The following is a 114,311-nucleotide window of genomic DNA, read 5'->3' as shown; positions in this document are numbered from 1 at the left end:
CACAGCCCGGCCCGCGCGCCAGGCCGTCCAGAAGCCGAGGAGGACGATGATCGCGCGGATGACGATGCGGCCGCCGGTATCGCTTTCGAAGAAAATTCCCTGCATATCAAATTCTCCGCAAAACGAGGCTCAATGATGCCCGCCTTCGAGATAGGCGGCGCGCACTTCCGGATTGGCTAGCAATTCCTTGCCCGAACCGCTCATCGTCACCCGTCCGTTGACCATCACATAGCCACGGTCGGAAAGCTTCAGCGCCGCAAAGGCATTCTGCTCCACGAGGAACACCGTGAGCCCCTGGGTCTTGTTCAGAACCTTGATGGCTTCGAAGATGCCCTTGACGATCAACGGCGCAAGGCCGAGCGAAGGCTCATCCAGCAAAAGCAGCTTGGGACGCGCCATCAGCGCGCGACCGATCGACAGCATCTGCTGCTCTCCCCCCGACAGCGTGCCGCCGCGCTGCGACTGACGCTCCTTCAGGCGCGGGAACAGCGTGAAGATCTTCTCGACGTCCTCGTTGAAATATTTGAGCTTGTCGAGGCTCGCGCCCATCTGCAGGTTTTCATAGACCGTCATACGCGGGAAAATGCGCCGCCCTTCCGGCGACTGGGCGATGCGAAGCCGGGCAATCTCATGCGTCGGCATGCGAGTGATATCGCGCCCCTCGAAGATGACCGAGCCGCTGCGCGCCTGCGGGCTGCCGCAGATCGTCATCATGAGCGTCGACTTGCCGGCGCCGTTCGCACCGATCAGGCTGACGATCTCGCCGCTGTTGACTTCGATATCGACGCCGGCAAGGGCACGGATATTGCCGTAATAGGTCTCGACGCCCTCAACTTTCAGAAGCGGTTGCCCCGTCATCAATGTTCGCCCTCTTGGAGGTGCTCGACTTCGGCAATCACCTCTTCCACTTCTTCATCCTCGACACCCAGATAGGCCGCGATCACCCTCGGATCGTTCTTGACCTGATCCGGCGTACCATCGGCGATCTTCTGCCCGTATTCGAGCACGACGACATGATCGGAGATTTCCATCACCACCGACATGTCATGCTCGATCAGAAGGATCGACGTTCCGGTATCCTTGCGGATGTTGCGCAGGAACTCGTTGAGCACCAGGGACTCGCGAGGATTGAGACCGGCGGCCGGCTCGTCCAGGCAAAGCATCTCCGGGCCTGTGCACATGGCGCGGGCGATTTCCAGACGGCGCTGGGCACCATAGGAGAGGTCGCCGGCAGGATCGTCGGCCCGGTCGATGAGATCGGCCTTCTCGAGCCAGAAGCGCGCGAGTTCGATGGCATTCTTGGCTTCTGCCCGATAGCGGCCGATGCCGAGCAGCCCGAGGATCGTGTAGCCGGAGGCGCGCATCAGCTTGTTGTGCTGCGCCACCAGCAGGTTTTCGAGCACTGTCAGGCCCGAAAACAGGCGGATGTTCTGGAAGGTACGGGCCACCTTGGCTTCGCGCGTGATCCGGAAATCCGGAAGCCGCTCCAGAAGATATTCCTTGCCGCTTTTCTGTTGAAGCGTGATCATGCCCATCGTCGGCTTGTAGAAGCCCGTGATGCAGTTGAACACGGTCGTCTTGCCAGCGCCGTTCGGTCCGATCAACGCGGTGATGTCGCCACGCTTCGCCTCGAAAGAGAGATCGTTGATCGCCATCAGGCCGCCGAACCTCATCGACAGGTGATCGACCTTCAGCAGGATGTCGTCGGGGGTTGCGGTCACAGCGTTCATCAGCCGTGGCCCTCCTTGGTAAAGCTGCCGGAGACCGCTTTCCGCTCCTTGAGGAAGGCGGTCGGCTCGCGGGTGCCGACGAAGCCGCGCGGCTTGAGGATCATCACGACGACCATGGCGAGCCCGAAGATCAGCATGCGATAGAGTTCGGGAGTGAAATCGGGACCGAAGCCGGGAATGATCGTCGTATTGCCCACGACCAGACCGGTCTTAAGGAAATCCATATCGCGCAGCAATTCCGTACCGCCGATCATGGCGATCGCCGCAATGGCGATGCCCTTCAGCGAGCCCATGCCGCCAAGAACGACGATCGCCAGGATCACCGCAGACTCGAGGAACACGAAGGATTCCGGCGAGACGAAGCCTTGACGGGCTGCGAAGAATGAACCTGCAAAACCGCCGAACATGGCGCCGGTGGCGAAGGCAGTCAGCTTCGTCGTCACCGTATTGATGCCGAGCGAGCGGCAGGCGATCTCGTCTTCGCGCAGAGCTTCCCATGCACGGCCGATCGGCATGCGGCGCAGCCGGATCGTCACATAGGCAGTCAGCGCGCAGAGCGCCAGGGCGACGTAAAAGAGGAAGATCTTGTACCAGGCCGACGAGAACGGCAGGCCGAAGCTGCGGATGAAGTTGTGCGGGTCCTTGGTATCGAAGGTGTAGATGCCGAACATCGATGCCTTGGTAATATTGGAAATACCGAAGCTGCCCTTCGTCACGTCAGTCCAGTTCGTCAGGACGATACGGATGATCTCACCGAAAGCCAGCGTCACGATCGCCAGATAGTCGCCGCGCAGGCGCAGAACCGGGAAACCGAGGATCATGCCCCAAAGCCCGGCAAAGATGCCGGAGAGCGGCAGCAGTATCCAGAACGACAGACCGAAATGCGTCGACAGCAGCGCGTAGGAATAGGCGCCGACCGCATAGAAGGCGACATAGCCGAGGTCGAGCAGCCCCGCCAGACCGACGACGATGTTCAGGCCCCAGGCAAGCATCACGTAGATGAGGATCTGGATGCCGAAGTTGTCGACATAGGTCAGAGACCCCTGTGGACCGAAAAGCGCCAGTGCCAGCATCGGATAGATAAGCAGGAAAACCAGCGCTATCGTGTTGAAATTCTTACCGACGAAACCCTGCTCGGTCACGACTGGCGCAAGCTTGGCTTTCTCGGCCTTTCTAGCCTCCAGACGGGGTCGCACGAACACCGTCATCACGAAGCGTCCGACCGCCGCAATGGCGACGATGATGGCCAAGAGGCCCCAGCGCTGGACGATGACCAGCTTGTTGTCCATGTTCTGATCGGTCTTTAGGCCGATATAGAGCACGAACATCCCAAAGGCGATCAGCGCGGTCCAGAGGGCATCCGTAATGCCTTTCTGGACAAGGCCGGGCGCGGTCTTGTCTGCAACGAAATTTGAATTTGCCATGGCGTTATACCTTTTCGACTTCCGGCCGCCCGAGAATGCCGGTTGGCTTGAAGATCAGAACGAAAGCCAGGATGCCGAATGTCGCGACATCCTTATACGCGATGGGAAAATTACCCGACCAGAACGACTCGATGAAGCCAATCATCAGGCCGCCGAGGACAGCGCCAGGCAGCGAACCAATGCCGCCGAGAACCGCCGCGGTGAACGCCTTGACGCCGGGAGTGAAGCCGTCGGCGAAGTTGGCGACGCCATAATACATCAGATACATCGTGCCGGCGACGGCGGCGAGCGCGGCGCCCATGATGAAGGTGACGGAAATGGTGCGGTCGACATTGATGCCGAGCAGCGCCGCCATCTTGCGGTCCTGCTCCGTGGCGCGCTGGGCACGACCGAGCGCAGTCTTGTTGACCAGATACCAGAAGGCGGCAAGCAGAACGACCGTTATGATGAAGATGATGATCTGCTTCAGCGACAGCGACACGGCGCCGAAGTTGTAGACATCACCCACCAGCGTCGGGATCGGCTTGTTGCGCGGACCCTGAGCAACCTGGATGAAGTTCGACAGCACGATCGACATGCCGATTGCCGTGATCAGCGGCGCGAGGCGGAAGGAACCGCGCAGCGGCCGGTAGGCGATACGCTCGATCACCCAGTTCCAAAGGCTCGTCATCAGCATGGCGACGATCAGCATCACCAAGAGCAAGACCGCCACCGGCAAGCCGGCGAAGAGCGACACGAGAACCAGATAGGTGATGAGAGCGGCAAAGCCGCCGAGCATGAAAACATCACCATGGGCAAAATTGATCATGCCGATGATGCCGTAAACCATGGTGTAACCAATGGCGATCAGGCCATAGATAGACCCGAGAGTCAGCCCGTTTAGGAGCTGCTGGATAAAATAATCCATATGTCATTTCCCCTGGATGCGGCGTCAATCGACCGCACCTCTTATTACTTTTAGGGTTTCCTTCATGAGGACCCGTGGGGGCGATTCCATACCGCTTTCGAGGGAAATGTGAAGCCAAAAAGGCAAGAAATTGACAAATTCTTTTCAAATCGCCGCGCAGTGGCGCAAATCAGGCCAAAAATGATATAAAAGCGGCATCCCCTGCCTCAAAAAATAGCCAAAATGATCAACAAGGGAATTTTCGCTGAAGAGCTTTTGTCAGCGGCAGGCCCTCTGCGGGGCCTACCAGTTTCGCTTTCACAAGCATGATTAGGCTCGCATGCGCGCTCCGTCGGCATCGAACAGCGGCTCCGCCTGCAGGTTCGCAGGCAACAGTTCGCCAAGCAGTTCTATCGACCAGCCCTGTGTCTCATCGGCAATTTCCTTCGGAACATAACCGACGGCAACCGAAAGACCGGAGGCATGGGCATATCCGCCAGACGTGACCCAGCCACAAACCGCGCCATTGTGGTAGATCGGCTCATCGCCGATGACATCGGCATCCCTCGCCTTGAGGATGAAGGTTTTCAGCCGCAGTGCCCCGCCTTCCGACTTCTCCTTTGCTGCAGCCGCCTTGCCTATGAAGTCGGCCGGCTTGGAAAGCGCCACGAAGCGGCCAAGGCCGGCCTCGAAGGGGCCGTAAAGCGGCCGGTATTCGCGCGCCCAGCTGCCATAGGACTTATCGAGACGCAGCGCATTCAGCGCCCTCAAGCCGAACAGCCGTATGCCGAATTCGGCTCCCTCCTCCATCAGGAGATCGAAGATGTAGCGCTGATGTTCCGGCTTCATCCATATCTCGTATCCCAGGTCGCCCGTATAGGAGACGCGTCCGACGATGGCGGACGCCATGCCGATATCCACGCGCCGGATGGACATGAAGGGAAAGGCGTCGGTCGAAAGGTCCTGATGCGTCAGCTTCTGCAGCAATCTGCGGGCATTCGGACCGGCGATCGAGAGGCCGAGAAGCGACAGGCCCAGCGGTTTCAGCTCGACCGAGCCGTCCTTGGGCAGCAGGCTTTCGAACCAGCGCATATGATAGGCTTCCGCGATACCTGAGCCGATGAGGAGGAAATCGCCCTCGCCGAGCTTTGCCAGCGTGAAATCGCCGATGAGTTTGCCGTCATGCTTCAGCATCGGCGCCAGCGTCATGCGGCCGACGGCCGGAATGCGGCAGGTGAGCAACCTGTCGAGGAAAGCTTCCGCCCCCGGCCCCTTGACCGAATATTTGGCAAAGCCCGAAGTCTCCATCAGGCCGACACTCTCGCGCACCGCCTTCGCTTCGGCGCCGACGACGTCGAAGTCGTTGGAGCGGCGCCAGGAGAATTGGTCCACCTCGCCCTGCGGAGCAAACCACAGCGCCTGCTCGAGACCGTAGTAAGCTCCGAAGACGCCGCCTGCCTCCTTTAGTTTGTCGTAGATCGGCGTCGTCAGCAGCGGACGCGCGGCCGGCAGTTCCTCGTTCGGATAGCGGATGGAGAAGCGCCGGGCATAGTTCTCGCGCACCTTGGCGTTCGTATAGGCAAGCGTCGCATAGTCGCCGTAGCGCGAGACGTCCATGGCAAAGACATCGAAGCCCGGATCGCCATAGATCATCCAGTTGGCGAGCGCCAGCCCGACGCCGCCGCCCTGGCTGAAGCCGGCCATGACGGCGCAGGCCGACCAATAGTTCCTGAGCCCGCGCACGGGACCGACAAGCGGGTTGCCATCAGGCGAGAAGGTGAACGGGCCGTTGATGATCTTCTTGATGCCGGCATTGTTGAAGGCCGGAAAATGGCGGAAGCCGACTTCCAGTTCCGGCGTGATGCGCTCGATATCCTCGGCCAGCAGCTCGTGGCCGAAATCCCAGGGCGTCGTCAGCGGCGACCAGGGGCGACATGCCTTCTCATAGGTGCCCATCAGCATGCCCTGCCGCTCCTGGCGTAGATAGATCTCGCCATCGAAATCGACGCAGTGCATCAGTTCCTTGCCGGTGGTCTTGTTGAAGTCGATCACCTCGGGCATGTCCTCGGTGATCAGATACATGTGCTCCATGGCGAGCACGGGAAGCTCCAGCCCGACCATGCGGCCGACTTCGCGCGCCCAGAGACCGGCGGCGTTGACGACATGCTCGGCGATGATCTCGCCCTGGTTGGTGATGACGCGCCAGGAACCGTCCTCGCGCTGTACCAGCTCTTCCACCTTGGTATGCAGATAGATGTCGGCACCGTTCTTCTTCGCCGAACGGGCATAGGCATGCGTGGTGCCATAAGGATCGAGATGGCCTTCGACGGGATCGTAGAGCGCGCCGACGAACTGATCGGGATCGAGAAGCGGCATCATCTCATGCGCTTCTCTGGGCGTCAGCAGGGTCGCCTCCAGGCCGTTATAGCGTCCCTTGGCAAGGATCGACTTCAGCCAGTCGAAGCGCTGCGGCGTCGCCGCCAGCATAAGGCCCGAGGTCAAATGCAACCCGATGTCCTGGCCCGAATACTCCTCGATCTCCTTGTAGAGCTCGACCGTATATTTCTGCAGCTTGGCGACATTCGGGTCGCCGTTGATCGTATGCATGCCACCGGCGGCATGCCAGGTCGAACCGGAGGTCAGTTCGGAACGTTCGAGCAGCACCACATCCGTCCAGCCGAACTTCGTCAGGTGATAGAGCACCGAACATCCGACGACACCGCCACCGATGACGACGACCTTGGCATGGCTTTTCATCTAGGAATCCCCTGTTTTCAGCACGAAGTCGCCGGGTGTTTTCCCGTATGACCGGCCGCATTTGCAGGGCAGCCTAGAGACTATCCGGGAAGCCAAATAGCCCGAACTGCGAAACCGATATGTCTGTTTGCGCCATCGCAATTGTTCGGATCGCGCCATCGCTTTTCGGAGACACAAATCGATCGACAAGGCATTCGAAGTCCGGCGGCCTATGGTTTTTCAGTCGGCAAAACCGGCCGTCAGGGCAAATTCGCGCCCCATCTCCATGATCTCCTCGAACACGCTGCCGGCATAGGAGCGCGGGATGATGATCTCGAAGCGGTCAGGGCCGGTGCGGGCAACATTGGCGCTGACATGGCAGCACAACATGCTGGCCGACTGGCCCTCGGCGAAAACCTGCGGATGCAGGTCGACGGCCACGCATTTCGCCAGGATACGGCGAACGCTGGGGCCGGACATACGAAGCAACACCCGGCCATCGCTCTGCTCGAAGAAGGAAACGCGGGCAGGATCGAGCGTGAAGAGATCCCGCGCCACGCTCTCGACACCAAGCGTCTCCGACAGAACAAGCCATTCTCTCGGCCCGACGTCGCGAACCGACACATCGTCAATCGCCTTCAGGCCGGCCAGAACCCAATCCTTTTCGCCGGCCTTGCCAAGCACGGAGAAGATGACCGGCCGGCGGACAACGGCAAGATGATTCGGATTGGGTGCAGCCTCGAAGCCGGAAATGTGATCTTCCAGCACATGTCTGTTTTGATACGCGACGCTCATCATTCCCTCACCCGAAAAGCTTCTTGTTGTCAGCATCGACGAAGACCGGGTTGCAGACCTCCGCCGGCACTTCCTCGCCGCGCAACCCGTCCCAGACGACCACATGCTCGCCGATCCGTTCCCGGCCCGACTTCAGGAACGCCAGAGCGATGGAATGGCCGAGAACGGGCGAGAAGCAGGCCGAGGAGACATGACCTTGATCGTTCGCGGTCGACGGCCTGGCGCCTTCCCTCAACAGATGCGCGCCGGCATGAATCTCCTTCGTCGTATCGAGCGGCTTCAGGCCGACGAGCTGCACGCGGTCGGCCGCAGTCAATCCGAAGCGGGTGGACAATCTCTTGCCGATGAAATCCGGCTTCTGCGTCGCCATCATCCGGCCAAGCCCGACATCGTCGGGCGTCGTGCGGCCGTCCAGCTCGTTATGGGTGACATGGCCCTTCTCGATGCGCAGCACGTTGAGGGCCTCGACGCCATAGGCGCAGATGCCATGCGCCTTGCCGACCTCCATGATCGCATCCGCCACCGCCTCGCCATAACCGGCAGGAACCGCAAGCTCATAGGCAAGCTCGCCGGAGAAGGAGATGCGGAACAGGCGTGCCTTGAGGCCGCCCTTCAGCATGACCTCGGCAGCGGCGAGGAACGGGAAGAACGCATCGGAAATATCATCCTCGACGATCTGTTCCAGCACCAGCCGCGCCTTCGGCCCGGCAATCGCCATCTGCGCCCATTGATCGGAGGAGGAGACGAAGCGAACGTCGAGCTGCGGCCAGAGCGTTTGGGCGCAAAACTCCATATGCGTCATGACTTCGCCGGCCATCGCGGTCGTGGTCGTCAGGAAGAAATGATCGGGCGTCAGCCGGCTCGTCGTTCCGTCGTCGAAGACGATGCCATCCTCGCGCAACATCAACCCGTAGCGCGCTTTGCCGATCGGCAGCTTCAGGAAGGCATTGGAATAGAGGCGATTGAGAAATTCCGCGGCATCCTTGCCGAAAACCTCGATCTTGCCGAGTGTCGAAACATCGCAAAGGCCGACATTGTTGCGGACGTTCAGGACTTCGCGGTCAACGCTATCGCGCCAACCCTTTTCGCCCGTCCGCGCAAACCAGGACGAACGATACCAGAGGCCGGCCTCCACGAAGGTCGCGCCATTCTTCTTTGCCCAGCCATGCAGCGGCGATTCCCGCACCGGCTGCGCGTGTTTGTCACGCGCCGTGCCCGCCAACGCGCCGAAGGAGACAGGGGTGTAGAACGGCCGGAACGTTGTCGTGCCGACGGCGGCTGGACTGACGCCGCGCATGCCGGCGATGATGCCGGCGGCGTTCACGTTGCCGAGCTTGCCCTGATCGGTCGCCATGCCGCTGGTCGTGTAGCGCTTGGCGTGCTCCACATGGCCGAAGCCCTCACGCAAGGCAAGACCGAGATCCTTGGTATGGACGTCGTTCTGAAAATCCACGAACGCCTTGTCCTTGGCGCCGGGCACATGCCAGATCGCCGCGAAGGACGGATCATAGTCCCCCTCGACCTCGGGGACATCCGCCGCATGAACAGTGCGGCCGAGACTTTCGACAATCTTCCGCGCCTTTTCCACACCATCGGCGAGACAGCCGGAAACGCTCTCGATGCCCGCAGCCGATCCGGCAATCTCCAGCTCGCCGCCAACTGTTGGCGCCATGAATGCCTGGCTCTCGTCCGACCAGACCGGCTTGGCGCCGCGCTGGCAAGCAAGATGGATGATCGGCGACCAGCCACCCGACATGGCGAGCGCATCGCAGGCGATGAGTTCATCCAGGCCGCCGCGATCGGCGATGACGCCGCTGATGCGATATTTGCCCTTGGTCGCGTGGACGCTCGCCCCATGCACGACGCGAACACCTTGCGGCGCAACGTCGGAAGAGGCGGCGCGCGTATCCATGATCGCCGAAATCTCGACGCCGGCCGCCGCCATGTCGAGCGCTGTGCGATAACCCGAGCCGCCATTGGTGAACACGGCCACCTTCTGACCCGCAACGACGCCGTAGCGATTGAGATAGCTGCGCATGGCACCGGCCACCATCACGCCGGGGCGGTCGTTGCCGCCGAAAACCAAGGGCCGTTCCTCCGCGCCGGAGGCAAGAATGGCGCGCTTGGCTGCGATACGCCACAGACGCTCGACCGGCAGGTCGGGCGACGGCATCGCAACATGCTTCTGCACCTTCTCGACCGCACCGAAGACATTGCCGTCATACCAGCCGAAGACTGTCGTACGTGGCATCAGGGTGACACTCTCGAAACCTTGCAGCTCCTCCAGCGTCGCCTGAACGAAGACATCGGCCGACGCGCCGCCGATCGAGACCCTTTCCGACAACAGCGAGCCACCCAGACGGAAGCCCTCATCGGCGAGGACCACGCGCAGGCCGGCACGCGCCGCGGTCAGCGCTGCCATCAATCCGGCAGGACCAGAGCCGATAACAAGCAGATCGCAATGCGCCCAGGCTTTCTCATAGCGATCCGGATCGGCCTGCATGACTGCCTTGCCGAGGCCGGCGGCGCGGCGAATCAGCGGCTCATAGACCTTCTCCCAGAAGGCTGCCGGCCACATGAATGTCTTGTAGTAGAAGCCCGCGCCGAGGAAGGGCGACAACAGGCCGTTGAGCGAGCCAAGATCATATTTCAGCGACGGCCAGCGGTTCTGGCTGGCAGCCGTCATGCCCTGATAGAGTTCGGCGACGGTGGCTCGTGTATTCGGCTCCGTGCGCCCGTCCTTGCCGATGGTGACGAGCGCATTGGGTTCAGCCGAACCTGCCGTCAGGATGCCGCGCGGCCGGTGATATTTGAAGCTGCGTGCGACGAGCAGCTGATCATTGGCAAGGAGAGCGGCGGCGAGCGTATCGCCCTCCAGGCCCCTCATATCCTTGCCGTCGAATTTGAAGGAAAGCGGGCGGCTGCGATTGACGAGGCCGCCGGTCGACAGACGATAGGCCGTCATTGCGCCACCTCCCTTGCCTTGTCCTCGGCATCGGTGACGGAAAAGACCTCGTGGGTGATGTTGCTGCGCTCAACGACCAGCCAGCGGCGGCAGCCCGCCGCGTGATGCCAGTATTCGAGAATCCGTCCCCGCTCATTGTCGCGGATATGGACATAGCGATGCCAATCCTCATCCGGAGCCGAAGGAGCCGGACGAGCGACGGACGCGCCGCGAATGGAGAATTCTTCCTTCGGTCGCATGCCGCAATGCGGGCAGTTGATCAAGCTTGCCATTGGTTTCGTGCCCTCAATGCAGGTTCGGCTGCGGACCCTTGCCGCTTTCGTCCAGCGCGAAGCCGCGCTCGAAGCGGTCGAGACGCAGGAGACGGCTGACTTCGTGGCTTTCGCCCTTGGCGATCAAGTGCGCGAAGCAGAAGCCCGAAGCCGGCGTCGCTTTGAAGCCGCCATAGTTCCAGCCGCAGTTCAGATAGAGATTGTCGATCGGCGTGCGGTCGATGATCGGCGAGCCGTCCATGCTCATATCCATGACGCCGCCCCAGGTGCGCAGCACGCGCACACGCGACAGGCCGGGAATGAGCGCCACCCCCTCCTCCATCGTATGCTCGACGGTGGCGAGGTTGCCGCGCTGGGCATAGGAGCTGTAGTAGTCGATATCGGCCCCGAAGACCAAGCCGCCCTTGTCCGACTGCGAGATATAGAAGTGCCCCGCTCCATAGGTGATGACGTTGTCGATGACAGGCTTCAGCCCTTCTGAGACGAAGGCCTGAAGCACATGGGTTTCGATCGGCAATTCCAGATCGGCCATATTACCCAGGATCGAGGTATGACCGGCCGCCGCCAGCGCCAGCTTGTTGCAGCCGATGAAGCCGCGGTTCGTTTCCACCCCGGTCACAACGCCAGCCTCGCGGCGGATGCCGATCACCTCGCATTGCTGGATGAGATCGACGCCGCGGCTATCGGCGCCGCGCGCATAGCCCCAGGCGACGGCATCGTGGCGTGCCGTGCCGCCGCGCCGCTGCAGCAGGCCGCCGAGGATCGGAAAGCGCGCATGGTCGAAATTCAGGTAGGGCATCATCCGGCGCACCTGCTCGCGGCTCAAAAGCTCCGCATCGACGCCATGCATACGCATGGCATTGCCGCGACGGGCATAGGCATCGCGCTGGCCGTCGGAATGGAAGAGGTTGACGATGCCGCGCTGGGAGACCATGGCATTATAGTTGAAATCCTGCTCGAGCCCTTCCCAGAGCTGCATCGAGAATTCGTAGAAAGGCTCATTGCCCGGCAAGAGGTAATTGGAGCGGATGATCGTGGTGTTGCGCCCGACATTGCCGGAGCCAATATAGTTCTTTTCCAGCACCGCGACGTTGGTGATGCCGAATTCCTTGGCAAGATAATAAGCCGTCGCCAGCCCATGCCCGCCGCCGCCGACGATGATCACGTCGTAATGCGATTTTGGCTCCGGCGTCCGCCACACCGGCTGCCAATGGCGGTTGCCCGAAAACGCCTGTTTTAGAAGCTGATATGCCGAATATCGCATGCATTCATCCCGATCATTACCCGGCCGCACATTCGCATATGCAATAAAAACGACAAGTCCCGGAAAGACGAAAAAGATTCGCAAACAGAACATGTTCTTTTCCGAATGCGCAGGAGAAGCCGATGATTGTCTCCGGAAGATCACCCCTCGCAGGTCAATGATTTTAGCGGCGACGCAAGCACGCAAAGCGCTGTTGCGAAACCTCGGTTCAGGCGCTAAGCCGAAACGAGCCGGATCTTTTGAAGTCTAAATTTCACAATCGAGACTTCCTATCTATAATATCCGGAAACTTGAACCGCGGACACGGTGCGGAAAGACGAACTGGCAGATGCTTGCAACATTCGAAAGAGCAGCGCTCGAGGCGGGGAAGGCCATATTGGAGGTCTACCGCGCCGGCTACGCCGTGGCCTTGAAACAGGACATGAGCCCTGTAACCCTTGCAGACGAGCGCGCGGAACACATCATCCTCGAACATCTCGCGCGCGATTTTCCGAACATACCGGCCATTGCCGAGGAATCGGTGTCCGCCGGCAGGGTCCCGGATGTTCGCGGCCGCTCCTTCTTCCTTGTCGACCCGCTCGACGGCACGCGCGAATTCATCGAGCATCGTGACGAATTCACCGTCAACATCGCCTATATAAAGAATGGCGTTCCCGTTGCCGGGATCGTCTATGCCCCCGCACTCGGAATAGCCTTCACCGGCGAGCAAGGCAGAGCCCGCAAGTTGATCATCGACGATCATTTTGCCGTCGCCGACCGCCTGACCATCGCCGTGCGCGCACGGCCGGTCAATCTGACCGCGCTTGCCAGCCGTTGCAACAGCAATGAAAGGACCGAAAGCTTCCTTTCGGACAATGCGGTTGCCGCCTGCACGTCGATCGGCTCATCGCTGAAATTCTGCCTGGTTGCCGAAGGCAAGGCCGATGTCTATCCGCGTTTCGCGCGCACCATGGAGTGGGATACCGCAGCCGGCGACGCCGTCTTGCGCGCGGCGGGCGGCGCTACCGTGACGGTCGATGGCCGTCCCCTGGCCTATGGCAAGATCGACCAGAGCGAAGATAGCGACTTTGCAAACCCGCACTTCATCTGTTGGGGCGGCAAGAAGAGCGCCATACACGCTTAAGGGCGCTTTTTTCGAAAGAAAGATCCCCTTTGACGCAACCGGACAACAAAGCCGGCGCAGGGATTTTTGATCCAAAAGCGTAAGTTTTCACTGACAAAAAATGATAGGATGAAAGCTGTTTCCCCTGAAATAACAGGGGATTATCCGGCATTTTCTCTCTTCGGCCAAAGGCAAATCAGTTGCCGGCCACATTTCTTAAAATTCTTAGCAAAGTCTTACTATGTGCTTAGGCAATTTTTAAATGTGGCAAGATAGAGTGCCACTCGTGGTCTTGAGTGTGTGTAGAGAGTCCAATGACCGAAATGATACGTCCCCGAGTGAAGTATGTCATCGGCCCCGATGGCAGCCCGCTTACGATAGCCGACCTTCCGCCGCCGAATACGCGCCGCTGGGTCATCCGTCGTAAGGCAGAGGTTGTTGCCGCTGTGCGTGGTGGTCTGCTCAGCTTGGAAGAAGCCTGCGAACGTTATACGTTGACCGTCGAAGAGTTCCTCTCCTGGCAGTCGTCCATCAACAGCCATGGCCTTGCCGGCCTGCGGACGACCCGCATACAGCAGTATCGCCACTGACAACAGCGACAGACACGACCTTTATCTGATCTTTGGTTCGGGCCTCCTTCACCCCAAATGGGACGGAAAGAGGCCCGAATTATTTGGCTGAAGCCGCCTTGAGACGAGGTTGTCGGTCTCCCTGCAAGCAGGCGCCGATAATGTATTCATCTTAAGATTTCCGCAGGGTGCTCCCGCGATGCGTGTTACAAGAGCCTGGCCAAATGAAGGGTTCAGGCTATTTGCTGCTTCACACGCTACCCATGGTGATTACCCATAACTTCCATCCAGAACGGGGTGCGTTCCGCAACGTCTGCGGTCTGCCGCGAGAAGATGCCGAGCGGATCGTCGCCTCGATCCGGCATGGCGGGCATTCCTATCTCAAGGAAAATTATCTAGCGCGGCGGTTGCACACTGAAAATTGGCTCATAGCGGAACGCGCCCGAAAGATCGGCGAAACACCCCTCGCCCGCCCCATCTATTTCTTCCTTGGCGACATGGCCGACGGATGGGACAGATCTCGCCCTGCATCTGTTGTCCTTCCACTCGCCCTGTTCGATCCTCGCACGATCACATTCACCTTTCCCGATAGCATGGCAAGCTGTCCACACATACGCCCGGCGAGCCCTTCCGACAAACCATGGCATGGGCAGGTTTTCACCCTTGCCGAGATCACGCAGGTAGTCGCTCGCTACGGCTTCCCCGACCCGACGCTGTCGAGAGATCGACGTGGACCGGATGCCTTCATCGAAGTTCAGGTGTGGGACGATCGTCCGCTTCTTGAAATTCGCCGACAGGCCGGACCATGATGCAGCATTCAACGGTTGGCAGCTTGCCGAACCCATGCAATCTTCGCCGCATGTAACGATCAGGGAGATAAGCCATGGATATCCGCAACGAAGACAATGCGTCGGGCGGCCGTTACGTCGCGACCGTCGAGGGTCATGAGGCGGAAATGACGTTTTCCCGCGCCTCCCCCCAGCTCATCATCGTCGATCATACCGGCGTGCCGGACGCCCTGCGCGGCAAGGGGGTCGGTCAGGCGCTGGCTCTTCACGCCGTCGAGGAAGCCCGCCGTGGTGGCTGGAAAATCATTCCGCTCTGCCCCTTCTTCAAGGCGCAGGCGCAGCGCCATGATGACTGGCGCGACGTCGTCAATCTCTAGGCAGTGGTGTCAAACAAGGATTCGCTGGTGTGTCCAGGCAAACGCCGGATGCAGGAATGCCAGGCGGATGCCCATATCGACACAGGCGAAAATACAAAAAGCCCCGCATGACCGGCCCTGTCACGGCCGGTCATGCGCGGCTTTTGTGCCGCCTCTGTCTTATCCCGCATATTCCGAGGAAGGCCCCGTGTCGGAGTGGAATGATGCGTGGATCAAAAGAGGACGACGAAATCGCGACCTCAGGCGCGCGCCCTTGCGGGGCCCGAACCGTCACGCTCCTCGAGCGCTGCGGCCTTTGCATATTCAGCCTGCATTTCCTCAAGCGAATATTCCAACGCCTCTTCCTGAACCTGAAGCTCCCGGATCGACACCTGCAGGTTGTCCGCGCGCTGGCGGGCGGCCTTGGCAAAGGTCGGGTAAGCAAAGTGGTTAGGGTCAGAAATGCCGGACTTTTTCTCTTCCAGCACGATCTGGCTCTCCAGATCCTTCGTCATGCGGTCAAATTCCGCCATCATCATCTGCAACTGCTGCAGCTGACGGCGTTTTTCGTTCACCTGAAACTCTTTCAGGCGAACTAGGCTCTCACGTGACTTCATACGCATTACTCCCGTGATGCGAGACCCCGGCTCTCGGTATTTCCGCCCGCCAAACCGGTTTTAAACGACTTGGTTAAAAAAATTTCCAGCGATCTTAATAAAAACCTACCGCTGGTAACCTTTCGTTTACGGGCATCGTTAATGATAGGCGTAATGATTTAAGGGTCAGTAAATGCCGGGGTCGGAATTCGATATGTCGGCATTGATGAGTCAGATGAATCACTTGGCGTGAGTTCCTAATGCGATACTTTAGAAACGGATATTGCTGATTGTCGTTGGAAAACAGTGCAATGGAAAAATTATTTAATAAATTCGATACGACTTGCCAGAGTGAATCAGAATTTGTTAACCATTCCATGGCAGCTTCCAAATCAAGCAGTGATTTGATCGGTATCGCGTAAGGGGGCTGACGACCTTTCGGCGGCGGTAAAGGGGACAATTATGCGGGTTCTACTCATTGAAGACGACAGCGCGACAGCGCAGAGCATCGAATTGATGCTCAAGTCCGAAAGTTTCAACGTCTATACCACCGATCTCGGTGAGGAAGGCGTCGATCTCGGAAAGCTTTACGACTACGACATCATTCTGCTCGATCTCAACCTTCCCGATATGTCCGGCTACGAAGTGCTGCGCACGCTGCGCCTTTCGAAGGTCAAGACGCCGATCCTCATCCTCTCCGGCATGGCCGGCATCGAAGATAAGGTTCGCGGTCTCGGCTTCGGTGCTGACGACTATATGACCAAACCCTTTCATAAGGATGAATTGGTCGCACGCATCCACGCTATCGTTCGCCGCTCCAAGGGCCATGCCCAGTCGGTGATCATGACCGGCGAGCTCATCGTCAATCTCGACGCCAAAACAGTCGAAGTCGGCGGCCAGCGCGTGCATCTGACCGGCAAGGAATACCAGATGCTGGAGCTGCTCTCGCTTCGCAAGGGCACGACGCTCACCAAGGAAATGTTCCTGAACCATCTTTATGGTGGCATGGACGAACCTGAACTGAAGATCATCGACGTCTTCATCTGCAAGCTGCGCAAGAAGCTCGCCAATGCCGCCGGCGGCGCCAACTACATCGAAACCGTCTGGGGCCGCGGCTATGTGCTGCGCGAGCCCGACGCCAGCGATTTCGCCGAAAGCGCCTAAGCCGCCGCCCCGCCATTGCCGCCCATGCATCGAAATCCCGCCTCAAAGGCGGGATTTTTTGTTGGCGGTACCGAAAAAAATAAAAGCCGCCCCGAACGGACGGCTGTCATTATTTCGATAATCCTCAGCGGGAACTAGGCGGCGATGGCGCGATTGCCGAAGATCGCCGTCAAGATCTTGCGGTCGAAGGGTTTCAACAGGAAGTCCGTAGCGCCAGCCCGCTTTCCAGCCATCAGCTTGCGCAGGTCCGCTTCGACGACACAATAGTAGATCTTCACGTCCTTGCCGTTCGGCATGGCACGGATGCTGGCAATCAGCTCGAGCGCGCCTTCCATGCCGGCGTCGACAATCAAATAGTCCGGGATCTCGGCCTCGCAACGCATCAAGGCTTCACGGGCATCACCGGCCTCGCTCACCAGGAAATCCAGCTCGGATAGAATTCGCTTGCCGACCTTGCGTACGACATCCGATGTATCCGTTATCATGAACCGCTGCATGTGTGCGCTCCTTAGCGTCAGTCGCCGAGACCTGAACGACAACTTCAAATTGGAACGATAGGATCAGCAAGCTAAGGATTCGTTACCGCTATGTTGTCAATTGCGCGGACAACCGGAAGATTGCAAAAATATCGAATGCACGAAAAGATAATCCCGCGACCGCCATTCGGCCGCGGGTCAAGACATGCAGCTATCAAGAATCCGTCTACGCGGCCGGTATGAGCGCGGTGAAGGTGAGCTCTTCCGGCGTCGCATTGTAGGAGAGCTCCATTCCGCTCTCGTCGGCGAGAAGCACCGTGTAATAGGGCTGGATCGAATGGGCGTCGATTGCCTCTTCCAGCGTGCCCGAGCAGATTTCAGCAAATTTCGGCGGCACACGCATCAGCCGCCCCTTGACGGTGATCGTGAACTTGGCCTCGAGTTCGGGATTTTCCAGCATCACCTCGATATTGCCACCACGCGGGATCGCGCTGTAGGCCACGAGGAAAAGGTTGAGCAGCAACTTCACGCGGTTCTTCGCGATGATGGCGCGGGGACCGACCCAGCTCACCTCGGTCTTCTTCTCGGCGGCTGCAAAATCCTTCGCGGCGCGTTCGGCTTCACCCGTGTCGATCGATGCGCCGACCGAGCCGGACGCGCCAAAAGCCAGGCGCGCGAACTTCAAGCGGACAGAGGCATTGAGCGCGCTGGTGCGGATCAGATCCATCGCATCGGCATCGGCACCACCCTCATCGAGCAGCTCCAGGCCATTGTTGATGGCCCCGACCGGCGAGATCACATCATGGCAAACGCGGCTGCACAGCAGCGCGGCCAGATCCGGTCCGGTCAGAGTGAGATTCGGATTCTTCGACATTCATTGTCTCCTGAATGCTGACAAGGCGAAACGCAGTAGATTCCACGTTGCCACGGTAAGGTTGCTCGAGGATTGTCGCAGCCGGTGTACCGCACGCCATAAAGACACCATATTTGGTAAACCGATTGTTAAGACCATCGACGCAAAATGCATTCATCACTATCAGACGTCTTCGCGCGCGAATCATACTGCGATGGACGGGCGGAACGGTCTGAAAGAGGGGGCGAGCCATGCTTGGCACGTCCATCGCACCGACCATGATGAACGGATGACTTTCATGCGCTATGAATTCCTGAAGAGAATGCCAAGCCCCGGCACCAGGACGCTCGGGCTCGGTCTGATCCTGGCCATTGTTGCATTCGTGAGCTTCGCATTGCCGGTCCGTCAGGCCGCTGCCGCGCCCGACAGTCAATATTCGGCGCAGGAAATCGTCGATGCCGGCCATTCCTTCTTCGGCTCCACCAGCGGCGGCCTCGCCAAGGTCATCGAGCGGGCCTTCCAGCAATATGGCCTGCCCAACGGCTACATTCTCGGCCAGGAAGGCTCGGGTGCCTTCCTCGCCGGCCTGACCTACGGCGAAGGCCAGCTGAATACCAAGAATGCCGGCGAGCATCCGCTTTATTGGCAAGGTCCTTCGCTCGGCCTCGACTACGGCGGCCAAGGCACCCGCGTCATGATGCTGGTCTATGATCTGCCGAACATTGACAGCGTCTATACCCGCTTCGGAGGCGTAAGCGGCCAGGCCTTCGTCGTCGCCGGCTTCGGAATGACTGTCTTGAAGAACAACAATATCGTGCTGGTTCCGATCCGCACCGGCCTTGGTGCCCGCCTCGGCGTCAACCTTGGCTACCTGAAGGTCACGCCCAACGCGACCTGGAATCCCTTCTGAGCATTGGCTATATCGTCTCCCAAGCAGCCATGCCTTGGCCCGCCTAGACCGCGGGCCTTTTCTTTCAGCAAATCCGGCCCACGCCGATAAACCATATCCGCTTTAAACGCTTGCCGCATGCCCAGCTCATGATTAATCATTTCATCGAGATCGAAAATAAATCCAGGATACTGGCCGCGTCGTGATTCAATTTGCTCTGTTGTTCGGATTGGGCTTTCTGACGGCCTCTCTTCTGGTCTTTCTCATCGCGCCAGCAATCCATCGTCGCATCGTTTGGTTCACCGAAAAGCGCCTGAAGGCGACCATGCCGCTGAGCCCTCAGGAAGTGCGGGCTCAGAAGGACATGGCGCGCGCGCTCTTTGCCGCCGAAAATGCCAGGACGGAGCAGGCCTTGACGCAGGAGCGCGACAAGACCGTCGCGCTGCAGATTCACAATGGCAAGCTTCAACAGGAAGCCAGCCGGCTTGCCGGCGGAAACAGCGAACTGCAGACACGCATCGACGACCTAGAGATGGAAGCCGGAGAGCTGCGCTCGCGCCTGCGGCGTGAAGAGAGCTACATCAGCCAGCTCAAGTCAGGCATTCATGTCGCGGAGCAGGCCAGTGCGGAGAAGGAAGCCGATATCGATAATCTGCGCAAGCGGATGATGAAGATGTCCGCCGATGCCGACAACCTCAAGATCGACCTTGCAACCAGGGAAACCGAAATCGAGAGTTTGAAGCTTCGCATCAATACATTGCGGGACGAACGGGATACATTGCATCGGGATCTGAACGCCGCAAGCGTACGGGCCGCGGATGCGGAGCGGTCGCTTCGTCAGGAAACCGACAAGAACAAGCGGCTGGACGAACGGCTCACCCGCGAGATCGCCGGCAGCGCCGACAAGGAGACTGCAATCGAGCGGCACGTTCAGGACGTTGTCCGCCTGAAGGAACGGCTCGAAGCCGCCGTCAAGGAATCGAGGGAAGCCAGCAAGGCGTTGCGCGCCGCCGGCATAGCGCCTCCGAAGAAGCCGGCGAAAGCGCCAAAACTCTCGGCAGTGTCCATGATCGTGAATACCGCCGACAATCAGACGAACGCGGCTGAACCGGAACGCACAGTGGAACACGATATCGCGCACATGACGGAAGAGGTCCGCAATCGGGCCGCAGCCCTTTCGGACCGCCTGCTGAAGGCCCGCACGCCGGCCCATGAGGAGGCCGTGCGCGAGGAGATCGCGACGATCGCCGCCAATATGGTGGCGCTGACCGCGCTCAAGGAAGGCAGCGCATCCCCCATCCTTGATCTTCTGCCGAAGGATAAGGTCGCTGCCGAACAGGGCGCGCGCATCAGCCTTGCCGATCGCGTGGCTGCCATGCTGCCGAAGCATCCCTAGTCCGAATAGCATGCACGGCGCTCAGATGCGCTTGATCCTCGACGCCATCTCGAAAAGCGCGATACCGCTGGCCGTCGCGACATTGAGGCTGTCGAGCCCCGGAGCCTGCGGTATCCGCACGCTGCCGAATGCGGACAGGATGTTCTGCGGCAGACCATCCCCTTCCGTGCCGACGACGAGGGCCATGCGGTCCGATGGCGGAACATCGCGAATATCGGCCTCCCCCCGCGGCGACAGGCTCCAGATCGCAAAGCCGCGATCGGCGAGCGCCGCTAGCAGATGGACGTCGCTCGACTGCCGGCAATAGGGCATGGTCAGAACGGAGCCGACGGAAACCCGGAGCGCCTTTCGATAGAGCGGGTCGCAACAGCTCTCGTCGAGCAGCACCGCATCGGCCCCGAAGACCGCCGCGTTGCGGAACATGGAACCCATATTGTCGTGGTTGGAAATGCCGCAACCGACAAGCACGAGCGCCTGTTGCGGCAGGCGGTCGAGAAACGCACTCAGTTCGCTTTCCGTCTTCCGCCGGCCAAGCGCCAGAACACCGCGATGCAGATGGAAGCCGACGATGCCGTCGAGCACCTCTGATGTCGCGACATGGACCGGAACCTCGGGAGGGAGGCCAGCAATGATGTCCGCCAGGCCGGCGACGCGGTTTTGCAGCAGCAGCACCTTTTCGGCGATGAACTCGCCGCCTGCCGCATGGGCCTCGGCAAGCAGCCGCAGCACCACCGTACCCTCGGCAATGAAGCGGTTCTCGCGACCCGTCAGATCGCGCTCGCGGATATCACGGAACTCGGCGATGCGCGGATCGTCAGGATTCGTGATCTCGATGAGCCGATCGCTCGTCATCGCGCGGCCGTCAATTGGACAGAGATATGGTCGCCACGATGCGGCCGATGCCGTAGTCGAAGACGATAGCCTGCCGCTGGCCGCTGGCGAGCGTGCCGTAAAACAGCACCTGGTTTGCCGAAAGAGCCGTGGACTGGACGGTGAAGCCCGCCGGCAGCAAAGCCGTCACGGCCACGGGAGCATCCGAAGGAATGTTGGAGGCAGCCTGGCCTGCCGGCTTTGCCGCCGGCCGCATCGTCTTGTAGACAACGGCGCCGAAGACAGCCATAAGGCTCACCACCATGACGGCCGCGGAGATGATCTGCAGGCGGATCATCTTGCGTCGGACACTCTCCAGGGCCGGATCGAGGGGCTTTTCCTCTTGATCGTCTGGCTCGAGATTTGTCATCGATGCGTCCTTGCTGATTGAGAGCGCCCTCGAGCGCCGGAGAAATACGTTTGAGCGACCCCTTTAAAGAAGCCGCGGGCAATAGAAAAGTCCTAACCGCCGATGAAAGCGCCGAAGGCCGGCTCGATGCGTGGCTGACCGCGGAGCTCGGCAAGGAATTTTCCCGCAGTCGCGTCCAGGCTCTGATCAAAGAAGGCGTAGTGCTGCTGAACGGCAAGCCGGTGACCGATGCCAAGCGCAAGGTGCGCCCCGGCGACGTCTACGAGATCACCCTGCCCGAGCCCGAGGACCCGACGCCGCAGGGCGAGGATATTCCGCTCGACGTGCTCTACGAGGATGAAGACATCATCGTCATCGCCAAGCCTGCCGGGCTCGTCGTCCATCCGGCCGCCGGCAATTGGACCGGCACGCTTGTCAACGCGCTGATCCATCATTGCGGCGACAGCCTTTCCGGCATCGGCGGCGTGCGCCGCCCGGGCATCGTGCATCGGCTGGACAAGGACACGACCGGCGTCATGGTCGTCGCCAAGAACGACGTCGCCCATCGGCACCTCTCCCTGCAATTTGCCGATCACGGCAGGACGACATCGCTGGAACGCGCCTATCAGGCGATCGTCTGGGGACGCCCCCGCCAGCTCATTGGTACCGTCAATGCGCCTCTCGGACGTTCGAACAACGACCGCACACGGCGCGCTGTCAAGCGCCCGGGCTCTCAGGACGCCGACGAGGCCATCACGCATTACGAAGTGCTGGAGCGTTTCCACGAGGCGCCGGATGCGACCGCCCTCGCCTCATTGGTCGACTGCCATCTCGAGACGGGCCGGACCCATCAGATCCGCGTGCACATGGCGCACATCGGCCATCCGCTCTTGGGCGACGCCGTCTATGGCGGCGGCTTCAAGACCAAGGCCAATCTTCTGCCGGAGGCGGCAAAGGAAGTCGTCAATCGCTTCACGCGCCAGGCCCTGCATGCCTACATGCTGCAATTCGAACATCCGCGAACCGGCGAAATCATGCATTTCGAAGCGCCGCTGCCCGACGATATGGAAGACCTGGCAGCTGCGCTCCGCGCATGAGCGGCAACTCCTCACGATGAATGCCCGGCTGGACGCCTGCCCCTTGTCGGCCTATACTCTCTCCCAGAGGGCCGAACTCCGGTGCACCTTCGGTTATCAGAAACGCGGACGCGTTTTTGGAGGCCGATATGGTTGAAACTTATCGTGCCGGAGCATTCGGGAGGAGAATCACAAGGGCGGTATCACGGCGAGACGAGCGGTCACGTCGGGGTAACACTTGCGTGACACTGTTCTTGAATCGCCGTTTCGCCATACTTATCTGTACATTGGTTCAGTGCGGGGTTTTCGTAACCCGCACGCCTTGGTCCGCTTCGCAGAAGGCGCGCAATACGCCCCCAGAAGGAACCAAATCTCGAATTAGGAGGGTGCATTCATGACCCGTAATACCTTACCGTCCATCGCAGCCGGAGAAGCCGGCCTCAATCGCTATCTCGACGAGATCCGCAAGTTCCCCATGCTGGAACCGCAGGAAGAGTACATGCTCGCCAAGCGTTATGCGGAACATGCTGACCGTCAGGCCGCACACAAGCTCGTCACCAGCCATCTGCGTCTCGTGGCGAAGATCGCCATGGGCTATCGCGGTTATGGCCTGCCGATCGGCGAAGTCGTGTCGGAAGGCAATGTCGGCCTGATGCAGGCCGTGAAGAAGTTCGATCCGGAGCGCGGTTTCCGTTTGGCAACCTATGCCATGTGGTGGATCAAGGCTTCGATCCAGGAATATATCCTGCGCTCCTGGTCGTTGGTGAAAATGGGCACGACCGCTAACCAGAAGCGCCTGTTCTTCAACCTGCGCCGGCTGAAGGGTCGTATCCAGGCCATCGATGAAGGTGACCTGAAGCCGGAGCATGTCTCCGAGATCGCCACCAAGTTGAACGTCTCGGAGGAGGAGGTCATTTCGATGAACCGCCGCCTTTCAGGTGACGCTTCGCTGAATGCGCCGATCAAGGCCTCCGAAGGCGATTCAGGCCAGTGGCAAGATTGGCTGGTGGACGATCATGAGAGCCAGGAAGCCGTACTGATCGAGCAGGACGAACTTGATACGCGCCGCCGTATGCTGGCGCGCGCGATGGGCGTGCTGAACGACCGCGAACGCCGCATCTTCGAGGCTCGCCGCCTTGCCGATGATCCTGTGACGCTGGAGGACCTCTCGTCCGAGTTCGATATCAGCCGCGAACGCGTCCGCCAGATCGAAGTCCGTGCCTTCGAAAAGGTTCAGGAAGCGGTACAGAAGGATGCGCTCGAGCGCGCCAAAGCCCTGCGGGTCGTGGAAGCAACGGCTTGACGCTTTCGATTTAAGCGTTTCATCACAACATGAAAAAGGCGGGCCTCGCGGCCCGCCTTTTTCGTATTAATCGACTGAGAATAGCTTACTGACCGCTCGAGGCGACACCGCCGAGCGCCTGCCATTCCCCGATCGCCTTGTTGAAAGCGTCGGTGCCGGTCGGCCCCTTCTCCATCGTCAGCAAGGCACGGCGGCCGTTGCGATAGACGACGGGAATGTCGATCCAGTTGCGGGTCTTCAAAAGGTCGAGATTGGTCTTGCGCGCATCCGGGAAATCGTTGAGTGCGACCATGTAGACGTCGTCGGTGACCTTGGCCGGCACCGCGATCAGCGCATCGCCACGATCCTGCTCGGTCGACTTAAGGGCGATGCGCTGGACGTTGTCGATCGCACCACCCTCGAAATTCGGCGGAACCTGAAAAGCGAGCTCGATCAGATGGCTTGCCGGCAGCGAAGGGTCGCCATTGCGGGAAACGGTGATCGTGGCTGTCAGGCCGCGTTCCGGAACGTTGATAAGGCCCTGGACCGAAGGTTCCGGCCGGCCATCAGCGCCCTTGCCTTCCTGTACCGACCAAGTGACGGTGCCTTCGAAGGCAGCCGGAGACGTCTGACCGAGGCGCTCCTCATAGAGAAAGACTTTCTGCCCGTCCGTGACCGGAGCCGTCTGCTGCGTAACGGGCGGCGGCTGGTTGGCTGGGGCCTGCTGTTGCGGTTGGGCCGCGGGAGCCTGCTGACCGGTCGAAGCCGGCGGGGCAACCGCGGCGGTCACGGGCGGCTGGGTCTGAGGCGCGGCAACCGCGTTGCCAGCAGGCAGCGCCGCTGCTGCGGCAGCGGGTGCTGCTGAAGCGACATTCTGCTCGGCTACGGACTTGCCCTCAACGACGCCCGGTTGGCCGTTTGCAGCCGGCCCTTGATCCTCTTCCGTACCGTCAGGCCGAAGACGCTGCGTGAATTTCGTAGCGACCGTATTGGGGTCGTTGTTCAATGCGGCGACATCCGTATTGCCGGCAGCAGGTGGCTGAGCAGCGGCGGCGTTGGTTTGGGTCTGAGCCGGCGCAGCCGATGGCTGTGCGGAAGCCGCAGCACTGCTGTTGCTGTTTGCCGCATCTGAAGCGGGAGGTGCCGCGGACGTGTTCTTCGGTGCGGAACTGACGAGTTTCGTTACCATGTTGTTGAGCGCATCGCGATTGAGCCAGGCGGCATAGCCGCCGCCACCGACGATGGCGAGGCCGACGAGCGTGAGAACGACGCTGGTGGCATTGAAACGCCGGCGCTTCGGCTCCATGCGGAAGCTTCTGCCCTGCAGCTTTGCCGACATGGCCTGATCGAGATCGGGCGGAACGGAAGAACCGCTGCCTCGCTGGTCTTCGCCCCGTTTGTCGAAACCGGCGAGCTCCTTCAGCTCGCGCCAGCCATCGCCGGCGGCTTCGTTCGCAAGCGCGCCCTTCGACGAAGAATGCACGTCGGCAAAGAGGTCGACGTCTTCAAAGGCGTTGTCCGGCACCTGCCGGGCAGGCTGCACCGGCTGGGGAGCTGCCGGCGTCGGCTGAAGCTCCTCGAAAACATCCGCGTCCCATACGAAGCCCTTGTTGCCGGCAGGTGCCTTCGCCGCTTCAGCCGGCTCGACGGCGTGGCCGAATGGCATCTCGGCAAAAACAGCAGCAGGCATCACGGGCTCGTCAGGCTGTGAAATCGCTGGTTCCGGCGCGCTGCGGCGGGCAGGTGCATCAACCTCCGCCCAAATCTCTTCGACCTGGCTTATGACATCGTCAACCGGTGCCCTGCTCGCTTGAAATGACGGGGCGGCGTGGGCGGGTTCGGTAACAACCTCCGGCGCTTCCTCAGCATAGTCCTTCGGCTCGTCATGATAAGCCGGTTCGGGAGCCGGCTCTTCGTGGAGCTCGGCGTGATGTTCCGCCGCGGCATGCTGCGGCTCGCTCCATTCTTCTACAGGCTCGTGCTCGTGCGTCCGGTCGGGCTCGACATCCGCAACCGGCTCCTCGTAAGCGGGCTCCTCATGGGCATGAACCTCGGCGGGAGCCTGCTCGGGCTCTTCTACGTGAGGTTCCGCAACGGCATGATGCTCCTGAACTGGCTCGGGCGCGACCTCCTCGTGAATCGCAGGCGCTTCCGCGATTGGCTCATCGGTCGCCGGCAAGGCTTCCGCATGTTCGGCCTCAACCTCGACGATCGCAGCTTCGAGCTTGTCCAGCTGGCGGCGCAGCATCTCCTCGGGCGGGCGCGGCTTCATGCTCTCGAGCTGCCGCTGAACGGCACCACGAGCTCGATCGTAAACCTTGACCCGCATCTCGGGATTGTTTTCCGTCAGGCCATCCACGGCCCGTCGAATGACTGCTACAAAATCCGCCATCAGTACTTTCTCATGATACCCGGCAAGCAGCCGGGCCGGGATTCGTCATTGATCCGTAACTCTAGCCCTCAAAGGGGTCGGTCACAAGTATAGTGTCCTCGCGCTCCGGGCTGGTCGAAAGCATCGCCACAGGCGCGCCGATCAGCTCTTCCACCTGCCGGACATACTTGATCGCCTGCGCCGGCAAATCGGCCCATTTGCGGGCGCCTACGGTCGATTCCTTCCAGCCTTCGAGCGTGATGTAGATCGGCTCGACACGAGCCTGGGCGGCCTGGCTTGCCGGCAGATAGTCGATTTCCTTGCCGTCGAGTTTGTAGCCGATGCAGATCTTCAACTCGTCAAGGCCGTCGAGCACGTCGAGCTTGGTAAGCGCAATGCCGGTAATACCCGAGGTCTTCACCGTCTGGCGCACCAGCACGGCATCGAACCAGCCGCAGCGGCGCGGGCGACCGGTGTTGACACCGACTTCGCGACCGACGGTCGACAGGTGCTTGCCGATTTCGTCATGCAGCTCGCAGGGGAACGGCCCCTCGCCGACGCGCGTCGTATAGGCCTTGGTGATGCCGAGCACATAGCCGAGCGCCGTCGGGCCGAGACCGGAGCCGGCTGCCGCCTGCCCCGCCACGGTGTTGGACGAGGTCACGAACGGATAGGTGCCGTGGTCGTTGTCGAGCAACGCACCCTGTGCGCCTTCGAATAGGATGCGGGCACCCGCCTTGCGCTGCTCATCGAGCAGCCGCCAGACCTGATCGATATAAGGAAGAATGTGCTCCGCAACCGAGGTCAACTCGTTGTGCAGGGCATCGAAGGAAATCTCGTCGAGGCCCATGCCGCGGCGCAGGGCATTGTGATGGGTCAGAAGCCGGTCGATCTTCGCGGGCAGCGTTTCCGGTTCGGTCAGATCCACGACGCGGATGGCGCGGCGGCCGACCTTGTCTTCATATGCCGGGCCGATGCCGCGGCGCGTCGTGCCGATCTTCGTGCCGCTGTTGGAAGCGGCATCTTCGCGCAAAGCGTCGAGATCGCGGTGCAGCGACAGAATCAGCGGCGCGTTTTCAGCGATGCGCAGGACATCCGGCGTAACCGCAATACCCTGGGCACGCAGCCTATCGACTTCGGCTACGAAATGATGAGGATCGACGACAACGCCGTTTCCGATGACGCTCAGCTTGCCGCGCACTAGCCCGGAGGGCAGGAGCGCGAGCTTGTAGCTGACGCCATCGACGACAAGCGTATGACCGGCATTATGGCCGCCCTGAAAGCGTACAATCACATCGGCGCGTTCCGAAAGCCAGTCGACAATCTTGCCCTTGCCTTCATCGCCCCATTGCGAACCGATCACTACTACGTTCGTCATTTCTCCATTCCCGCTTCCTGCGCACGGCGGCGCGCCTTGCTCAAACCCGCGCATCTATAAAGCTTTGTTTTTGGGAAAGCGACCCTGTTGTCCCAGGAGATTCGGCTTTTTACGTGACGAATCCGCGCGCCCAACACGATTTTTCCCGCCGGCTGGCCGGATAGGCTTGAAGATCGCCCTACCCGGCCAAGACCGATTCTCTGTCAAATGCCAGGCTTGTGCGCGACAACGTGGAAATATTCGTGTTCGGCCGACGCCACCGCGCCGATCGCCTTTCCATCCAGATCAAACAGCAATGCCGGCATGGCGAAGCCGGCTTCGGCCAGTTGCGACTGCAGTTGCGTGGGCGTCGTCGCATAGACCATGACACCGAAATCATGCGCGCCGTGCAGCAGGACAGCATGCTCGCCGTCCTGTTGTTCAAGCGGCCTCAGACGACGCTGGCGCAACGTACCGGAAACGCGGCCCTCGACGTAGCGAAGGGTGCGCAGGCCGAGCCGTACCGGATTGGGTGTCCATTCCAGCCGGCATCCATATGCTCGAAACGGAGATCGGGATGATTGGTGCGGCAAAGCTTGACCATCTCCGGCGTATAGTCGATACCGATATAATCGCTCGCGATCGGACGGAAGGACCCGGCTGTACGGCCGCCGCCAACGCCGATATCGAGGATGCGCGCCCTGCCCGCTTGCGAGGCGGCGATCGCAAAAGCGACACGCTCGCCTTCGTTGAGATGGCCGCTGCTGCGACGATAATCCCGCAAGGCCCAGGGACTACGCCAGGTCTACCGATTGACGGTTTCCATTACATGCATGGCTGGACTCCATTTTAAAATGAACGCTTCGGTTGCTCAATTCCCCCAGCTCATCAGTTGCCAATTCCCCACGGCACCTACGCGATCCATATAGCAGGTCGCACCGGACCTGCAGCATCACAAGGCTGGTTAAGCCCTCGATCCGGCCGTTAATCGTTTGGTTAAGGTAAAAATCGCGCACACGCCTGGCGCGACAATGGGCTGAACTAGCCGAGTTCGAGCGTGGTCACGCCGAAAACACGATCGAGCGGTATTTCCGGCGCCTGACCGCGATACATGCGCGCCGTCTCGAAGATGGGCGACAGACCGAAGTCCTCTGCAAGCCGGATGGCCTGAGCATTATCAGCCGGCACATCCATATAGATATGCGCACCCTTGGCCTCGGTCACCATCCTCGCCAGCAACGCAGCCGCGACCTCCGGCTTGTTGGCAAACAGCGGACCGATCTTGTAGCCGTCGAAACAGCGCCGGATGGTGCCATAGCCGCGAACTCTGCTGCCGCCGCCGACGATGAAGGATTTCCGTCTCTCGGGAGAGCCGCACCACGCCTTGATGAAGGAATGGCGCAAGCCGGGGAAGATGGCGGCATCGTATTCCAATAGTCCCTGAAGCTTCCCATGCGTGACCGGCGTTACCTGTGCAGCCTGCTCTCCTGCGTCGAGCACTTTGGGAATGCCGCCATAGCGCAGCGTTCGATAGGCCGCTTTGAAACCGTGACGGCTGTAGTTTTCCTGTTGCGCGGCGACGCCGTCCAGCCCGACGGTACGGTCGCCGGCAAGCGCCATGCCCTTGTTCCAGAGCTGCTTGCCATATCCTCGGCCGCGAAACTCCGGATGAAGCATATAAAGGCCGAGAAAGGCAAAGCTCTCGCCATAGCGGACGACGGAGATGCATCCCACAGGCACCTCTCCAATCGCGCCGACCAGAAAGCCGGAAGGATCCGCTTCCCAAAAGGCCGGAGCATCATCGACGCCGGGATTCCATCCCTCCTGCCGAGCCCATTCCAGAGCGAGCTCCAATTCCCCAGCCCGCATTGTACGCACGGCAAAAGTCGATTTCATGCAATAGTCCCGAACCACCGTTTCGAACCGTCCCCGCCGAACGATTGCGCCCGATTCATCATGCTGCAACGCGATGCCAATCACAAGCGACAGACGACGACAAGCTTAACGCAGGAAGCTTTCGCCGCGCGCGGAATGCAACATCCCGAACGCCGTAACCGCGCAAGCCGGTCTTTGTAACACTCCTGTCGCAACTTTCCGGGTAAGAGCATCGCATATAGGCGTCACCGGCGATCCTGTGTATAAGCGCAGGTAAACGCCAATGCCGGGATCGCGTTCACTCGCTGAACCCGGCGCCAGCAAAAGGATTGAAATTTCATGCGCATCACCATGATCGGCTCAGGGTATGTGGGGCTCGTGTCCGGCGTTTGCTTCGCCGATTTCGGCCATGATGTCATTTGTGTCGACAAGGACGTGAGCAAGATCGAAGCACTGCAGCGGGGCGAGATACCGATCTTCGAACCCGGTCTTGAGCAGCTTGTCGCGGACAATGTCCGCGCCGGCCGCCTCTCCTTCACCACAGAGGTCGAGGCGAGCGTCGCAGCCAGCGATGTGGTCTTCATCGCCGTCGGCACGCCTTCAAGGCGCGGCGACGGCCATGCCGATCTTTCCTATGTTTATGCCGCCGCCCGTGAGATCGCGCAGCATGTCGACGGCTTCACCGTCATCGTCACCAAGTCGACCGTACCGGTCGGCACCGGCGACGAGGTCGAGCGCATCATTCGCGAAACCAATCCACAGGCCGATGTCGCCGTGGTTTCCAATCCTGAATTCCTGCGTGAAGGCGCTGCTATCGAGGACTTCAAGCGGCCGGACCGCATCGTCATCGGCCTCAACGACGACCGCGCCCGCGGTGTCATGACGGAAGTCTACCGGCCGCTCTACCTCAACCAGGCGCCGCTGCTCTTCACTGCCCGCCGCACCTCGGAGCTGATCAAATACGCCGCCAACGCCTTCCTCGCCATGAAGATCACCTTCATCAACGAGATGGCAGATCTCTGCGAGAAGGTCGGCGCCAATGTGCAGGAAGTGTCGCGCGGCATCGGCCTTGACGGCCGCATCGGCTCGAAATTCCTGCATGCCGGCCCTGGCTATGGCGGCTCCTGCTTCCCGAAGGACACGTTGGCGTTGGCCAAGACAGCGCAGGACTTCGACACACCCGTACGCCTCATCGAAACCACCATCTCCATCAACGATAATCGCAAGCGCGCCATGGGCCGCAAGGTGATCGCCGCGATGGGCGGCGATATCAGGGGCAAGGCGATTGCCGTCCTCGGCCTGACCTTCAAGCCGAATACCGACGACATGCGCGACAGCCCGGCGATCTCTGTCATCCAGACGCTGCAGGACGCCGGCGCCACGGTAACGGGCTACGACCCCGAAGGCATGGACAATGCCCGGCTGGTGATCGACAACATCACCTATGCCGACGACGCCTATGGCGCAGCGCGCGGCGCCGATGCGCTCGTCATCGTCACCGAATGGAACCAGTTCCGCGCGCTGGATTTCGCGCGGCTCAAATCCATCATGAAATCGCCCGTCCTTGTCGACCTCAGAAATATCTATCGCCATGAGGAGGTCACAAAGCACGGCTTTGCCTATACCAGTATCGGCAGACCGATGAACGGCGCCGAACTGTAAGCAAAGGCCGACCAATGCGTTATCTCATCACCGGAACCGCCGGGTTCATCGGCTTCCATCTTGCAAAGCGCCTGCTCGACGAAGGCCACTTCGTCGTCGGTTTCGACGGCATGACGCCTTATTACGACGTCAAGCTCAAGGAGAAGCGCACGGCCATCCTGGCACGCTCCAACGGCTTCAAAGCCGTCACCGGCATGCTGGAAGACAAGGCCGCGCTGGATCACGCCGCAGAGCTGGCGGAACCTGACGTCATCGTCCACCTCGCGGCCCAGGCCGGCGTTCGCTACAGCCTCGAAAATCCGCGCTCTTACGTCGATTCCAACGTCACCGGCTCGTTCAACGTCCTGGAACTGGCGAGAAACCTGCAGCCGAAACACCTGCTGCTCGCCTCCACCTCCTCCGTCTACGGCGCCAACGAGAAGATTCCCTTCGCCGAAAGCGACAAGGCCGACGAGCAGATGACGATCTACGCGGCGACCAAGAAGAGCATGGAGCTGATGGCGCATAGCTACGCCCATCTCTTTCACGTGCCCACGACCGCCTTCCGTTTCTTCACCGTCTACGGCCCCTGGGGTCGCCCGGACATGGCGCTGTTCAAGTTCGTCGACGCTATCAGGAACGACAGGCCGATCGAGATCTACGGCGAAGGCAAGATGAGCCGCGATTTCACCTATATCGACGATCTCGTCGAAGGTATCATCAGGCTGATCGACGTCATTCCATCGGAAGAAAACCGGGTCGTATCGGATACGATCACCGATACGCTGTCGAAGAACGCCCCCTTCCGCGTCGTCAATATCGGCGGCGGCCAGCCCGTAGGGTTGATGACGTTCGTCGAGACCATCGAGACCATGCTCGGCAAGAAGGCGATCCGCCAGATGCTGCCGATGCAGCCCGGCGACGTGCACAATACCTATGCCGTTCCGGACTTGCTGGTGGCGTTGACCGGCTTCAAGCCGCAGATCGAAGTCGACGAGGGCGTGCGCCGCTTCGTCGAGTGGTATCAGGAAAATTATTGAGGAAAACGACTATCCGGCCGGGTGATAGGCTCGGTCGAAATAGATAAGTCCCTGCCCGCCGTCACGGAGGCGGATAGCATCGACTTCACACATCAGAATGTCGTGCGTTCCGCCATCGGCCTGGCGCACGATGCGGCAGTCGAACGAGACGAGCGCATCCTCCAGTACGGGCGCGCCAGTGGCCAATTCTGACCATGCAGCGGCCGCAAAGCGCTCCTCGACCGGCGTTTTGCCGCCGAAAAGGCGCGAAAGATCCTGATGTGCCTCGGATAGGACGTTGACGCAGAGCACCCCATTCTCAGTCACCGCCGGATGCACTGAAGCACCACGATTGAGGCAGACGAGCAAGGTCGGCGGGCTGTCGGTGACGCTGCAGACGGCGGTCGCGGCAAAACCAGCCAGTCCGGCAGGGCCGTTGGTCGTGACGATGTTAACCGCTGCGGCCATTCGCGCCATGGCGTTGCGAAATTCGGCTCGCACAGCATCGGGATCGGCAACAGGCACCGCATTCTCGATCGCCACGGACGTTTTCATGTTCATTCCCACTATCCCCACAACTCGCGCCGGATGATCCAACGTATCGGGTCGAGGCGCTTATCTCAAGCAACGGCGTTTCACGGAAGCGGCATCCAATAAGCAATTAGTTTTCTATAAAATCTATCAACAATAGGAAAAGCAATCCCTCCCGCTGACATCCAGGGTATTTCCGCCTGTTACATGCAAGCGGAATGCCAAAACTTGCGGCTTGCGATGGCCGTGCATTGCAAGTGCACGCAAAAAGGCAGCGGCACGCCCGCAAATTGATGCTTTCCACCGCCATCATCCTTACCGTATCCGTTTAGCCACAAGATGCAGACGAGAGGATATGGCAAATGGCAAAGCCCTTTTATTGGAACGAACTCAATACCTATGATTTCGCCGGCCTCTCGCCCGATACCACGATCGCCATCCTGCCGATCGCCTCGACTGAACAGCATGGCCCGCATCTGCCGATTGCGACTGATGTCGCGATCGCCGAGGGCATGCTGGCGGAATTGAAGGTTCAGCGCCCCGACGATCTGGATTTCCTTGTGCTGCCGACGCAGGAAATCGGCAAGGCCAACGAACATATCTACGGGCCCGGCACGCTGTCGCTCGGCGCGGAGCTGCTGATCCCGGTCTGGACCGCAATTGGCGCGAAAGTCGCCGAAGCCGGCATTCGCAAGCTGGTGATCGTCAATTCCCATGGCGGCAATCTCGATATCATGGGCATTGTCGCGCGCGAGCTGCGCGTGCGCCATCAGATGGCCGTCGTCGCCACCCAATGGACGCGCTTCGGCACGCCAGGTGGCATGATCGACGAGCATGAACAGCGTTTCGGCATCCACGGCGGCGATGTCGAAACCTCGCTCATGCTGCATTTCCGGCCCGAACTCGTGCGGATGGACAAGGCTGAGAATTTCGCCTCCAAGGCGGAATGGATGAAGGAACATTCCAAATATCTGCAGCCGTTGCCGCCGCATTCGCTTGCCTGGATCGCGCACGACCTCAACCCGAACGGCGTCGTCGGCAATGCCGCCAACGGCACGGCGGAAAAGGGCGCGCTCATCTGCCGGCATCAGATCGCAGGCTTCATCGAGATGCTGCGCGATCTTCGCGACTATCCGCTCTCCAACCTTTATTCGAAATAAGCATCCGCGCGGCGGCGTTCCGAGGGCAGGATGATATGCCCCTTCGCCTGCAATTCCTCGACCATTCCGGCCAGTTCGGCGAGCAGATATTCGACGAACAGGCTGGTTGCGGCATCGAGCGGCGCACGCGTTCGGGCAAAGAGCTTCATGGGCTGAGACCGTGAATGTGGTTCGGCAATCGGCCGGAACACCAGTTCGCCGCGCCGACAATCGGTGATGACGTCGAGAGGATTGAGCAGCGTCAGCCCTGCCCCGCACTTGACCAATTGCTTCAGCATTTCCGATGCATTGCTCTCCAGCACCGGCTCGACCTGCACGGCGAGACGCGCCAGCGTCAGATTGATAACGTCCCTGAGGCTGGTGCCCGGCTGCGCCAGCAGCAAGCGCTCCTCCACGACATCAGCGAGGTTGATCGGCCCCGGCCCGATCAGGGGATGGCCGGGCGGCAGCACGACGCCGATCGGAATGTCGAAATTGCCGAGCGAGCGGATGCCGGGCGTCGCCGGTATGTTGAAGCCGAGGCCGATATCGACTTCGCCCGAAAGCACCGGCGCCATTGTCGTCGAGCCGGAATCGTTGCGCAGCTGAATGAAGACGCGCGGATGCTCGGCGAGAAAGCGCGCGATGATCTCTGGCAACGGCCCTGACGCCAGTCCGACCGTCGCCACGATCCGGACCTTGCCTGCCTGCTGCATCTTGAGGCTGCGGATGCGTCCCTCCAGCCGCTCGTAGTTCTTCAACACGTCGCGAATGTGCTCGATGCAGAGCTCGCCGGCCGCCGTCAGCCGCAGGCCGCGCGGCAGGCGTTCGAAGAGTGGAGCGCCCATTTCTTCCTCCAGCGCCAGAATCTGCCGGTTGATCGCCGATGAAGCGACGTTGAGCCGTGCCGCTGCTTTGCGGATCGAGCCACAGCGGGCGATTTCGTTGATGTAAAGAAGCCGTCTCGAGTGCAGCATGCGCATCCCCATTGCATAAATTTTGCCCAGGCCGCACAATTTAGGCACAGACCCAGGGACAGATGCCTAAAAGGCATCAATGCGCACGAATTTTGATGCTTTTCAAAGCGCAACGCAACCGCTCAAATGCAGAAAATGGGCGTCACTGGCGGCGTCCCATGGCAGATAAGGGGAACAGTCAGCCATGTTTAGGGCATTGAAGACAAAAGCATTTCTCGCCGTCATCGGCCTATCGGCCGCCATCGCCGCTGCAGAGCCCGCAAATGCTCTCGACAAAGTCACCTACGGCACCAACTGGCTCGCCCAGGCGGAACATGGCGGCTTCTATCAAGCCGTCGCCGACGGGACCTACAAGAAATACGGTCTAGACGTGACGATCGTCCAGGGCGGCCCCAATGCCGCCAACTCGGCGCTGCTGATTTCCGGCAAGATCGATTTCTACATGGGCGGACCACAGCAGGAAATCGACGCGGTGAAGCAGGGCATCCCGGTCGTCGACGTCGCCGCGATCTTCCAGAAGGATCCGCAGGTGCTGATCGCCCATCCGGATGCCGGTGTCGAGAAGTTCGAGGATCTTGCCAAGCTGCCGACGCTGTTCATGAGCAAGGACGGCTACATCACCTATTTCGAATGGATGAAGGCGAACTATTCCGGCTTCAAGGACGAGCAGTTCAAGCCTTACAACTTCAGCCCGGCGCCGTTCCTGGCCGACAAGCAGTCCGCCCAGCAGGGATATCTGACCTCCGAGCCCTATGAGATCGAAAAGCAGACCGGCTGGAAGCCGAAAGTCTTCCTGATCGCCGACGCCGGCTATTCGCCCTATTCGACGATGATCACGACCCAGACCTCCTTGGTTCAGAAAAACCCCGATCTGGTGCAGCGCTTCGTCAACGCCTCGATCGAGGGCTGGTACAACTATCTCTACGGTGACAACAAGGCGGCCAACGATCTGATCAAGAAGGACAATCCCGACATGACGGACGGCCAGATCGCCTATTCCATCGCCAAGATGAAGGAATACGGCATTGTCGAGTCCGGTGAAGCGCTCGACAAGGGCATCGGCTGCATTACCGATGCGCACTACAAGAAGTTTTTCGACGAGATGGTGCAGATCAAGGTCTTCGATGCCGACATCGACTACAAGAAGGCGTTCGATCCGCAATTCGTCTGCAAGGGATTTGGAATGGCCCTGAAGAAGTAAGTTTTAGCACCTCCCCCTTGAGAGGGGGGAGGTCGCCGCAAAGCGGCGGGTGGGCTTGACGCTCCGAGATTCCGAAGGATCACCCCACCCCGGAGCCTTGCTCCGACACTCCCCTCAAGGGGAGGGTGGATCAACAAAGAGCCGAACCATGACCCTGTCTGAAGCCACTACGATTACCAAACCAGAGACCCGCAAGCGGCCGCTTGTTGTCATGGAGCAGGTCTCCAAAGTCTTCTCCAACGGCACGCTGGCGCTTTCCGGCATGTCGATCAACGTGGAGAGCGGCGAGTTCATCAGCCTGCTCGGCCCCTCCGGTTGCGGCAAGTCGACGGCGTTGCGCATTATCGCCGGCCTCGGCGGCGCCTCAGGCGGCAGGATCGACTGGCCGAGTTCGCGCATCAACGCCAAGGGTCTTCCGGACGGCGATATCAGCTTCGTTTTCCAGGAACCGACGCTTCTCCCCTGGAAAACGGTCTTCGGCAATGTCCATCTGCCCTTGAAGCTGCGGGGGGTTTCGAAGGCGGCGGCGTATGAGCAGATCATGGAGACTTTGGCGACGGTCGGCCTTCAGGATTTCGCCGAGGCCTATCCGCGCGAATTATCCGGCGGCATGAAAATGCGTGTCTCGATCGCCCGCGCTCTGATCACCAAGCCGAAGCTGCTGCTGATGGACGAACCCTTTGCTGCGCTCGACGAGATCACCCGCCAGAAGCTCAATGATGACGTCCTGCGCCTCTGGCAGACAACGGGTATCACCGTCATCTTCGTCACCCACTCCGTTTATGAATCCGCCTATCTCTCCAACCGCATCGTCGTCATGAAGGCCCGTCCCGGCCGTGTCCACACGGATTTCCCACTGGTGACCAGCGGCGAGCGCGACCCTCTCTACAGGTCATCGGAAGAGTACCGGCAGGTTTGCGAGAAAGTCTCCCTCTCCCTGATCGAGGCCATCGGCTGGCCGGAGGCCCATTGATGAGCGACAGCACCAGCCTGCCCGCCGATCTTTCCACCAACGCCTCCGAGGCACCGCCTGCGCCGGCAATCAGGAAAAGGAACGCTGAGCGCCTCCTCGGCGTCACCGTGCCGGTGCTGACCGTCGTCGTCCTGGTCGCCCTCTGGCAGCTCCTCGTCGTCGGCGCCGACATCCCGCAATATATCCTGCCGAGCCCGATCGCCGTCGCCAAGGCGCTCGTCTCCGACTGGGGCATCCTGTGGCCGGCATTGTGGGTGACCACCCAGATCACCTTCATATCGCTGGTGCTGGCGCTCATCGGCGGCGTCGGCTTTGCCATCTTCCTCGTGCAGTCGCGCTGGATCGAGCTCGCCTTCTATCCGCTGGCGGTCATCCTGCAGGTCACGCCGATCGTGGCGATCGCGCCGCTGATCCTGATCTACGCGCCGACCCGCGAGTCGGCGCTGCTGATCTGCGGTTTCCTCGTCGCCTTCTTCCCGATCCTGTCCAACATGGTGCAAGGGCTGAAGAGCGTCGATCACAATCTGCTCAATCTCTTCGATCTCTATGGGGCCTCGCGCTGGCAGGCCTTGCTGCATCTGAAGCTGCCGGCCGCCCAGCCCTATTTCATGACGGGACTCCGGATCGGTGGCGGCCTGTCGCTCATCGCATCCGTCGTCGCGGAATTTGCCGCCGGCTCCGGCGGTCCCAATTCCGGCCTGGCTTTTCGCCTGCTCGAAGCGCAATACCGCCAGAACATGCCGCGCCTCTTTGCAGCCTTGCTGCTGTTGTCGGCGCTCGGCGTCGCCATCTTCGCCTTCACCTCCTTCATCTCATGGCTGAGCCTGCATCGCTGGCATGAGAGCAGCCTCAAGCGGGAGAACTGATGTCCCACGCCTTCATGTCGCCGCCGAATGCCGCCCGCTTCGTGCTGAGCAACGCCACCGTTCCCGCCGTGACGCTGTCCGGCTTTCGAGCACTCGCCAGCGAAGGGCTCGTCAGGGCCGATATCGTCGTCGCGGACGGCCTGATCAAGGATATCCTGCCGGCCGGCACCGCGCCGGCTGAATATGCCAAGGTCGATATGAAGGAAGGCATGATCTGGCCGACCTTCGTCGACATGCACACCCATCTCGACAAGGGCCATATATGGGAGCGACGCTCCAATCCGGACGGCAGCTTCATGGGCGCGCTCGATGCCGTGCGCTCCGACCGGGAAGCCAACTGGTCGGCCGACGATGTGCGCAAGCGCATGGAGTTCTCGCTGCGCTCAGCCTACGCCCACGGCACCGGCCTGATCCGCACCCACCTGGATTCGCTGGCGCCTCAGCACCGCATTTCCTTGGAGGTCTTCACGTCGGTCCGCGAGGCCTGGAAAGACAGGATCGCGCTGCAGGCCGTCGCCCTCTTCCCGCTCGACAGCATGGTGGACGATGCCTTCTTCGCGGATCTGCTCGGCGTCGTGCGCGATGCGGGCGGCCTGATGGGCGGCGTCACGCAGATGAACCCGGACATCGATGCGCAGCTCGACAAGTTGATCCGCGCCTCTGCCGACAACGGCCTCGACATCGATCTGCATGTCGACGAGACCGAGGACAGAGAGGTGCTGACGCTGAAGGCGATTGCCGAAGCCGTGCTCCGCAATGGCTTCACCGGCAAGGTCACCGCCGGGCATTGCTGCTCGCTCGCCCGCCAGGACGAGGATGTGGCCCGCGCCACCATCGATCTCGTCGCCAAGGCCGGGATTTCCATCGTCTCCCTGCCGATGTGCAACATGTATCTCCAGGACCGCCATGTGGGTCGCACACCGCGCTGGCGTGGCGTCACCCTGCTGCACGAGCTTGCCGCGGCCGGCGTACCCACAGCCGTCTCCTCCGACAATACCCGCGATCCCTTCTATGCCTATGGCGATCTCGACCCTGTTGAGGTGTTCCGGGAAGCCGTGCGCATCCTGCATCTCGACCATCCGCTGGACACGGCCGCGCGCGTCGTCACCACCTCTCCCGCCTGCATCCTTGGTCGCCCGGACATCGGCCGCATCGCCGTCGGCGGTCCTGCCGACCTCGTCCTCTTCAGCGCCCGGCGCTGGAGCGAATTCCTCTCCCGCCCACAGTCCGACCGCGTCGTCCTTCGCAAGGGCAAGGTGATCGACCGGAGCCTGCCGGACTATCGTGAACTCGACAGCGTCATTGGAGCGTAAAATGCCGGATTATCAGCGCATCAAGAAGGAACTCGAAGGCATCGCCGTCGAAGACAATCCGGCGCTCGTGCGCCAGAAGAGCCGCGACTTCTATTGGTATTCGCCGATCCTGAAAGCGCAGCTCGACAATGTCACCGCCGACCTCGTCGTCACGCCGAAGACCGAGGAAGAGGTGATCCGCACGCTGAAGGTCGCCTATGCGCATGACGTGCCCGTAACGCCGCGCGGCGCCGGCACCGGCAATTACGGCCAGGCTATGCCGCTCTCCGGCGGCATCGTGCTCAACCTTGCGGCCATGAACAAGGTCAGGGAGATCCATCCCGGCCGCGTCATCTGCGAACCCGGCATCGTCATTGCCGAACTCGACCGCCAGACCAAGGCCCATTCCGGCCAAGAGCTGCGCTTCCACCCCTCGACCGCACAGACGGCGACGATCGGCGGCTTCATCGCCGGCGGCTCCGGCGGCGTCGGCTCCATCACCTGGGGCGGGCTACGCGATCTCGGCAATATCCTGCGCCTGCGCGTCGTCACCATGGAAGCAGAACCGCGCGTTCTCGACCTGACCGGTTGGGATTTGACCAAGGTCAGCCATGCCTATGGCACCAACGGCATCATCACCGAGATCGAAATGCCGCTGGCGCCCGCCTATGACTGGGTGGACGTGCTGGTCGGCTATGACGACTTCATGTCTGCCGTGCGCTTCTCCGATGCTCTCGCCAAGTGCAACGGCATACTGGTCAAGGAAATCGCACCGATCGCAGCACCCATCCCGCACGAATACTTCACCCGCCACAAGCCCTATATCCGCGAGGGACAGTCGGTCGTGGCGTTGATGATCGCGCCGCATTCGATGGATCCCTTCGTCGCCTTCGCCAGCCAGCAGAAGGGTGAGATCACCTTCCGCTCCGACAAGGTGGAGAGCATGAAGGGCATCCCGCACGCCTATGAACTCGCCTGGAACCATACGACGCTACGCGCCATCAAGGTCGATCCGTCGATCACCTACCTGCAGGTGCAGTATCCGGGACCGGACCATGTCGCCAAGGTGCAGAAGATGGTGGAAATCTTCGGTGACGAGGTGCCCGGCCATCTCGAATTCATCAAGTTCGACGGCCAGATCCAGTGCTCCGGTCTGCCGCTGGTGCGCTACACCTCCGAAGCCCGGCTCGAGGAGATCATCAAGATCCATCAGGATCACGGCTGCCCGATCTTCAATCCGCACCGCTATACGCTGGAGGAAGGCGGTATGAAGCAGACGGACGCCGTCCAGCTCGCCTTCAAGCGGGAAACCGACCCGAAAGGCCTGCTCAACCCCGGCAAGATGATCGCCTGGGACGATCCGAATTTCGACTTCAAGTCAGGCAAGAACTACCTCTTCCCCGGCCTTGCGGCGCTGATGGAGGCCTCATGAAGGTTCTCGTCCTTCATTCGCATCCGGTGGAGGAAAGCTTCGGTGCGGCGCTGCACCGGCAAACCATCGAGAGCCTGAAGACCGCCGGCCACGACGTCGATGACTGCAACCTCTATGCCGAGGGCTTCGATCCCGTGCTGTCTCGCCGCGATCGCATGATCTATCACGACTATCCCGACAATACCGAGGTGGTGAAGCCCTACGTCGAACGGCTGGAGCGCGCAGAAGCGCTTGTCATCGTCACGCCGGTCTGGAACTTCGGCTTTCCGGCCATTCTGAAAGGCTATTTCGACCGCGTCTGGCTCCCCGGCGTCTCCTTCGAGCTCGTCGACGGCAAGGTGCGCTCCAAGCTGCAGCATATCCGCAAGCTCGGCGCGGTGCTCACCTATGGCGCCGATCCCTTCCGCGCCTTCATCGCCGGCAATCCGCCGAAGAAGATCGTCAAGCGTGTCCTGCGGGCGCAGATCAAGCCCTTTGCCCCGGTCGTCTTCCTCGCCCACTACGACATGAACCGCTCGACCGACGAGACGAGAGGGCGGTTCCTTGAAAAGGTGAAGCAGGAAATGGGGCGGTTCTGACGCTCCAGCCTCAGGTCCGGGTCGAGATCAGCAGGAACATCGGCCGCTCGCGCTCGATCGCCCACTCCGGATGCAAGGCAAGTTCCGCATCGCTCGGCGACCACTCCTCGACATGCGCAATAGTGAAGCCCGACTTTATCAGCAGGTTGAGCGTCGTGCCCATGGTGCGATGCTGCTTGACAACGCCTTCGGCGAGCCAGTTCGTCACCCTCGGCCCCTCGATCTGATAGGCATTCAGCGGCCAGACCTTGCCGCCATCCGCGCCGACCAGCCATTCCGGCTGCCGCGGCGCCATGTAGATCGGATGTTCGATGGAAAAGATCAGCCGTCCGCCCGGCTTCAACGCCTGGCGGATATTGATCAGAAGCCCGGCGAAATCCTTGATATAGTGGAAGGCGAGCGAGCTGTAGACGAGATCGAAGCCGCCGGCCGGAAGCTGCAGCCTTTCCAGATCCGCCTTGTCGTAGCGAATGCGGGCATCCGTCGTCTCGGCGCGGGCACGCGCAAGCATGTTGTCCGACACATCGAGCCCCAGCACGCCGGCGGCGCCGTGCTCGGCCGCCCATCGGCAGAACCATCCGAAGCCGCAACCGAGATCGACGACATCGAGGGCATGCAGATCCGGCAGCAAGGCGCGAATAGCCGGCCACTCCGCAGCCCCAGCCAGCCCGTCGACCGAACGCTGAAGCCGGCTATAACCTTCGAAAAAGCCTGGATCGTCGTAGATATTCTGGGTCACGCCAGTCTCCTGAAGATCGGCAGGTTCGATCCGACAGCGCCAACACCGGAGTCGGAAGCGCTGAGGTTACATCACCTTCGCTGCCGTGACCTCGACCTCTACCAGAAACTCTGATCGGGTAAACCCGCCGACGATCAGCAGCGTCGAAACCGGCTTCGGATCCAGCGTATAGCGGTCGCGCACGGCCATATAGGCGGGGAAATCCTCGCGTGTGGTGACGAAACCGGCGATGCGGATGACGTCGGCGAAGCTCATGCCTGCATCGTCGAGAATGGCCTTGATTGCCCGGAAACACATCTCGGCCTGAGAGGTAACGTCATGCGGGATTCGGTCATCGAGGCCGATGCCGAGCTGGCCGGATGTGACAAGAAGACTGGCGCCCGGCGGCACCAGCAGGCCGTGATTGTAATTGCCGAAGGGGCGTCGGACAGACGGTGGGTTGAATACCTTCTTCATCGATAGCGATTCCTCGTGATCGGACCGATTTCAGCATTTTGAGGCCAAGCCGACAAGCCGTTCAATGCGCTTGTGCTGAAGTAACCACCCGATTTCGACGGACCTCCAACAGGATATGACCGAAGAGTGCAGCCAGCACGATCGGGCCGCCGATCAACGTCGCCGTCGACGGGCGCTCGGCAAAGGCCATCCAGACCCAGAGCGGCGTCAGCGGCACTTCGAGCGCCGTCAGCAGGGCGGCATCCGAGGCCGGAACCAGCCGCGAGCCGAATGTGTAAAGGCTGAGGCCCATTGCATTCTGAATGATGCCAAAAGCGATGATCAGGCCGAGATCCTGTCCCGACAGCGCAAGCGGCGAAGCGAACCAGAAAGTAATGAAGGAGCACAGCCAGGCCGACAAAGCCATGGCCGGCAGCATCGGCACATTGCGATGCTGACGCATGACAACGGCGAGACCGGCGACCGTCAGTGTCATGACGCCGGCGAGAACCTTGCCGAGCCAGCTGCCCCCGTCGCTCGCATGTCCCGAAAGCATGACGAGGACGCCGATGAAGGCGATGCCGCTGGCAACCAGCGTCCGCATGTTCGGACGCTCGCCGATGAAGAGAAAGGCAACGCCCGCGGTAACAAAGGGCACGGTCGCGTAGATGACCATGGCATCGGCGACCGAGGTATAATAGATCGAGCCGATACCGCTTATCATGGACGCCGTGGAAAAGATCGTCGCCGCCAGCGAAGGGCCGCGCATAGAGCGCAGGATGCGCCAGGCGTTGCGGCGTTCGATGTAGAAAAACAGCGTGAATACGCCCAGGCCTGAGACTATTCCACGACAGAAGAGGATGGTCATGAAGTCCGCATGGATCGCCCGCACGAAGAGACCGGAGGTCGACCATGCCAGCGCCGAAAGCGCCACATAGGTCACGCCCAGCCTGTATTGCTGCTGTTCCGCCAGCGTCACCATCAACTCCCCCGTCCCTTAGCGGCAGATCATTAGCGAGCGGCGATGATACCCACAAGCAAAGCTTGCGCCGCTCCATGTCGCGGATGCCGGAAGATTGTGAGGGTTGCAGGAAGGCCACGCCAGGTCCCGTCAGTTGAGTGGCGGATGGTCGATGTCGTCTTGAACACGGACCCGATCACATTCATCTTGCAGATATTCTCTGCCGCTTTACGGTCCGCATGGGTTTCGGTTCAGGGAGAATCAATTGCGCTTGCTGTCAGCCACCTTGTTCGCATGCGGCTGCGTCAGCCTGACCGATGGTCCTCTTTGGCCGCCGGCGCAGACCTATGTCGATACGACGGTGCAATGCAGCCAGAGCAGCAATCCGGCCCGTTGCCAATACACGCGCGATACGTGGAAGGCCGACTATGACGAGGCCATTGCGGGCGGATATCGAGCCCAGAAACATGTCGCATTGTGCCTGAGTACCGGCTGCGATGAGGCGATTCAGCCCGACAAGATGCTCGGCTGCGCCTGGCGCATCGTCATTGCCGATGCGAGACATGCTGAGGCCGACAGCACCGATGCGATGAATCTCGACCGTTTCTGTGGAACCGATTATATCGACGAGAACGGAAAACTTGCGGCCGCATCCCAGGCGAAGGCAATGCTGCGCCTGATCGGAAAATAGCCGGCCGCAGAGCGGCCGGGGGTCTCATTCAAACTCACGCGTAAGGCGTGAGGAAGGCGCGGATCGCCTCGATCTCGTTCGGCCTGATGTCGTGGCCGCCGGGATGCCATTCGAGCGTCGTCTCAGCCTCCTGCCGCGCGAAGTAATCGGCCAGAGCCTTGGTCACGGGCGCAGGCGAGATCGGATCCCGCTCGCCTGCGGTGATCAGCACACGCCTGCCCTCCAGCCGGGCATTATCCTTCGGCTGGAACGGAATCAGCGGATGCATGAGCACGGCCGCGTCGAAAAGATCGCCATGCTCGATCAGCACGTTGGCGAGGATATTGGCCCCGTTGGAGAAACCGAGACCAAGCACCTGCGACGCGCCGTATTCGGCCGCAAGGCCCGAGACATAGGCCGCCATCTTGTCCGTTGCCCGAGCAAGGTCCGCCATATCGTAGACACCCTCGCCCGTCCGGCGGAAGAAGCGCGCCGCACCATGTTCCGAGACATCGCCGCGCGGCGACACGATGGTCGCCTCGGGCAGCAAGCGGGCACCGAAATCGAAGAACTGGTTCTCGTCACCGCCAGTGCCGTGAAAGGTGAAAAGAATGGGTTTTCCGGGTGCACCGGCCTTCAGCCGGTGCACATAGGTCGTATCCGTCATGATCCTCTCCCAGTTAGCCTTCCAGCGGTTCGAGGTGCTGCTCGATCAAGGCGCGCAGATGCGCATGCTGCTCAGGCAGTTTCAGTGCCTCGCCGAGATGGGCCGTATCCTCGTCACGGTTGAAGCCGGGTTCGTTGGTGGCGACTTCGAACAGCACGCCGCCCGGCGTGCGGAAATAGATCGCCCAGAAGTAGTCACGGTCGATAACAGGCGTGACCTGGTACCCCGTATCCATCAGCGCCTTGCGCACCTCAAGCTGCTTTGCGCGGTTCTCGACGGCAAAGGCGACATGGTGGACGGAACCCGCGCCCGGAAGCGCACGGTTGATATTCGGCATGGTTTCAAGGTCGACATAGTCGGCACCGTTGCCGCCAGGCATGGCGAGGCGCTTGACGCCCTCATGCGTATCGACGACCTCGTAACCCATATATTTCAACAGTTCGGCCGTGGCGCCCTCGTCCCGCAGCCGCATGGCGACGGAATGGAAACCCCTGATGGCATGCTCGGCATCGACCCCGCCATGGGTCCAGGGCTGACGGCTGTCATCCTTGACTTCGACGAGAGCGAAGCCATCGCCATCCGGGCCGGCGAAATGCAGGCGCTTCTGACCGAAGGATTCGTCGGCTTTCAAGCCTTCGACACCCTGCTTGCCCAGCCGGTCGGTCCAATAGCCGATCGCACCTTCCGGAACGGAGAAGACGGTGTTGCCGACTTCGCCGGTGCCTGGGCGACCCTGTGCCATCTTCGGGAACGGAAAGTAGGTCATGATCGTGCCGGGCGCGCCGGTCTCGTCACCATAGTAGAGGTGATAGACATCGGGCGCATCGAAATTGACCGTTTTCTTAACGCGGCGCAGGCCGAGCGTATCGGTGAAGAACTTGTTGTTGGTCCGGGCGTCTCCAGCCATCGAAGTAACGTGGTGAAGACCTTTGATCTGATTGAGCATCTCTAACCCCTTGTCTCGCCTGCGACGGCAGGCGTTTCTCATGGGCAGAAGATGGTCCGGGAAGCCCTGTTTCGATAGCCCCCAAGTGCCAAACGGATTGTCTTCAATTGTTGAACGACGGATAGAGGTCGTTCAATATGAGCTTAGCTATTGCCCGGATTGCTCGGCAGCGCCCAATCGATCGGCTCTCGACCATTCTCAGCCAGATAGGCATTGGCCTTGGAAAAATGCCGGCAGCCGAGGAAACCGTTATGGGCAGACAGCGGCGATGGGTGGGCTGCCTTCAGCACCAGATGGCGTTCGGTATCGACAAAGGCCGCCTTCTTCTGTGCATAGGAGCCCCAGAGCATGAAGACGACGCCATCGCATTCGTCGTTGACCTTGCGGATCACGGCATCGGTAAAGCGCTCCCAGCCCTTGCCCTGATGCGAGGCGGCCTGCGATTCCTCGACCGTCAGCACGCTGTTGAGCAGCAACACGCCCTGCTTCGCCCAGCTTTCCAGAAAGCCGTGCCGCGCTGGCGGAATGCCGAGATCGGTCTCGAGCTCCTTGTAGATATTGACAAGCGACGGCGGAATGCGCACGCCGGGGCGAACGCTGAAGCAGAGCCCATGCGCCTGACCGCTGCCGTGATAGGGGTCCTGCCCGAGAATGACGACCTGCACCTCATCGAGCGGCGTCAGATCCAGCGCCCGGAAATACTCGCTGCCGCGCGGAAAGATCACCTTGCCACGCTGCTTCTCCTCGACAAGAAAGGATTTGAGCTGCTGCATGTAGGGGCTTTCGAATTCCGGAGACAGCGCCTCTTTCCAGCTTTCCTCCAGCTTGATACCCGCTTCCGCCATCGTCTCTCGCCTCCGTCTGTTGTCAGCATGCCGATTGAGGATGAAAGCGAGGGCGTGTCAAGAAAATGGCGGATGCTGCGATGGGGAGATCACAGTTTTCAGGGCGCATGCACGGAAGCCTTTCATTCGAGGTTCCGCATTTCGGTATCCATCCAGCCGCAGAATTGCCGGACTGCTCTCGATTCCGAGCGGCGCTGGTAACGATATGTTCCGGTCTCCACTGGCTCATATCCGGGTAGCGTGACCAACGCGCCCGACTTCGTTTCCCTGCCTGTCAGAATTGTCGGCGCGAGTAACATCCCAAGACCGGCAACACAGGCATGAAGAGCAGCGTCGTCCGTGTCGAATGCATGGGCGAGAGAAAGGTCTGCTGGCGAAATATCAAACGTCTCGCACCAGAGCTTCCAGTCCCAGTTTCCCACACAGCATTGAAGAGCCGGTATGTCCGGAACGGCAATCTCCTGACTGGCATCCCTTGCCAGCAGGCTCGGAGAAACAACCGGGCGGCGCAAGTCGCGAGCAAGGAATTCCCATCCCTCGGCCGCCTCACCTATCCGGAAATGACGGATGCTGACGTCAGAGTCCGGGACGGTTGGAAAACCTCGCGCAGAACTCGTTTCCACCCGAACGCGGACCTGTGGGCAGAGGGCGCGAAAACGATCCAGTGACGGGATGAGCCAACGCAGCGCAAGCGACGTCGTCGCGTGGACGCTGATTTCATTTTCGTCGCGATAAAGGGCATCGGCCGAACGCTCGATGAGTCCGATCGCCGGCGCGACCTCCTCATAGAACCGCCGTCCCACGTCGGTCAGTGAAATGGTGTTATTTCCTCGGCGGAAGAAGCCCACCCCAAGCTCGTCTTCGAGTTTTTTGAGTTGGTGGCTTACCGCGCCGGAGGTAACACCGAGTTCAGCGCCCGCGGCCGTCAGACTTCCGGTGCGCGCCACGATTGCGAATACCCTGATGGCGTTGAGAGAGACGCGATGCTTTTCCTGCATGAATTTTCCTCAGGCTCCCCTCAAATTCCTCGTTTGAGCATCACGCGAAAATCTAGCACAAGCGAAGGCGAAAAGGCTCCCAGGAAAATGAGATGTGCTCACGCCAATCACACAGATACCAAAGCCGTCGCATGGGTAGTCGCTGGGGCAGCATTATTTTCTTTAGGCCTCACATCGACAAAATCTGCTGACGGAAGCACCGGTCCTTCGTCGTTTCCTTGACAGAAACAAAAGCTACTCGCACTCAGAGGTCTTTAATGACTCCCCTTCGACATCACGGCCGCGATTTGATCGCGCTTTCCGCGCCAGTTGCAGGGATGCCGTTCCGCTCGCCCACAGCCCGGGCCGTTGCCGCCCTGTCGCTGACCCAGTTCATTGGCTGGGGCGCCACGTTCTGGTTGCCCGCTGTCACAGGACCTGCCATGGCCGGCGAACTGGGCATGGCCCTGCCCATGGTCATGGCGGGACCGACAGTGATGCTCGTCGTGATGGCCATGGTGTCCTGGCCGCTGAGCGCCATCTTAGAGCGGCACGGCGCCCGCCCGATTATGGTTTGGGGGTCGCTTCTGGGCGCAGCCGGTCTGCTGGTCATGGGCTTGGCCAATGGTCCGGCACCCTATGTCCTGTCGTGGATCATTCTCGGGCTCGCCGGTGCCAGCATGTTAACGACACCGGCGCAGATCGCGGTGACCGAGATCGCCGGCGAGAAAGCGCGCCAGGCGCTCGGCGTGCTGATACTTGCCGGTGGGCTGACATCAACCATCGTCTGGCCGCTGACAGGCCTTCTGCAAGCTCAATGGGGATGGCGCACGACGACGCTGGTCTATGCCGCCCTCATGCTCCTTGTCTGCATGCCACTGCATTGGACCATGCTTGCGCACCGCCCCACGGAAAAATCGGCTGCGAAGGCGACGACCGAGCCTGCTTCCATCGACAGGCCGAGATTCGTCCTGCTGGCCGCAAGCTTTGCCGCCAACGGCTTCGTAACCTGGGGATTTGCCCTCACCATCATCATTCTGTTCGAGGCTGCGGGGCTCGATCACGCCAGTGCGCTGGCGGCCGCAGCCTTCATCGGTATTGCTCGATGGGCGGGGCGCATGATCGACGTCCTCGGCGGCCGGCGATGGTCAGGCTTCGTCACCGGTGTTGCCGCCTCTGCCCTGTTTCCGCTGAGCTTCATCGTTCTTCTCCTAACCAACAATTTCATCGGCGCCATGCTTTTCGCCACGCTTTATGGAATTGCCAGTGGTATCACCGCCGTCACCCGAGCGACGCTGCCGCTCCAGATTTTCCCCGCCGGCGCCTATGCTCGCGCATCGGCACAGCTGGCCGTGCCGCTCAATCTCTCGTTTGCCGTCGCTCCACCCGCGTTCACCGCCATCATGACGTCTGCCGGTCCTCATGCCGCCCTATGGCTGGCCTTTGCGATCTCAATCTTTGCCTTCTGCACGCTTCTTGGCCTTCTGCTGCTACATCGCCGAATGGACCACACAACACAAAGGGCTGAAACCTGATGTCATAGTCTCGGAGCAGGCTGACAGCTTACGACACAGTTCCCTTGGATCCTGTCTCACAACCGCCTCCCCTCCGCAATCACCCCTTGATCCGCACCATCTGCGGATCATAAAGCGGCTTCAGCGACACCTGGCATGGCACGCGCTGCTGCGCGACATCCAGCTCATAGCGGCCGGAAAGCACGAAATCCTCCGTCACCCCGCCGGGGTCACGGACATAGCCATAGCCGATGGCCTTGCCGATCGTGTAGCCATAGCCGCCGCTCGACAGCCAGCCGACGCGCTGGCCGTCGCGGTAGATCGTCTCTCGGCCGAGCAGCACGGTCTGCGGATCGTCGGGCACGAAGCAGGCAAGCATCTTCTTCACGCCTGATGCCAGTTGCCGCTCGATCGCCTCTCGGCCGCGGAATGCGACATCCTTCTTCGTCTTCACAGCCCAGGCAAGCCCTGCCTCGATCGGCGTATGATCCGGCCCGATATCGGAACCCCAGGCACGATAGCCCTTTTCCAGCCGGCAGCTTTCGATGGCGCGATAGCCGGCATTGATGAGGCCATGCTCGCGGCCGGCCGCCATCAGCACGTCATAGACAGTGCCGGCATATTCCACCGGCACATGCAGCTCATAGCCGAGTTCGCCGACATAGGTGATGCGCAGCGCCCGCACCGGGCAGCCGGCAATACCGATCGTCTTCACCCTGCCAAAGGGGAAAGTGGCGTTCGAAACATCATCCGATGTGACAGTCTGCAATATCTCGCGCGATTTCGGCCCCATCAGCGACAACACGGAATAGGCGGAGGTCACATCCACCAGTTCGGCATGCAGGTCGGCTGGAATATTTCGGGCAATCCAGTCGAAATCATGCGTGGCGAAGCCGGTGCCCGTCGTGATGTAGAACTCGTTCTCGGCAATACGGCCAATTGTGACATCGCACTCGATGCCGCCCCGATCGTTCAGCATCTGCGTATAGGTCAGCGCGCCCGCAGGCTTGGCGACGTCGTTGGAGGCGATCCACGAGATCGCCGCCTCCGCATCCCGGCCTTTCAACACGAACTTGGCAAAAGACGTCTGGTCGAAGATGACGGCGGCCTCGCGAACCGCCTTATGCTCACGACCGACGGCATCGAACCAGTTCTGACGGCCATAAGTGTAGACGTCCTTCGGCTCCTCGCCCGTAAAGAGATCGGCAAACCAGTTCGGCCGCTCCCAGCCGAGCTTTTCGCCGAAACAGGCGCCCTGCGCCTTCAGGCGATCATAGAGCGGCGACTTGCGGCAGGGTCGGCCGCTGGAATGCTCCTCGAAAGGCCAGGCCATGGTGTAGTGCTTGCCATAGGCTTCCAGCGTGCGCGTGCGTACCCAGTCTGTGTCGAAATGCGGACGGCCGAAGCGGCGGATATCGACCGGCCAGAGATCGTAGGGCGGCTCGCCCTTTACCACCCATTCGGCGAGCGCCATGCCCGCGCCGCCGGCAGAGGCGATGCCGAAGGCGTTGAAGCCGGCGCCGACGAAGAAGTTCTTCAGTTCCGGCGCCTCGCCGAGGATGAAGTTGCCATCGGGCGTAAAGCTCTCGGGGCCGCAGAGCAGTTGCTTGACGCCGGCCGTCTGCAGGGCCGGCACGCGCACCAGCGCCTGCTCCATGATCTGCTCGAAATGATCGAAATTGCTGTCGAGCAGCGTGTAGTGGAAATCTTTGGGAATACCATCAAGCGCCCAGGGGATCGGGTTGGGCTCATAGCCACCCATGACCAGCCCGCCGACCTCTTCCTTGTAGTAGGTCAGCCTGTCCGGGTCGCGCAGCGTCGGCAGGTTGGAGGGCACGCCGAAGGACTCGGTGATCAGATATTGATGCTCGACGGAGACGAGCGGCACATTGACGCCGAAGCGACCGGCAAACGTCCGCGTCCACTGTCCGGCGCAAACGACGACGCGCTCGCATTCGATCCGCCCCTTGTCAGTAATGACGGCGCGGATCCGGCCCTTGTCGATCTCGAGATCCAGAACCTCCGTATCCTCGAAGATCGAGACGCCGCTCATGCGGGCGCCTTTCGCCAGCGCCTGGGTGATATCGGAAGGATTGGCCTGACCGTCGGTCGGCAGGAAGGCGGCGCCGACGAGATCGTCGATATCCATCAACGGCCAGAGATCGAAAGCCTCCTTGGGCGTCAGCAGATGCATCTGCAGGCCGAAGGATTGCGCCGTCGTCGCCTGCCGCTTGACCTCGGTCCAGCGCTCCTCGTTGCAGGCGAGACGCAACCCGCCATTCATCTTCCAGCCGGTGGCAAGCCCGGTCTCGGCCTCAAGCTTCTTGTAGAGATCGACGGAGTAGCCAAGCATCTGGGTGATATTGGCGCTGGTGCGCAACTGGCCGACAAGGCCGGCGGCGTGGAACGTGGTGCCCGAGGTCAGCTTCTTGCGCTCCAGCAGCACGGTATCGGTGAAGCCAAGCTTGCCGAGATGATAGGCCGTCGAGCAGCCGATGATGCCGCCGCCGATGACGACGGTCTTTGCAGTGTTCGGCAGTTCCTTCATTGCGTCACCTCAAGAATTCCGAAAACTCTGCCAGGCGCTCTCGAACCGCCGCAGATTTTCGTTTGTGTAGGAAGAATAATCGAAATCGATATCGGAATGGATTTCCGAAACCATGCTCCACATCGTCTCGCGCAGGAGCGAAGCGCATTTCATCGCCTGGTAGCGCCGACGCAGATCGTCATTTATCGGCGCTTCGAAATAGGTTTCCAGCATGGCGCTCTCCTGCGCTTCGGAGAATTCGTTGTTGGAGGCTAGGCCGCCAAGATCGAAGAGCGGCGTGTTGAAGCCGGCATAGTCCCAGTCGATCAGCCAAAGCCGCTTGCCATCATCGAGAAAATTCGCGGCCAGCAGGTCGTTATGGCCGAAGGCGATGTCGAAAGGGCCGGCCGCCTGTTCGAGCCGTTGCGCTATATCGAGAAAGGACGGCAGCAACGGCTTGTGCCGGCTACCGCCGGCATCGAGTGCGGCCGCATAATCCCTGACCACATGAAAGACCCAGAAGATCGCGGGCGGCCCGCGAAAATGCCCGGCGACATCGCGATGGCAGGAACGGACGAGGCGCACGACGCGCGCCAACATCGCGGGATCGCGGACACCGTCGGCAGAGAGCGGCTTTGCATCGATATAATCCAGCACCAATATGCCGGGCTCATGGTGGATGACGGCCGGCGAAAGACCGGCCGCATGCGCTGCCCGGCTCGCAGCCACCTCGTGGACGCGGCTGATATGGTGAATGGGAATATCGGAGCCAAGCCGGACGACGAAGCGCCGGCCGCCGTCGCTGACCAGATAATTGCGATTGGTGATGCCGCCGACGAGCGGGGCGATATCGATCGGCCCGTGCCAAATGCCAAGAGACTGTATCTTGTCTTCAGCCGTTGCGATCATCCCCCCTCCGACGTTGCGACCGTGTATCCTCGATAATGGAAGGGTTCCTCACCAACGGAGGCTTGTCAAGCATCATCCCACAAAAGGAAACGAATATTTGGCTTTTTGTTGGTTTGACGAAAAGGAACGCCATCGCATGAGCTATGGATATCGCAACAGAGCGCTTCACCGTAAGTGAGATTTGACTTAAAAACTCACACGCGAGGCAAATGGATCGAGCTTGCATCTTTACGCCACTTTCCGGCGTCGCATGACTGCCCGATCAGCAAGCCGCTCGCACATTTTGGGATCATACCCCTAATAGGATCAGGACCATGCCGGGCACCTCCCAACCGCCGCTTCATTCCAATCATCGCGAACGGGAGATACTGGAGGAGCTGCGGCTGGCCGGCGGCGCCAGCCGCATTCAATTCCTCGCCGAACGGCTCGGCGTCTCGGAAGAAACCATTCGCCGCAACATCCGCAGTCTGGAGGCCAATGGCCTCGTGACCAAGGTGCATGGCGGCGTCCATATCAAGGACGCCATGATCGAGCCGCCGCTGCACCTGCGGATGAACGAGAATGCCGAAGCAAAGCGGATGATAGCCGCGTCCGTCGCGGCGATGATCAAGGACGGCGACACCCTCTTCCTTGATGTCGGCTCCACCACGGCTTTCATCGCCGTTGCGCTGCAAAAGCACCAGAACCTCTTCGTCGTCACCAACGCCGTGTCTGTGGCCCATGCGCTCGCCACCCGCAATGGCAACCGCGTCTTCTTCGCCGGCGGCGAGCTGCGTGGTCACGATGGCGGCACTTTCGGCATGGAAGCGGCCAATTTCCTGCGGCGCTTCAATGTGCGTCATGCCGTGCTGTCCGTCGGCGCCGTCAATGCCACGTCCGGCTTCATGCTGCACGATCTCGAGGAAGCGGAATACTCTCGAGAAGCCGCAAGCCGCGCCGAAAACCGCATCATCGTTGCCGACAGCGCCAAGTTCGGCCGCACCGCGCCGGTCGTTCTCAACGAACCGGCAACCTATGACGTGCTGGTCACCGACGACATGCCGCCGCCGGACATCCGGGCCATGCTGGAGCGCAACGAGATCGAACTCGTGATCGCCAACCGGCAGCGGATGGAGCGGCGGTAAGCGGCTAACCCTTGCACATGGCTTCCAGCGTCAGCGCCGCCTTGCTGGCGTGGCGCTCCTTATGACGCAGCAATCGGAAGCTGCGGACGGGCATATCGAAGCGGGCCTGAACAAGCAGACCCTGCCCGAGATAGGCCCTGGCCGCCGCGCTGGAAATAGCGGCCGCGCTTTGTCCCGCGCAGGCGGCTGATAGCACGGCCTCGTTCGAGGGCAGGACGAGCGCCACCCTGAGATCGCCCGGCGAAGCGCCAAGCTTGGCAACCGCATTTTCGAATTCCGATCGGGTGCCGGAACCCTCTTCGCGCATTACCCAGGATGTGTCGCTGGCAAGATCGGCCGCGGCCAGCTGCCGCCCATCCGCCCAGGGATGGTGTGGCGGCACGACAATGACCAGCGCATCCTGCGCAACGATCGTCATCGACAGGGCCGGCGCATCCACCTCACCTTCGATGAAACCGAGCTCGGCCGCGCCATTGATGACGGCTTCGGTGACGGTGCGCGTATTGCCGATCGTCAGGTCCAGTTCGATGCCGGGATAGTCACGATGAAACCGCATCAGCAACGGCGGCAGCCAGTAGCTGGCGATGGTCTGACTGGCATAGAGGCTGAGCTGACCGCGCTGCAGACCGCCCAGCTCGGACAGCATCAGTTCGGCCGAGCGCACGCGGGCCAGCGTCGCCTTGGCTTCGCCGAGGAAGGAGCGGCCCGTCTCCGTGAGCTCGATCCGCCTGCCGACGCGGTGAAACAGCTCCACGCCATAATAGGCTTCAAGGTTCTTGATCGCCGAACTGACAGCCGAGGGTGTCAGATGAATGGCTTCCGCGGCATGCGTCAGATGTTCCCGCTCGGCGACGGCGACGAAAATGGCAAGTTGCTCGAAGGTCATGGGAAATCATTCTAATTTATCGAACGAAACGTAGGATAATATTCGATGGATGTCCACATCGGGAGATGAGACTTTCCAGCCGTCACTCAATCGGAATAACGAACGGCAGTACGACATGTCCCATGCTCAGCGCGCAAACCAGATACTTCCCGGCCTTGCACTCACTTGCGTCGTTGCGCTTCTTGCCTATGCCGGCGAGCACATTGAGGAGGGCATTTTCGGTGGCAGGTGGATCGAAAGCCTGGTGCTTGCCATCGCGCTCGGCATCGTCGTCTGCACCATCAAACCGCTGAAGCCGGCCATGCGGCCAGGTATCGATTTCAGCGCCAAGATCCTGCTGGAAATCGCCATCGTCCTTCTCGGCGCATCCATCAGCCTTTCGGCGATCCGGGGCGCGGGCGTCTGGCTGATTGCCGGCATCGCCATCGTCGTCGTCCTTTCGATCGCGGCCACCTATCTCATCGGGCGGCTGCTCGGCCTGCCGCCGAAGCTGGCGACGCTGATCGCCTGCGGCAACTCGATATGCGGCAATTCGGCCATCGTCGCCGTTGCCCCCGTGATCGAGGCGAACTCGCAGGAAATCGCGGCAGCCCTGGCATTCACCGCCGTACTCGGCATTGCGGCTGTATTCCTCTTGCCGCTTCTCTATTTTCATCTTGGCATGAGCGTACCGCAATATGGCACATTGGCCGGGCTCACCGTCTACGCCGTACCCCAGGTGCTCGCCGCCACGGCCCCGGTCGGCCTTCTCGCCGTTCAGACCGGCACACTCGTCAAGCTCGTGCGTGTCCTGATGCTGGGACCGGTCATCTTCCTGCTCGGCATCCTCACCAAGGTCGAAACGACAGACACGAAAGGACGCAGCGGCCATCATCACTCGCTGGTTCCGTGGTTCATCTGCGGTTTCCTTGGGCTGATGGCACTGCGCTCCTTCGGCCTCATTCCGGACGCGCTGATCGCCCCGATGGAATCGGTTTCAGGCATCCTGACTGTCATCGCGATGGCGGCACTCGGGCTGTCGGTGAATATCCGCTCGGTTGCCCATGCCGGCGGCCGCGTGATCGTAGCGGCCACATTGTCGCTGCTAATGCTGGGCGCCATCAGCTACGCTCTGATCGTCGCCTTGCAGATCCAGTAGTCCGCCCACCGCCACCAGCCGAGGATCGGTTCTTGCCCGATGTGCGGGCCGATTTCAGCAAAGCGGCGGTATCGCTCTCCGAAGAAGGATAGCCGATGGCGTAACCCTGAAGTTCATCGCAGCCGACCTCTGCCAGAATGCACGCATGCTCTTCGGTCTCGACACCCTCGGCGATAACCTCGACATTCAATGTCCGGGCGATTTCGACGATCGAGCCGACGAGGCGGCGCTGCTCGTCTGACACGGTTATCGCCGTCACCAGCTGCCGGTCGATCTTCAGCCGCTTCGGCTTCAGCTTGACCAGACCGATCAGCGAAGCATGACCCGATCCGAAATCGTCGATTTCAATATCGATCCCCATCTCCTTGATCGCATCGATATTGGCCAGCACCCTGTCATCGGGATCGTCGAGGAAAATGGTTTCCACCAGTTCGAAGGCGATGGCCTGGCGCGGTATCTCGAGCGCCTGCAACCCCTCGATCAAATTGGGGTCGGCAAGCCGGCGTCCGGAAATGTTGACGGCAATGCGCGGCGGCGTGATACCTTGCGAAACCCAGGCGGCGCGATCGGCAAGCGCGCGCTTCAACACAGCGGCATCGATCTCGGCCGTCAGCCCATATTCGTCTGCAACCTTGAGGAACGCTGCCGGGTTCAACAGTCCCTTTTCCGGATGCCGCCAGCGTGCCAGCGCCTCCAGCCCGACGATGTGGCGGCTGCGCGCATCCACCTGGATCTGATAGAAAGGCTCGATCTGACGCAGCACAGGCGCCAACCGCAACTCGTCGGCCAACTGACGTTCCGTGTGCAGATCGGACTGGAGCTGCGGCGTGAAGAATTCGACCCGATTGCGCCCGAGCTTCTTGGCCTGGAAAAGCGCCACGTCGGATTCCGCCAGCAGATTGCCCGCGCGGTCAGCCCGGCTTGAGGCCACGCCAACGGATGCGCCGATCCGCAGCATTTCATTGCCGAAGCGCACTTCGCGCCGCAATCGCGAGAGAATATCGTCCGCAATGGCTTCCAGCTTTTCGGCACTGCCGACATTGGCCAAAACAGCGACGAATTCGTCGCCGCCGACACGGGCCACAATGTCGTTGGCGGTGATCGCGCCGGAGATACGCGCGGCCGCGCTCTGCAGGGTCGCATCCCCGGCCGCATGGCCCCATTTGTCGTTGATCTCCTTGAAGCCGTCGAGATCGATATGGAGCACGGCCAATGTCTGCCCGGCATTATCCTTGCGCAATTCGGCCAGCCGCCGGTCGAAATAGCGTCGATTGGGAAGGCCGGTCAGATAATCGTGATCGGCGGCATGCTCGATACGCGCGCGGCTTTGCTCGAGCGCCACCGCGCGCGCTTCGGCGATGGCCTTCTGGCTGCTGAGCTCGCGATTGAGCAGGACGTCGGCGGTGACATCCCATTCCGCACCGATGAAGGACGGCGCACCATCGGGACCTTCATAGAAATGAGCGCGTGAGCGCAGATGCCGCACCTCTCCGCCCGGCAGGACGACGCGAAACTGCGAGTTATAGAAACCCCTTTCGCCAAGGGCGGCCTGAAAGTCGCTAAGCGCCTCCTCAACGTCTTCGGGGTGCAGGGCTTTCAGCCAGACATCGGACGATACCTTGCGATCCTGGCGACCGGTCCCGTAGAGCTTGTGCATCTGGGGATCCCAGAGCAGTTCCTCATCCTTGATATTGTGCTGCCAGACACCGATTTGAGACGCCTCCAGCGCAAGCTCCAGCCTTCTCAAAAGGTCCTGGAACTCTTCCTCTGTTCGCCCTGACGCCGCCTCTGCCAACCGGCTTCACCCCCTTGGGACACATTGAGAGATTACGCACATGCAACTGATATATTTGCACTACTCCCTTACACGAACTTTAATGCCCGCGCGCGTGTCGTGACCTAGTCTGCGATTTCCCTCGATATCCTTAGCTAATGATTGTGCCGCGGCGGATTGGCCGCGATGTTGCGGAAATCGGCCGCGCCCTCGAGCACGGCACCATCGGACAGCTGCGTCACGGAGCGGCGATAGATGCGCTGCCATGGCGTTGCGTCGGGCGGGACGGCCGGGATGCCATCGCCCTTTCGACGCTCGATTTCCGTTTCGTCCACCAGCATGTCGCAGCGCCCGTGATTGAAATCGATACGAATGATATCGCCGGTCCGCAACCAGGCAAGCCCTCCACCCGCCGCACTCTCCGGCGAAGCGTTGAGGATCGAGGGGCTGTCGGCCGTGCCCGACTGACGCCCGTCGCCAATTGTGGGCAGGCTGCGGATGCCGCGCTTCAGAAGCGCGTCCGGCGGCTGCATGTTGACCACTTCGGCCGATCCCGGCCAGCCGATCGGCCCGGCACCACGGATGACGAGGATGGTTCTCTCGTCGATGCCGAGATCGGCGTCGTTGATGCGCCTGTGATAGTCCTCGGATCCGTCGAAGACCACCGCCTTGCCCTCGAACACGCCTTCTTGGCCCGGCTCCTGCAGATAACGAAGGCGGAAGTCTTCCGATATGACGCTCATCTTCATGATGGCGAAATCGAAGAGATTGCCCTTCAGCACGAGGAAGCCGGCCCGCTCTTTCAACGGCGCCGCGAAGGGGCGGATAACCTCTCGATCCGTCGCTTCGCGCCCCTTCAGATTCTCTGTCATCGTCCTGCCGGTCACCGTCGGACAGTCGCCATCGAGCTTGCCGGCCTGCAGCAGCTCCCACATCACGGCGGGTACGCCGCCGGCACGGTGGAAGCGTTCGCCGAGATAGGCACCCGCAGGCTGCACATTGGCCAGAAGCGGAATGTCGAAACCATGCACCTGCCAGTCGTCGGGATAGAGCTCGACGCCGGCATGCTTGGCCATCGCGGCCAAATGCGGCTGCGCATTGGTCGATCCGCCGATGGCGGAATTGACCCGGATGGCATTCAGGAAGGCCTGCCGCGTCAGCACGTCGGACGGCTTGATGTCCTCGAGTACCAGTTCGACGGCGCGCCGCCCGGTGCGGTAGGCCATCTGACCGCGCTCGCGATAGGCGCCGGGAATGGCCGCGCAGCCGGTAAGCGACATGCCGAGCGCCTCGGCCATCGCATTCATGGTCGAGGCCGTTCCCATCGTATTGCAGTGACCCACCGAAGGAGCAGAGGCGAGTGACGCCTCCATGAATTCCTCTTCGTCGATCTCTCCGGCCGCCAGCTTGCGGCGCGAACGCCAGATCACCGTGCCGGACCCCGCAAGCTCGCCATCGTGCCAGCCATCCAGCATCGGCCCGCCTGACAGCACGATCGCCGGAATATTCACGGTGGAGGCCGCCATCAGCGCCGACGGCGTGGTCTTGTCGCAGCCGGTCGTCAGCACAACCCCGTCGAGCGGATAGCCGTAGAGCACCTCGACGAGGCCGAGATAGGCGAGATTGCGGTCGAGCGCGGCCGTTGGGCGCTTGCAGTTCTCGAAGATCGGATGGGTCGGAAATTCGATCGGAATGCCGCCCGCGTCGCGAATGCCGTCGCGCACGCGCTTGGCAAGATCGAGATGATGGCGGTTGCAGGGAGTGAGATCGCTGCCGCTCTGGGCGATGCCGATGATCGGCTTGCCCGAACGCAGCTCTTCCGGCGTGATGCCGTAATTCATGAAGCGCTCCAGATAGAGCGCGGTCATATCGATGTGATCCGGATTGTCGAACCAATCCTGGGAACGCAGGCGACGCCTGGATGCACCCTTATCGCTCATCTTTTCCTCAAGCCTTTCCTCGGGCATTCTTGTCTTCCAAATGCTGCAGCAAACCGCTGTGATCCTGTTCGCCGCCGCCATTTTCAACGAATTCGGCAAATTCGGTCCTGACGATTTCAGTCAGCGGCAGGTGAAGCGACAGGCTTTGCGCGGCAGCAAGAACCGTATCGAGATCCTTCAGCTGATTGCGGGCCGTTCCGCCCGGCTCGAAATTACGCTCGATCATGCGCTGACCGTGCAGGTCCAGGATTCTGCTTTCAGCAAAACCACCGCGAATGGCGGCACGGAACGCCTCGCGCGATCCACCACCGGCTTCGACCAGCAACATCGCTTCCGCGACGGCACCGATGGTCACCGCGACGATCTGCTGATTGCCGAGCTTGGCAAGCTGGCCGGTGCCGCTTGGCCCGACGCGAGTCACGCGACCGAGCGGTGCCATCACATCGCGAACGCTGTCTATGATATCGGCATCGCCACCGGCCATGATGGCCAAAGTTCCGGCCATAGCGCCTGCCACACCGCCGGAGACCGGCGCATCGATATGCCGAATGCCGCGTTCGGCAAGCTTGAATGCGTGTTCACGCGCGACCGCCGGCGATATCGAGCTGTTGTCGATGACAACGGCACCTGGCTCCAGCGCGTCGGCCACCCCGCTGCCGAACAGGACTTCGCTGACGGCGCCGCCATTGGTCAGCATGGTAAAGAGCACCGATGCACCCCGCGCCGCCTCGGCGGCAGTGGCGGCGAGGGTGGCGCCATCATCCGCCAAGGGATCGGCCTTGCTACGGTCGCGATTCCAGACGGTGACCGGAAAGCCGGCGGCCAGCAGCCGCCGCGCCATCGGCGCTCCCATCAGACCCGTTCCGAGAAAAGCGATCTTTCTGCCGCTCATGGCAAGCGCCCTCCGACATAAATTTGTGCCGGCCCCGCCATCGCGCGGCCACCGATTATGCCGATCGATTCGGCAAGGACGTCATGCACGCAATCCTCCTCGAGCCTCGAGCGTCAAGAGCAACTCCTCTTGCCCGACGCACGTCAATCAACTCATCCAAGAGCTTGATAAACCTATGGTGCCCGCATGCAAAAGAAATCGGCGCGCATACGGCAAATTCTTCAAAAAATCAGATGATCGAAGCGGCAGGAGTGAAAAAGTGGCCGCACAAAAACAAAAAGGGCGGGACCTTGCGGTCCCGCCCGTGAACGTATCCGGCACCGGAGTACCACTCTATTCGGCGGCGATCGGAAGCACCTCGGCCGAATGGTCGTTGTCGTTGTGATGGTGCTGCTTCAGCGGACGGTTGCCCGTCAGATTGCGGATCAGCACGTAGAATACCGGCGTCATGAAGATGCCGAAGAAGGTCACGCCGATCATGCCGGCGAACACCGCCACGCCCATGGCCGCACGCATCTCGGCACCGGCACCGGTGGAGGTAACGAGCGGGACGACGCCCATGATAAAGGCCATGGAGGTCATCAGGATCGGGCGCAGACGCAGGCGGCTGGCCTCGATAGCGGCCTGTACCGGCTTGCGGCCTTCCAACTCCAGCTCGCGGGCGAATTCCACGATCAGGATCGCATTCTTCGCCGAGAGGCCCACCAACACCATCAAGCCGATCTGCGTGAAGATGTTGTTGTCGCCACCCGTCAACCAGACGCCCGTCAAGGCAGCCAGCACGCCCATCGGCACGATCATGACGATCGCAAGCGGCAGCGTGACGCTCTCATACTGGGCAGCCAGCACGAGGTAAACGAGCAGCAGGGCCAAAGGGAAGATGATGATACCCGAGCTGCCGGCCAGGATCTGCTGGTAGGTCAGATCCGTCCATTCGAAACTGATGCCCTTGGGCAAGGTTTCGTTGGCGATACGCTCCACGGCCGCCTGTGCCTGACCGGACGAGAAGCCCGGAGCCGGACCGCCGTTGATATCGGCGGCGAGGAAGCCGTTGTAACGCGTCGTCCGCTCGGGACCGGTGCTGGCCTCGACCTTCAAGAGCGCCGACAGCGGGATCATCTGACCCGATGCCGAACGGACTTTCAACTGGCCGATGTCGCTTGCATGAGCACGGAACTGGGCGTCTGCCTGCACACGCACACTGTAGGTACGACCAAAGGCGTTGAAGTCGTTGACATAGAGCGAACCCAGGTAGATCTGCAGCGTATCGAAGACATCCGTCACCGAGACGCCGAGCTGCTCGGCCTTGGCGCGATCAAGGTCCGCATAAAGCTGCGGCACGTTGATCTGGTAGCTCGAGAACAGGCCGGTAAGCTCCGGCGCCTGATAGGCTTTGGCGAGGAATGCCTTGTTGGCCTGGTCAAGCGCCAGGTAGCCGAGGCCGGCGCGATCCTCGATCTGCATCTTGAAGCCGCCCGTCGTGCCGAGACCCTGAACGGGCGGCGGCGGGAACATGGCGATAAAGGCGTCCTGGATGCCGGCGAACTTCTGGTTCAACTGCATGGCGATGGCACCGCCCGACAGATTCGGCGTCGTGCGCTCCTCGAACGCCTTCAGGGTCACGAAGACGATGCCGGCGTTGGACGAGTTGGTGAAGCCGTTGATCGACAGGCCCGGGAAGGCGATGGCATGCTCGACGCCCGGCTGCTGCATGGCTATGTCGCTCATGCGGTGGATGACGTCATCCGTCCGGTCGAGGGTCGCGCCATCAGGCAATTGCGCGAAGCCGATCAGATACTGCTTGTCCTGCTGCGGCACGAAGCCGCCCGGAACGGTCTGGAACAGGAAGTAGGTTGCGCCGATCAGAGCGATATAGATGACCATGACCAGGCTCTTCAGCGACAGGATGCCGCCGACGCCCTTGCCGTAGGCATTCGAACCACGGTTGAACACCCTGTTGAAGCCGCGGAAGAACCAGCCGAATGTCACGTCCATCACCCGCGTCAGCATGTCCTTCGGCGCGTGGTGGTCCTTCAGGAGAAGAGCCGCCAGAGCCGGAGACAAGGTCAGCGAGTTGAACGCAGAAATCACCGTCGAGATGGCGATCGTCAAGGCGAACTGACGATAGAACTGGCCCGACAGACCGGAGATGAACGCAAGCGGTACGAAGACGGCGACCAGCACGAGAGCGATCGCGATGATCGGACCCGAGACTTCCTTCATGGCGCGATAGGTTGCGTCACGCGGACTGAGGCCGTTCTCGATATTGCGCTCGACGTTCTCCACGACCACGATGGCGTCGTCCACGACGATACCGATCGCCAGCACCAGGCCGAAGAGGCTGAGCGCGTTGATCGAGAAGCCGAAGACATACATCACCGCAAAAGTACCGATGATCGAGACAGGAACGGCGATCAGCGGAATGATCGAGGCACGCCAGGTCTGCAGGAACAGAATGACGACGACGACGACCAGCGCGATGGCTTCGAGCAGGGTATGGACGACCTTGTCGATCGAGGCACGCACGAACTGAGTGGTATCGTAGACGATCTCATACTTGACGCCATCGGGCATCGCCGTCTGCAGCTCGTTCATGGTCTTGATGACATTGTCCGAGATGGTAATCGCGTTCGATCCCGGGGCCTGGAAGACGGGAACGGCGACCGCCGGCTTGCCGTCGAGCAGCGAGCGCAGCGAATAGTCCGACGCGCCGAGTTCGACGCGGGCGACATCGCGCAGACGCGTGATCTGACCGTTTGCGCCGCTCTTGACGATGATGTTGCCGAACTCTTCCGGCGTCGTCAGACGGCCCTGGGCGTTGACGGAAAGCTGGACGTCGAGACCGGGAACGCTGGGGGACGCGCCGATGATACCGGCGGCAGCCTGGACGTTCTGTTGACGGACGGCGTTGGCGATATCGCTGGCGGCAAGACCGCGCTCGGCGGCCTTCTGCGGATCGACCCAGACGCGCATCGAGTAATCGCCCGAACCGAACACCTGAACCTGGCCGACGCCCTCGATGCGGGCCAGGCGATCCTTGATGTTCAGCGTCGCATAGTTGCGCAGATAAGTGATGTCGTAGCGATTGTCAGGCGAGATGAGGTTGACCACCATCATCAGGTCAGGCGAGCTCTTCACCGTGGTGATGCCGAGGTCGCGGACGTTCTGCGGCAATCGCGGTTCTGCCTGCGAGACACGGTTCTGCACCAGCTGCTGCGCCTTGTCCGGATCAGTGCCGAGCTTGAAGGTGACCGTCAACGTCAACAGACCATCCGAGGTCGCCTGGCTGTTCATGTAGAGCATGCCGTCGACGCCGTTGATCTGCTCTTCCAGCGGCGTCGCCACTGTTTCGGCAATGACTTTCGGATTGGCGCCCGGATACTGCGCCGTGACGACGATCGAGGGCGGCACGACCTCCGGATATTCGGAGATCGGCAGCAGCCGCATGCCGATCAGGCCGGCGACCAGGATGAGGACCGATAGCACCCCGGCAAACACCGGACGGTCGACGAAAAATCTTGAGATGTTCATGGCAGAACCCTCTCCAGGGGGTGAATCAAGAGGACACGAGGCCCGTGCCCGCGGCCCACCGAGGCGCCACGAGCATTGAAAATCGAAACATTGGAATAGCGGCCGGAAGATTTCGCCTTCCGGCCGCGCAGATTACTTCGCGGCGACCTTCTCTTCCGGCTTCGGATCGACCACGGCACCGGGGCGAACCCGCTGCAGGCCGTTGATAATGACCCGGTCGCCGGCATTCAGGCCGGAATTGACGATGCGCATGCCATCGGAGGTATCGCCGAGACTGATCGGCCGATACTCAACCTTGTTATCGGCCCCAACAACGAAGACGAACTTCTTGTCCTGGTCCGTGCCGATCGCGCGCTCGCTGATGAGGAGCTTGCTCTCGGCCTTTGGCTGGCCCATGCGCACCCGCACGAACTGGCCCGGGATAAGACGGCCGCCCGGATTGTCGAAGACGGCGCGAACGGCGATGGTGCCGCTTGCAGTATCGACTTCATTGTCGATCAGCTGCAGCTTGCCGTTGACCGGCGTGCCGTTGTCGTTCGCTGTACCGATCTGCACGGGGATCTGCTCGACCGGGGGCGCCGCGCCATTGGTGACCGGAAGTTCGGCCAGCGCTTGGGTGACCGTCTGTTCGCTTGCATTGAAGCTCGCGTAGACCGGATCGACCGAAACAAGCGTCGTCAGCGCCGGCGAGGACGAACCGGCAGCAACCAGATTGCCGACGGTAACCGCAATCTTGCCGACGCGGCCGGAAATCGGAGCGCGAACCTGCGTGTAGTCGAGGTTCAATTGCGCCGTCTGCAAGGTTGCTTGCGCCGCCTTCACATTGGCATCCGCTTCGGCGTAATTGCTGGCGCGCGTATCCATGTCGCTCTGCGAGATCGTCTTGTTCTCGAAGAGCTTCTGACCACGGTCGACTTCGACCTTGGTCAGGTTAAGCCTGGCCTTTGCCGCTCCGACCTGGGCCTGAGCCTGGGCGACGGCCGCCTGGTAGGTTGCCGGATCGATCGTCACCAGCAGGTCGCCCTGCTTGACCAGGGCACCTTCGCGGAATTGCACCGACTGAATTGCGCCGGCCACACGCGGCCGGACTTCAACCCGGTCAATGGCTTCGAGCCGCCCCGAAAACTCCTGCCATGAGGTGATGTCACGCGGCTCTACCGCAGCAACGGTGACGGGGACGGGCGGCATTGCCGCCGGGCCAGCCGCCTCGGTTGCTTGAGCGCCGCGTGGCAGCTCAAGATAGAAAGCTGCGCCTGCAACAGCCGCAGCGACACCCATGCCGGCGCCCCACAGGGCCCAGCGCTTACCGTTGGACTTCATGTTATTCTCTCCTTTGGCACCGCCTTGGGAAACGGGACCGAAAATTCCTAATATCTCAATACAGTCTGGGGTCCGAAGCACTGCGCATCCGCGCGAAGATCACTCCGGCTTTCTGCCTCCAACATCCCGTCCAATTCCGCGATTTCCCTCGCGATCGGGATGCTGTAGTCGATCAAGCCTGCACTTCTTCGACAAAGCCCTTGAAACAACAGCAAACATCTTGCTGCCACGAGGGCCTGTCCTTCGACTGCCCGCCGTAGAGGGTGGGCCAGCCTGTCCCGGCGGGAAGGACTTGCTGGCGAACACGGACGCCGGCCGCTTTCAGCCGGCTGCCGTATTCCATGCTCTCGTCGCGGAGCGGGTCGTCCTCGGCCGTGAGCACCAATGCCGGCGCGAGGCCCGAAAGCCGCGAACAGTATCGAGGCGCCGCATAGGGGTGGCAGACACCGCCCAGGAAACCCAGGTATCGGTTCCAACCCTCCGTCCAGCGCTCGCGCATGCCGCTTTCCTCCGCCTGGAGGAAAGATTTCGATCCCATGAAGGGGTCGAGCAAAGGCGATATCAACACCTGTCCATCCAATGAACCCGGCATCTGATCGCGTGCCTTTAAAGCGACACCTGCTGCTACATTGCCACCCGATTCCTCTCCGGCGACAAACAGCAGTGATTTTTTCGCTCCACCCAGCGCAAGCATGTTTCGCTTGTTGCCGAGATAGGCCAGAATCCCGTAGGCGCATTCGAGCACCTGCGGAAAAGCATTCTGATTGCCGCTGGTATAGTCCGCGGCAACCACGATCGCGCCGGCTTCCGCGAGGCTTACGGCCACCGGCCGGTCGACTGCGTGATTGGTGTCCAGAAAAGCGCCGCCGTGCAAATAGAGCACGAGAGGTGCCGCCTTCTTCAAACCTTCGCCGTTATAGATCCGAGCTGCCACCGGCCCCGTAGGCACGTTTTCCAGCACAACATCTTTCCACGGCGCACTCATCGACCCAAATCCTATCTGCTCGAGTGAATATGATCACTTTCAGAGGCTTTTATCATGCCCTGTGACCATGTTCCCGATAATGCGGTCTTTAGCGCCCCCATGCCGCATTGCAACAATTACACAGACAACATATTGTTATTCCGTTCCGAGAATAAGTAGCCTATATTCGATCAGACTATTCACAATCACAAACAATCGACCCCTTTTCGTTGTGGTCGAGGGGCATCATGGAATGGACCAGTTGTCAGCAATGCGGGCATTCGCGCGTGTGGTGGAAACGGGTAATTTTACCCGCGCCGCCGCGGCCCTCTCCATGCCGAAAGCGACGGTGACGACACTCATCCAGTCGCTTGAGGCGCATCTGCACGCCAAGCTTCTGAACCGGACGACCCGGCGCGTCATGGTGACGACCGACGGCGCGCTTTATTACGAGCGCGCCATTCAAATCCTCTCGGAAATCGAGGAACTGGACGGCAGCATCAGCAATTCGCAGAGCCTGCCGAGCGGCCGCCTGCGCGTCGAAATGGCCGGCGCCTTCGCCGAGAGGATCGTGATGCCGGCGCTCTGTGATTTCCACCAGCGCTATCCCGATATCCATATCGACCTCGGTGTTGGTGACCGACTGGTGGACTATCTGGCCGAGAATGTCGACTGCGCCTTGCGCGCCGGCATGCCGAGCGACCAGTCGCTGATCGCCCGCCGCGTCGGCGAGATCCACTTCGTTACCTGCGCCGCGCCGCTTTATATTGAAAAGCACGGCATCCCGGAGCGCCCGGAAGAGCTGGAGACGGCTCACTATGCGGTCAGCTATTTCCGCGCGCAAACGGGCCGCACTATCCCTTTCATCTTCGAACACGGCAACGAGTCGCTGGAAATCACCCCGCGCTACATCCTTTCGGTGAATGACAGCCGCAGCTACATCCAAGCGGCACTGACCGGGCTAGGCATCGCACAGGTTCCCAGCTTCATGGCCCGCGAGGCGCTTGCCAAGGGCGATCTTGTGCCCATCTTCACCGGCTGGACCCGGCCTGCGCTGCCCATGCACATCGTCTATCCGCCCAACCGGCACCTGAGCAACAAGGTGCGCGTTTTCGTCGATTGGCTGGCGAAATTGCTGATCACCTCGCGGGTGGGAGAAGCCTGAGATAGCAAACTGCCTTACCCTATTTGAGCAGGCAACCGTAAGCACCTTCTCCCCTCGGGGAGAAGAGTTGTGCGGCAACGATCTCACCTCATATACGATTGCTCTGCCTATCTGAGGGGAGAAGGCCAGGTTCTCGCGACCGCTCAGTTCCAGGAGGCTCCCGCCTGCTGGCGAACCGTTGCGTTCAACCGGTTCCAGACATTATCGATCGCGATCGCAACGATCAGGGCGGACAGCGCCTTCTCGTCATAGTGTCGGGCAGCCTCGTTCCAGACCTCGTCGCTGACGGCATCCGGCCGGTCGGCAAGCCGGGTGACTGCCTCGCCGAGCGCAAGGGCCGCACGCTCGGCGTCCGAGAAATAGGGCATTTCTCGCCAGGCGGAGACCCCGACGATGCGCTCCATCGTTTCGCCCGCTTTCTGCAGCTTGCGAAAGCCCATGTCGGTGCAGACGCTGCAGCCGTTGATTTGGCTGATGCGCAGATGCACGAGGTCGATTGTGTTTTCAGAAAGGCCGCGATCCTTAATGGAAGCGCTGACGGCCAAAAGGGCCTGCAGTGTTTCCGGCATGATGACGGCGGGGTTCTGCATACGAGCTTGCATGTTTTGTCCTCTGATTGTTCGGGCGCCACGATGGCCTCGATCTTGACGATGAATTTTCCTGTCGATCTTGTGTCACACCGGCCGGACTGCATTCGTCATGGGTTTGACGGAACACGATGAGGGAATGTGACAGATGGACGGAAAAAACTGGCAGGCTGAAAAATTCGAGGCAAACCGGCCGCATCTGCGCGCCGTCGCCTACCGCATGCTCGGCTCGCGGACGGAGGCGGAAGATGCCGTGCAGGAAGCATGGCTCCGTCTACTCAAGGCCGATAGGTCCGAAATCGAAAACCTCGGCGGCTGGCTGACGACGGTCACCGCACGCATCTGTCTCGATTTGCTGCGCGCCCGCAAATCGCGTCGCGAGGAGCCGTTGACGGTCCTCATCCCCGAGCCGGCAGTGACCCACGTGGCCGAGCAGGATGCGCTGCTGGCCGATTCCGTCGGCCTTGCTTTATTGGTCGTTCTGGAGAAGCTCAACCCGGCGGAGCGGCTTGCCTTCGTTCTGCATGACATGTTCGACGTGTCTTTTGATGACATCGCCCCGATCGTCGGGCGGACCACGGTTGCGACGCGCCAGCTTGCAAGCCGCGCCCGCCATCGCGTGCAGGAAACGCCTGTCGCGATGGAAGCCGACCTCGCCCGCCAGCGGCATGTCGTAGACGCCTTCTTCGCCGCCTCGCGCGGAGGCGACATGCACGCGCTGCTCGCCGTTCTCGATCCAGAGGCAGTCTTCCGCCCGGATGCCGTCGCGGCGCGTATGGGATCAGTCGGGGAGATCCGCGGGCGTGTCGATGTCGCCAAAACCTTCAACGGCCGCGCGCAGGCAGCCCGGCTCGCCGTCATCGATGGCGCGGTCGGCGCCATCGTGGTTATCGGGGGGCAGTTGCGTATCGCCCTTCACTTCACCGTCAACGAAGACGGCATGGTTACGACCATCGATGCGATGGCCGATCCGCAACAGCTGCGCAAGCTCGATATCGTATTGATCGAGCCATGAAACCTATCGCATCTGTGTCGGGCTCGTGCCCGTCAACCGGCGAAACATGGCGATGAAGGCGGAGGCGTTGCTGTAGCCCAGCTGCGATGCAATCCGGTGCACCGGCTCGCCGGCTTCGATCAGCGCCAGGGCTGCGACCAGCTTCAACCGCTGGCGCCATTCGTTGAAGGAAAGGCCGAGATCATCCTGGCATCGACGCGACAGCGTACGCTCGGTCGTCCCCATCCTGCGCGCCCATTCCGCCAGGGAGTGCCGATCACCCGGATCGGCCTGCAACGCGCTGAGCACCGGGCCGAGCAATGGGTCGTCGGAAAGCGGCAGATAGCTTTCACAGCGTGGCGCCAAGCGGATCTGGTCGACCAGAACCTGTGCGAGCCGCAGGTCCTCGGACGTTTCAGGCAAAGTGATATCCCGTGCCGCGAAATCCGCCAGGATTGCCTTCAGCAGCGGGCTGATGCTCAGCGTCGAAGGTTCGGCCGGCAGATCGGCGCAGAGGTCGCGCTCGACATAGACGGTCACATAGCGCAGGTCATGCCGGTTATGCGCCCCATGCATCGTATCCGGCGGCAGCCAGATGGCGTAATGCGGCGGCGACAGATAGGGCACGCCCTGAATATCGAACTCACAAACGCCGACCAGCGCATAGTTGAGCTCACCCCACGGCTGGCTTTTCCTCGGAAAAACCGTGCCCGCTCTATAGTTCTCCGTCCGAAAGGAAACGGGGCGCGGCGGATCGCCCTCAATGCGTGGAAGCCTGTCCGGCATGTCCTCATTTCGCTACCGATTGTCCTAATCTCGTTATATACCAAAATTCGGACAAAGAGTAGAAGGACATCCCAGTGGTGAACGATGTCCGCCATGCCTCGTTTCGCACAGAAGCCAGAATGACGTCGGGAGAGCATTCCATGAGCACCCAGCCGCACTCATCCGCATCCGTCGTCAGCACGGCAGGCCTTGCCCCGCTGCTGACCGTGCTGATCTGGTCCGGCAATACCGTCGTCACCAAGGCATCCGCCGGCCTGATTTCGCCCGGCTCCATCTCCTTCTATCGCTGGCTGCTCGCCTTCGTCGTGCTCCTGCCCTTTGTCGGCCGAGCGGCATGGCGCAACCGCGCGCTAGTACGCGAGCATTGGTTGAAGCTCGCCATCCTCGGAGCCCTCGGCATGGTGATCTACCAGAGCCTTGCCTATGAGGCGGCCAAGACCACCTCGGCCGTCAACATGGGCGTCATGCTCGCCTTGATGCCATTGCTGTCGACGTTTTTCGCTAGTCTGCTCGCCGGAGAAAGACTGAGCGCTTCCAGCCTGGCGGGCGGCGCCATCTCGCTGATCGGGCTCATCTATCTGACGTCTCAGGGCGACCCGACAAGATTGATAAATGGCGGCTTCCATATCGGCGACGGCTTGATGATCATCGCCGTGCTGTCGAACGCGCTCTATGGCGTGATGTTGAAACGCTGGGCAATGCCGATCCCGATCTGGCAGCAGCTTTTCTGGCAGATCGGCTTTTCGACGCTGCTGCTGATCCCGGTTTTCCTGATGGGTGACATTTCGCCGGTCACGACGGCCAATCTGCCGCTGATCCTCTATGCGGCGATCCCGACGTCGCTTGTCGCCCCGCTCTGCTGGATGATCGGCATCCAGAAACTCGGCGCCAGCCGCACCTCGCTGCTGATCAATCTTCTGCCGATCGTGGTCGCGGCACTTGCCTGGGCGCTTCTCGGAGAGCAGTTGCATTCCTATCATGCCATCGGCGGCGCGCTCGCCCTGATCGGCGTCGGCCTTGGTCTGCGAAAGTCGCCGACGGCGAGCGATCAAGCGGCACCCGCAGCCGATGAAGCAGACTGGGAAGCGGAGGAAGCCTGAGCACTTCTCCGCGAAACTCTTTCCATTCGCCTGTCCTTCGTTCTACCATGAACGAGTCCTCAAGCGAAAAGGAAACGAGCGTGCGCATAGCCCTGGAACCGGTGTCCTCCAGAACGACGATCCAGGAGGGCGTCTACCAGCAGCTCAGAAACGCGCTGATGGCCGGTAATTTCGATCCCGGCCAGACGCTCACCATCGCCTCGCTCGCCGAGACTTTCGGCACAAGCAACATGCCGGTCCGCGAAGCCCTGCGCAGGCTGGCCGCCGAAAATGCGCTCGAAGTCGCCGCCAACGGCTCGGCCCGCATTCCGATGGTCACACTTGCCCGACTGGATGATCTCTGCCGCGCCCGCATCGCCGTGGAAGGGCTGGCCGCTGAGCTCGGCATACCCAATCTCACCCCGACCGACATCGCCGCGCTCGAGCGCATCGCCGTCGATCAACACGCAATCGGCCTTGGCAGCAATGTCTACGACCTGATGGCGAAGAACCAGCAGTTCCATTTCACAATCTATCGCGCCTCCGGCTCGGAAGTGCTGCTGCAGCTCATCGAAACATTATGGCTGCGGTTCGGCCCCTATATGCGCATGCTATCCGCCTCGGTCGAGCCCCTGATGCGCAGCGGGGAGCTTGATCCCGCCGGCCAGCATGTTCCGATTGTCGAGGCCCTGAAGGCCGGCGATTTTGCCGCTGCCCGCGACGGGGTCGTCGCCGACATCCGCCGCACACACGAAATTCTGCGCGATTATTGCCCGGTCACGCAGGACGAGCCACGAAGCAAGGGATCCGGCTTGGCATCCCGCCGTTAACGCACGAGCCGGCAACAATTAACTTGCGGCCGGCGTCAGGCGAAATTTGGTTGAACCTTAAAGTATTTTGTGATCAAATGATCAAAATACAGATTTCAATCCCATCGTTCAGAGCGAGATCCCCATGAGTTCCGCCCCTTCCACGTCGCAATTTGCCGGTCATAACAGCTTTCCGGTCGATGAGATCCGCGCCCTGTTTCCGGCTATCCAGAAGGCCGGCGACTTCGTCTTTCTCGACAATGCAGGTGGGTCGCAGGTCCCCCAGACGGTGGTCGATGCGGTCGCCAACCATCTGATCGATTTCAACGTCCAGCGCATGGCGAAATACCGGCACAGCCAGGGCGTCGACCGCAATCTCGATGAAGCACGCGAAAGCGTCGCCATGCTGGTCAATGCCTATCGACCGGAGGAAATCTCCTTCGGCCAGAACGCCACCTCCTTCATCCGCCTGGTGAGCCTCGGCATCGCCAAGCTTCTCGGCGAGCGCAACGAGATCGTCATCACCGACATGGATCACGATGCCAACATCGCCACTTGGCTCGCCCTGGAAGCAGACGGTGCCAAGATCGTATGGTGGCGCATGCGTGAGGACGGCACGCTGCATCCCGAGGATCTGAAGCCGCTCCTGAACGACAAGACCCGCCTCGTTGCCTGCACCGTGACAGCGCATTCCATCGGCACGATCGTCGATGTCGCCGCCGTCTGCAAACTGGCGCATGCGGCCGGCGCCGAGACCTTTCTCGATTGTGTTCACTACGGTCCGCATGGCCTGATCAATGTTCAGGCCTGGGGCTGCGATTATCTCGTCTGCTCCGGCTACAAGAACTTCTCGCCGCACATGGGCTTCCTTTGGGGCCGCTACGACGCGCTGGTCAAGCTTCCCACCTTCAAGGAAGACTTCATTCCTGACGTGCCGCCCTATAAGATCGAGGTCGGCACCTTCACCTACGAGAATGTTGCCGGCATGAACGCCGCGGTCAAATATCTGGAAGGCCTCGGCCGGCGTTTCCTGCCGACCGGCGACCATAGCCGTCGGGAAGCCCTGGCTGCGGCCATGGGCGCGATCCGCCAGTATGAGCTTATGCTCTCAAGGGAGATGATAGCGGTCCTGAAGCGCCACGGCGCCGTCATATACGGCATTTCGGATGAAGCTCGCCTCGAGCAGCGCGTTCCCACAATCTGCTTCAACATGCCTGGCATCACCCCGCAGGAATTCGCCACAGAGATGGGCGAAGCCGGCATCGGCCTGCGCGACGGCCATATGTTCGCACCACGTCTGATGAAACGCCTCGGTCTTTCCATGGAAACAGGCGCCATCCGCGTGTCGTTGGTGCACTATAACAAGATTGAAGAGATTGCCCGCTTCGACTCCGTCCTGACTGAGATCATGGCGCGACGCAGATAAGCCGCGCCCATGAGCGGTGGCGGCGCCCGAACAACTCCGCCGCCGCAATGCCTCCGTGCCGTCGAGCCCAACCGGCAACGGCACGGAACGCTGCCTGAGTTGAAAGCAGATTGCCGCTTCGCAGCTAGGTTTTTTCGGTCTATCCCTCATTGAGATGACCGCTGAAATGTGAGGAAAAGGATGAGCGATTTCCGCCGGAACTGTATCGAGCGCGAGCTGCTCATCGGCACGTTTGCGGCCATCCCGCATCCGGTCGCCATCGAAGTCATCGCCGCTTCCGGCGTCGATTTCCTCTGCATCGACTGGGAACATTCGCAAATCAGCCGCGAGCGCATCGAGGATCTGATCCGCGCCGCCGACGTCCATCGCGTTCCCGCCATGGTCCGTGTGCCCGGCCACGCGGCGGAAGACATCGCCGCCGTGCTGGATGCAGGAGCAGCCGGCGTTCTGGTGCCGCGGATTTCGACGGCGGAGCAAGCTCGGTCTGCCGTTCGGGCCATGCGCTATCCGCCGCTCGGTGCGCGCGGCGTCGGTCCGGGCCGTGCGGCCGCATACGGCTATCGCATCCCGGATTATCTCGCCAAGGCCAATGCCGAGCTGGTACTGGCCATTCAGGTCGAGACGGCTGAAGGGCTGGCGAATATCGTCGATATTGCCGCAGTCGACGGCGTCGATCTCATTTTCATCGGCCCCGGCGATCTCTCGGTCTCGATCGATGCCATGGGTCCGGCAGGCAAGGACAAGCTCGATGCGGCCATCCGGACCATTGTGAAAACAGCCCTGTCCGCCGGCCGCGCGGTCGGCATTTTCCGCCCGACACCGGACGACGTCGCCACGTGGTCGGCGGCAGGGATAAGCTTCTTCCTGCTGGCCAGCGACACGATGTATCTCGGCGCCGGCCTGACCGCCGGTGTCATCGAGGCAAAGAAGCACAAGGGTGGTTTGGGAGTCGCGGAAAAATGAACGATTCCGGAGCTTTAAGATGTGCGCCACCCATAGATGAACCGGATGAAGGGGCAGACTTTTTAAGCTTAAACTTTATCCTTGAAATGCACTCGTTTTTGGATAACCATTCGAAAATGAAGGGCAATCCGAGCGCAGGCCTCTGCAATCGCATCGTCCCTTCGACACCGAATTCCGAGGGGAAGTTCCTTGTCTCTTCTGCCGCAGCATAACCTGCCGAACACGATCGGCCACCGCGATGCCCTCGAAGGCATCCGCGCTCAGATCCGCGACATGCGCACCGACAATATTGCCGTGCTCGCCAAGCGCGCCCGCGAACTCGGCGGCGTCATCCCGCTCTGGTTCGGCGAAGGCGACATCGTGACGCCGGCCTTCATCCGCGACGCCGCAAAGAAGGCGCTGGACGATGGTGCGACCTTCTACGTTCCGAACATGCGCGGCCTCCAGACGCTGAACGAGGCGCTGTCCGAATATCAGACCCACTGGCATGGACGCCCCATCCCGATCGAGCGCACCACGGTCGCTCCCGGCGGCATGCAGGCGCTCTACATGGCGCTGGAACTGCTCGTCGATGTCGGCACCAATGTCGTCTACGTGGCGCCGCAATGGCCAAACATTCATAACGCCATCCATTTGATCGGTGGTGAGCCCCGGTCTGTATCGCTCGATTTCGACACCGATTGGCGCCTCGACCTCGACAAGCTCTTTGCGCGCTGCGATGCCCGCACCCGAGCGATCTTCCTGTCGACCCCCTCCAATCCGACCGGCTGGACGGCATCCCGCGAGGAGATGCAGGCCCTGCTCGATTTCAGCCGTCGTACCGGCATCTGGATCATCTCCGACGAGGTCTATGCCCGCCTCTATTTCGAGGGCGAAATCGCGCCCTCGATCCTGCAGATCGCCGAAGACGGCGATCGTGTGATTGCCATCAACAGCTTTTCGAAGGCATGGGCGATGACCGGCTGGCGCGTCGGCTGGCTGACGCATCCGTCGGCGATTGCCGACCAGCTCGGTGCGATGACGCAATATATCAACAGCGGCACATCGGCCATGGTCCAGGCGGGAGCAGCGGCGGCACTGCGCGAAGGCGAGCCGCTGGTTGCCGAGATCCGCGGCAGGATCAAGGCCGGCCTCGACCTTGCCTACGAGAAATTGCCGCAGATACCGGGCATGATCCTGCCGGAAAAGCCGCGTGGCGGCATGTATGCCTTCTTCGCGCTGCAGGGAGAAGCCGATGCGACCGTACTTTGCGAGCGCATTCTGGAGACGGCGCGCGTCGGCCTGGCGCCCGGATACCATTTCGGTGAATCGTCCCGCGCCTTCCTGCGCATGTGCACCTTCCGCGAAACAGAACAGATGCGTATCGCCCTCGACCGCATGGTCGATGCGATGACATGACACGGCCGCCCAGGCGGGCGGGCGGGAATACCCGCGGGTAAGAGGAATGCCCGCAGCCATAACCAGAGGGAGACTAAGAAAATGCATATTACTCGTCGCAGTCTGCTGGTCCTTGCGACCGCCGTTGGCCTCGCCGGCGGAAGCCACTTCGCCTATGCCGCCGATGTGCTGAATGTCGGCTCCTATCCGAACAATCCCCCCTTCGAATACAAGACCGCCGAGGGCGGTTTCGAGGGCTTCGAGGTCGACATCGTCACCGAAGCGGCCAAGCGCGCCGGCATGACGACCAATATTGCCGACTACGGCTTCCAGGCCCTGTTCGCGGCAACGAGCTCCAAGCGCATCGACGTGGCGATCTCGTCCATAACAATCACGCCGGAACGCCTGAAGTCGCAATCCTTTACGCAGCCCTATTACGATTCCGACATGGGCGTCGCCGCCAAGGAAAGCAGCGCGATCAAAAACCTTGCCGATCTCAAGGGCAAGGCCGTCGGCGTGCTGTCCGGCTCGACGGGCGAAAAATGGGTCAACGACAACAAGGCCGCCCAGGGCTTCGCCGACGTCAAGGGCTACAACTCCCAGCAGGACATGTTCCTCGATCTCGGTGCCGGCCGCATTGACGCCGTCGTCAGCGATATCCCAGGCATGCAGTATCTCTTCGTCAAGACGAAGGGCTTTGCCATCAAGGATCGCATCAAGACCGGCGAACAATACGGCCTGATGATGACCAAGGATTCGCCCCTTGTCGGTAAGATCAACGATGCCATCACCGCGATGAAGAAGGACGGCACGCTGGAAAAGATCCACGAAAAGTGGTTCGGCAGCAAGGCGCCCGCCGGCTCCTCCACCGTCACCGAACTGCCTATCCCCAAGGCGTGATCAAAAGATCATCTACGAAATAGCGCTTACGCCGGCCATTGCGGCCGGCGTAAATGTAAGGAAATCCTATCTTCGTCTCGTACACGGGAGTGCCAATGTCTTTCGTCGATACCTTCTTCAATTCCGACGTCATGATCTCGGCTTTCCCTCAACTGCTGCGCGGGCTTTGGATGACCATCGCGCTTGGCGTGGTCAGCATCGTCATCGGCGTCTCCGCCGGCCTCATCGTCAGCCTGATCCGCCTCTATGCGCCGAAGCCGCTCCAAATGCTGATGATTGCCTACATCGACATCATGCGCGCCATGCCGATGCTGGTCGTGCTGATCCTGATCTATTACGCGCTGCCCTTCGTCGGCATCAGCTTTTCGGCCTGGTGGTCGGCGATCCTCGGCTTTTCCATCGTGCTGGCTGCCTACTCGGCTGAGGTCTTCCGCTCAGGCATCGAAAGCGTGCCGCGCGGCCAGTTCGAAGCCGCCGCCGCCCTCGGCATCCCGTTCCTGATCACGCTCTACAAGGTCGTGCTGCCACAGGCGGTGCGCATCGTCATTCCGCCGACGACCAGCAACTGCGTCTCCATGTTCAAGGATACGTCGCTCGCCTCGACCGTCGCGCTGCCGGAACTTCTGAAAGAGGGGCAGAACGCTCAGGGCTTCTACGCCAATCCCTCGCCGCTGATCATGGCCGCACTGATCTACATCATCCTGCTCTGGCCGATGGTGCGTCTCGTCAGCGTGCTCGAAAAGAGGTTCAAAAGCGAGCGGGCCCGATAGAGCCGGCCATCAATCGAAGTCACCGCCTGAAAGGTGGTTGCTCACCGACGACTTCACCGCGCCGATATCCTGCCAGAGCTCGCTGACGATGGCGGGATCGACATCCGCCATCATATCGCGCAGCCAGCCTTCATGGGCGACAGCCATGGCGCCGAAGATCGTCTCGCCCTTCGCGGTCAGCTTCGCGACCGTCACACGCCGGTCGCCGTCAGGCGTGACGCGCAAGACCAGCCCGTCCGTTTCCAACCGCTCGACCAAGCCTGTGACATTGCCGTTGGTGACCATGGTGCGCTTGGAAAGCTCGCCGAGGCGCAGGCCGTCGCGTTCGCGATAGAGCTGCGCCATCAGGTCGAATTGCGGCAGGGTCGCGCCGAACTCGTTGCGCAGCCGGCGACGAATTTCCTGCGAGACCAGCTTGGTGGTCGACAGCATGCGCAGCCAGAGTCGCAGCTCCTGCTTTTTGCCTTCCTGCGCTCCCTGAACAATGATTTCCAGGTCGACGGCTGCACTCTCAGGCTCTGTCATCACGTCAGCTAAACCCACCGCTTTGCATTGCTTATATGAACGATCTAGGGGCCGACATTTGAAATGTCAAAGGTTTACACGTCAAGTCCGTTGGTCGTCACTTGGCCAGCATTTTCCCCAGCATGAAACCGGAACCGGCGCCGGTGCCCGCGCCGGGCCAGGTGGAGGCTCCACACATGAACAGCGACCCCACAGGCGTCCTGTAGCGCGAGTAGCCCGCGACGGGTCGGAACAGGAAGTTCTGGTCGAGGTGATGGCTGCCGGAGAGATTGTCGCCGCCGATGAGATTCGGGTTCTCCCGTTCGAGATCGAGGGGCGAAAACACGGATCGTCCCAGTATCTTGCCGCGCAGGCCGGGCGCGTAGCGCTCGACGATATCGAGAACGCGTTCTGCGTAGACATCCTTGATCTCGTCCCAGTTCGCACCGCTGATTTCCCCCGCGGCATCGCCGCGGAATTCCGCCGGCAGGACACGCACCTGGATCCAGAGCACATGCTGCCCGGTCGGAGCGCGCGACGGGTCGATGGCCGTCGGCTGTCCGACGACAAGGGCCGGCTCGGCGGGTAACAAGCCGCCCATCGCCTCGGCATAGACGCGCGACATCATCTCGAGATCTGGCGCTATATGGACATAGGCGAAATTCTGGAGCGCCTTGCCCGCCGTCCAGTCCGGAAGCCCCGATAGCGCCAGGTGGATCATCATCGTCCCTGGACCAGCCCGGAAGCGCGAGACTTTGTTATCGAATTCCTGGCGCGACGGCTCCCGATCGAGAAGCTTGCCGAACAGGATCTGCGGATGGACATTGGCAATGACGGCGCGCTTGGCTTCATAGCGACGGCCGTCGGCGAGGATGACGCCGGTCGCCTTCCTACCTGACGTCACGATCTTGTCGACGCGCGTTCCGAGCATAAGTTCGCCGCCCTTGCTCTTCAGCACGGCCGCCATCGCCTTGACGATCGTATCGGCCCCGCCCTTGCCGATCACCATGCCGAAAGCCTGGTTGGCCATGGATTCGAGATAGGGAAACAGCGCGCCACCGGCGACATCGGGCGCGAAGTCGAGATGTAGTCCCCAGGCAGCCATCATCGTCTTGAGCTTGGCGTTCTGGAAACGGGCGTCGAGAAAGTCGCGCGGCGAGGCAAATAGCATGCGCGCCGTGTCGTACAGCCAGCCGCTTCCCTTTTCGCGCCATGCCTTCCAAACGACCCTGGCGGCCGCCATCGAAGGCATCGGCGAACCGAGCAGGCCGAAGATATGAGGCGCATCCGCGCCGAACTCCGACAGCATGTGCCGCCACGCAGCTGCGTCCTGCGGCGATATGTCGGCGATGGCGCCGGTGGTCTTTTCGAGATCGGTGCTGACGCCGAGAAAGGTGCCGTCGCGAAAGACGCTGGCAAAGCAATCCGCCGCGGGCACGAAATTGAGACCTTCGGCAGAAAGCTCGTTCTTGTATTGCGCAAAAAAGGCCGAGCCGGCGAACATGGAGAGGTTCATGGCACAGAGATCGTGGCGGAAGCCCGGCAGCGTCACCTCGCGGGTTTTCACCGCTCCACCCGGCTCGGCATTGCCTTCGATGACGGCAACCTTCCAGCCCTTCGCCGCCAGATGCACCGCCGCTGCCAGGCCATTGTGGCCCGCCCCCACTATGATCGCATCATAGCTCATCGATTGCCCCTCTTTCGCCGGTGATTATTATTGTCACATGCATACATCTTGAGTTTTAAGCTTCAAGTACCAAACAACGCGAATCGCAAAGAAAAGAAACAATCTTGAGTAGTATACTCGCAATCAACCTCAGAGATTCACGTTTAGTTTCAGCGCCTTACAAACACCCGCTAGCCCGCCGGATATGGGTCGATTTTGGGCCTGGAGACCATGCCGGAATGCTTGCAATATCATATATTGTAACATAGGCTCCCTTCATTCCGCCGCCGCGCGGACCCGGTGCCTGGAGGAAAGGCACCCCTGCGCATGGCGATGAAGGCTTCAAGCGCGATCCTGGACGGAAGGCCCGCAATGCGGCTCTTCGCATGGGATCAGGCGACAACAAGGGGAACGCTACTATGACCGCCACCACACTTTCCAGCCTGGCCTCGGCCCTGCTTTCAGGCTCCATCAAGGTCGTCGATCTCACAGCGCCGCTCGGCCCTGAAACACCGGTACTCTACCTGCCACCACAGTTCGGCAAGAACACGCCGTCGGTCAAGGTCCATACGATCTCGGAATATAACGAGGACGGCCCCTTCTGGGCCTGGAACTGGCTGGAACTCGGCGAACATACCGGCACGCATTTCGACGCCCCCTGCCACTGGATCACCGGCAAGGACAATCCGAACAACACGACCGACACGATACCGACGCAGAATTTCGTCGCACCGGTCAACGTCATCGACCGTTCCAAGGAAGCCGCCGCCAATCCGGACTATCTGCTGACAGTTGACAGCATCAAGGAATGGGAAGCACAGAATGGCGCGATCGAGGCCGGCAGCTGGGTGCTGTTGCGCACTGACTGGTACAAGCGCAATGGCTCGACGGAAACCTTCCTGAACGCCGATGAGAGCGGCCCGCATTCTCCTGGCCCGACCGCCGAGGCGATCGAATATCTTCTGACCAAGGGCATTATCGGCTGGGGCTCGGAAACCATCGGTACCGACGCCGGTTCCGCCGGCGGAATGAACCCGCCCTTCCCAGCCCATAACCTCATGCACAAGGCCAACCGCTATGGCCTCGCCAGCCTCTCCAATCTCGATCAGCTTCCTGCCAAGGGCGCCGTGCTGATCGCCGCACCGCTGAAGTTCGTCAAGGGCACGGGTTCACCGGTCCGTGCACTGGCACTTATCGCATGATAGGTTGGGAAGGCTGGACTCCAGGGGCGAATTAAGCTCCTCCTTTCCACACTCCTTGCCTATGAGGGGCAACGGCAATGGGCGATCATGACTACATCATCGTCGGCAGCGGCATAAATGCGCTTGTCGCGGCCGCAATGCTCGGCAAGAAGGGCCACAAGGTGCTCCTCCTCGAGCGCAACGACCGCATCGGCGGCTGTCTGCGCACAGAGGAGATCACCGAGCCCGGCTTCATCCACGACGTCATGGCGACGACCATGGTACTGTTCCTCACCTCGCCGGCCTATGGCGCCATCGGCAAGGATCTCGAGGCCCGCGGCCTGGAATTTGCCCATGCCGACCTTCCCACAGGCGTGCTGAGGCCGGATGGCTCGCATGTGATCTTTTCCAAGGACAGGCGACGGAACATCGCCACCTTCGATGAATTGTCGCTCGGCGACGGGCAGACCTTCTCCCGCGAGATGGACGCGCTCGCCGCCGATGCCCCCTTCCTGTTTTCCCTGCTCGGTGGTGCACTCTGGTCGGGATCGACCCTGAAAAACGTTGCCGGCCAAGGCTGGAATCGCGGCCTGCGCAAGCTTGCGGCCTGGTTCGGTGAAGCCCTGACACCGGCCCGCGGCTATCTGGAGACCAGCTATCGCTCCGAGGATATTCATGCGCTCTGGGCACCCTGGGTCCTGCATTGCGGCCTCGGGCCCGAAAGCGCCTATTCCGCCGAAATGCTGAAGGTCATCGGCTTTGCGCTGGAGCTTGGCGGCGCGCCGATCGTCAAGGGCGGTGCGGGAACATTGCTGACGGCCTTCGAACGGCTGATCAAGGATAATGGCGGCGAGATCCGCATCAGCGCCGACGTCGAAGCCATCATTCCCGGCGCCAATCGCCGCGCCGACGGCGTGCGCCTTGCAGGCGGCGAAACGCTGAAAGCCAAGGCCGGCGTGATATGTTCGGTAACGCCCAACCAGCTCTACGAACGGCTGATGAAGGACTGGCCCGACCCGCTGCCGACAGAGATCAAGGCCGGCGTTGCGAGCTATCGCTACGGCAAGGGCGACATGCAGATCCACTATGCCCTCTCCGAGCTGCCACGCTGGAAGGCCGATGCCGAGCTCGGCAAGGTGGCGCTGCTGCATCTGACGCCCGGTCTCGACGGTGTCTCCCGCGCCGCCAATGAATGCGAGCGCGGACTGCTGCCAGCTGAACCCACTGTCTGCGTCGGCCAGCCCGTCTCCCTCGATCCCAGCCGCGCACCGGAGGGTAAATCGATCCTCTGGCTGCAGCTTCCCGAAGCGCCGCGCCATATCAAGGGAGACGCCGCAGGCGAGATCGCAACGCCGAAAGACGGCCGCTGGACGGAAGAGGTGCGCGAGCGCTATGCCGACCGCGTCGAGGCGCTGCTCGAAAGCCATATCGAGAATTTCTCTGGCATAAAACTCGCGCGGCGCGCCTATTCGCCGGGTGATCTGGAAGCCATGAACGTGAACCTTGTCGGCGGCGATCCCTATGGCGGCTATTGCGGCCTGGACCAGTTTTTCATCTGGCGCCCCTTCAAGTCATCTGTTAACCACCGCACCCACATATCAGGCCTATACCATATCGGCGCCTCGGCGCACCCGGGAGCCGGGCTCGGCGGAGGCTCAGGCTTCCTCCTCGCATCATCGCTGAAGTAACACGTTTCAGGAGGAGTATCGTCGATGGAGGAGCGATTTTCAGGCACTGTTTTAAGGCGTAGTCGGGAGGAGCCCGTAAAACGTCCGACCATGGGCGAAATAGGCCTCAATCACTTCGCGCCCTATCTGATGAATCGGTTGATGGCCCGCTGGAACGCCAACCTGTCGGACGAGCTGCGCGAATACGACATGACGACCGCCAAGATGCGGGCGCTTGCCGTGCTCAGCGTCTCCTCCAGCGTTACGATCAACGAACTCTCCGTCTTCGCCGTCACCGAGCAATCGACGATGAGCCGCACATTGGACTCGCTCGAGCGGCAGGGCTTCATCCGCCGCCAGCCACGCGCCGAGGACATGCGCATCCGCGACGTTTCCATCACCGAAGAAGGCCGCGCCGCCTTCGAGAAGGTGTGGCCGACCATGTACGACCTGTTCCTGCAGATGTTCGACGGCGTCGAGGAGGCCGAATATCGCGCATTTATTTCGACGCTGCACAAGGTGCTGCATAATATCAGGAAGCATGAGATTTGACGAGCAAAGCTGACGGCCAGCTACTCAGCCGACCAATCCTTCGGAAACATTTGTCCTCCGTACAGCACACGTAAAATGCGCACGGTGTCTGCTTCGACAATAAAAGCGATCGATGCCCGGTGCTCGAAACCTATGACTCTGACACCCGGGAAAAGGTCATCTCTGACGGTGCCACGCTCAGGAAAAATTGCAAGTGAGCGACATGATGCTTCTATTCGGTCGATATAAGCACCAGCGACCCTATGATCGGCTTGTTTGACAATATAACTATAGAGCGCCTTCAAATCGGCTCGTGCTGCCGGTCTGAAAACAATCTTATAAACCACGCTTGTCGGTTCTCACCTGTTCCAGATGATAAGCGCGCAATTCAGCAAAGACATCATCAACCGGAATATCAGGGGCAGGATCCTCCAGTGCTTCACGAATCTTGGCGCGAACGACCGCATTCACTGCAGCCTCCTCACGATCAAGAGCCCGAAGCGCAGCCCTGATAACTTCGCTGGCAGATTCATATGCGCCTGTCTCAAGACGCTCATCCAAAAGATGCTGCTGCTTTCCGAGCGTGACAGTAATCGGCTTGCTTGTGCGCATGGCAGATATCCTCAATTCGCCCCATCATAGCACACAATTATTACACTGTAATACACCCTCTGCCCTTCACAACGTCTCTACAGTCTTCAGCGCCCCGCCCAGCGCAGCCCCATTCTCGTCCAGCAACGCCGCCTGCCGCAACCGCTTCATCCAGGCGGCTCCATCCTCGCGGTCGCGCAGCATCGGCAGCGCCGACATCACCCGATCGAATTTCGACAGGCCGCGCGCATGCGTATCGGAATAGCCTTTGACCAGGCGGCGATTGTTCAGCACCTCGACGGCGAGATCGTAGTTCACGCCAAGCAGGTTGGTCGCTGCCACAAGCCAGGCTTCGCGATGCTGGACCTCGCGCATGTGCCGCAGCGTGCCGCGACGGGTGCGGCGCAAGGCCGAGACAATATAGAGGCTGAGGAACCAGAAGAGCGTTCCTGTCTGCACACGGCGGCCCTTGTTGACCATGCGATCGAGACGACCGAAGAGCTTCGGCCGGTTTTCGATCCAAAGGCCGAGACCCTTCGGCATCGTGCCGCAGACTTCCTCCATGCGCGGATGCATGTACTCGGTCATATAGACGATCTGATCGTCCTTGGCGCCGACCTCCTTGCGCACCCGCTCGAAGCGCGATGCGCGCACCTTGAGATCGGCAACGCGGATGACATCGTCATAGGCCATGGCCACCGCAAGATATTTTGCAGCCTGCACGGTAAACGCAAAGTCTTTGTCCGCTCCGCCGGCTTTGCGGTCGAGCGCATGGAGAGCCGCCACGCGGCTCAGATATTCGTCGGCATAGGCCGGGTCCTGATAGTCGGTCAGCCTCTTGGCGCCGGCAAACAGCAGCGGGCGAGCCGCTTCCGGAAATTCGGCGCGGATGCGATTGACCAGCCGATCCAGTGCCGGATGGCCGGCCGTCTCAGGCAGAACGTCGAAATGCTTCGTCGGCGTTGCGGAAACCGTATCACGCGGTTTGTCCTTGACCCGGTCGAAGGCGGCGTTGAACGCCTTGAGGCTCGGCTCGATACCCTTGCCGCCGGCGCGGATCATCGCTTCGAAAGCCTGCTTTGCGAAAGGAAGCGCCCCCGAACCAGCCAGAGCGCCGAACATGGAAGCCGAAATGACGCTGCCGTTCTTGATGGCCAGCGTCTCCATATCGAAGGCGATGGTGCGCTTGGCGGCGAAATCCGTTGCTTCGACCACGACTTCGGGATTGCCGATGCCGTCGCCCGGCTTTTCCTTCTCGCCGACCGCGAAGGATCGATGCGTCGAAGCGATCAGCACGGTCTTGTCCGGCGTAACCAGACCGCGCAGGACGGAGCGGCCGGCCTCCATCAGCTCCGCCGCCATGACGACATCGACATCGCCCGGCGTCGGCATCAGCGAAAAGATCGGCGCGTGACCGTCCCTCGCCGGCAGCATCTCGATATAGTAGATCGTCGCGCCCGTTCGCTGCGCCACGCCGGGCACAGACGTCGTCTGCGCCATCCAGCCTTCGGCCTCCGCAAGACCGACGATCCAGTCGGCCAGCACGCCGCCGCCCTGCCCGCCCATGGCGAGAATGGCAAGCGACAATGGCTTGTCCGTCGAAAGGCGGCTGGCGCCGAGGTCACTCATGCTCACATGCTCGTTCATATCGCCCTCTCAATCCGAAAAGACGATGCGGCCGGCGCGGCGACGCGCCTGCAGCCAGCCGATCACGGCGGAACGCAAGCGGGCGGCGAAGCGGTCCCAACCCGTGGGGTTATGAATAATATCGGCGCGATAGAAGGAGGGACAGAGCACCGCAGCCTCCGCGACTTCGCCGCAATTGCCGCAGCCGACGCAATTATTGTCGATCGCCGCCACCGGATCATCCTTCAGCGGATCGTCGGTATGCTTGACCGACAGCGACGGACAGCCAGAAAGCCGGATGCAGGCGTGATCGCCGGTGCAAACATCCTCATCGACGCCGAAACGCTCCTTGACCATGCGCTTGCCGTCCTTGACAGCCTTGGCAAATTGCGGCTTCACGCGGCGCTGCTTGTTGAGCATGCATTCCGAGGAAGCGACGATGATCTTCGGCCCCGGCTCCTTCGATGTCAGCGCCTCGCGCAGCGTGTCACGCATCTTGGCGACGTCATAGGTGCGGTCGATCTGGCGGACCCAAGTCGCGCCGATGCCCTTGACCGCATTGACGATGGAATTATTGGTCTTGCGGCGCGGGTTTAACGCACGCGATGACGGGATGTCCTGCCCGCCAGTCGCGGCCGAATAGAAATTGTCGACAACGAGGATGACGCCGTCCTGCTTGTTGAAGACGGCATTGCCGACGGAAGTCGCCAAACCATTGTGCCAGAAGCCGCCATCGCCCATGACCGAGATCGCGCGCTTGTCGGCGGCGACATTGAAGGCCGAGGCCGCCGCCGGGCCGAGACCGTAGCCCATGGTCGTACTGCCCAGGTTGAACGGCGGCAGGATCGAGAACAGGTGGCAGCCGATATCGCCGGAGATGTGGTGCTGGCCGAGTTCGCCCTCGACCATCTTCATCGCGGCGAAGATCGGCCGCTCGGGACAGCCAATGCAGAAGCCCGGCGGGCGCGGCGGCACGACTTCGGCGAGCGCCTTGATCTTCGGATCGTTGAGGATCGGCGACGGATCCGGCAGTGGCGGCTGGTTGCCGAGCAGCACGCGCTGATGTGTCTCCAGGAAATTCTTGATGCCCTTCATCAGGACAGGCGCGGTATATTCTCCGCCCATCGGCAGGACATCCTTGCCGGAAATCTTCGTCTGGATATCGCGGCGCCGCAGGATGGTGTTGAGCGACTGCTCGATGTATTCGGGCGCACCCTCCTCGACCAGCAGAACCGCTTTCTTATTGGCGCAGAACTCGGCCATCTGATCGTCGATCAGCGGATAGGCGACGTTCAGCACGTAGAGCGGCACGGCGGAATTGCCGTAGACATCGGCAAGGCCGAGTTGCTGCAGCGCCCGCATGACGCCATTATACGCACCACCGAGAAGGATGATGCCGACCTCGCCTTCCGACGGACCGAAATACTCGTTGAGCTGGCGCCTCTTGATGAACTCGACGGCAGCCGGCCAGCGCTTCTCCAGCTTCTCCTTCTCATGCAGGAAGGAGGCCGGCGGCAGCACGATGCGGTTGACATCGCGGATCGGATTTTCCAGCGCCTGCTTCAACGTATAGGCCGGCCGCTTGTTGTCCTTGGCGACGAACTGGCCGTGCACATGACAGCTGCGAATGCCGACCTGCAGCATGACAGGCGTATTGGAGGCCTCCGAAAGCTCGAAACCCTCCTCCACCGCCTGCACGATCGACGGCAGGTTCGGGCGCGGGTTGAGCAGCCACATCTGCGATTTCATCGCATAGGCATGGCTGCGCTCCTGCATGATCGAGGAGCCCTCACCGTAGTCTTCGCCGATGATGATCAGCGCACCGCCGGTGACCCCACCCGAGGACAGGTTGGAGAGTGCATCGGAGGCGACATTTGTCCCCGCCGTCGATTTCCAGGTGACGGCGCCGCGCACCGGATACATCACGGAGGCCGAAAGCATGGCGGCCGCCGCCGCTTCCGATGCCGAGGTCTCGAAATGGACGCCGAGATCCTCCATCACATCCTTGGCGTCAGCGAGCACATCCATGAGATGGGAGATCGGCGAGCCCTGATAGCCGCCGACATAGGACACGCCGGATTGCAGGAGTGCCTTGGTGATCGCGAGAATCCCCTCGCCGCGGAAGATATCGCCTTCCCCGAGCTTCAGATCCTCGACCTCGCGCGCAAAAGACCGCTCGGCCATAGACGTTACCCCTTTGCCCTATGGGCTTCTTTTAAATCATTTGCAAAATCATATTTTGAACTTCCTCGAGCTGTCAACGAACAAATATGAGACTTCGATGGATTGATTGGCGCTCAAGCCGCAGAACTGTGCCGTCCGATTCCGAAAGTGCCCCGAAGAAATCGTGGGTGAAAGCGCATATATATGCAAATGCATGAAATATGGGCGTATCACGAGGCGCGCTCAAAAATGAAGGCTCGGATTTTGTGAGACGCTCAGAGAAAGCGCTTGCCGCTCCGAAATACTTATTTTAGGATTAAAACATTCCGACAATAAATCGCCAGCGGCAGGCGGGCGTCATGCTTTTCTGCCGCTTAACAGGGGAACGGAGTGACCATGACAACGCTTACTCGGCGCGAGGCCTTGAGCCTCGGCGCAGCCGCATTCATTACTGGGATTCTCGCGGGCAGGACGCATGTGGAAGCCGCCGAAGCCGGCACGCTGACCATCGCCTTCAACGTCAACCTACCTTCTTTCGATCCGACCACAGGACCGTCGGCGGTCAATCCGTCGATCCAGGCAATCTATCGCTCGGTCTTCGACCAGTTCATCGGCCAGGGGCCGGACCTGAAATTCCAGCCGGGCCTTTTGACCGCCTGGGGCTGGAACGACGACAAGACCAAGGTTTGGATGGACGTTCGCGAGGGCGTTACCTGGCACGACGGCTCCAAGTTCACGCCCGACGACGTCGTCTGGTCGCTGGAGCGGGCAGCCAAGCAGGAAACCGGCAATCCGATCCAGTTCATCTGGTCGACGGCCAATAATTATAAGGTGGAAGGCAATCGCATTACCGGCGACGTCGTTCGCTTCGAACCCACTTACTTCAAGTGGATGGCTTTCCTCACCGGCTATGTCCTGCCGAAGGACTATTATACCAAAGTGGGCGCACAAGGCTTTGAGAAGAAGCCTGTAGGTACCGGCCCCTATATGGTCGACGCCTATGAGGGCAATTCCTATCTGCGCCTGAAGGCGAACCCCAACTATTTCGGCGGCAAGCCGGCTTTCGATACGGTCATCTTCAAGTTCGTGCCCGACACCACGAGCCGCGTCGCCGAAATCGAATCCGGCTCGTCGGACGTGACGCTGGAAATCCCCTATGAGGATTTCGACCGGCTGAAGAAGAAGTCCGGACTTGCAGGCGTTGCCACGCCGATCTCCGATATCGGCATGATCTTCATCAGCAACGTCGACCCGATGCTCGACAAGAACGTCCGCCTCGCTGCCAACCTGGCGATCGACAAGGAAGCGATCATCAAGCGTCTGCTGCGCGGCTACGGCAAGCCGCTTTCGACGCTGGAAGCGCCGGAATACGAAGCCTACGATGCCTCGATCAAGATCCCCTATGATCCGGAACAGGCGAAGAAGCTACTGGCGGCCAGCGGCTATTCGCCGGCAAAGCCGGTCAAGTTCGGCATCAAGACGACCCGCGGCTTCAAGCCGAAGGATTACGAGATGATCCAGGCGATCGTCGGCATGTGGCGCAAGGTCGGCATCGAGGCGGAAATCGAAGTCTACGAAATCGCCAAGCATTACGAACTGCGCGCCGCCCACCAGCTCGGCCCCGCCGCCTTCTATAACTGGGGCAACGCCATCGGCGACCCCACGACCTCGACCGGCTTCGCCATGTTCGGCCCCTCGCCGCACTCGGCCTGGAAGACCAAGGATGTCGACGACATGCTGGGTCCGCTCTGGGTGGAAAAGGACGAGGCGAAGCGCATCGCCGGCTGGAAGGCTGCAATTAAGTACATTGCAGAACAGGGCTATGTGATCCCGCTGCTGCAATATGTTCAGCCGATCGTCTATAAATCGAGCCTGAAGGTGACGCCGAACGTTTCCGGCGCGCTGCAGCCGACGCTGGTGTCGAAGGGGTGATCGTCCAGCTTTGAACGTGTAGCCCGGCCCCTCACCCTAACCCTCTCCCGCTCGCGGGGAGAGGGGACGATCTTTGTATCCTCGCCGGAACATGTCGTTAGGGGTAGGCTGTAGGTGCGTCTTCCCTTCTCCCCGTCAAAACGGGGAGAAGGTGCCCGACAGGGCGGATGAGGGGCTTGGGGCTCTCCATCACCACCAGCCGTGCGATCGGAATTCATAACGAATGATAGCAGTCTCCATTCTCAACCGCCTGATCATGGCCGCCGTCACGCTGTTCGGCGTGGCGTTGATCGTCTTCGTGCTGCTGCGGGTCGTGCCGGGCGATCCCATCGCCATGATGATCTCACCGGGCGCTAGCCCCGCCGATATCGCCGCGCTCCGCGCCCACTACGGCCTCGACGCAAGCCTGACCACCCAATTCGGCATCTGGCTGAAATCGGTGCTGGCGGGTGATTTCGGCACCTCGATCTCGCTGAAACGCGATGTATTATCGCTCTTGGGAGAGCGCCTGCCGGCGACGCTGGAACTGGCTTTTGCAGCCCTCGTACTCGCGGTCCTTCTCGGCGGCGCTGTCGCCATCATCGGCACACTCGCCCGGCGCACCATCCTCGAACCGATCCTCGACAGCCTCAACGGCCTCTTCCTTGCCGTGCCGGATTTCGTCTGGGCGCTGGCGCTGGTTCTGGTCCTCGGCGTGCTGTTTCCGCTCTTCCCGCTTTCCGGCCGCATCGATCCAAGCACGGACGTGCAATTCGCGACCCCCTTCTATCTCATCGAAAGCCTGCTCACCCTCCGCTTCCGCGTCTTTGCCGATATATCAGCCCATATGGTCATGCCGGTGCTGGCACTCGGCCTGCCGTTGGCGGCCATCATCGCCCGCGTGCTGAAGGCGGCACTCTCTGAAGCCATGGTGCAGGACTATATTCTGCTCGCCAAGCTGAAGGGCATGTCCGACCTGCGGCTGGTGCTGCAGGAAGCGCTGCGGAACGCCGTCGGCCCGACGATCGCGCTCACCGGCGTACAATTCACTTTCCTGATCGGCGGCACCGTCATCGTCGAGCGCATCTTCGCCTATCCCGGCATCGGAAACATGGCGATCGACGCGGTCATCAACCGCGACCTGCCGCTCATCCAGGGGCTCGTCTTGGTCTTCGGCGCTCTCTTCATCCTCGTCAACCTTGCAGTTGACCTGCTGGTCGCGGCCTTCAATCCGAGGCTCGCCCATGGCTGACGTCATCTCGCCCGCCATGCCAAGCCCGCCCTCCAGAATGGCGAAACGGGTTCGGGCATTGCTCTCCGAGCCGGAGGTGATCTTCGGCGGCGGCTTCATCCTCGTCCTGATCATTCTCGCTGTTTTCGCGCCCTATCTCGCGCCGAAGGATCCGCTGGAGCAGGATCTCATGTCCGGCACCTTGCCGCCGGCCTGGGTCGACGGCTCCGATCCAGGCTTCCTGCTGGGCACGGACGATCTGGGCCGAGACGTCCTGTCCCGCGTCATCTTCGGCACGCGTATCGCATTGACGGTCGCCTTCGTCGCGGCAGGGCTTGCGGCATTCATCGGCACGTTGCTCGGCCTTCTCGCCGGCTGGTATGGCGGATGGATCGACAAGGTGATCTCGCGCCTGGTCGATATCTGGATGGCCTTCCCGCCGGTGCTCTTGTCGATCCTGCTGGTCGCTGTCTTCGGCTCGGGCGTGCATTCGGTCATCGCCGCCATCGTCATTATCGACTGGACCCGCTTCTGTCGCGTCGTGCGCTCCGAAACCCAGGCGCAGGCGCAGATGGACTACGTGACGGCCGCCCATACGATCGGCTTTTCGCGAGCGAAGATTCTCTTCAGCGAGATCCTGCCCAATGTCATGCCGGTGCTGATCGCGCTTGTCAGCCTTGAGATGGGCATCGCCGTCATCGTCGAGGCCATCCTGTCCTTCGTCGGCCTCTCCGTCTCCTCGGACACGCCGACCTGGGGCGGCATGATCGCCGAGGGCAGGCAGATTATCTACCAAGGCTGGTGGGTGCTGGTCGTGCCGCTGATCGCCCTCTTCGCGACTGTACTTGCCTTCAATCAACTCGGCGACGGCCTGCGTCGCGCTCTCGATCCGGTAATGCGCCGATGACATCTACGCTTCTCTCCATAATGGGCCTCAGCGCCGTATCCGACCGCGAAGGCGGCGCGCCGATCCTGCGAGATGTCTCCGTCACGCTCGAGCGCGGCGAAGTGCGCGGCCTCGTCGGAGAAAGCGGCGCCGGCAAATCGACGATCGCGAAGGCCTTGCTCGGCATCCTGCCGCGCGGCGTTCGCATCACCGGCGGCTCCATCCTTTTCGAGAATCGCAATCTTCTCACTCTCTCCGCTAGGGAATTGCGCGATATCATGGGCAGCGACATCTCGCTGATCCCGCAGGACCCGCAGACGGCGCTCAATCCTGGCCGCCGCATCGAGGCACAACTGACCGATGGCCTGCGGCTGAAGCGGGGTATGTCGTCGCGCGATGCGAGACTGCGCGCGCTGAAATTGCTGGAAGAAGTGCATATCCGCGATCCCGAGCGCGTGCTGCGTGCCTATCCGCACGAATTGTCGGGTGGCATGCGGCAACGCATCTTGATTGCCGCCGCCTTTGCGCTGGAGCCGAAGCTGGTTGTCGCCGACGAGCCGACCACGGCGCTTGACGTCACCGTGCAGAAGCAGATCCTGCGCCTGATCCGCGGCCTGCAGGAGGCGCATGGCACCGCCGTCATCTTCGTCACTCACGATCTCGGCGTCGTCGCCCAGATCTGTGACAGCGTTACCCTGCTCTATGCCGGCAAGGTCATCGAGCAGGGCAAAACCGGCGATGTGCTTGCGCGCCCGCAGCACATCTACACGAAATCGCTGCTGTCAGCCGGCCCGCGCTACGACCGGCCGGATGCCGGGCTGACGCCGGTGCCGCAGGCGGTCTTCGAGCAATTGCGCCGAGAGATCGGCATTCCGGAGGTCGGACGATGAGCACTTCCGATAATCTCATGTCGGCCAGAGGCATCGAGGTTACCTATGGCGCCAAGCGGCATCTTTTCGGACCACCGGGCCATGGCATCAAGGTGTTGCACGGCGTCGACATCGATATCCGCCGCGGCGAGACCGTCGGCATCGTCGGCGAAAGCGGCTCGGGCAAGACGACGCTCGGCCGTGCCCTGCTGCGCCTGGTCGACGTCTCCGCCGGCAGCATCCATTTCGACGGCAGGGACATCACGCATCTGCCGGATAGCGAAATGCGGCCGCTGCGCCGGCGCATGCAGATGATTTTCCAGGACCCTATGGCCTCGCTCAACCCGCGCCATACGATCCGCCGCATTCTGGTCGAGCCGCTGCTCCTGCACGGACTGGCCTCGGATCGCAAGGAGGCCGAACGCCGCGTCGCCAAAATCCTCGAGCGTGTGACGCTGCCTCAAGCGTGCCTCGACCGCAATCCGCACGAGCTTTCCGGAGGCCAGCGCCAGCGCATCGGCATTGCCCGCGCCGCCCTGTTGGAACCGGACTTCGTGCTCGCCGACGAGATCGTTTCCGGCCTCGACGTGTCGACCCAGGCGCAAGTGCTTAACCTATTGAAGGAACTGTCGCGAGACCTCGGCCTGTCCATGGCCTTCATCAGCCACGACCTCTCGGTCATCCGCGCTCTCTGCGACCGCGTCTACGTCCTGCGGCACGGCCGCATCGAGGAAGAAGGCGATTGCGAGCGCGTCTTCACCGAACCCGCTTCCGCTTATACCCGCATGCTGCTCGACGCGATTCCCCTGCCGGAAATCGACCCGCACTGGCTCGGCCGCGAAAGCCTGATTGAAGAAGCATCCAGCGCTTGAATAGTCGCCCGCAGGGGGGCGCAAAGCTGCCATTTTAACCGCAGCGAGCTGCGCGACGGCACCGGCAACAGAAGGGAAGCAATATGAAATACCCTGTGTCAGCAGCAACAAAAGCCACCGGGCTACCCGGACTTCGTGGTCACGACCATACAGGACTCACGGTACCGGATATGAAGCAGGCGATCGATTTCTTCGAGAATGTGCTCGGCTGCGAGGTCGTAATGTCATTCGGGCCGTTTGCCGACGATAAGGGCACATTCATGAAAGATCTGCTCGGCGTCGACCCCAAGGCTGAAATAAAGCAGATAACGCAAGTCCGCTGTGGCTTCGGATCGAACATCGAGCTGTTCGAATATTCGGCTCCCGATCAGCGAGATCTCCAGCAGAAGAACAGCGATGTCGGTGCATTTCATATCTCGCTGTACGTTGACGATATCGCTGCAGCAAAAGCCTATCTCGATAGCAAGAACATCGAAACGCGGCTGGGACCATTCACAATCAACGACGGTCCGGCAGCTGGCCAGTCGATCCTTTACTTCCAGGCACCATGGGGGCTGCAGTTCGAAGCAATCAGCTATCCGAAGGGCATGGCCTATGAAAAAAGCGCCAAAACACGGCTATGGGATCCGAAGAGCCCGAGCAAGTGAGATTTGGCGGGAAAACGACGTCCTGATCGAACCTCCGGCTATTTCAGGCGAAAGCGCTGTATCTTGCCCGATTCCGTCTTCGGCAAGGCGTCGACGAAAATGATCGAACGTGGATATTTATAGGGCGCAATGACAGTCTTGACGTGGTCCTGTAGCGCCTTGACCAGAAGCTGCGAGCCGCTCACACCCGGCATCAACACGACATGCGCCTGAACAATGCTGCCCCGATCTTCGTCCGGCTTGCCGATGACAGCGCATTCCAGCACATCGGCATGCGACAGAAGTGCCGCTTCGACTTCCGGTCCGGCAATATTGTAGCCGGCGGAAAGAATGATGTCGTCGGAACGCGCGGCGAAATGGAAATAGCCCTCCTCGTCCCGAATGAAGCTGTCACCGGTGATGTTCCAGCCATCACGCACATAGTCCGCCTGCCTGTGGTCGGCGAGATAACGGCAGCCGATCGGCCCGCGAACCACCAGCTTGCCGATCGTGCCGCGCGGCACCTCGTTCATCTCGTCATCGACGATGCGCGCCTCATAGCCGGTCAGCGGCCTGCCAGTGCAGTTCGGCCTGGCATCATCGAGCCGATTCGAAATGAAGATATGCAGCAGCTCGGTCGAGCCGATCCCGTCGAGGATCGGCTTGCCGGTCTTGCGCGTCCACTCCTCGAAGATTGGCCCGGGCAGCGTCTCGCCAGCGGATACCGCGATGCGCAGCGAGGAGAGATCTGCCCCCTCTTCCATCGCCGCCAGCATGGCGCGATAGGCAGTTGGCGCGGTGAAGCTGATCGTCGCGCCATATTCCTGGATGATCTCGACCATGTTCTTCGGCGAGGCATTTTCAAGCAGGGCCGTAGACGCCCCGAAGCGGAGCGGGAACACGACAAGACCGCCGAGACCGAAGGTGAAGGCGATCGGCGGCGAGCCGATGAAGACATCGTCTGGCGTGACCTGCAGAACTTCTTTCGCATAGGCATCGGCGATGATCAGGATATCTCGATGGAAATGCATCGTCGCCTTCGGCACACCCGTCGATCCCGAGGTGAAGCCGAGCAGCGCCACATCGTCGCGCCCGGTTTTCACCGCTTCGAAACGAACTGATTTGTTGAGGGCGATACGGTCGAGTTCGGCATCGTGATTGGCCGTGCCGTCAAAGCCCACCACCTGCTTCAGGAAGCGGCTATCCTTGGCCGCGGCGACAAGCTCCTCAAGCAGCCTCGTATCGCAAAGCGCCAGCGAGATTTCCGCCTTGTCGATGACCTTCGAAAGTTCGCCCGCCCGCAGCATCGGCATGGTATTGACGGCGACGGCTCCGACCTTCGTCACCGCCAGCCAGCAGGCAATCATCGCCGGGTTGTTGCCGGAGCGGATGAGAACGCGATTGCCGGGCTTCACGCCGAAATTTTCGACAAGCGCATGGGCGATGCGGTTGGTCCAGTCCGCCAGTTCCTTATAAGTGCGGCGACGGCCGTTGCCGATCAGCGCCACATGATCGCCGAAACCTCGCTCGACCATCCGGTCGCTGAGTTCGAAGCCGGCATTCAGCCATTCGGGATAGTCGAAACCATCCATCAGCAACTCGGGCCATTCGCCGAAGGGCGGCAGATTGTCTCGCGTGAATGTATCGGTATGACCGGTCGGTCCCAGCATCGCCTTGCTCCCGCATTCTTCTCGATCAAATCGCCAGGACAGCCGCTTTCCCCTGCAGCCGTGTAGCGCGATAAAAAAGATCGCATCGAAGATCGAAATGTTCAAGCAAGAAATTTTAAGCCTAAAATATTTTTGGATTCTCTTTGATTTCAAAAGGCAATTTTGGAATTTTGAGCTATTGTGGCTTTCTGCTGATCGCAGATTCCGGCAAGACAAGCCTTGACGAACGGTCACGACAAGATATTTTAAACTTAAATGATTTTGAGGCGACTTCGGTCGCATGAGGAGGGATAAGCGATGCGCATCGTCTGTATCGGCGGCGGGCCTGCCGGCCTCTACTTCGCGCTTCTCATGAAGAAGCTTCATCCCGAACATTCGATCCGCGTCGTCGAGCGCAACCGCCCCTATGACACCTTCGGCTGGGGTGTGGTCTTCTCCGATGCCACCATGATATCGATGCGCGAATGGGATCCGGAAAGTGCGGCCGAGATCGAGGACGCCTTCAATCATTGGGACGATATCGAAGTCCTGTTCAAGGGCACGCGTCAGCGCACTTCAGGCCACGGCTTCGTCGGCATCGGCCGCAAGAAGCTGTTGAATATCCTGCAGAAGCGCTGCGAAGCTCTCGATGTCGAATTGATCTTCGAGACCGACGTCAATTCCGATCTCGATTACCCCGATGCCGATCTCATCATCGGTTCGGACGGCCTCAATTCCCGCATTCGCAACCATTATCCGGAGGTCTTCCAGCCGGATATGATCACCCGGCCGAACCGCTATATCTGGCTCGGCACAAACAAGCAGTACGACGCCTTCACCTTCGATTTCCGCAGGACCGAGCACGGCTGGTTCCAGGCGCACATCTACAAGTTCGACGACAAGACCTCGACCTTCATAGTAGAGACCACCGAGGAGGCCTACCTCGCCCACGGTCTCGACCAGATGGATCAGGATGGCTCCATCGCCTTCTGCGAAAACCTGTTTTCCGAAGTGCTCGACGGCGCGTCGCTGATGACCAATGCGCGTCACATCCGGGGATCGGCCTGGCTGAATTTCAACCGGCTCATCTGCGGCAAGTGGAGCCATTTCAACGGCAATTCGCATGTTGTGCTGATGGGTGACGCCGCCCACACCGCGCATTTCGCCATCGGCTCCGGCACCAAGCTCGCCATCGACGATGCCATCGAACTAACCAGGCAGTTCCAGATCCACGGGCACGATAAGGACAAGATCCCGGCCGTTCTCGAAACCTACGAGGAAATCCGCCGCGTCGACGTCGCCCGCATCCAGAATGCCGCCCGCAACGCGATGGAATGGTTCGAAGTCGTGGGACGCCGCTATGCCGACACGCTCGAGCCACCGCAATTCATGTATTCGATGCTCACCCGCTCGCAGCGCATCAGCCACGAAAATCTGAGGCTTCGCGACAAGAACTGGCTCGAAGGTTTCGAGCGCTGGTTCGCGGAGAAATCCGGCCTCGCCGTCGGCAACGACCGCTGCCTGCCGCCGATGTTCACGCCCTATCGCCTGCGCGATGTCCAGCTCGTCAACCGCATCGTCGTCTCGCCGATGGCGATGTACTCGGCGGAAAACGGCATCATGAACGATTTCCACATCGTTCATCTCGGCTCGCGCGCGCTTGGCGGTGCAGGCCTGATCTTCGCGGAGATGACCTGCGTCACACCGGATGCACGCATTACCCCCGGCTGCCTGGGCCTCTGGAACGACGAACAGGTCGCGCAATGGAAGCGGCTCGTCGATTTCGTCCATGCGAGCAGCGCCGCCAAGGTCGGCATTCAGCTCGGCCATGCCGGACGCAAGGGCGCAACGAAGCTTGCCTGGGAAGGGATCGATCAGCCGTTGGCGGAAGGTGAATGGCCGCTGATCTCGGCGTCAGCTGTCCCCTACCTTAAGAACAGCCAGGTGCCGAAGGCCATGGACCGCGCCGATATGGATCGCGTCAGGGCCGACTTCATCCGCTCGACCGAACTCGCCGTCAAGACCGGCGCCGACTGGCTGGAGCTGCACTGCGCCCACGGCTACCTGCTGTCGAGCTTCCTGTCGCCGATCACCAACACGCGTGATGACGAATATGGCGGCAGCCATGAAAACCGTGCCCGCTATCCCCTTGAAATCTTCAAGGCCATGCGCGCGATCTGGCCCGCAGACAAGCCCATGTCCGTCCGCCTCTCCTGCCATGACTGGACCGATGGCGGCAACACGCCTGAGGATGCTGCGATCTTCGCGCGTCTGTTCAAGGAGGCCGGCGCCGATCTGATCGATTGCTCCTCCGGCCAGGTATCGAAAGAGGAAAAGCCTGTTTACGGCCGCCTCTTCCAGACACCCTTTTCCGATAAGATCCGCAACGAGATTGGCATTCCCACGATTGCCGTCGGCGCAATCTCGGAAGCCGACCACGCCAATTCGATCATTGCCGCCGGCCGCGCCGATCTCTGCGCCGTCGCCCGCCCGCATCTGGCCGATCCCGCCTGGTCGCTGCATGAGGCCGCCAAGATCGGCCTGACGTCCATTCCCTGGCCGAAGCAGTATCTCTCCGGTAAGACGCAATATGAAACCAACCTTGCCCGCGCGGCCACGACCGCGCCAGCGAAGTGAGGATCAGATGACGACTTCGGGCAAACTTGCGGGCCGTCACGCCCTCATCACCGGCGCCGGCAGCGGCATCGGTGCAGCGATCGCAAGGGCGCTTGCAGCGGACGGCGCGCGCGTCACCCTGGTCGGCCGCCGCAAGGAGCCTCTGGAAGCGGTCGCAGCCGAAATCGGCGCGCAGGCATTCGTCGTCGATGGGTTCGACGTCACAAATCCCGAGGCTATCGCCCAGGGGCTCGCAAGGGCACGCGAAAAATTCGGCCCCATCGATATTCTCGTCAACAACGCCGGCGAAGCCCCGAGCGCGTCTTTCGAGAAGACCAGCCTGGACACATGGAACCATGTCCTGTCAGTCGACCTCACCGGTGTCTTTCTGGTGACGCAGGCAGTCTTGCCCGATCTGAAGGCGCATGGCGCCGGCGCGCGCATCATCAATATCGCCTCGACGGCCGGCTTGAAGGGATATGGCTACGTCTCCGCCTATGTTGCCGCCAAGCATGGCGTCGTCGGCCTGACCCGTTCGCTGGCGCTGGAATTCGCCAAGACCGGCATGACAGTCAATGCCGTCTGCCCCGGCTTCACCGATACGCCGATCATCCAGCGATCGATCGAAACCATCGTCGCCAAGACCGGGCGCACGGCCGAGCAGGCGCTTGGCGAGTTCACGAAATCCAATCCGCAGGGGCGGCTCGTCATACCGGAGGAAGTCGCTGATACCGTTCTCTGGCTGGCATCGCCGGTAGCGGCATCGATCAATGGACAGGCAATCGCGGTTGCCGGTGGGGAGATTTGAGGGGATGAGCGATCTAGATATCACGATGCGGGGCCATCTGAAGCCCTTCAAGGATTACAAGCCGCAGCATTTCCTCTGGGATGTCAGCGAGGATGGCCGCGTCGCTACGCTCACGCTGAACCGCCCGGAACGTAAGAATCCCTTGACCTTCGAGAGCTATGCCGAGCTGCGCGACCTCTTCCGTGATCTCGTCTATGCATCGGATATTCGCGCCGTGGTATTGACGGGCGCCGGCGGCAATTTCTCCTCCGGTGGCGATGTGTTCGAGATCATCGAACCGTTGACCCGCATGGCCATGCCCGAGCTTCTGGCCTTCACACGCATGACCGGCGATCTCGTGAAGGCGATGCGCAAATGCCCGCAGCCGATCATATCGGCCGTCGACGGCATCTGCGCCGGTGCCGGCGCCATCCTCGCCATGGCCTCCGATCTGCGGTTGGCGACGCCCGAGGCCAAGACCGCCTTTCTCTTCACCCGCGTCGGCCTTGCCGGCGCCGATATGGGCGCATGCGGTATCCTGCCCCGTATCATCGGCCAGGGCCGCGCCGCAGAACTTCTCTTCACCGGCCGCTCGATGACGGCGAGCGAAGGTCAGGGCTGGGGCTTCTACAACGGCTTGCACGCCAGCGCCGATCTGAAGCAGGAAGCCGTCAAACTCGCTCGCTCGTTGGCCGATGGCCCCTGGTTCGCGCATGGTATGACGAAGACCATGCTGAACCAGGAATGGGCGATGGGCATCGACGAGATGATCGAATCCGAAGCGCAGGCCCAGGCTGTCTGCATGGCGACGCAGGACTTCCGTCGCGCCTTCGAGGCTTTCGCCGCCAAGCGCAAACCGGAATTTCAGGGAGACTAGGCAATGTCTATGGCAAGCGCCCTCCCCGGTCCGACGCGAGACCATTTGGATTGGCCGTTCTTCGAGGAACGCCACCGTGAATTCGCGGCTGAGGTGGACACTTTCGCCGGATCCTCCGCCGTTGCAGCGATCGATCACAGGGATGTCGACGGCGCTTGCCGTAAGCTGGTCAAGGCGCTCGGCGATGCCGGGCTTCTTGCCGCCGCCACGGGTTCTTCCCATGACGAACCGCTGATCGACTCCCGCCTCGTCTGCCTCGCACGCGAAACTCTTGCCTGGCATGACGGCCTTGCCGACTTCGCCTTTGCCATGCAGGGGCTGGGCACCGGCGCGATCGGCCTTTCCGGTTCACCAGAGCTGCGCGCGGCTGTTCTGCCCAAGGTGCGCTCGGGCGATTGGCTTGCCGCCTTCGCGCTTTCGGAAAAAGACGCCGGTTCCGATGTGGCGGCCATGAGCTGTGCCGCCCGCCTCGATGGCGACCATTATGTTCTCGACGGCGAGAAGACCTGGATCTCGAACGGCGGCATCGCCGACGTCTACACGGTTTTTGCCCGCACCGGCGAGGCGCCGGGAACGCGCGGCATTTCCGCTTTCGTCGTCTTTGCCGATGATCCCGGCTTTTCCATCGCCGGGCGCATCGAGGTGATCGCGCCGCATCCGCTGGCGACGATCCGCTTCGAGAATTGCCGCATCCCCGCGTCGCGGCGGCTCGGTGCGCCGGGCGAAGGTTTCAAGATCGCCATGCGCACGCTGGATATCTTCCGCGCCTCGGTCGCTGCCGCAGGCCTCGGCTTTGCCCGCCGCGCGCTCGATGAATCCCTTGCCCATGTTCGCGCGCGTCCGATGTTTGGCGGAAGGCTCGAGGACCTTCAGTTGACGCAGGCCGCCCTCGGCGATATGGCGACCGGCATCGACGCGGCGGCATTGCTCACCTATCGGGCGGCCTGGCGTCGCGACGTGCAGCGCTTGCCGACGACGCGCGAGGCGGCCATGGCCAAGATGACGGCTACGGAAACCGCACAGAGCGTCATCGACCGCGCCGTTCAGCTCTTCGGTGGACGTGGCGTAAGGTCCGGCGAGATAACGGAAAAGCTCTATCGGGAGATCCGCGCGCTTCGCATCTATGAAGGTGCGACGGAGGTTCAGAAACTCATCGTCGCGCGCGAACTTCTGAAAGCCAATTAGTGGGAGACGAAAGCATGAGCCGCGAGATTTTCGACTGGGCCGATCCGTTCCGGCTGGTGGAGCAGCTGAGCGATGAAGAACGCATGGTGCTGGATACCGCGCATTCCTATGCGCAGGAGAAGCTTGCCCCCCGCGTGCTCGAAGCCTTCCGCCATGAAAAGACCGATCCGACGATCTTCCGCGAGATGGGCGAGCTCGGCCTGCTCGGACCGACGATTGCGCCGGAATATGGCGGCGCCGGCCTCGGCTATGTCGCCTATGGCCTGATCGCCCGCGAGGTCGAGCGCGTCGACAGCGGCTATCGCTCGATGATGAGCGTGCAGTCCTCGCTGGTCATGGTGCCGATCGATGCTTTCGGCTCCGAGGCCCAGAAGCAGAAATACCTGCCGAAGCTTGCCACTGGCGAATGGATCGGCTGCTTCGGCCTCACCGAGCCGAACCATGGCTCCGACCCCGGCTCGATGGTGACGCGGGCAAAGAAGGTCGATGGCGGCTATAGCCTGACCGGCGCCAAGACCTGGATCTCCAACGCACCGATCGCCGATGTCTTCGTCGTCTGGGCAAAGACCGAGGACGGCATCATCCGCGGCTTCATCCTTGAAAAGGGCTGGAAGGGACTGTCGGCGCCCGCCATCCACGGCAAGGTCGGCCTGCGCGCCTCGATCACGGGCGAAGTGGTCATGGACAATGTCTTCGTGCCGGAGGAAAACCTGCTGCCGAACGTCTCCGGCCTCAAGGGTCCGTTCACCTGCCTCAACTCCGCCCGCTTCGGCATTGCCTGGGGCGCATTGGGTGCGGCCGAGGATTGCTATGCCAAGGCGCGGCAATATGTGCTCGACCGCAAGCAGTTCGACCGGCCGCTTGCCGCCAACCAGCTGATCCAGAAGAAGCTCGCCGACATGGTGACCGAGATCACCCTTGGCCTGCAGGGCTGCCTGCGTCTCGGCCGCATGAAGGAAGACGGCCATCCGCCTGTCGAACTGACGTCGATCCTCAAGCGCAACAGCTGCGGCAAGGCGCTGGATATCGCCCGCGCAGCCCGCGACATGCTCGGCGGCAACGGCATTTCCGACGAGTTCGGCATTGCCCGCCATCTCGTCAACCTCGAGGTGGTCAACACCTACGAGGGAACCCACGACATCCACGCCCTCATCCTCGGCCGCGCCATCACTGGCATCGCCGCCTTTTCGAATTGAGGTCCGTCTTGGCGTTCAAAACCACCAGACCCCTGCGCTTCGGAGACTGCGACCCCTCGGGGATCGCCTATTTCCCGTCCTATCTGAACATCCTCGTCGGGGTGTTGGAAGATTACTTTGCCTCGACCGGCTTTTCCTGGCGAAAGCTGATCGACGAGCGCCGCATCGGTGTCCCGACCGTGCGGCTCGATCTGACTTTCATGAAGCCGGGCCTTCAGGGCGACGACCTCGAATTCCTGCTGACAGTGCGCGGCATCGGCCGTTCTTCGCTGGACCTGGAACACCAGGTCTCGGCGAACGGCCATGTGCTCTGGACTGCCAAGCACCGTGTCGTTGCCACCTCGCTCGATAACCATCAATCGCTTGCCTGGCCGGATGATATCCGCGCCGCACTGACCTCTCATCTGGAGACGACCGATGCACACCATCCTGCAACCTGAAGGCTGGGCCAAGCCGATCGGCTATGCCAACGGCATGACGGCAACCGGCCGCATGGTGTTCGTCGGCGGCCAGGTCGGCTGGAATGCCGCCTGCGAATTCGAAAGCGACGACTTTGTCGAGCAGGTGCGCCAGACATTGAAGAATGTCGTCGCCATCCTGGCCGAAGGCGGCGCCGAGCCGAAGCACATCACCTCGATGACCTGGTATTTCACCGACAAGCAGGAATATCTCGGTAGCCTCAAGGCTATCGGTCAGGCCTATCGCGAAATCATCGGCCGGCACTTCCCGGCCATGGCTGCCGTACAGGTCGTCGCTCTGGTCGAGGATCGCGCCAAGATCGAGATCCAGGCGACCGCCATCATTCCGGAATAATATCGCACAGGCGGTCAAGATCATGTCGGCACTGCGCTTTTCGGACACCATCTCGGCGGCGCTGACTGACGGGGTCATCGTCGTCACCATAGACAATGCGCCCGTCAACGCGCTCTCGGCCGATGTCCGGGCCGGCCTGATGGCGGCGCTCGATCATGCCGAGAACGAAAGCGCAATCGCCGGCGTCGTACTGACAGGCGCGGGCAACAGCTTCATCGGCGGCGCAGACATCAAGGAACTCGGCAAGCCACCGGTCGAACCGCTCCTGCCTGACGTCATTGCCCGCATCGAAACCTTTCCGAAACCCGTCGCCGCGGCGATCAATGGCGCAGCGCTCGGGGGCGGCCTGGAAGTGGCGTTGGCCTGCCACCGCCGCCATGCGGCTCCATCAGCCAAGCTCGGCCTGCCGGAAGTCAAGCTCGGCATCGTGCCCGGCGCTGGCGGCACGCAACGCCTGCCACGCCTCATCGGCACCGCTGCCGCCATCGATATGATCGCCGGCGGACGCATCATTTCTGCCTCGGAAGCCCTCAAGCTCGGCATTGTGGACAGAGTCTCCGAAAGCACGCTGCTCGCAGACACCATTGCCGATATCAAGAATGCCGACGCCTCATCTTTGCGCCGTACCGGTATGCTTTCCGTTCCATCTACTCTCATTGAAACCATCGAAAAGGCAGCCGCCGATGCACTGCGCAAGGCACGCGGCCAGCGTGCCCCAACGGAAGCCGTCCGCCTCGTTCGCCTCTCCGCAACCGCTCCCCTGGCCGAGGGGTTGGCCGAAGAACGCCGCACCTTCCTAGAGCTTCGCGACAGCGAGGAGGCGACCGCGCTGCGCCATGTCTTCTTCGCCGAACGCGCAGCCGGCAAGGTCGAAGGTTTGGAGGCAGTCACGCCACGCAGGATTGAAACCGTCGGGATCGTCGGCACCGGCCTGATGGGATCGGGCATCGCGGTCGCCGCGCTCAACGGCGGCTATCGCGTCATCGGCGTCGAGCAGAGTGCCGAAGCAGCCGAGAAGGGCCGCGAACGGATCGCCGGCATTCTCGACAAGGCGGTGCAATCCGGCCGCCTCGACGCGGCCGGTCGCGAGGACCGTTTAAGTCGATTGAGCGTGACCGCCGATATGCAGCAACTCGGGCAGGCCGATATCGTCATCGAAGCCGTCTTCGACGACCTCACCGTCAAGACCGAACTGTTCCAGCGCCTCGATACGATCGTCCGCGCCGACGCAATTCTCGCGACCAATACCAGCTATCTCAATCCGGACGTCATCGCTGCGGCAACCGCGCGGCCCGAGCGGATCGTCGGCCTGCACTTCTTCTCGCCCGCCCACATCATGCGGCTGCTGGAAGTGGTGAACTGCAAGAAGACGGCGCCGGAGGTCCTGGCGAGCGCACTGGCATTCGCGAAACGCTTAAGCAAACTGCCCATCGTCTGCGGCGTCACCGAAGGCTTCATCGGCAACCGCGTCTTCTCGGCCTATCGCCGCGAGGCCGAATACATGGTCGAGGACGGCGCTTTGCCCGACGAAATCGATGCAGCTCTGGAAGCCTATGGTTTTCCCATGGGTCTTTTCGCCGTCTACGACATGGCAGGCCTGGAGATCGCCTGGGCGCGCCGCAAGCGGCAGGCTGCAACGCGCAATCCTGCGGAACGCTATGTCGTCATCGCCGACCGCCTCTGCGAGGCCGGCCGCTTCGGCCAGAAGGCCGGGCGTGGCTGGTATGCCTATCCCGACGGCAAACGGACGATCGATCCCGGCGTAACAGCCATGATCGAAGCGGCACGCGCCGAGAAAGGCATCGTGCCAAAGCACTTCACCGACGAAGAGATCGTTGCCCGCCTGCTGAAAGCCATGTCCGATGAGGGCGACGCGCTGCTTGCGGACGGCATTGCTGCCCGCGCCAGCGACATCGATCTCGTCATGATCAACGGCTACGGCTTTCCATCGAGCAAGGGCGGCCCGATGTTCGCCGCCGGCCGCCGCTAGAGCGTTTCCAGGAAAAGTGCGAAGCGGTTTTCCATCTGGAATGCGTAAAGAAACAAAAAGATAGAGCGTTTACGCTGCCGAAGACAGCAGCGTGAACAGTTCCTGCGGTCGGTTGACCCCGCGCAGCGCGTAGCGACCGACGGAGACAAGATCGTTGCTGTTGTGTGTCGATAGCGCCTCGACGAAGTTCGACGACATCAGGACGTTGCGGTCGGCCGAACGGCACATGGAGGCAATGCGGCTCACCTCGTTGACAGCAGGCCCGATGACGGTGAAGTCCAGCCGGTCCATGCTGCCGATATTGCCGTAGAAGACATCGCCGATATGCAGGCCGAGATAGACATCCGTGACGGGCCTGCCTTCGATCTGCCGCTGGGCGTTAAGATCGCGCAACCGCTGGCGCAGCAGCGATTCCGCCATCAGTGCGGCCGCACAGGCATCGGCCGAATTCCTGGCCTTGAAGATCGCCAGCGTGCCGTCGCCGATCAGCTTCAGCACGTTGCCGCCCGCCTCGTGGATCGAGGAAATGACGGCATCGGCGTAAGCGTTCAGCATCGGGATGATCTCATCCGGCTCGGCGGTATCCGAGATGCGCGTATAGTTGGCGAGATCGGAAAACCAGAGCGCCGCTGAAATCCGTTCGGTCTTGCCGCGCGTGATCTTGCCTTCGAGAACATGGCGGGCGGCATCCTCGCCGAGATAGACCTCGGCGATCGTGCGGGCGATGCGGCTCATGCCAGTGCACTTGATTGCCAGCGCCAGCGCCGGCGTGAGCTTGCGCAGCACGTACAGATCCTCGTCGGGGAAACCGACTTCGGCAGCGGTGGCGAAGTTGGAATAGAAGCAGTCCATCTCGCCGATCGTACCGCCCTCTTCGAAACGGTGCACCATGGCAATGTAGTCCGTGTGACCATCGGCCTGCAGTGTATCGAGCCCGTAGAAATCGGCCGGCTCACCAAAACCGATACGCCGGCGCACCTCGTCCCCGCCTGTCGTCAACATATGATAGAAGGCGGAACGTTGCCAATTCTCGGCGGCGATCCCCTGATGCGACGGGCCATATTCGAACTCGCGCTCGATCACCCGGTTGCCGTCCCAGCGGAAGGCACGGCCTTCATAGACCGGATGCAGCGTGTCCATCAGCGCCATGGCTCGATCGAGGTTGAGGCCATGCTGGCGGCACTGCTCGCAGAAACCCGCCAGGATATCGGTTTCTGCCATGCCCTTGAGGCCTGCTTGCATGAGCCAGCTGGCGATTTCGCCGATGTCCTTCGCGTCCATGGATATCTCCCGACCCTCTAAAGGATTCGCTTTAGTACGAAACTTATAGGCTTGGAATGCCATACGACGCAAAATAGTCTCTATGGAAGCAAGTGATCGCCGCTCCTGTGGCACAGAAGCGGCGATTTGCCCCCCTGGAAGGGTGGTGGCGAAGCCTCAGCCCCTTACATGCGGCTTCAGCAGATCCTCCAGGCCGATGCGCCGGAAAAGCTCGGCGCGCACCCGGTCGGCGACGCCATTGACGATTTCCGCACCATCTTCCGACGGATCGATATGGATACGGAACGGGCGTGTGCCGAAGGGCATATCCACGACTTCAACGATCGCGGTCGCGACCGAGGCCGCATCGGCGTCGGCCGGTTCCAGCGAGGCGAGGCCCTTCAATGCCTGATCAGGAACGCCTGCATAGGGACCGTTGTCGTATTCGGCAGCGCGAGCCTTGTCTGCGGGCGAGCCCGAATGGGCGAAATGGTTGGTGCCCTTTGTGAAGGCGCCGGGCACGATGATCGCTGTTTCGATGCCCCAACGGGTGAGCTCCGACGCATAGGAGACAGCCAGCGAATCCATCGCCGCCTTGGCGGCGAAATAAGGCGACAAGTAGGGCGGCGTGCCGCCACGGGTGCTGGACGAGGATACCCAGACAACCAGGCCGCTGCGCTGTTTGCGCAGATGTGGCAGCACGGCGCGATTGACGCGCTGGGTGCTGAGCACGTTGATGTCGTAGAGCTCGGCAAACTGCTCCGGCGTGAAGGCTTCCGCCGGGCCGAAGGACATATGGCCGGCATTGTGGATGACGGTGTCGATACGACCCTGCTGGGCGATGATCTCGGCAATGCCGGCTTCGACCGATGCATCCGAGGCAACATCGAGCTCGACAGCTCTAAGATCGACCCCATTCTCCCTGGCGAAAGCGGCAACGGCTTCGACCTGCGGCGCGTTGCGCCCCTTGGTTTCGCGAATGCCGGCATAGACGGTATGGCCTGCTCCGGCGAGGGCACGCGCCGTCAGAGCGCCGAAACCGCTCGATGCGCCTGTTATGACGATGACTTGCTTGCTCATGATCCTCTTCCTTTTTGGATGTTCAGTTGCTGACGATGACATGATGTCGAGAGGGGTGGTGGCGGCAGGCATTGCCCTACCGCCAGAATGGCTCAGATCATGCCGCCGTTGGCGCGCAGCGTCTGGCCGTTGATCCAGCCGCCATCGGGACCGACGAGGAAGGAGACGGCGGCAGCAATGTCCTCAGGCGTGCCCAGTCGCTCCAGCGGATTCATCTTGGCCAGCCGGTCGATGAGTTCGTCGCTCTTGCCATTGAGGAAGAGGTCGGTGGCCGTCGGGCCGGGAGCAACGGCGTTGACAGTGATCGAGCGGCCGCGCAGCTCCTTCGACATGATGCCCGTCAGTGTTTCGACGGCCGCCTTCGTGGCGGCATAGACGCCATAGGATTCGAGCTTGAGCCCGACGACGCTGGTCGAGAAGTTGACGATGCGGCCGCCGTCGCGCAGGCGCTTGCCGGCTTCGCGCAGCGTGTTGAACGTGCCCTTGAGGTTGATGGCGATATGATGGTCGAAATGCGCGTCGTCCGCATCGGCGATCTTGGCAAGCTGCATGATGCCGGCATTGTTGATCAGCACGTCGACGCCGCCGAAAGCCGCCTCGGCTGCATCGAACATGCGGCGCACGGCATCGACATCGGAAACATCGGCCTTAGCGGTCAGCGCCTTGCCGCCCTTTTCTTCGATCTTGCGGGCCAGCTCCTCGGCGGCAGCTTCGCTGCCTGCATAGTTGATGACGACGGTGAAACCGTCTGCGCCCAACCGCTGCGCAATGGCTGCGCCAATACCGCGGGATGCGCCGGTGATGATCGCTACCTTGTTGGAATTATTGCTCATTTTCTTCATCCTTGCTGGTTTTGCGCCTCAGCGCCTTTCGATGAGGAGAAGATGCCTCTTTTCATGGCGCGGATAATCGGCCATTAATCGGCATCACTATCCGAAATCGGCGAACAAATAAGATGGACAGATTCGATGCCATGCGCGTGTTTTGCCGCGTCGTGGAGCGGCGCAGCTTCACGCTGGCGGCCGAAGACACCGGCCTGCCGCGCTCGACAGTGACGGATGCGATCAAGCAGCTGGAGGCGAGGCTCGGCGTGCGGCTGCTGCAGCGCACGACGCGGCATGTGAGCCCGACGCTCGACGGCGAGGCCTATTATCAGCGCTGCCTGCGCATCCTCTCCGACATAGAGGATGCCGAAGGCGCCTTTGCCGGCGCCAAGCCGAAGGGGGTGCTGCGCGTCGACGTGCATGGAACGCTGGCGCGGCACTTCGTCTTGCCGAACCTGCCGTCCTTCCTCGAAACCTACCCCGAAATCGAATTTCAGATGACCGAGGGCGACCGCTTCGTCGATCTCATCCGCGAGGGAATCGACTGCGTGCTGCGCGTCGGCACGCTGCAGGACAGCGACATGATCGGGCGTCGCGTCGCGATGCTGGAAGAGGTCACACTGGCAGCCCCGGCCTATGTGGAGCGTCACGGCATGCCCATGCATCCGGATGCGCTCGACGGCCATCGCATGGTCGGCTTCCGCTCCTCGGCGACGGGCGGCCTGCTGCCGCTGGAATTCGAGGTAGGCGGCACGCTGCGCGAGATCACCTTGCCCGCAACCATCTCCGTCAATGCGGCCGAGAGTTATTTTGCCGCGGCCAAGCTCGGCCTCGGCTTGATCCAGGTCCCGCGCTACCACGCCGAGGATGCCCTGGAAAAAGGTCAGTTGCTGCATATTCTGAAGGACTTTCCGCCGACCCGGACGCCGGTATCCATGCTCTATCCGCGCAGCCGCCAGCTTTCACCGCGCGTGCGCGTTTTCATAGACTGGCTGGTCAAGGTCTTCGCGGGACAGATCGGTGCGGAAACGCAGGCTGGATGAATATTCCGCGCAAGCGATCAAATAAATGAAATCGGCTCTTTGAATGCGTGAGGAGCACGCCTACGTCGTAGTGCATACTCCGCTGACGACGGCGTCGCGATGTTGTGGCGACCCGGCAATTTTCGAGAGAGACGAAGCCGATGACCGAACAGAAGCAATTGAAGCTCGGGGCCTTCATGCGCCCCGTCAGCCTGCATACCGGCGCATGGCGCTATCCTGGCGCCTATCCGGACGCCAATTTCAATTTCCAGCATATCAAGAGCTTTGCGCAGGAGCTCGAAAAGGCGAAGTTCGACGCCTTCTTCATGGCCGACCATCTGGCAGTCCTCAACATGCCGATCGAGGCGCTGAAGCGCAGCCACACAGTAACCTCCTTCGAGCCCTTTACCCTGCTTTCGGCGCTGGCCGCCGTCACCGACAGGATCGGCCTCGTCGCCACCGCGTCGACCACCTTCGACCAGCCCTATCATATCGCCCGCCGTTTCGCCTCGCTCGACCATATCAGCGGCGGCCGCGCCGGCTGGAATATCGTCACGACATCCAACCCGGACGCAGCCCTCAATTTCGGCCTCGACGAGCATATGGACCATGGCGAGCGCTACCATCGCGCCCGCGAATTCTACGATGTCGTCACCGGCCTATGGGACAGCTTCGCCGATGACGCCTTCATCCGCAATGCCGAGACCGGCATCTTCTTCGACCCGGAAAAGATGCATGTGCTCGCCCACAAGGGCGAAGAGCTCAGCGTACGTGGCCCGCTCAACATCGCCCGTTCTCCTCAAGGCTGGCCTGTCATCGTACAAGCCGGACAATCCGATGCCGGCCGCCAGCTTGCGGCCGAGACGGCGGAAGCGGTCTTTGCCGCACCGCGCAATCTCGGTGACGGCAAGGCGATTTTCGCCGACATCAAGGGACGAATGAGAGAGATTGGCCGCAACCCCGATTATCTGAAGATCCTGCCGGCCGCCTTCATCGTCGTCGGCGATACAGTTGAAGAGGCGAAGGCCAAGCGGGCGAAGCTCGACAGCCTCGTTCACTACGACAGCGCCATCGCATCTCTGTCGATTGCGCTCGGCCATGATGCCTCCGACTTCGATCCGGATGGCCTGCTGCCTGAAATTCCGGATACCAATGCCAGCAAGAGCGGACGCGAACGCGTCATCGCGCTTGCCGAAGCGGAGAAGCTGACCGTACGCCAGCTTGCCCAGCGTCTCGGCGGCTATGCCGGCCTCGCCTTCGTCGGCACGCCGCAAACCATCGCCGACGAGATGGAGCAATGGCTGCACGAGGAAGGCTCCGACGGCTTCAATGTCGTCTTCCCGTTCCTGCCGCAGGGCCTCCTCGACGTGACGACCCGCGTCGTTCCGGAGCTGCAGCGCCGCGGTATTTTCCGCCGCGAATACGAAGGCACGACCTTGCGCGAGCATCTGGGCCTGCCGCGCCCGGACAATCGGTTCTTCAAGGCAACGCCTGCGGCAGCGCAGTGAGAGATACCAATGAGCCATATAACGCCGATCGATTACGAGACCGCCTCCGACGCCGTGCGTGCCGAGCACGACCGCGAAGTGGAGCTGCGCGGCCGCATGACGAATATGAAGCGGACACTGCTGCATTCGCCGGTGGCGCATCGCATCTATGCCGAATGGTTCACGCTGCGCGAGGAGCTGCGCCCGGCACTTGATGATCGCGCCGTCTGGCTTCTCTGCCAGGCCATTGCAACGGAATGCCGCTCGATCATCCCGGTCGGCTTCTTCCGTCGCGCGCTGATCAATGCGGGGCTGACGCCCGAGACCATCGTGCCGAGCGAAGACGAAGCCCTGCTGATCGATTTCGGCAAAGCTATCGTCAGGGATTCCAATGCCGTTCCCGAGGAATTGTGGGAGCGGCTGAAGGCGCGCTATGACGAGCCCACGCTCGTCAACCTCGTCGCCTTCGCCGGCATCATGATCGCCACGGCGATCTACACCAACGCCGTGAAGGTGGATATCGACCCGGAGCTTGGGCCTTATCTGGAAGGGTTTGAGCTGCCCGCCAAATAGCGGAACGGCCCCCTCACCCTAGCCCTCTCCCCGCTCGCGGGGAGAGGGGACAACCTCTGTACCCTCGCTTAGACCAGAGCTGAAAGAGGGATAGTAATGGTGCTTCTATCCCCTTCTCCCCGTCAAAAACGGGGAGAAGGTGCCCGACAGGGCGGATGAGGGGCTCTCTCCGTCTGCGCCAACCCTACCCCGAAATCACCGTCTCGAACTTCGGATTGCCGCGGATCGTGTTGCTCACCGTGCAGATCTCGTCTTCGGCGGCATGCGCGATCGCATTGCGGATCTCGTCGCCGAAATCGCCCTTGATGGTGAAGGCGATATTGAATTTCTCGACGCGGGAAAGCCCTTCCGTCGCCTTTTCGCCTGTTACGACGGCGGTGACTTCGGTGAGCTTGTCGAGCACGCCGCGGCTGCTCGCCGCCATGCGGGCGCTGAGAACAAGGCAGGCCGACAGCGACGAATAGAGCAGATCGAGCGGGTTGAATCCCGGCTGCGACGGCGAGGTGACGATGTCGATTTCGCCACCAGTCACCGATGTCACGTGCGGAAGACCGGTGCGGCCAACCGTGGCGGTGGCACCGGTCTGTCTCGTCTTCACCTTCAATTCGGCCATTTCGAAAATCCTTCAAATCGTGCAATAAAACCCATGCTCAGAACATAGGGATTCACATCCTCGGACACAATTGCCGCTGTGGCCTCTTGCGTGTCGGCGCGAGTTAAGCCACCAAATGGTTACAAGCTCATCGCAGACAGGCACTTTGACATGACCGTTTCCGATCCCCGCGCCTTCCTCACCTCCCTGTTCGACGCAGCCGTGCGTGCGGCCGATCCGCTGACCGGCATTCGCGCGCATCTGCCGGCCAAGCCGAAAGGACGGACGATCGTCATCGGCGCCGGCAAAGGCTCGGCACAAATGGCGGCGGCACTGGAGCAATGCTGGGATGGTCCGCTCGAAGGGCTGGTGGTGACGCGATATGGTTTCGCAGCGCCCTGCCGCCAGATCGAGATCATCGAAGCTGCCCATCCCGTGCCCGATGAGGCAGGACTGATCGCCTCCGGCCGGCTGCTGAAGTTCGTCGAAGGCCTGACGGAGGAAGATCTGGTGATCGCCCTCATTTCCGGCGGCGGCTCGGCGCTGCTGCCGTCTCCGGCCGGCTCTTTGACGCTGGCCGACGAGATCGCCGTCAACAAAGCACTGCTCGCTTCCGGCGCGCCGATTTCGGCGATGAACGTCATCCGCAAGCATCTGTCGACCATCAAGGGCGGCCGCCTCGCAGCGGCAGCTCATCCGGCCAAGGTCGTCTCGCTTGTTGTCTCGGATATTCCCGGCGATGACCCGGCTTTGGTTGCCTCCGGTCCGACCGTGCCGGGTGCCGGCACGCGTGCGGAAGCGCTCGATCTCATCCGCCTCTACCGGATCGAGCTGCCCGCCGCCGTTCTCGCGCATATCGAAAGACAGGAGGCCGATGCGCCCCGGCCCGATGATCCACGCTTTGCCGGCAACGAGGTGCATCTCATCGCCTCCGCCGGCGTCTCCCTGGAGGCGGCTGCCGAAGTGGCGCGCGCCGCCGGCATCGAAACGGCCATTCTCTCGGACGCCATAGAGGGCGAAGCCCGTGAGGCCGCACACATGCATGCCGCCATCGCCCGCGAGGTGCTGCACCGCAACCGGCCCTTCACCAGGCCGATCGTGCTGCTCTCGGGCGGCGAAACGACGGTGACCCTGAGAGGCAAAGGCAAGGGCGGCCGAAACTCCGAATTCCTGCTGTCGCTGGCGATGGACATAGACAGCCATGACGGTATTTATGCCATGGCGGCGGATACCGACGGCATCGACGGCAGCGAGGACAATGCCGGCGCCTTTGCCGACGCCGGCACGGTGGCTCGGCTGCGCAACGCCGGAGTGATCCCAGCCGAAATGCTTGTGAATAACGATGCCTGGACGGCGTTCAACGCCATCGGCGATCTCTTCGTCCCCGGCCCGACGGGAACGAATGTCAACGATTTCCGCGCCATTCTGATCATGTAAACGCTAGGGGTAGATGCAAGTCAGGTGCCAACAGTGCAGTCGTCGCAGCGCCAGTAGGCGGCCGCCATCGATGTCCATCGAAGAAAGTGGCGGCTGCAATGCATGCACTCGATTTCGACGACATGCGTCTTCTCGGCAATGACGTGCGGCTTGGCCTTGGCCTTGCGTTCGTTCTTCCACTGTTCAAGCTTCGTGACGGCCATCATTACCTTCCGCGCAACACTTCGGCCTCGACAAGGTCTTCACTAAAGTAGGCTTAACTAATGAAAGAAATATTGCAAGTGCGAAGGCACAGCCAATTCCTATACCCGGGAAGGACGAAAGGAGCCGTCCGTCGCACGCGCTTGACTCAATAATCGGTCAGTTGGCGGCCGCCGCGGTCTCTCGCGCAAGGTGGGCGTTTTACTTTCGATTCATCTCTCGACGGCACCGTCAAAAAAATCACAACCGCGGATATCGCCATTTTCGCGCTGAACACCATGTCAATGATGGGTTCCTTTACCCCTAATACGGAAACGAGAGGCATCATCATCATGCGCCAATTCCGCCTGCGGGCGATCTCCTCGGCCACTCTGGTCACATTCGCTCTTTTCTCCATCACGACAGCCCGAGCCGCCTCGCCGCCGCCGGTGGAGGCCGAGCATGGCATGGTGGTCACCGCCCAGCATCTGGCCACAGATGTCGGCGTGCAGGTGCTGAAAAGCGGCGGCAATGCCGTTGATGCCGCGGTCGCGGTCGGCTATGCGCTGGCCGTGGTCTATCCGACCGCCGGAAATATCGGCGGCGGCGGCTTCATGACCATCCGCTTGCGGGACGGCAAGACCACATTCCTGGATTTTCGTGAGCGTGCACCGCTTGCAGCCACCAAAGGCATGTATCTTGACGACAAGGGCAATGTCGTCAAAGGCGCAAGCACCGATGGCTATCTTGCCGTCGGCGTGCCCGGCTCGGTCATGGGTTTCGAAATGGCCCGCGAGAAATACGGCACCAAGTCCCGCCAGGATCTGATGGCGCCCGCCATTCGCTATGCCAAGGAAGGCTTCACGCTCAATCAGGCCGATGCGGCCGAGCTGAACGGAGGCAAGAAATGGCTCGCGCGCGATCCGGCCACGGCCGCGATCTTCACCAAGGTGGACGGAACGCCCTTTGCAACCGGCGATAAGCTGACGCAGCCGGATCTCGCCAATGCTCTTTCCGGCATTTCGGAACAGGGGCCGGATGGCTTCTACAAGGGACCCATCGCCAACGCCATCGTCAAGGCAAGCCAGGACAAGGGCGGCATTCTCGCAAACCAGGATTTCGAGCAATATAAGGTCCGCGAACTCGATCCCGTGAAGTGCGACTATCGCGGCTACGAGATCATTTCCTCGCCACCGCCCTCTTCCGGCGGCATCATCATCTGCGAAATCCTCAACGTGCTGGAAGGCTACCCGCTTTCCTATACCGGCTATGCCTCGGCTGATACGGTGCATTTCATGACCGAAGCCATGCGTTACGCCTATGTCGATCGCAATTCGGCTCTCGGCGATCCAGACTTCGTCGACAACCCGGTCAGCAAGCTGCTGGACAAAGACTATGCCAAGAAGATCCGCGACAGCATCAATCCCTACAAGGCCGGCATTTCCAAGGATCTGATGCCGAAGGGCCTCGGCGAAAGCCATGAGACGACGCATTATTCGATCATCGACAACGATGGCAACGCGGTTGCCGTCACCTATACGCTGAACGGTTCCTTCGGCGCCGGCGTCGTCGCGCCCGGAACGGGCATCCTCTTGAACAACGAGATGGACGACTTCACCTCCAAGCCGGGCGTGCCCAACCTCTATGGCCTGGTGCAGGGCGAAGCCAATGCCATCCAGCCTAAGAAGACGCCGCTTTCATCCATGAGCCCGAC

Annotated in this window: 105 protein-coding genes (2 of these 105 only partly in view); 53 read left to right on the top strand and 52 right to left on the bottom strand. The window is 61.1% G+C overall.

The annotated features are described in order from the left end of the window. The 10 genes from FHT29_RS02855 to FHT29_RS02810 all read right to left on the bottom strand — a co-directional run. Nucleotides 1-105, bottom strand: partial view of a DUF6867 family protein gene (locus FHT29_RS02855; protein WP_037195204.1) — the start only. It extends 249 nt beyond the left edge of the window; only the first 105 of its 354 coding nucleotides appear in the window; the start codon lies at nucleotides 103-105; its stop codon lies off the left edge, out of view. A 24-nt stretch (nucleotides 106-129) separates the two neighbouring features. Continuing rightward, the gene (locus FHT29_RS02850; protein ID WP_037195206.1) at nucleotides 130-858 is read right to left on the bottom strand and encodes an ABC transporter ATP-binding protein; all 729 of its coding nucleotides are present in this window, start codon (nucleotides 856-858) and stop codon (nucleotides 130-132) included. Beyond that, nucleotides 858-1,730 carry an ABC transporter ATP-binding protein gene (locus FHT29_RS02845; RefSeq protein ID WP_047562409.1) on the bottom strand — a complete coding sequence of 291 codons (873 nt, stop codon included), beginning with the start codon at nucleotides 1,728-1,730 and terminating at the stop codon, nucleotides 858-860. Before FHT29_RS02845 ends, FHT29_RS02850 begins: the two co-directional genes overlap by 1 nt. Further along, complete coding sequence (livM, locus tag FHT29_RS02840; protein ID WP_047562408.1) at nucleotides 1,730-3,154, bottom strand: high-affinity branched-chain amino acid ABC transporter permease LivM; 1,425 nt, start codon at nucleotides 3,152-3,154, stop codon at nucleotides 1,730-1,732. Before livM ends, FHT29_RS02845 begins: the two co-directional genes overlap by 1 nt. Nucleotides 3,155-3,158: 4 nt before the next feature. After that, nucleotides 3,159-4,061: a branched-chain amino acid ABC transporter permease gene (locus FHT29_RS02835; RefSeq protein WP_037195212.1), complete on the bottom strand. Its 903-nt coding sequence runs from the start codon at nucleotides 4,059-4,061 to the stop codon at nucleotides 3,159-3,161. 309 nt (nucleotides 4,062-4,370) lie between these two features. Then, the gene (locus FHT29_RS02830; protein WP_168599109.1) at nucleotides 4,371-6,797 is read right to left on the bottom strand and encodes an FAD-dependent oxidoreductase; all 2,427 of its coding nucleotides are present in this window, start codon (nucleotides 6,795-6,797) and stop codon (nucleotides 4,371-4,373) included. Between the two features lie 219 nt (nucleotides 6,798-7,016). Next, complete coding sequence (locus FHT29_RS02825; protein ID WP_037195216.1) at nucleotides 7,017-7,571, bottom strand: sarcosine oxidase subunit gamma family protein; 555 nt, start codon at nucleotides 7,569-7,571, stop codon at nucleotides 7,017-7,019. 7 nt (nucleotides 7,572-7,578) lie between these two features. Beyond that, a complete protein-coding gene (locus FHT29_RS02820) occupies nucleotides 7,579-10,536 on the bottom strand; it encodes a sarcosine oxidase subunit alpha family protein (protein WP_168599108.1) in 2,958 nt (985 codons plus the stop codon). Beyond that, nucleotides 10,533-10,808 carry a sarcosine oxidase subunit delta gene (locus tag FHT29_RS02815; RefSeq protein WP_092573311.1) on the bottom strand — a complete coding sequence of 92 codons (276 nt, stop codon included), beginning with the start codon at nucleotides 10,806-10,808 and terminating at the stop codon, nucleotides 10,533-10,535. The genes FHT29_RS02820 and FHT29_RS02815 overlap by 4 nt, the downstream gene beginning before the upstream one ends. 13 nt (nucleotides 10,809-10,821) lie before the next feature. Continuing rightward, a complete protein-coding gene (locus FHT29_RS02810) occupies nucleotides 10,822-12,072 on the bottom strand; it encodes a sarcosine oxidase subunit beta family protein (protein WP_037195439.1) in 1,251 nt (416 codons plus the stop codon). A 328-nt stretch (nucleotides 12,073-12,400) separates the two neighbouring features. Here FHT29_RS02810 and cysQ point away from each other — a divergent pair, with 328 nt between their 5' ends. The 4 genes from cysQ (at nucleotide 12,401) to FHT29_RS02790 (ending at nucleotide 14,908) form a co-directional block, all read left to right on the top strand. Further along, nucleotides 12,401-13,195 (top strand): 3'(2'),5'-bisphosphate nucleotidase CysQ, encoded by a 795-nt coding sequence (gene cysQ / locus FHT29_RS02805; protein ID WP_113118448.1) that lies wholly within the window; start codon nucleotides 12,401-12,403, stop codon nucleotides 13,193-13,195. Nucleotides 13,196-13,488: 293 nt separating this feature from the next. Beyond that, on the top strand, nucleotides 13,489-13,764 hold the full coding sequence (locus FHT29_RS02800; RefSeq protein WP_007533628.1) for a DUF1153 domain-containing protein: 276 nt from the start codon (nucleotides 13,489-13,491) through the stop codon (nucleotides 13,762-13,764). Nucleotides 13,765-13,967: 203 nt separating this feature from the next. After that, nucleotides 13,968-14,552, top strand: coding sequence for a hypothetical protein (locus FHT29_RS02795; protein WP_131512292.1), 585 nt, complete (start codon nucleotides 13,968-13,970; stop codon nucleotides 14,550-14,552). Nucleotides 14,553-14,626: 74 nt separating this feature from the next. Next, on the top strand, nucleotides 14,627-14,908 hold the full coding sequence (locus FHT29_RS02790) for a GNAT family N-acetyltransferase (RefSeq protein ID WP_037195233.1): 282 nt from the start codon (nucleotides 14,627-14,629) through the stop codon (nucleotides 14,906-14,908). A 239-nt stretch (nucleotides 14,909-15,147) separates the two neighbouring features. Here FHT29_RS02790 and FHT29_RS02785 read toward each other — a convergent pair whose 3' ends face one another. Next, entirely contained in the window at nucleotides 15,148-15,504 is a 357-nt protein-coding gene (locus FHT29_RS02785) for a hypothetical protein (RefSeq protein ID WP_037195441.1), read from the bottom strand. 441 nt (nucleotides 15,505-15,945) lie between these two features. Between FHT29_RS02785 and ctrA the strand changes: the two genes are divergently transcribed. Beyond that, on the top strand, nucleotides 15,946-16,647 hold the full coding sequence (gene ctrA / locus FHT29_RS02780) for a cell cycle two-component system response regulator CtrA (protein WP_037195234.1): 702 nt from the start codon (nucleotides 15,946-15,948) through the stop codon (nucleotides 16,645-16,647). 134 nt (nucleotides 16,648-16,781) lie between these two features. Here ctrA and FHT29_RS02775 read toward each other — a convergent pair whose 3' ends face one another. After that, nucleotides 16,782-17,144: a response regulator gene (locus tag FHT29_RS02775; RefSeq protein WP_034503804.1), complete on the bottom strand. Its 363-nt coding sequence runs from the start codon at nucleotides 17,142-17,144 to the stop codon at nucleotides 16,782-16,784. A 205-nt stretch (nucleotides 17,145-17,349) separates the two neighbouring features. Beyond that, nucleotides 17,350-17,997 (bottom strand): histidine phosphotransferase family protein, encoded by a 648-nt coding sequence (locus FHT29_RS02770; RefSeq protein WP_037195238.1) that lies wholly within the window; start codon nucleotides 17,995-17,997, stop codon nucleotides 17,350-17,352. A 277-nt stretch (nucleotides 17,998-18,274) separates the two neighbouring features. Between FHT29_RS02770 and FHT29_RS02765 the strand changes: the two genes are divergently transcribed. Both FHT29_RS02765 and FHT29_RS02760 read left to right on the top strand, forming a co-directional pair. After that, nucleotides 18,275-18,886: an EipA family protein gene (locus FHT29_RS02765; RefSeq protein ID WP_051963398.1), complete on the top strand. Its 612-nt coding sequence runs from the start codon at nucleotides 18,275-18,277 to the stop codon at nucleotides 18,884-18,886. 181 nt (nucleotides 18,887-19,067) lie between these two features. Next, nucleotides 19,068-20,261, top strand: coding sequence for a hypothetical protein (locus FHT29_RS02760; RefSeq protein ID WP_047562401.1), 1,194 nt, complete (start codon nucleotides 19,068-19,070; stop codon nucleotides 20,259-20,261). Between the two features lie 21 nt (nucleotides 20,262-20,282). Here the strand turns inward: FHT29_RS02760 and FHT29_RS02755 are convergent, their stop codons facing one another. Both FHT29_RS02755 and FHT29_RS02750 read right to left on the bottom strand, forming a co-directional pair. Continuing rightward, nucleotides 20,283-21,113 (bottom strand): RNA methyltransferase, encoded by an 831-nt coding sequence (locus FHT29_RS02755; protein ID WP_047562400.1) that lies wholly within the window; start codon nucleotides 21,111-21,113, stop codon nucleotides 20,283-20,285. A gap of 10 nt (nucleotides 21,114-21,123) precedes the next feature. After that, entirely contained in the window at nucleotides 21,124-21,501 is a 378-nt protein-coding gene (locus FHT29_RS02750) for a hypothetical protein (protein ID WP_037195244.1), read from the bottom strand. A gap of 50 nt (nucleotides 21,502-21,551) precedes the next feature. Between FHT29_RS02750 and FHT29_RS02745 the strand changes: the two genes are divergently transcribed. Both FHT29_RS02745 and rpoH read left to right on the top strand, forming a co-directional pair. Next, the gene (locus FHT29_RS02745) at nucleotides 21,552-22,577 is read left to right on the top strand and encodes an RluA family pseudouridine synthase (RefSeq protein WP_047638738.1); all 1,026 of its coding nucleotides are present in this window, start codon (nucleotides 21,552-21,554) and stop codon (nucleotides 22,575-22,577) included. Between the two features lie 373 nt (nucleotides 22,578-22,950). Further along, the gene (gene rpoH, locus FHT29_RS02740) at nucleotides 22,951-23,859 is read left to right on the top strand and encodes an RNA polymerase sigma factor RpoH (protein ID WP_034503797.1); all 909 of its coding nucleotides are present in this window, start codon (nucleotides 22,951-22,953) and stop codon (nucleotides 23,857-23,859) included. An 85-nt stretch (nucleotides 23,860-23,944) separates the two neighbouring features. Here the strand turns inward: rpoH and FHT29_RS02735 are convergent, their stop codons facing one another. From FHT29_RS02735 to FHT29_RS02720, 5 genes are all read right to left on the bottom strand, one after another. Beyond that, complete coding sequence (locus FHT29_RS02735; RefSeq protein ID WP_047562394.1) at nucleotides 23,945-26,230, bottom strand: hypothetical protein; 2,286 nt, start codon at nucleotides 26,228-26,230, stop codon at nucleotides 23,945-23,947. A gap of 61 nt (nucleotides 26,231-26,291) precedes the next feature. Then, nucleotides 26,292-27,587: an adenylosuccinate synthase gene (locus FHT29_RS02730; RefSeq protein ID WP_037195250.1), complete on the bottom strand. Its 1,296-nt coding sequence runs from the start codon at nucleotides 27,585-27,587 to the stop codon at nucleotides 26,292-26,294. Nucleotides 27,588-27,790: 203 nt separating this feature from the next. Beyond that, a complete protein-coding gene (locus tag FHT29_RS34350; protein ID WP_246702974.1) occupies nucleotides 27,791-27,952 on the bottom strand; it encodes a hypothetical protein in 162 nt (53 codons plus the stop codon). A 65-nt stretch (nucleotides 27,953-28,017) separates the two neighbouring features. After that, entirely contained in the window at nucleotides 28,018-28,350 is a 333-nt protein-coding gene (locus FHT29_RS34345) for a methyltransferase domain-containing protein (RefSeq protein WP_047562389.1), read from the bottom strand. Between the two features lie 257 nt (nucleotides 28,351-28,607). Beyond that, nucleotides 28,608-29,462, bottom strand: coding sequence for a GNAT family N-acetyltransferase (locus tag FHT29_RS02720; RefSeq protein ID WP_047562921.1), 855 nt, complete (start codon nucleotides 29,460-29,462; stop codon nucleotides 28,608-28,610). Nucleotides 29,463-29,780: 318 nt separating this feature from the next. Between FHT29_RS02720 and FHT29_RS02715 the strand changes: the two genes are divergently transcribed. Further along, on the top strand, nucleotides 29,781-31,103 hold the full coding sequence (locus FHT29_RS02715) for a UDP-glucose/GDP-mannose dehydrogenase family protein (RefSeq protein WP_047562387.1): 1,323 nt from the start codon (nucleotides 29,781-29,783) through the stop codon (nucleotides 31,101-31,103). A 14-nt stretch (nucleotides 31,104-31,117) separates the two neighbouring features. Beyond that, nucleotides 31,118-32,122, top strand: coding sequence for an NAD-dependent epimerase (locus FHT29_RS02710; RefSeq protein WP_047562385.1), 1,005 nt, complete (start codon nucleotides 31,118-31,120; stop codon nucleotides 32,120-32,122). Nucleotides 32,123-32,131: 9 nt separating this feature from the next. Here the strand turns inward: FHT29_RS02710 and rutF are convergent, their stop codons facing one another. Then, nucleotides 32,132-32,662, bottom strand: a complete 531-nt coding sequence (gene rutF, locus FHT29_RS02705; protein WP_080760679.1) for an NADH-dependent FMN reductase RutF — start codon at nucleotides 32,660-32,662, stop codon at nucleotides 32,132-32,134. A 332-nt stretch (nucleotides 32,663-32,994) separates the two neighbouring features. On the opposite strand from rutF, the gene FHT29_RS02700 reads away from it, so the two are divergent. Next, nucleotides 32,995-33,792, top strand: a complete 798-nt coding sequence (locus tag FHT29_RS02700; RefSeq protein ID WP_047562383.1) for a creatininase family protein — start codon at nucleotides 32,995-32,997, stop codon at nucleotides 33,790-33,792. Here the strand turns inward: FHT29_RS02700 and FHT29_RS02695 are convergent. Continuing rightward, nucleotides 33,780-34,748 carry a LysR substrate-binding domain-containing protein gene (locus FHT29_RS02695; RefSeq protein WP_037195451.1) on the bottom strand — a complete coding sequence of 323 codons (969 nt, stop codon included), beginning with the start codon at nucleotides 34,746-34,748 and terminating at the stop codon, nucleotides 33,780-33,782. The two genes, FHT29_RS02700 and FHT29_RS02695, sit on opposite strands and share 13 nt — an antisense overlap. 184 nt (nucleotides 34,749-34,932) lie before the next feature. On the opposite strand from FHT29_RS02695, the gene FHT29_RS02690 reads away from it, so the two are divergent. From FHT29_RS02690 to FHT29_RS02665, 6 genes are all read left to right on the top strand, one after another. Further along, on the top strand, nucleotides 34,933-35,949 hold the full coding sequence (locus FHT29_RS02690; RefSeq protein ID WP_037195258.1) for an ABC transporter substrate-binding protein: 1,017 nt from the start codon (nucleotides 34,933-34,935) through the stop codon (nucleotides 35,947-35,949). A 148-nt stretch (nucleotides 35,950-36,097) separates the two neighbouring features. Beyond that, complete coding sequence (locus FHT29_RS02685) at nucleotides 36,098-36,922, top strand: ABC transporter ATP-binding protein (protein ID WP_047562381.1); 825 nt, start codon at nucleotides 36,098-36,100, stop codon at nucleotides 36,920-36,922. Next, on the top strand, nucleotides 36,922-37,788 hold the full coding sequence (locus tag FHT29_RS02680; protein WP_037195262.1) for an ABC transporter permease: 867 nt from the start codon (nucleotides 36,922-36,924) through the stop codon (nucleotides 37,786-37,788). The genes FHT29_RS02685 and FHT29_RS02680 overlap by 1 nt, the downstream gene beginning before the upstream one ends. Continuing rightward, on the top strand, nucleotides 37,788-39,101 hold the full coding sequence (locus FHT29_RS02675) for a cytosine deaminase (RefSeq protein ID WP_047562377.1): 1,314 nt from the start codon (nucleotides 37,788-37,790) through the stop codon (nucleotides 39,099-39,101). Before FHT29_RS02680 ends, FHT29_RS02675 begins: the two co-directional genes overlap by 1 nt. Nucleotide 39,102: 1 nt before the next feature. Further along, nucleotides 39,103-40,512 (top strand): FAD-binding oxidoreductase, encoded by a 1,410-nt coding sequence (locus FHT29_RS02670; protein ID WP_168595463.1) that lies wholly within the window; start codon nucleotides 39,103-39,105, stop codon nucleotides 40,510-40,512. Further along, complete coding sequence (locus FHT29_RS02665; protein ID WP_037195268.1) at nucleotides 40,509-41,090, top strand: NAD(P)H-dependent oxidoreductase; 582 nt, start codon at nucleotides 40,509-40,511, stop codon at nucleotides 41,088-41,090. Before FHT29_RS02670 ends, FHT29_RS02665 begins: the two co-directional genes overlap by 4 nt. Nucleotides 41,091-41,100: 10 nt before the next feature. Here FHT29_RS02665 and FHT29_RS02660 read toward each other — a convergent pair whose 3' ends face one another. From FHT29_RS02660 to FHT29_RS02650, 3 genes are all read right to left on the bottom strand, one after another. After that, a complete protein-coding gene (locus FHT29_RS02660; RefSeq protein WP_037195270.1) occupies nucleotides 41,101-41,829 on the bottom strand; it encodes a class I SAM-dependent methyltransferase in 729 nt (242 codons plus the stop codon). Nucleotides 41,830-41,895: 66 nt separating this feature from the next. Beyond that, complete coding sequence (locus tag FHT29_RS02655; RefSeq protein WP_047562373.1) at nucleotides 41,896-42,285, bottom strand: RidA family protein; 390 nt, start codon at nucleotides 42,283-42,285, stop codon at nucleotides 41,896-41,898. A gap of 61 nt (nucleotides 42,286-42,346) precedes the next feature. Beyond that, entirely contained in the window at nucleotides 42,347-43,246 is a 900-nt protein-coding gene (locus FHT29_RS02650) for a DMT family transporter (RefSeq protein WP_210255354.1), read from the bottom strand. A gap of 244 nt (nucleotides 43,247-43,490) precedes the next feature. On the opposite strand from FHT29_RS02650, the gene FHT29_RS02645 reads away from it, so the two are divergent. Continuing rightward, entirely contained in the window at nucleotides 43,491-43,916 is a 426-nt protein-coding gene (locus FHT29_RS02645) for a hypothetical protein (protein ID WP_047562371.1), read from the top strand. Nucleotides 43,917-43,950: 34 nt separating this feature from the next. On the opposite strand, the gene FHT29_RS02640 is transcribed toward FHT29_RS02645, so the two are convergent. From FHT29_RS02640 to FHT29_RS02625, 4 genes are all read right to left on the bottom strand, one after another. Continuing rightward, nucleotides 43,951-44,562 carry an alpha/beta hydrolase gene (locus FHT29_RS02640; RefSeq protein ID WP_047562369.1) on the bottom strand — a complete coding sequence of 204 codons (612 nt, stop codon included), beginning with the start codon at nucleotides 44,560-44,562 and terminating at the stop codon, nucleotides 43,951-43,953. A 13-nt stretch (nucleotides 44,563-44,575) separates the two neighbouring features. After that, nucleotides 44,576-45,508, bottom strand: coding sequence for a VOC family protein (locus tag FHT29_RS02635; RefSeq protein ID WP_037195278.1), 933 nt, complete (start codon nucleotides 45,506-45,508; stop codon nucleotides 44,576-44,578). Nucleotides 45,509-45,651: 143 nt separating this feature from the next. After that, entirely contained in the window at nucleotides 45,652-46,353 is a 702-nt protein-coding gene (gene ung / locus FHT29_RS02630; protein ID WP_047562366.1) for a uracil-DNA glycosylase, read from the bottom strand. 122 nt (nucleotides 46,354-46,475) lie between these two features. Beyond that, entirely contained in the window at nucleotides 46,476-47,351 is an 876-nt protein-coding gene (locus FHT29_RS02625; protein WP_037195282.1) for a LysR substrate-binding domain-containing protein, read from the bottom strand. A 257-nt stretch (nucleotides 47,352-47,608) separates the two neighbouring features. Here FHT29_RS02625 and FHT29_RS02620 point away from each other — a divergent pair, with 257 nt between their 5' ends. After that, nucleotides 47,609-48,865 carry an MFS transporter gene (locus FHT29_RS02620; protein WP_246702973.1) on the top strand — a complete coding sequence of 419 codons (1,257 nt, stop codon included), beginning with the start codon at nucleotides 47,609-47,611 and terminating at the stop codon, nucleotides 48,863-48,865. 79 nt (nucleotides 48,866-48,944) lie between these two features. On the opposite strand, the gene FHT29_RS02615 is transcribed toward FHT29_RS02620, so the two are convergent. Together FHT29_RS02615 and FHT29_RS02610 are read right to left on the bottom strand one after the other, a co-directional pair. Continuing rightward, nucleotides 48,945-51,392 carry an FAD-dependent oxidoreductase gene (locus FHT29_RS02615; protein WP_047562360.1) on the bottom strand — a complete coding sequence of 816 codons (2,448 nt, stop codon included), beginning with the start codon at nucleotides 51,390-51,392 and terminating at the stop codon, nucleotides 48,945-48,947. Nucleotides 51,393-51,401: 9 nt separating this feature from the next. Then, nucleotides 51,402-52,280, bottom strand: coding sequence for a phosphotransferase (locus FHT29_RS02610; protein WP_047562358.1), 879 nt, complete (start codon nucleotides 52,278-52,280; stop codon nucleotides 51,402-51,404). Between the two features lie 314 nt (nucleotides 52,281-52,594). On the opposite strand from FHT29_RS02610, the gene FHT29_RS02605 reads away from it, so the two are divergent. Then, complete coding sequence (locus FHT29_RS02605) at nucleotides 52,595-53,404, top strand: DeoR/GlpR family DNA-binding transcription regulator (protein WP_037195293.1); 810 nt, start codon at nucleotides 52,595-52,597, stop codon at nucleotides 53,402-53,404. 4 nt (nucleotides 53,405-53,408) lie between these two features. On the opposite strand, the gene FHT29_RS02600 is transcribed toward FHT29_RS02605, so the two are convergent. Further along, nucleotides 53,409-54,290: a LysR substrate-binding domain-containing protein gene (locus tag FHT29_RS02600; RefSeq protein ID WP_047562356.1), complete on the bottom strand. Its 882-nt coding sequence runs from the start codon at nucleotides 54,288-54,290 to the stop codon at nucleotides 53,409-53,411. 115 nt (nucleotides 54,291-54,405) lie between these two features. Between FHT29_RS02600 and FHT29_RS02595 the strand changes: the two genes are divergently transcribed. Further along, nucleotides 54,406-55,428, top strand: coding sequence for a YeiH family protein (locus tag FHT29_RS02595; protein WP_047562347.1), 1,023 nt, complete (start codon nucleotides 54,406-54,408; stop codon nucleotides 55,426-55,428). Here the strand turns inward: FHT29_RS02595 and FHT29_RS02590 are convergent. The 6 genes from FHT29_RS02590 to FHT29_RS02565 all read right to left on the bottom strand — a co-directional run bounded on the left by FHT29_RS02590 (nucleotide 55,391) and on the right by FHT29_RS02565 (nucleotide 65,870). Further along, complete coding sequence (locus FHT29_RS02590; RefSeq protein WP_037195299.1) at nucleotides 55,391-57,223, bottom strand: GGDEF domain-containing phosphodiesterase; 1,833 nt, start codon at nucleotides 57,221-57,223, stop codon at nucleotides 55,391-55,393. The genes FHT29_RS02595 and FHT29_RS02590 overlap by 38 nt on opposite strands. 134 nt (nucleotides 57,224-57,357) lie before the next feature. After that, entirely contained in the window at nucleotides 57,358-59,142 is a 1,785-nt protein-coding gene (locus tag FHT29_RS02585; protein ID WP_047562916.1) for an IlvD/Edd family dehydratase, read from the bottom strand. A gap of 7 nt (nucleotides 59,143-59,149) precedes the next feature. Then, nucleotides 59,150-60,103, bottom strand: coding sequence for an NAD(P)-dependent oxidoreductase (locus FHT29_RS02580; protein WP_348644851.1), 954 nt, complete (start codon nucleotides 60,101-60,103; stop codon nucleotides 59,150-59,152). Nucleotides 60,104-60,367: 264 nt separating this feature from the next. Beyond that, on the bottom strand, nucleotides 60,368-63,565 hold the full coding sequence (locus FHT29_RS02575; RefSeq protein ID WP_037195302.1) for an efflux RND transporter permease subunit: 3,198 nt from the start codon (nucleotides 63,563-63,565) through the stop codon (nucleotides 60,368-60,370). 132 nt (nucleotides 63,566-63,697) lie between these two features. Next, nucleotides 63,698-64,885, bottom strand: a complete 1,188-nt coding sequence (locus FHT29_RS02570) for an efflux RND transporter periplasmic adaptor subunit (protein ID WP_037195304.1) — start codon at nucleotides 64,883-64,885, stop codon at nucleotides 63,698-63,700. 172 nt (nucleotides 64,886-65,057) lie between these two features. Next, nucleotides 65,058-65,870, bottom strand: a complete 813-nt coding sequence (locus FHT29_RS02565; protein WP_047562342.1) for an alpha/beta hydrolase — start codon at nucleotides 65,868-65,870, stop codon at nucleotides 65,058-65,060. Nucleotides 65,871-66,102: 232 nt separating this feature from the next. Between FHT29_RS02565 and FHT29_RS02560 the strand changes: the two genes are divergently transcribed. Then, entirely contained in the window at nucleotides 66,103-67,014 is a 912-nt protein-coding gene (locus FHT29_RS02560; protein ID WP_037195308.1) for a LysR family transcriptional regulator, read from the top strand. A gap of 143 nt (nucleotides 67,015-67,157) precedes the next feature. Here the strand turns inward: FHT29_RS02560 and FHT29_RS02555 are convergent, their stop codons facing one another. Then, nucleotides 67,158-67,616 (bottom strand): carboxymuconolactone decarboxylase family protein, encoded by a 459-nt coding sequence (locus tag FHT29_RS02555; protein ID WP_047562339.1) that lies wholly within the window; start codon nucleotides 67,614-67,616, stop codon nucleotides 67,158-67,160. A gap of 133 nt (nucleotides 67,617-67,749) precedes the next feature. Here FHT29_RS02555 and FHT29_RS02550 point away from each other — a divergent pair, with 133 nt between their 5' ends. Then, entirely contained in the window at nucleotides 67,750-68,616 is an 867-nt protein-coding gene (locus FHT29_RS02550; protein ID WP_047562337.1) for a sigma-70 family RNA polymerase sigma factor, read from the top strand. A gap of 3 nt (nucleotides 68,617-68,619) precedes the next feature. Here the strand turns inward: FHT29_RS02550 and FHT29_RS02545 are convergent, their stop codons facing one another. Further along, nucleotides 68,620-69,381 (bottom strand): helix-turn-helix transcriptional regulator, encoded by a 762-nt coding sequence (locus FHT29_RS02545; protein ID WP_047562335.1) that lies wholly within the window; start codon nucleotides 69,379-69,381, stop codon nucleotides 68,620-68,622. Nucleotides 69,382-69,521: 140 nt separating this feature from the next. On the opposite strand from FHT29_RS02545, the gene FHT29_RS02540 reads away from it, so the two are divergent. The 7 genes from FHT29_RS02540 to FHT29_RS02510 all read left to right on the top strand — a co-directional run bounded on the left by FHT29_RS02540 (nucleotide 69,522) and on the right by FHT29_RS02510 (nucleotide 76,705). Continuing rightward, nucleotides 69,522-70,481: a DMT family transporter gene (locus FHT29_RS02540; protein ID WP_047562333.1), complete on the top strand. Its 960-nt coding sequence runs from the start codon at nucleotides 69,522-69,524 to the stop codon at nucleotides 70,479-70,481. A gap of 80 nt (nucleotides 70,482-70,561) precedes the next feature. Beyond that, nucleotides 70,562-71,290, top strand: a complete 729-nt coding sequence (locus FHT29_RS02535; RefSeq protein WP_047562914.1) for a GntR family transcriptional regulator — start codon at nucleotides 70,562-70,564, stop codon at nucleotides 71,288-71,290. A 124-nt stretch (nucleotides 71,291-71,414) separates the two neighbouring features. Next, complete coding sequence (locus FHT29_RS02530; RefSeq protein WP_168599107.1) at nucleotides 71,415-72,695, top strand: cysteine desulfurase-like protein; 1,281 nt, start codon at nucleotides 71,415-71,417, stop codon at nucleotides 72,693-72,695. Nucleotides 72,696-72,875: 180 nt separating this feature from the next. Next, nucleotides 72,876-73,658, top strand: a complete 783-nt coding sequence (locus FHT29_RS02525) for an aldolase/citrate lyase family protein (RefSeq protein ID WP_047562329.1) — start codon at nucleotides 72,876-72,878, stop codon at nucleotides 73,656-73,658. A gap of 189 nt (nucleotides 73,659-73,847) precedes the next feature. Next, entirely contained in the window at nucleotides 73,848-75,056 is a 1,209-nt protein-coding gene (locus FHT29_RS02520) for a pyridoxal phosphate-dependent aminotransferase (protein ID WP_052212705.1), read from the top strand. 81 nt (nucleotides 75,057-75,137) lie between these two features. After that, nucleotides 75,138-75,935 carry an ABC transporter substrate-binding protein gene (locus FHT29_RS02515; protein WP_047562327.1) on the top strand — a complete coding sequence of 266 codons (798 nt, stop codon included), beginning with the start codon at nucleotides 75,138-75,140 and terminating at the stop codon, nucleotides 75,933-75,935. Nucleotides 75,936-76,030: 95 nt separating this feature from the next. Next, nucleotides 76,031-76,705: an amino acid ABC transporter permease gene (locus tag FHT29_RS02510; protein ID WP_037195322.1), complete on the top strand. Its 675-nt coding sequence runs from the start codon at nucleotides 76,031-76,033 to the stop codon at nucleotides 76,703-76,705. Between the two features lie 9 nt (nucleotides 76,706-76,714). On the opposite strand, the gene FHT29_RS02505 is transcribed toward FHT29_RS02510, so the two are convergent. Continuing rightward, entirely contained in the window at nucleotides 76,715-77,230 is a 516-nt protein-coding gene (locus tag FHT29_RS02505) for a MarR family transcriptional regulator (protein ID WP_037195324.1), read from the bottom strand. A gap of 97 nt (nucleotides 77,231-77,327) precedes the next feature. Further along, a complete protein-coding gene (locus FHT29_RS02500; protein ID WP_047562325.1) occupies nucleotides 77,328-78,896 on the bottom strand; it encodes an NAD(P)/FAD-dependent oxidoreductase in 1,569 nt (522 codons plus the stop codon). Nucleotides 78,897-79,294: 398 nt separating this feature from the next. On the opposite strand from FHT29_RS02500, the gene FHT29_RS02495 reads away from it, so the two are divergent. The 3 genes from FHT29_RS02495 to FHT29_RS02485 all read left to right on the top strand — a co-directional run bounded on the left by FHT29_RS02495 (nucleotide 79,295) and on the right by FHT29_RS02485 (nucleotide 82,275). Continuing rightward, the gene (locus FHT29_RS02495) at nucleotides 79,295-80,077 is read left to right on the top strand and encodes a cyclase family protein (RefSeq protein WP_037195461.1); all 783 of its coding nucleotides are present in this window, start codon (nucleotides 79,295-79,297) and stop codon (nucleotides 80,075-80,077) included. 77 nt (nucleotides 80,078-80,154) lie between these two features. After that, the gene (locus tag FHT29_RS02490) at nucleotides 80,155-81,744 is read left to right on the top strand and encodes an NAD(P)/FAD-dependent oxidoreductase (protein ID WP_168599106.1); all 1,590 of its coding nucleotides are present in this window, start codon (nucleotides 80,155-80,157) and stop codon (nucleotides 81,742-81,744) included. A 24-nt stretch (nucleotides 81,745-81,768) separates the two neighbouring features. Beyond that, nucleotides 81,769-82,275 carry a MarR family transcriptional regulator gene (locus tag FHT29_RS02485; protein WP_037195331.1) on the top strand — a complete coding sequence of 169 codons (507 nt, stop codon included), beginning with the start codon at nucleotides 81,769-81,771 and terminating at the stop codon, nucleotides 82,273-82,275. 20 nt (nucleotides 82,276-82,295) lie between these two features. Here the strand turns inward: FHT29_RS02485 and FHT29_RS02480 are convergent, their stop codons facing one another. The 4 genes from FHT29_RS02480 to FHT29_RS02465 all read right to left on the bottom strand — a co-directional run bounded on the left by FHT29_RS02480 (nucleotide 82,296) and on the right by FHT29_RS02465 (nucleotide 86,655). After that, nucleotides 82,296-82,601: a type II toxin-antitoxin system RelE/ParE family toxin gene (locus FHT29_RS02480; RefSeq protein ID WP_081999530.1), complete on the bottom strand. Its 306-nt coding sequence runs from the start codon at nucleotides 82,599-82,601 to the stop codon at nucleotides 82,296-82,298. Further along, on the bottom strand, nucleotides 82,591-82,866 hold the full coding sequence (locus FHT29_RS02475; RefSeq protein ID WP_037195333.1) for a type II toxin-antitoxin system ParD family antitoxin: 276 nt from the start codon (nucleotides 82,864-82,866) through the stop codon (nucleotides 82,591-82,593). Before FHT29_RS02475 ends, FHT29_RS02480 begins: the two co-directional genes overlap by 11 nt. A 66-nt stretch (nucleotides 82,867-82,932) precedes the next feature. Beyond that, nucleotides 82,933-84,492, bottom strand: coding sequence for an indolepyruvate oxidoreductase subunit beta family protein (locus tag FHT29_RS02470; RefSeq protein ID WP_210255353.1), 1,560 nt, complete (start codon nucleotides 84,490-84,492; stop codon nucleotides 82,933-82,935). A 9-nt stretch (nucleotides 84,493-84,501) separates the two neighbouring features. Continuing rightward, nucleotides 84,502-86,655: an indolepyruvate ferredoxin oxidoreductase subunit alpha gene (locus tag FHT29_RS02465; protein WP_168599105.1), complete on the bottom strand. Its 2,154-nt coding sequence runs from the start codon at nucleotides 86,653-86,655 to the stop codon at nucleotides 84,502-84,504. 375 nt (nucleotides 86,656-87,030) lie between these two features. On the opposite strand from FHT29_RS02465, the gene FHT29_RS02460 reads away from it, so the two are divergent. The 6 genes from FHT29_RS02460 to FHT29_RS02435 all read left to right on the top strand — a co-directional run bounded on the left by FHT29_RS02460 (nucleotide 87,031) and on the right by FHT29_RS02435 (nucleotide 93,050). After that, complete coding sequence (locus FHT29_RS02460) at nucleotides 87,031-88,566, top strand: ABC transporter substrate-binding protein (protein WP_168599104.1); 1,536 nt, start codon at nucleotides 87,031-87,033, stop codon at nucleotides 88,564-88,566. 223 nt (nucleotides 88,567-88,789) lie between these two features. Beyond that, nucleotides 88,790-89,797 carry an ABC transporter permease gene (locus FHT29_RS02455; RefSeq protein ID WP_047562315.1) on the top strand — a complete coding sequence of 336 codons (1,008 nt, stop codon included), beginning with the start codon at nucleotides 88,790-88,792 and terminating at the stop codon, nucleotides 89,795-89,797. Next, entirely contained in the window at nucleotides 89,790-90,683 is an 894-nt protein-coding gene (locus tag FHT29_RS02450; protein WP_168599103.1) for an ABC transporter permease, read from the top strand. Before FHT29_RS02455 ends, FHT29_RS02450 begins: the two co-directional genes overlap by 8 nt. Continuing rightward, nucleotides 90,680-91,552: an ABC transporter ATP-binding protein gene (locus FHT29_RS02445; RefSeq protein WP_168599102.1), complete on the top strand. Its 873-nt coding sequence runs from the start codon at nucleotides 90,680-90,682 to the stop codon at nucleotides 91,550-91,552. Before FHT29_RS02450 ends, FHT29_RS02445 begins: the two co-directional genes overlap by 4 nt. Next, nucleotides 91,549-92,403, top strand: coding sequence for an ATP-binding cassette domain-containing protein (locus FHT29_RS02440; RefSeq protein ID WP_092573332.1), 855 nt, complete (start codon nucleotides 91,549-91,551; stop codon nucleotides 92,401-92,403). The genes FHT29_RS02445 and FHT29_RS02440 overlap by 4 nt, the downstream gene beginning before the upstream one ends. A gap of 83 nt (nucleotides 92,404-92,486) precedes the next feature. Then, complete coding sequence (locus FHT29_RS02435) at nucleotides 92,487-93,050, top strand: VOC family protein (RefSeq protein WP_047638763.1); 564 nt, start codon at nucleotides 92,487-92,489, stop codon at nucleotides 93,048-93,050. A gap of 38 nt (nucleotides 93,051-93,088) precedes the next feature. On the opposite strand, the gene FHT29_RS02430 is transcribed toward FHT29_RS02435, so the two are convergent. Further along, nucleotides 93,089-94,699: an AMP-binding protein gene (locus tag FHT29_RS02430; RefSeq protein ID WP_047562906.1), complete on the bottom strand. Its 1,611-nt coding sequence runs from the start codon at nucleotides 94,697-94,699 to the stop codon at nucleotides 93,089-93,091. A gap of 297 nt (nucleotides 94,700-94,996) precedes the next feature. Between FHT29_RS02430 and FHT29_RS02425 the strand changes: the two genes are divergently transcribed. Genes FHT29_RS02425 through FHT29_RS02390 form a run of 8 tightly spaced genes read left to right on the top strand, consistent with a single transcriptional unit; the run spans nucleotide 94,997 to nucleotide 104,142 of the window. Then, nucleotides 94,997-97,315 (top strand): bifunctional salicylyl-CoA 5-hydroxylase/oxidoreductase, encoded by a 2,319-nt coding sequence (locus FHT29_RS02425; protein WP_037195357.1) that lies wholly within the window; start codon nucleotides 94,997-94,999, stop codon nucleotides 97,313-97,315. A gap of 7 nt (nucleotides 97,316-97,322) precedes the next feature. Further along, nucleotides 97,323-98,102, top strand: a complete 780-nt coding sequence (locus FHT29_RS02420) for an SDR family NAD(P)-dependent oxidoreductase (protein ID WP_047562307.1) — start codon at nucleotides 97,323-97,325, stop codon at nucleotides 98,100-98,102. 4 nt (nucleotides 98,103-98,106) lie between these two features. Next, nucleotides 98,107-98,958 (top strand): enoyl-CoA hydratase family protein, encoded by an 852-nt coding sequence (locus tag FHT29_RS02415; RefSeq protein ID WP_047562304.1) that lies wholly within the window; start codon nucleotides 98,107-98,109, stop codon nucleotides 98,956-98,958. A 3-nt stretch (nucleotides 98,959-98,961) separates the two neighbouring features. Then, nucleotides 98,962-100,143, top strand: coding sequence for an acyl-CoA dehydrogenase family protein (locus tag FHT29_RS02410; protein ID WP_047562301.1), 1,182 nt, complete (start codon nucleotides 98,962-98,964; stop codon nucleotides 100,141-100,143). A gap of 14 nt (nucleotides 100,144-100,157) precedes the next feature. After that, on the top strand, nucleotides 100,158-101,339 hold the full coding sequence (locus FHT29_RS02405) for an acyl-CoA dehydrogenase (protein WP_168599101.1): 1,182 nt from the start codon (nucleotides 100,158-100,160) through the stop codon (nucleotides 101,337-101,339). Between the two features lie 8 nt (nucleotides 101,340-101,347). Continuing rightward, entirely contained in the window at nucleotides 101,348-101,779 is a 432-nt protein-coding gene (locus tag FHT29_RS02400) for a thioesterase family protein (protein ID WP_047555412.1), read from the top strand. Continuing rightward, entirely contained in the window at nucleotides 101,757-102,152 is a 396-nt protein-coding gene (locus FHT29_RS02395) for a RidA family protein (protein WP_037196571.1), read from the top strand. Before FHT29_RS02400 ends, FHT29_RS02395 begins: the two co-directional genes overlap by 23 nt. 22 nt (nucleotides 102,153-102,174) lie before the next feature. Then, nucleotides 102,175-104,142, top strand: coding sequence for a 3-hydroxyacyl-CoA dehydrogenase NAD-binding domain-containing protein (locus FHT29_RS02390; RefSeq protein ID WP_168599100.1), 1,968 nt, complete (start codon nucleotides 102,175-102,177; stop codon nucleotides 104,140-104,142). A 69-nt stretch (nucleotides 104,143-104,211) separates the two neighbouring features. Here the strand turns inward: FHT29_RS02390 and FHT29_RS02385 are convergent, their stop codons facing one another. The 3 genes from FHT29_RS02385 to FHT29_RS02375 all read right to left on the bottom strand — a co-directional run bounded on the left by FHT29_RS02385 (nucleotide 104,212) and on the right by FHT29_RS02375 (nucleotide 107,315). After that, complete coding sequence (locus FHT29_RS02385) at nucleotides 104,212-105,423, bottom strand: adenylate/guanylate cyclase domain-containing protein (RefSeq protein ID WP_037196567.1); 1,212 nt, start codon at nucleotides 105,421-105,423, stop codon at nucleotides 104,212-104,214. A 156-nt stretch (nucleotides 105,424-105,579) separates the two neighbouring features. Beyond that, nucleotides 105,580-106,482: an SDR family oxidoreductase gene (locus tag FHT29_RS02380; RefSeq protein ID WP_168599099.1), complete on the bottom strand. Its 903-nt coding sequence runs from the start codon at nucleotides 106,480-106,482 to the stop codon at nucleotides 105,580-105,582. Between the two features lie 92 nt (nucleotides 106,483-106,574). Then, on the bottom strand, nucleotides 106,575-107,315 hold the full coding sequence (locus tag FHT29_RS02375) for an SDR family oxidoreductase (RefSeq protein WP_168599098.1): 741 nt from the start codon (nucleotides 107,313-107,315) through the stop codon (nucleotides 106,575-106,577). Nucleotides 107,316-107,437: 122 nt separating this feature from the next. Between FHT29_RS02375 and FHT29_RS02370 the strand changes: the two genes are divergently transcribed. From FHT29_RS02370 to FHT29_RS02360, 3 genes are all read left to right on the top strand, one after another. Further along, nucleotides 107,438-108,349, top strand: a complete 912-nt coding sequence (locus FHT29_RS02370; RefSeq protein WP_168599097.1) for a LysR family transcriptional regulator — start codon at nucleotides 107,438-107,440, stop codon at nucleotides 108,347-108,349. A 140-nt stretch (nucleotides 108,350-108,489) separates the two neighbouring features. Next, the gene (locus FHT29_RS02365) at nucleotides 108,490-109,836 is read left to right on the top strand and encodes an LLM class flavin-dependent oxidoreductase (RefSeq protein ID WP_168599096.1); all 1,347 of its coding nucleotides are present in this window, start codon (nucleotides 108,490-108,492) and stop codon (nucleotides 109,834-109,836) included. Nucleotides 109,837-109,845: 9 nt separating this feature from the next. Next, nucleotides 109,846-110,388, top strand: coding sequence for a hypothetical protein (locus FHT29_RS02360; protein WP_037196560.1), 543 nt, complete (start codon nucleotides 109,846-109,848; stop codon nucleotides 110,386-110,388). Between the two features lie 184 nt (nucleotides 110,389-110,572). Here the strand turns inward: FHT29_RS02360 and FHT29_RS02355 are convergent, their stop codons facing one another. After that, a complete protein-coding gene (locus FHT29_RS02355; protein ID WP_047555407.1) occupies nucleotides 110,573-111,001 on the bottom strand; it encodes an OsmC family protein in 429 nt (142 codons plus the stop codon). Nucleotides 111,002-111,151: 150 nt separating this feature from the next. On the opposite strand from FHT29_RS02355, the gene FHT29_RS02350 reads away from it, so the two are divergent. Continuing rightward, on the top strand, nucleotides 111,152-112,417 hold the full coding sequence (locus FHT29_RS02350; protein WP_047555406.1) for a glycerate kinase: 1,266 nt from the start codon (nucleotides 111,152-111,154) through the stop codon (nucleotides 112,415-112,417). Between the two features lie 20 nt (nucleotides 112,418-112,437). Here the strand turns inward: FHT29_RS02350 and FHT29_RS02345 are convergent, their stop codons facing one another. Beyond that, complete coding sequence (locus tag FHT29_RS02345) at nucleotides 112,438-112,620, bottom strand: hypothetical protein (protein ID WP_037196556.1); 183 nt, start codon at nucleotides 112,618-112,620, stop codon at nucleotides 112,438-112,440. Nucleotides 112,621-112,950: 330 nt separating this feature from the next. Here FHT29_RS02345 and ggt point away from each other — a divergent pair, with 330 nt between their 5' ends. Next, a protein-coding gene (gene ggt, locus FHT29_RS02340) for a gamma-glutamyltransferase (RefSeq protein ID WP_168599095.1) crosses the window boundary here: on the top strand, nucleotides 112,951-114,311 show its 5' portion. Its footprint extends 385 nt past the window's final position; 1,361 of the gene's 1,746 nt are visible here — the first part of the coding sequence; it begins with the start codon at nucleotides 112,951-112,953; the stop codon falls past the right edge of the window.

This window comes from Rhizobium sp. SG741 (genome assembly GCF_012275435.1).
GTDB lineage: Bacteria > Pseudomonadota > Alphaproteobacteria > Rhizobiales > Rhizobiaceae > Rhizobium > Rhizobium lusitanum.
This window is presented reverse-complemented; position numbering and strand designations above follow the sequence as displayed.

Bases quoted from the DNA above. Each gene is read 5' to 3' on its own strand.
- FHT29_RS02650 (WP_210255354.1), bottom strand. From the start codon at position 43,246: ATGGTGACGCTGGCGGAACAGCAGCAATACAGGCTGGGCGTGACCTAT.
- FHT29_RS02525 (WP_047562329.1), top strand. From the start codon at position 72,876: ATGAGCGATTTCCGCCGGAACTGTATCGAGCGCGAGCTGCTCATCGGC.
- FHT29_RS02775 (WP_034503804.1), bottom strand. From the start codon at position 17,144: ATGCAGCGGTTCATGATAACGGATACATCGGATGTCGTACGCAAGGTC.
- FHT29_RS02695 (WP_037195451.1), bottom strand. From the start codon at position 34,748: ATGCTGCACTCGAGACGGCTTCTTTACATCAACGAAATCGCCCGCTGT.
- FHT29_RS02475 (WP_037195333.1), bottom strand. From the start codon at position 82,866: ATGCGCACAAGCAAGCCGATTACTGTCACGCTCGGAAAGCAGCAGCAT.
- FHT29_RS02755 (WP_047562400.1), bottom strand. From the start codon at position 21,113: ATGACGAGCGATCGGCTCATCGAGATCACGAATCCTGACGATCCGCGC.
- FHT29_RS02410 (WP_047562301.1), top strand. From the start codon at position 98,962: ATGTCTATGGCAAGCGCCCTCCCCGGTCCGACGCGAGACCATTTGGAT.
- FHT29_RS02465 (WP_168599105.1), bottom strand. From the start codon at position 86,655: ATGGCCGAGCGGTCTTTTGCGCGCGAGGTCGAGGATCTGAAGCTCGGG.
- FHT29_RS02540 (WP_047562333.1), top strand. From the start codon at position 69,522: ATGAGCACCCAGCCGCACTCATCCGCATCCGTCGTCAGCACGGCAGGC.
- FHT29_RS02380 (WP_168599099.1), bottom strand. From the start codon at position 106,482: ATGAGCAAGCAAGTCATCGTCATAACAGGCGCATCGAGCGGTTTCGGC.
- FHT29_RS02455 (WP_047562315.1), top strand. From the start codon at position 88,790: ATGATAGCAGTCTCCATTCTCAACCGCCTGATCATGGCCGCCGTCACG.
- FHT29_RS02735 (WP_047562394.1), bottom strand. From the start codon at position 26,230: ATGGCGGATTTTGTAGCAGTCATTCGACGGGCCGTGGATGGCCTGACG.
- FHT29_RS02430 (WP_047562906.1), bottom strand. From the start codon at position 94,699: ATGCTGGGACCGACCGGTCATACCGATACATTCACGCGAGACAATCTG.
- FHT29_RS02625 (WP_037195282.1), bottom strand. From the start codon at position 47,351: ATGCAGGAAAAGCATCGCGTCTCTCTCAACGCCATCAGGGTATTCGCA.
- FHT29_RS02715 (WP_047562387.1), top strand. From the start codon at position 29,781: ATGCGCATCACCATGATCGGCTCAGGGTATGTGGGGCTCGTGTCCGGC.
- ctrA (WP_037195234.1), top strand. From the start codon at position 15,946: ATGCGGGTTCTACTCATTGAAGACGACAGCGCGACAGCGCAGAGCATC.
- FHT29_RS02370 (WP_168599097.1), top strand. From the start codon at position 107,438: ATGGACAGATTCGATGCCATGCGCGTGTTTTGCCGCGTCGTGGAGCGG.
- FHT29_RS02655 (WP_047562373.1), bottom strand. From the start codon at position 42,285: ATGAAGAAGGTATTCAACCCACCGTCTGTCCGACGCCCCTTCGGCAAT.
- FHT29_RS02365 (WP_168599096.1), top strand. From the start codon at position 108,490: ATGACCGAACAGAAGCAATTGAAGCTCGGGGCCTTCATGCGCCCCGTC.
- FHT29_RS02355 (WP_047555407.1), bottom strand. From the start codon at position 111,001: ATGGCCGAATTGAAGGTGAAGACGAGACAGACCGGTGCCACCGCCACG.
- FHT29_RS02690 (WP_037195258.1), top strand. From the start codon at position 34,933: ATGTTTAGGGCATTGAAGACAAAAGCATTTCTCGCCGTCATCGGCCTA.
- FHT29_RS02800 (WP_007533628.1), top strand. From the start codon at position 13,489: ATGACCGAAATGATACGTCCCCGAGTGAAGTATGTCATCGGCCCCGAT.
- FHT29_RS02570 (WP_037195304.1), bottom strand. From the start codon at position 64,885: ATGAAGTCCAACGGTAAGCGCTGGGCCCTGTGGGGCGCCGGCATGGGT.
- livM (WP_047562408.1), bottom strand. From the start codon at position 3,154: ATGGCAAATTCAAATTTCGTTGCAGACAAGACCGCGCCCGGCCTTGTC.
- FHT29_RS02825 (WP_037195216.1), bottom strand. From the start codon at position 7,571: ATGAGCGTCGCGTATCAAAACAGACATGTGCTGGAAGATCACATTTCC.
- FHT29_RS02530 (WP_168599107.1), top strand. From the start codon at position 71,415: ATGAGTTCCGCCCCTTCCACGTCGCAATTTGCCGGTCATAACAGCTTT.
- FHT29_RS02770 (WP_037195238.1), bottom strand. From the start codon at position 17,997: ATGTCGAAGAATCCGAATCTCACTCTGACCGGACCGGATCTGGCCGCG.
- FHT29_RS02435 (WP_047638763.1), top strand. From the start codon at position 92,487: ATGAAATACCCTGTGTCAGCAGCAACAAAAGCCACCGGGCTACCCGGA.
- FHT29_RS02820 (WP_168599108.1), bottom strand. From the start codon at position 10,536: ATGACGGCCTATCGTCTGTCGACCGGCGGCCTCGTCAATCGCAGCCGC.
- FHT29_RS02765 (WP_051963398.1), top strand. From the start codon at position 18,275: ATGCGCTATGAATTCCTGAAGAGAATGCCAAGCCCCGGCACCAGGACG.
- FHT29_RS02450 (WP_168599103.1), top strand. From the start codon at position 89,790: ATGGCTGACGTCATCTCGCCCGCCATGCCAAGCCCGCCCTCCAGAATG.
- FHT29_RS02470 (WP_210255353.1), bottom strand. From the start codon at position 84,492: ATGAACGAGCATGTGAGCATGAGTGACCTCGGCGCCAGCCGCCTTTCG.
- FHT29_RS02790 (WP_037195233.1), top strand. From the start codon at position 14,627: ATGGATATCCGCAACGAAGACAATGCGTCGGGCGGCCGTTACGTCGCG.
- FHT29_RS02685 (WP_047562381.1), top strand. From the start codon at position 36,098: ATGACCCTGTCTGAAGCCACTACGATTACCAAACCAGAGACCCGCAAG.
- FHT29_RS02610 (WP_047562358.1), bottom strand. From the start codon at position 52,280: ATGATCGCAACGGCTGAAGACAAGATACAGTCTCTTGGCATTTGGCAC.
- FHT29_RS02350 (WP_047555406.1), top strand. From the start codon at position 111,152: ATGACCGTTTCCGATCCCCGCGCCTTCCTCACCTCCCTGTTCGACGCA.
- FHT29_RS02595 (WP_047562347.1), top strand. From the start codon at position 54,406: ATGTCCCATGCTCAGCGCGCAAACCAGATACTTCCCGGCCTTGCACTC.
- FHT29_RS02500 (WP_047562325.1), bottom strand. From the start codon at position 78,896: ATGAGCTATGATGCGATCATAGTGGGGGCGGGCCACAATGGCCTGGCA.
- cysQ (WP_113118448.1), top strand. From the start codon at position 12,401: ATGCTTGCAACATTCGAAAGAGCAGCGCTCGAGGCGGGGAAGGCCATA.
- FHT29_RS02510 (WP_037195322.1), top strand. From the start codon at position 76,031: ATGTCTTTCGTCGATACCTTCTTCAATTCCGACGTCATGATCTCGGCT.
- FHT29_RS02750 (WP_037195244.1), bottom strand. From the start codon at position 21,501: ATGACAAATCTCGAGCCAGACGATCAAGAGGAAAAGCCCCTCGATCCG.
- FHT29_RS02730 (WP_037195250.1), bottom strand. From the start codon at position 27,587: ATGACGAACGTAGTAGTGATCGGTTCGCAATGGGGCGATGAAGGCAAG.
- FHT29_RS02605 (WP_037195293.1), top strand. From the start codon at position 52,595: ATGCCGGGCACCTCCCAACCGCCGCTTCATTCCAATCATCGCGAACGG.
- FHT29_RS02635 (WP_037195278.1), bottom strand. From the start codon at position 45,508: ATGCTCAATCAGATCAAAGGTCTTCACCACGTTACTTCGATGGCTGGA.
- FHT29_RS02545 (WP_047562335.1), bottom strand. From the start codon at position 69,381: ATGCCGGACAGGCTTCCACGCATTGAGGGCGATCCGCCGCGCCCCGTT.
- FHT29_RS02575 (WP_037195302.1), bottom strand. From the start codon at position 63,565: ATGAACATCTCAAGATTTTTCGTCGACCGTCCGGTGTTTGCCGGGGTG.
- FHT29_RS02565 (WP_047562342.1), bottom strand. From the start codon at position 65,870: ATGAGTGCGCCGTGGAAAGATGTTGTGCTGGAAAACGTGCCTACGGGG.
- FHT29_RS02485 (WP_037195331.1), top strand. From the start codon at position 81,769: ATGGAGGAGCGATTTTCAGGCACTGTTTTAAGGCGTAGTCGGGAGGAG.
- FHT29_RS02345 (WP_037196556.1), bottom strand. From the start codon at position 112,620: ATGGCCGTCACGAAGCTTGAACAGTGGAAGAACGAACGCAAGGCCAAG.
- FHT29_RS02385 (WP_037196567.1), bottom strand. From the start codon at position 105,423: ATGGACGCGAAGGACATCGGCGAAATCGCCAGCTGGCTCATGCAAGCA.
- FHT29_RS02815 (WP_092573311.1), bottom strand. From the start codon at position 10,808: ATGGCAAGCTTGATCAACTGCCCGCATTGCGGCATGCGACCGAAGGAA.
- rpoH (WP_034503797.1), top strand. From the start codon at position 22,951: ATGACCCGTAATACCTTACCGTCCATCGCAGCCGGAGAAGCCGGCCTC.
- FHT29_RS02420 (WP_047562307.1), top strand. From the start codon at position 97,323: ATGACGACTTCGGGCAAACTTGCGGGCCGTCACGCCCTCATCACCGGC.
- FHT29_RS02720 (WP_047562921.1), bottom strand. From the start codon at position 29,462: ATGAAATCGACTTTTGCCGTGCGTACAATGCGGGCTGGGGAATTGGAG.
- FHT29_RS02710 (WP_047562385.1), top strand. From the start codon at position 31,118: ATGCGTTATCTCATCACCGGAACCGCCGGGTTCATCGGCTTCCATCTT.
- FHT29_RS02395 (WP_037196571.1), top strand. From the start codon at position 101,757: ATGCACACCATCCTGCAACCTGAAGGCTGGGCCAAGCCGATCGGCTAT.
- FHT29_RS02415 (WP_047562304.1), top strand. From the start codon at position 98,107: ATGAGCGATCTAGATATCACGATGCGGGGCCATCTGAAGCCCTTCAAG.
- FHT29_RS02785 (WP_037195441.1), bottom strand. From the start codon at position 15,504: ATGAAGTCACGTGAGAGCCTAGTTCGCCTGAAAGAGTTTCAGGTGAAC.
- FHT29_RS02675 (WP_047562377.1), top strand. From the start codon at position 37,788: ATGTCCCACGCCTTCATGTCGCCGCCGAATGCCGCCCGCTTCGTGCTG.
- FHT29_RS02845 (WP_047562409.1), bottom strand. From the start codon at position 1,730: ATGAACGCTGTGACCGCAACCCCCGACGACATCCTGCTGAAGGTCGAT.
- FHT29_RS02795 (WP_131512292.1), top strand. From the start codon at position 13,968: ATGAAGGGTTCAGGCTATTTGCTGCTTCACACGCTACCCATGGTGATT.
- rutF (WP_080760679.1), bottom strand. From the start codon at position 32,662: ATGAACATGAAAACGTCCGTGGCGATCGAGAATGCGGTGCCTGTTGCC.
- FHT29_RS02515 (WP_047562327.1), top strand. From the start codon at position 75,138: ATGCATATTACTCGTCGCAGTCTGCTGGTCCTTGCGACCGCCGTTGGC.
- FHT29_RS02390 (WP_168599100.1), top strand. From the start codon at position 102,175: ATGTCGGCACTGCGCTTTTCGGACACCATCTCGGCGGCGCTGACTGAC.
- ung (WP_047562366.1), bottom strand. From the start codon at position 46,353: ATGGCGGAAGCGGGTATCAAGCTGGAGGAAAGCTGGAAAGAGGCGCTG.
- FHT29_RS02680 (WP_037195262.1), top strand. From the start codon at position 36,922: ATGAGCGACAGCACCAGCCTGCCCGCCGATCTTTCCACCAACGCCTCC.
- FHT29_RS02665 (WP_037195268.1), top strand. From the start codon at position 40,509: ATGAAGGTTCTCGTCCTTCATTCGCATCCGGTGGAGGAAAGCTTCGGT.
- FHT29_RS02560 (WP_037195308.1), top strand. From the start codon at position 66,103: ATGGACCAGTTGTCAGCAATGCGGGCATTCGCGCGTGTGGTGGAAACG.
- FHT29_RS02405 (WP_168599101.1), top strand. From the start codon at position 100,158: ATGAGCCGCGAGATTTTCGACTGGGCCGATCCGTTCCGGCTGGTGGAG.
- FHT29_RS02700 (WP_047562383.1), top strand. From the start codon at position 32,995: ATGGCAAAGCCCTTTTATTGGAACGAACTCAATACCTATGATTTCGCC.
- FHT29_RS02830 (WP_168599109.1), bottom strand. From the start codon at position 6,797: ATGAAAAGCCATGCCAAGGTCGTCGTCATCGGTGGCGGTGTCGTCGGA.
- FHT29_RS02505 (WP_037195324.1), bottom strand. From the start codon at position 77,230: ATGACAGAGCCTGAGAGTGCAGCCGTCGACCTGGAAATCATTGTTCAG.
- FHT29_RS02495 (WP_037195461.1), top strand. From the start codon at position 79,295: ATGACCGCCACCACACTTTCCAGCCTGGCCTCGGCCCTGCTTTCAGGC.
- FHT29_RS02835 (WP_037195212.1), bottom strand. From the start codon at position 4,061: ATGGATTATTTTATCCAGCAGCTCCTAAACGGGCTGACTCTCGGGTCT.
- FHT29_RS02670 (WP_168595463.1), top strand. From the start codon at position 39,103: ATGCCGGATTATCAGCGCATCAAGAAGGAACTCGAAGGCATCGCCGTC.
- FHT29_RS02600 (WP_047562356.1), bottom strand. From the start codon at position 54,290: ATGACCTTCGAGCAACTTGCCATTTTCGTCGCCGTCGCCGAGCGGGAA.
- FHT29_RS02425 (WP_037195357.1), top strand. From the start codon at position 94,997: ATGCGCATCGTCTGTATCGGCGGCGGGCCTGCCGGCCTCTACTTCGCG.
- FHT29_RS02810 (WP_037195439.1), bottom strand. From the start codon at position 12,072: ATGCGATATTCGGCATATCAGCTTCTAAAACAGGCGTTTTCGGGCAAC.
- FHT29_RS02360 (WP_037196560.1), top strand. From the start codon at position 109,846: ATGAGCCATATAACGCCGATCGATTACGAGACCGCCTCCGACGCCGTG.
- FHT29_RS02620 (WP_246702973.1), top strand. From the start codon at position 47,609: ATGACTCCCCTTCGACATCACGGCCGCGATTTGATCGCGCTTTCCGCG.
- FHT29_RS02615 (WP_047562360.1), bottom strand. From the start codon at position 51,392: ATGAAGGAACTGCCGAACACTGCAAAGACCGTCGTCATCGGCGGCGGC.
- FHT29_RS02585 (WP_047562916.1), bottom strand. From the start codon at position 59,142: ATGAGCGATAAGGGTGCATCCAGGCGTCGCCTGCGTTCCCAGGATTGG.
- FHT29_RS02555 (WP_047562339.1), bottom strand. From the start codon at position 67,616: ATGCAAGCTCGTATGCAGAACCCCGCCGTCATCATGCCGGAAACACTG.
- FHT29_RS02850 (WP_037195206.1), bottom strand. From the start codon at position 858: ATGACGGGGCAACCGCTTCTGAAAGTTGAGGGCGTCGAGACCTATTAC.
- FHT29_RS02640 (WP_047562369.1), bottom strand. From the start codon at position 44,562: ATGACGGATACGACCTATGTGCACCGGCTGAAGGCCGGTGCACCCGGA.
- FHT29_RS02550 (WP_047562337.1), top strand. From the start codon at position 67,750: ATGGACGGAAAAAACTGGCAGGCTGAAAAATTCGAGGCAAACCGGCCG.
- FHT29_RS34350 (WP_246702974.1), bottom strand. From the start codon at position 27,952: ATGGTCTATGCGACGACGCCCACGCAACTGCAGTCGCAACTGGCCGAA.
- FHT29_RS02440 (WP_092573332.1), top strand. From the start codon at position 91,549: ATGAGCACTTCCGATAATCTCATGTCGGCCAGAGGCATCGAGGTTACC.
- FHT29_RS02460 (WP_168599104.1), top strand. From the start codon at position 87,031: ATGACAACGCTTACTCGGCGCGAGGCCTTGAGCCTCGGCGCAGCCGCA.
- FHT29_RS02445 (WP_168599102.1), top strand. From the start codon at position 90,680: ATGACATCTACGCTTCTCTCCATAATGGGCCTCAGCGCCGTATCCGAC.
- FHT29_RS02375 (WP_168599098.1), bottom strand. From the start codon at position 107,315: ATGAGCAATAATTCCAACAAGGTAGCGATCATCACCGGCGCATCCCGC.
- FHT29_RS02490 (WP_168599106.1), top strand. From the start codon at position 80,155: ATGGGCGATCATGACTACATCATCGTCGGCAGCGGCATAAATGCGCTT.